At 67.6% G+C, this 94,276-nt stretch carries 94 protein-coding genes, 3 tRNA genes and 1 pseudogene; 39 read left to right on the top strand and 59 right to left on the bottom strand.

From position 1 onward, the window contains the following. A partial coding sequence (locus D0901_RS12555; protein WP_162500855.1) for a transposase occupies positions 1-286 on the top strand: 286 nt, incomplete at its 5' end. Positions 287-389: 103 nt separating this feature from the next. After that, positions 390-1,469, top strand: coding sequence for an alpha/beta hydrolase family protein (locus D0901_RS12550; protein WP_129140637.1), 1,080 nt, complete (start codon positions 390-392; stop codon positions 1,467-1,469). A gap of 360 nt (positions 1,470-1,829) precedes the next feature. On the opposite strand, the gene D0901_RS12540 is transcribed toward D0901_RS12550, so the two are convergent. Beyond that, a complete protein-coding gene (locus D0901_RS12540) occupies positions 1,830-3,464 on the bottom strand; it encodes a BCCT family transporter (RefSeq protein ID WP_129140636.1) in 1,635 nt (544 codons plus the stop codon). A gap of 197 nt (positions 3,465-3,661) precedes the next feature. On the opposite strand from D0901_RS12540, the gene D0901_RS12535 reads away from it, so the two are divergent. The 6 genes from D0901_RS12535 to D0901_RS12510 all read left to right on the top strand — a co-directional run bounded on the left by D0901_RS12535 (position 3,662) and on the right by D0901_RS12510 (position 9,730). After that, the gene (locus D0901_RS12535) at positions 3,662-4,186 is read left to right on the top strand and encodes a YqaA family protein (protein ID WP_233440418.1); all 525 of its coding nucleotides are present in this window, start codon (positions 3,662-3,664) and stop codon (positions 4,184-4,186) included. Positions 4,187-4,300: 114 nt separating this feature from the next. After that, on the top strand, positions 4,301-4,993 hold the full coding sequence (locus D0901_RS12530) for a thermostable hemolysin (RefSeq protein ID WP_129140634.1): 693 nt from the start codon (positions 4,301-4,303) through the stop codon (positions 4,991-4,993). Next, positions 4,986-7,160, top strand: coding sequence for an AMP-binding protein (locus D0901_RS21400; RefSeq protein ID WP_129140633.1), 2,175 nt, complete (start codon positions 4,986-4,988; stop codon positions 7,158-7,160). Before D0901_RS12530 ends, D0901_RS21400 begins: the two co-directional genes overlap by 8 nt. Beyond that, the gene (locus D0901_RS12520) at positions 7,147-7,932 is read left to right on the top strand and encodes an SDR family oxidoreductase (RefSeq protein WP_129140632.1); all 786 of its coding nucleotides are present in this window, start codon (positions 7,147-7,149) and stop codon (positions 7,930-7,932) included. Before D0901_RS21400 ends, D0901_RS12520 begins: the two co-directional genes overlap by 14 nt. Positions 7,933-7,960: 28 nt before the next feature. Next, positions 7,961-8,635 (top strand): tetratricopeptide repeat protein, encoded by a 675-nt coding sequence (locus D0901_RS12515; protein ID WP_129140631.1) that lies wholly within the window; start codon positions 7,961-7,963, stop codon positions 8,633-8,635. Between the two features lie 96 nt (positions 8,636-8,731). Next, complete coding sequence (locus D0901_RS12510; RefSeq protein ID WP_129140630.1) at positions 8,732-9,730, top strand: LLM class flavin-dependent oxidoreductase; 999 nt, start codon at positions 8,732-8,734, stop codon at positions 9,728-9,730. Between the two features lie 72 nt (positions 9,731-9,802). On the opposite strand, the gene tal is transcribed toward D0901_RS12510, so the two are convergent. From tal to D0901_RS12435, 15 genes are all read right to left on the bottom strand, one after another. Continuing rightward, a complete protein-coding gene (gene tal, locus D0901_RS12505) occupies positions 9,803-10,756 on the bottom strand; it encodes a transaldolase (protein WP_129140629.1) in 954 nt (317 codons plus the stop codon). 88 nt (positions 10,757-10,844) lie between these two features. Further along, positions 10,845-12,341 (bottom strand): xylulokinase, encoded by a 1,497-nt coding sequence (xylB, locus tag D0901_RS12500; protein ID WP_129140628.1) that lies wholly within the window; start codon positions 12,339-12,341, stop codon positions 10,845-10,847. A gap of 90 nt (positions 12,342-12,431) precedes the next feature. Next, on the bottom strand, positions 12,432-13,910 hold the full coding sequence (locus D0901_RS12495; RefSeq protein WP_129140627.1) for a mannitol dehydrogenase family protein: 1,479 nt from the start codon (positions 13,908-13,910) through the stop codon (positions 12,432-12,434). 198 nt (positions 13,911-14,108) lie between these two features. After that, on the bottom strand, positions 14,109-14,792 hold the full coding sequence (locus tag D0901_RS12490) for a nucleoside triphosphate hydrolase (RefSeq protein WP_233440417.1): 684 nt from the start codon (positions 14,790-14,792) through the stop codon (positions 14,109-14,111). Positions 14,793-14,809: 17 nt separating this feature from the next. After that, complete coding sequence (locus tag D0901_RS12485; protein ID WP_233440416.1) at positions 14,810-15,751, bottom strand: SDR family oxidoreductase; 942 nt, start codon at positions 15,749-15,751, stop codon at positions 14,810-14,812. 1 nt (position 15,752) lies between these two features. Further along, positions 15,753-16,541, bottom strand: coding sequence for an L-iditol 2-dehydrogenase (locus D0901_RS12480; protein ID WP_129140626.1), 789 nt, complete (start codon positions 16,539-16,541; stop codon positions 15,753-15,755). Between the two features lie 27 nt (positions 16,542-16,568). Then, complete coding sequence (locus D0901_RS12475) at positions 16,569-17,243, bottom strand: HAD family hydrolase (RefSeq protein ID WP_129140625.1); 675 nt, start codon at positions 17,241-17,243, stop codon at positions 16,569-16,571. A 10-nt stretch (positions 17,244-17,253) separates the two neighbouring features. Continuing rightward, the gene (locus tag D0901_RS12470; protein ID WP_129140624.1) at positions 17,254-18,399 is read right to left on the bottom strand and encodes an ABC transporter ATP-binding protein; all 1,146 of its coding nucleotides are present in this window, start codon (positions 18,397-18,399) and stop codon (positions 17,254-17,256) included. 10 nt (positions 18,400-18,409) lie between these two features. Then, positions 18,410-19,231, bottom strand: a complete 822-nt coding sequence (locus tag D0901_RS12465; protein ID WP_129140623.1) for a carbohydrate ABC transporter permease — start codon at positions 19,229-19,231, stop codon at positions 18,410-18,412. Between the two features lie 8 nt (positions 19,232-19,239). Further along, entirely contained in the window at positions 19,240-20,127 is an 888-nt protein-coding gene (locus tag D0901_RS12460) for a carbohydrate ABC transporter permease (RefSeq protein WP_129140622.1), read from the bottom strand. Between the two features lie 93 nt (positions 20,128-20,220). Further along, positions 20,221-21,528: an ABC transporter substrate-binding protein gene (locus D0901_RS12455; RefSeq protein WP_129140621.1), complete on the bottom strand. Its 1,308-nt coding sequence runs from the start codon at positions 21,526-21,528 to the stop codon at positions 20,221-20,223. Positions 21,529-21,641: 113 nt separating this feature from the next. Continuing rightward, positions 21,642-22,604 (bottom strand): sugar-binding transcriptional regulator, encoded by a 963-nt coding sequence (locus D0901_RS12450; protein ID WP_129140620.1) that lies wholly within the window; start codon positions 22,602-22,604, stop codon positions 21,642-21,644. A gap of 71 nt (positions 22,605-22,675) precedes the next feature. Beyond that, entirely contained in the window at positions 22,676-24,070 is a 1,395-nt protein-coding gene (locus D0901_RS12445; RefSeq protein WP_233440415.1) for a sensor histidine kinase, read from the bottom strand. Further along, complete coding sequence (locus D0901_RS12440; protein ID WP_129140619.1) at positions 24,067-24,738, bottom strand: response regulator; 672 nt, start codon at positions 24,736-24,738, stop codon at positions 24,067-24,069. The genes D0901_RS12445 and D0901_RS12440 overlap by 4 nt, the downstream gene beginning before the upstream one ends. Before the next feature lie 7 nt (positions 24,739-24,745). Beyond that, positions 24,746-25,090: a PepSY domain-containing protein gene (locus D0901_RS12435; RefSeq protein ID WP_129140618.1), complete on the bottom strand. Its 345-nt coding sequence runs from the start codon at positions 25,088-25,090 to the stop codon at positions 24,746-24,748. A gap of 177 nt (positions 25,091-25,267) precedes the next feature. On the opposite strand from D0901_RS12435, the gene D0901_RS12430 reads away from it, so the two are divergent. Together D0901_RS12430 and D0901_RS12425 are read left to right on the top strand one after the other, a co-directional pair. Next, the gene (locus D0901_RS12430) at positions 25,268-25,684 is read left to right on the top strand and encodes a hypothetical protein (RefSeq protein ID WP_129140617.1); all 417 of its coding nucleotides are present in this window, start codon (positions 25,268-25,270) and stop codon (positions 25,682-25,684) included. A 36-nt stretch (positions 25,685-25,720) separates the two neighbouring features. Further along, on the top strand, positions 25,721-26,098 hold the full coding sequence (locus D0901_RS12425) for a hypothetical protein (protein ID WP_129140616.1): 378 nt from the start codon (positions 25,721-25,723) through the stop codon (positions 26,096-26,098). Between the two features lie 164 nt (positions 26,099-26,262). Here D0901_RS12425 and D0901_RS12420 read toward each other — a convergent pair whose 3' ends face one another. Next, positions 26,263-27,123: an ion transporter gene (locus D0901_RS12420; RefSeq protein ID WP_129140615.1), complete on the bottom strand. Its 861-nt coding sequence runs from the start codon at positions 27,121-27,123 to the stop codon at positions 26,263-26,265. A gap of 170 nt (positions 27,124-27,293) precedes the next feature. After that, complete coding sequence (pobA, locus tag D0901_RS12415; RefSeq protein WP_129140614.1) at positions 27,294-28,478, bottom strand: 4-hydroxybenzoate 3-monooxygenase; 1,185 nt, start codon at positions 28,476-28,478, stop codon at positions 27,294-27,296. Positions 28,479-28,652: 174 nt separating this feature from the next. Here pobA and D0901_RS12410 point away from each other — a divergent pair, with 174 nt between their 5' ends. Continuing rightward, the gene (locus D0901_RS12410) at positions 28,653-29,534 is read left to right on the top strand and encodes a helix-turn-helix domain-containing protein (RefSeq protein WP_129140613.1); all 882 of its coding nucleotides are present in this window, start codon (positions 28,653-28,655) and stop codon (positions 29,532-29,534) included. 117 nt (positions 29,535-29,651) lie between these two features. Here the strand turns inward: D0901_RS12410 and fghA are convergent, their stop codons facing one another. Both fghA and D0901_RS12400 read right to left on the bottom strand, forming a co-directional pair. Next, a complete protein-coding gene (fghA, locus tag D0901_RS12405) occupies positions 29,652-30,506 on the bottom strand; it encodes an S-formylglutathione hydrolase (protein WP_129140612.1) in 855 nt (284 codons plus the stop codon). Positions 30,507-30,555: 49 nt separating this feature from the next. Continuing rightward, the gene (locus tag D0901_RS12400; RefSeq protein WP_129140611.1) at positions 30,556-31,665 is read right to left on the bottom strand and encodes an S-(hydroxymethyl)glutathione dehydrogenase/class III alcohol dehydrogenase; all 1,110 of its coding nucleotides are present in this window, start codon (positions 31,663-31,665) and stop codon (positions 30,556-30,558) included. Positions 31,666-31,806: 141 nt separating this feature from the next. On the opposite strand from D0901_RS12400, the gene D0901_RS12395 reads away from it, so the two are divergent. Further along, positions 31,807-32,685, top strand: a complete 879-nt coding sequence (locus D0901_RS12395; protein ID WP_129140610.1) for a LysR family transcriptional regulator — start codon at positions 31,807-31,809, stop codon at positions 32,683-32,685. Positions 32,686-32,689: 4 nt separating this feature from the next. On the opposite strand, the gene D0901_RS12390 is transcribed toward D0901_RS12395, so the two are convergent. Beyond that, positions 32,690-33,484, bottom strand: coding sequence for a Crp/Fnr family transcriptional regulator (locus D0901_RS12390; protein WP_129140609.1), 795 nt, complete (start codon positions 33,482-33,484; stop codon positions 32,690-32,692). Between the two features lie 301 nt (positions 33,485-33,785). Continuing rightward, entirely contained in the window at positions 33,786-35,165 is a 1,380-nt protein-coding gene (locus D0901_RS12385) for an L-serine ammonia-lyase (protein WP_129140608.1), read from the bottom strand. Positions 35,166-35,309: 144 nt separating this feature from the next. Between D0901_RS12385 and gcvA the strand changes: the two genes are divergently transcribed. Together gcvA and D0901_RS12375 are read left to right on the top strand one after the other, a co-directional pair. After that, positions 35,310-36,236 (top strand): transcriptional regulator GcvA, encoded by a 927-nt coding sequence (gcvA, locus tag D0901_RS12380; RefSeq protein ID WP_129140607.1) that lies wholly within the window; start codon positions 35,310-35,312, stop codon positions 36,234-36,236. Between the two features lie 121 nt (positions 36,237-36,357). Next, entirely contained in the window at positions 36,358-36,984 is a 627-nt protein-coding gene (locus tag D0901_RS12375) for a hypothetical protein (RefSeq protein ID WP_233440414.1), read from the top strand. A gap of 71 nt (positions 36,985-37,055) precedes the next feature. Here D0901_RS12375 and rpoD read toward each other — a convergent pair whose 3' ends face one another. From rpoD to rpsU, 3 genes are all read right to left on the bottom strand, one after another. Further along, positions 37,056-38,915, bottom strand: coding sequence for an RNA polymerase sigma factor RpoD (gene rpoD / locus D0901_RS12370; protein WP_129140605.1), 1,860 nt, complete (start codon positions 38,913-38,915; stop codon positions 37,056-37,058). A 242-nt stretch (positions 38,916-39,157) separates the two neighbouring features. Further along, positions 39,158-40,975, bottom strand: coding sequence for a DNA primase (gene dnaG, locus D0901_RS12365; protein WP_129140604.1), 1,818 nt, complete (start codon positions 40,973-40,975; stop codon positions 39,158-39,160). Positions 40,976-41,110: 135 nt separating this feature from the next. Continuing rightward, positions 41,111-41,326, bottom strand: coding sequence for a 30S ribosomal protein S21 (gene rpsU / locus D0901_RS12360; protein ID WP_031382407.1), 216 nt, complete (start codon positions 41,324-41,326; stop codon positions 41,111-41,113). Between the two features lie 270 nt (positions 41,327-41,596). Here rpsU and tsaD point away from each other — a divergent pair, with 270 nt between their 5' ends. After that, positions 41,597-42,634 carry a tRNA (adenosine(37)-N6)-threonylcarbamoyltransferase complex transferase subunit TsaD gene (tsaD, locus tag D0901_RS12355; RefSeq protein WP_129140603.1) on the top strand — a complete coding sequence of 346 codons (1,038 nt, stop codon included), beginning with the start codon at positions 41,597-41,599 and terminating at the stop codon, positions 42,632-42,634. Positions 42,635-42,940: 306 nt separating this feature from the next. Here tsaD and plsY read toward each other — a convergent pair whose 3' ends face one another. Continuing rightward, entirely contained in the window at positions 42,941-43,531 is a 591-nt protein-coding gene (gene plsY, locus D0901_RS12350) for a glycerol-3-phosphate 1-O-acyltransferase PlsY (protein WP_203234863.1), read from the bottom strand. Between the two features lie 91 nt (positions 43,532-43,622). Between plsY and folB the strand changes: the two genes are divergently transcribed. The 3 genes from folB to D0901_RS12335 are packed head-to-tail and all read left to right on the top strand — an operon-like array spanning position 43,623 to position 45,021. Beyond that, on the top strand, positions 43,623-43,976 hold the full coding sequence (gene folB, locus D0901_RS12345; RefSeq protein ID WP_129140602.1) for a dihydroneopterin aldolase: 354 nt from the start codon (positions 43,623-43,625) through the stop codon (positions 43,974-43,976). Beyond that, positions 43,977-44,495: a 2-amino-4-hydroxy-6-hydroxymethyldihydropteridine diphosphokinase gene (folK, locus tag D0901_RS12340; RefSeq protein ID WP_129140601.1), complete on the top strand. Its 519-nt coding sequence runs from the start codon at positions 43,977-43,979 to the stop codon at positions 44,493-44,495. It abuts the gene before it with no gap. A 25-nt stretch (positions 44,496-44,520) separates the two neighbouring features. After that, positions 44,521-45,021, top strand: coding sequence for a 2-thiouracil desulfurase family protein (locus tag D0901_RS12335; RefSeq protein ID WP_129140600.1), 501 nt, complete (start codon positions 44,521-44,523; stop codon positions 45,019-45,021). Here the strand turns inward: D0901_RS12335 and D0901_RS12330 are convergent. The 8 genes from D0901_RS12330 to D0901_RS12295 form a co-directional block, all read right to left on the bottom strand. Further along, on the bottom strand, positions 45,018-46,157 hold the full coding sequence (locus D0901_RS12330; protein WP_129140599.1) for a tRNA nucleotidyltransferase/poly(A) polymerase-related protein: 1,140 nt from the start codon (positions 46,155-46,157) through the stop codon (positions 45,018-45,020). The two genes, D0901_RS12335 and D0901_RS12330, sit on opposite strands and share 4 nt — an antisense overlap. Beyond that, positions 46,154-46,525 carry a thiosulfate sulfurtransferase GlpE gene (gene glpE / locus D0901_RS12325; RefSeq protein ID WP_129140598.1) on the bottom strand — a complete coding sequence of 124 codons (372 nt, stop codon included), beginning with the start codon at positions 46,523-46,525 and terminating at the stop codon, positions 46,154-46,156. The genes D0901_RS12330 and glpE overlap by 4 nt, the downstream gene beginning before the upstream one ends. A 205-nt stretch (positions 46,526-46,730) precedes the next feature. After that, positions 46,731-47,555, bottom strand: a complete 825-nt coding sequence (locus D0901_RS12320; RefSeq protein ID WP_129140597.1) for a symmetrical bis(5'-nucleosyl)-tetraphosphatase — start codon at positions 47,553-47,555, stop codon at positions 46,731-46,733. Between the two features lie 38 nt (positions 47,556-47,593). Then, complete coding sequence (gene apaG, locus D0901_RS12315) at positions 47,594-47,980, bottom strand: Co2+/Mg2+ efflux protein ApaG (protein WP_203234862.1); 387 nt, start codon at positions 47,978-47,980, stop codon at positions 47,594-47,596. After that, positions 47,977-48,795 (bottom strand): 16S rRNA (adenine(1518)-N(6)/adenine(1519)-N(6))-dimethyltransferase RsmA, encoded by an 819-nt coding sequence (rsmA, locus tag D0901_RS12310; protein WP_129140596.1) that lies wholly within the window; start codon positions 48,793-48,795, stop codon positions 47,977-47,979. Before rsmA ends, apaG begins: the two co-directional genes overlap by 4 nt. A 39-nt stretch (positions 48,796-48,834) precedes the next feature. Further along, positions 48,835-49,860 carry a 4-hydroxythreonine-4-phosphate dehydrogenase PdxA gene (gene pdxA, locus D0901_RS12305; RefSeq protein ID WP_129140595.1) on the bottom strand — a complete coding sequence of 342 codons (1,026 nt, stop codon included), beginning with the start codon at positions 49,858-49,860 and terminating at the stop codon, positions 48,835-48,837. Further along, on the bottom strand, positions 49,860-51,164 hold the full coding sequence (locus D0901_RS12300; protein WP_129140594.1) for a peptidylprolyl isomerase: 1,305 nt from the start codon (positions 51,162-51,164) through the stop codon (positions 49,860-49,862). The genes pdxA and D0901_RS12300 overlap by 1 nt, the downstream gene beginning before the upstream one ends. Positions 51,165-51,179: 15 nt before the next feature. Next, entirely contained in the window at positions 51,180-53,597 is a 2,418-nt protein-coding gene (locus D0901_RS12295; RefSeq protein ID WP_129140593.1) for an LPS-assembly protein LptD, read from the bottom strand. Between the two features lie 152 nt (positions 53,598-53,749). On the opposite strand from D0901_RS12295, the gene D0901_RS12290 reads away from it, so the two are divergent. From D0901_RS12290 to D0901_RS12280, 3 genes are all read left to right on the top strand, one after another. Further along, positions 53,750-54,784, top strand: a complete 1,035-nt coding sequence (locus D0901_RS12290) for an aminoglycoside phosphotransferase family protein (RefSeq protein WP_129140592.1) — start codon at positions 53,750-53,752, stop codon at positions 54,782-54,784. After that, positions 54,781-55,455, top strand: a complete 675-nt coding sequence (gene murU / locus D0901_RS12285) for an N-acetylmuramate alpha-1-phosphate uridylyltransferase MurU (protein ID WP_129140591.1) — start codon at positions 54,781-54,783, stop codon at positions 55,453-55,455. Before D0901_RS12290 ends, murU begins: the two co-directional genes overlap by 4 nt. 67 nt (positions 55,456-55,522) lie before the next feature. Next, a complete protein-coding gene (locus tag D0901_RS12280; protein WP_129140590.1) occupies positions 55,523-55,942 on the top strand; it encodes an OsmC family protein in 420 nt (139 codons plus the stop codon). Positions 55,943-56,019: 77 nt separating this feature from the next. Here the strand turns inward: D0901_RS12280 and D0901_RS12275 are convergent, their stop codons facing one another. The 3 genes from D0901_RS12275 to D0901_RS12265 form a co-directional block, all read right to left on the bottom strand. Beyond that, the gene (locus D0901_RS12275) at positions 56,020-56,625 is read right to left on the bottom strand and encodes a DNA-3-methyladenine glycosylase family protein (protein ID WP_129140589.1); all 606 of its coding nucleotides are present in this window, start codon (positions 56,623-56,625) and stop codon (positions 56,020-56,022) included. 6 nt (positions 56,626-56,631) lie between these two features. Then, positions 56,632-57,273: a 2-polyprenyl-3-methyl-6-methoxy-1,4-benzoquinone monooxygenase gene (gene coq7 / locus D0901_RS12270; protein WP_129140588.1), complete on the bottom strand. Its 642-nt coding sequence runs from the start codon at positions 57,271-57,273 to the stop codon at positions 56,632-56,634. 159 nt (positions 57,274-57,432) lie between these two features. Continuing rightward, positions 57,433-57,774: a histidine triad nucleotide-binding protein gene (locus D0901_RS12265; RefSeq protein WP_129140640.1), complete on the bottom strand. Its 342-nt coding sequence runs from the start codon at positions 57,772-57,774 to the stop codon at positions 57,433-57,435. A 376-nt stretch (positions 57,775-58,150) separates the two neighbouring features. On the opposite strand from D0901_RS12265, the gene D0901_RS12260 reads away from it, so the two are divergent. Together D0901_RS12260 and D0901_RS12255 are read left to right on the top strand one after the other, a co-directional pair. Further along, positions 58,151-59,887: a methyl-accepting chemotaxis protein gene (locus D0901_RS12260; RefSeq protein ID WP_162500873.1), complete on the top strand. Its 1,737-nt coding sequence runs from the start codon at positions 58,151-58,153 to the stop codon at positions 59,885-59,887. Next, positions 59,884-61,392, top strand: a complete 1,509-nt coding sequence (locus D0901_RS12255) for a chemotaxis protein CheW (RefSeq protein ID WP_129140586.1) — start codon at positions 59,884-59,886, stop codon at positions 61,390-61,392. Before D0901_RS12260 ends, D0901_RS12255 begins: the two co-directional genes overlap by 4 nt. A 160-nt stretch (positions 61,393-61,552) precedes the next feature. Here the strand turns inward: D0901_RS12255 and D0901_RS12250 are convergent, their stop codons facing one another. From D0901_RS12250 to phaR, 4 genes are all read right to left on the bottom strand, one after another. After that, entirely contained in the window at positions 61,553-62,425 is an 873-nt protein-coding gene (locus tag D0901_RS12250; RefSeq protein WP_129140585.1) for a phosphoribulokinase, read from the bottom strand. Between the two features lies 1 nt (position 62,426). Continuing rightward, positions 62,427-62,876, bottom strand: coding sequence for an acyl-CoA thioesterase (locus tag D0901_RS12245; protein WP_129140584.1), 450 nt, complete (start codon positions 62,874-62,876; stop codon positions 62,427-62,429). Positions 62,877-62,898: 22 nt separating this feature from the next. After that, complete coding sequence (gene purD / locus D0901_RS12240) at positions 62,899-64,185, bottom strand: phosphoribosylamine--glycine ligase (RefSeq protein WP_129140583.1); 1,287 nt, start codon at positions 64,183-64,185, stop codon at positions 62,899-62,901. 129 nt (positions 64,186-64,314) lie between these two features. Beyond that, entirely contained in the window at positions 64,315-64,764 is a 450-nt protein-coding gene (phaR, locus tag D0901_RS12235; protein ID WP_129140582.1) for a polyhydroxyalkanoate synthesis repressor PhaR, read from the bottom strand. Positions 64,765-64,882: 118 nt separating this feature from the next. Between phaR and D0901_RS12230 the strand changes: the two genes are divergently transcribed. After that, positions 64,883-65,596 carry a 16S rRNA (uracil(1498)-N(3))-methyltransferase gene (locus D0901_RS12230; RefSeq protein ID WP_129140581.1) on the top strand — a complete coding sequence of 238 codons (714 nt, stop codon included), beginning with the start codon at positions 64,883-64,885 and terminating at the stop codon, positions 65,594-65,596. A gap of 26 nt (positions 65,597-65,622) precedes the next feature. On the opposite strand, the gene D0901_RS12225 is transcribed toward D0901_RS12230, so the two are convergent. Both D0901_RS12225 and D0901_RS12220 read right to left on the bottom strand, forming a co-directional pair. Further along, entirely contained in the window at positions 65,623-66,930 is a 1,308-nt protein-coding gene (locus D0901_RS12225; RefSeq protein WP_129140580.1) for a lytic murein transglycosylase, read from the bottom strand. A 99-nt stretch (positions 66,931-67,029) separates the two neighbouring features. After that, positions 67,030-67,473: a DUF3429 domain-containing protein gene (locus D0901_RS12220; RefSeq protein ID WP_129140579.1), complete on the bottom strand. Its 444-nt coding sequence runs from the start codon at positions 67,471-67,473 to the stop codon at positions 67,030-67,032. A 657-nt stretch (positions 67,474-68,130) separates the two neighbouring features. On the opposite strand from D0901_RS12220, the gene D0901_RS12215 reads away from it, so the two are divergent. From D0901_RS12215 to D0901_RS12190, 6 genes are read left to right on the top strand one after another with little or no spacing between them, the layout of a single operon-like run. Next, positions 68,131-70,929: a monovalent cation/H+ antiporter subunit A gene (locus D0901_RS12215; protein WP_129140578.1), complete on the top strand. Its 2,799-nt coding sequence runs from the start codon at positions 68,131-68,133 to the stop codon at positions 70,927-70,929. Continuing rightward, on the top strand, positions 70,929-71,279 hold the full coding sequence (locus D0901_RS12210) for a Na+/H+ antiporter subunit C (RefSeq protein WP_129140577.1): 351 nt from the start codon (positions 70,929-70,931) through the stop codon (positions 71,277-71,279). Before D0901_RS12215 ends, D0901_RS12210 begins: the two co-directional genes overlap by 1 nt. Beyond that, complete coding sequence (locus tag D0901_RS12205; RefSeq protein ID WP_129140576.1) at positions 71,276-72,811, top strand: monovalent cation/H+ antiporter subunit D; 1,536 nt, start codon at positions 71,276-71,278, stop codon at positions 72,809-72,811. Before D0901_RS12210 ends, D0901_RS12205 begins: the two co-directional genes overlap by 4 nt. Further along, complete coding sequence (locus D0901_RS12200) at positions 72,808-73,305, top strand: Na+/H+ antiporter subunit E (RefSeq protein WP_129140575.1); 498 nt, start codon at positions 72,808-72,810, stop codon at positions 73,303-73,305. Before D0901_RS12205 ends, D0901_RS12200 begins: the two co-directional genes overlap by 4 nt. Then, a complete protein-coding gene (locus D0901_RS12195) occupies positions 73,299-73,568 on the top strand; it encodes a K+/H+ antiporter subunit F (RefSeq protein ID WP_129140574.1) in 270 nt (89 codons plus the stop codon). The genes D0901_RS12200 and D0901_RS12195 overlap by 7 nt, the downstream gene beginning before the upstream one ends. Continuing rightward, positions 73,565-73,951: a Na+/H+ antiporter subunit G gene (locus tag D0901_RS12190; protein WP_129140573.1), complete on the top strand. Its 387-nt coding sequence runs from the start codon at positions 73,565-73,567 to the stop codon at positions 73,949-73,951. The genes D0901_RS12195 and D0901_RS12190 overlap by 4 nt, the downstream gene beginning before the upstream one ends. Before the next feature lie 13 nt (positions 73,952-73,964). Here the strand turns inward: D0901_RS12190 and hemH are convergent, their stop codons facing one another. Further along, positions 73,965-74,954 (bottom strand): ferrochelatase, encoded by a 990-nt coding sequence (hemH, locus tag D0901_RS12185; protein WP_129140572.1) that lies wholly within the window; start codon positions 74,952-74,954, stop codon positions 73,965-73,967. Positions 74,955-75,243: 289 nt separating this feature from the next. Here hemH and D0901_RS12180 point away from each other — a divergent pair, with 289 nt between their 5' ends. Further along, a complete protein-coding gene (locus tag D0901_RS12180) occupies positions 75,244-75,627 on the top strand; it encodes a thiol-disulfide oxidoreductase DCC family protein (RefSeq protein WP_129140571.1) in 384 nt (127 codons plus the stop codon). A gap of 26 nt (positions 75,628-75,653) precedes the next feature. Here D0901_RS12180 and D0901_RS12175 read toward each other — a convergent pair whose 3' ends face one another. From D0901_RS12175 to rnr, 10 genes are all read right to left on the bottom strand, one after another. Further along, complete coding sequence (locus tag D0901_RS12175; protein WP_129140570.1) at positions 75,654-75,956, bottom strand: DUF6482 family protein; 303 nt, start codon at positions 75,954-75,956, stop codon at positions 75,654-75,656. A 95-nt stretch (positions 75,957-76,051) separates the two neighbouring features. Beyond that, complete coding sequence (locus tag D0901_RS12170; protein ID WP_129140569.1) at positions 76,052-77,857, bottom strand: EAL domain-containing protein; 1,806 nt, start codon at positions 77,855-77,857, stop codon at positions 76,052-76,054. A 62-nt stretch (positions 77,858-77,919) separates the two neighbouring features. After that, a complete protein-coding gene (locus D0901_RS12165; RefSeq protein ID WP_129140568.1) occupies positions 77,920-78,222 on the bottom strand; it encodes a hypothetical protein in 303 nt (100 codons plus the stop codon). Between the two features lie 134 nt (positions 78,223-78,356). Further along, complete coding sequence (gene dnaB / locus D0901_RS12160; RefSeq protein ID WP_129140567.1) at positions 78,357-79,745, bottom strand: replicative DNA helicase; 1,389 nt, start codon at positions 79,743-79,745, stop codon at positions 78,357-78,359. Between the two features lie 203 nt (positions 79,746-79,948). Further along, entirely contained in the window at positions 79,949-80,395 is a 447-nt protein-coding gene (rplI, locus tag D0901_RS12155) for a 50S ribosomal protein L9 (protein WP_129140566.1), read from the bottom strand. 15 nt (positions 80,396-80,410) lie between these two features. Then, entirely contained in the window at positions 80,411-81,262 is an 852-nt protein-coding gene (locus tag D0901_RS12150) for a hypothetical protein (RefSeq protein WP_129140565.1), read from the bottom strand. A 14-nt stretch (positions 81,263-81,276) separates the two neighbouring features. Further along, positions 81,277-81,504: a 30S ribosomal protein S18 gene (gene rpsR, locus D0901_RS12145; RefSeq protein WP_031382360.1), complete on the bottom strand. Its 228-nt coding sequence runs from the start codon at positions 81,502-81,504 to the stop codon at positions 81,277-81,279. A 90-nt stretch (positions 81,505-81,594) separates the two neighbouring features. Next, a complete protein-coding gene (gene rpsF, locus D0901_RS12140; protein ID WP_129140564.1) occupies positions 81,595-81,987 on the bottom strand; it encodes a 30S ribosomal protein S6 in 393 nt (130 codons plus the stop codon). Between the two features lie 305 nt (positions 81,988-82,292). After that, complete coding sequence (rlmB, locus tag D0901_RS12135; RefSeq protein ID WP_129140639.1) at positions 82,293-83,024, bottom strand: 23S rRNA (guanosine(2251)-2'-O)-methyltransferase RlmB; 732 nt, start codon at positions 83,022-83,024, stop codon at positions 82,293-82,295. A 92-nt stretch (positions 83,025-83,116) separates the two neighbouring features. Next, positions 83,117-85,507 (bottom strand): ribonuclease R, encoded by a 2,391-nt coding sequence (gene rnr, locus D0901_RS12130; protein WP_129140563.1) that lies wholly within the window; start codon positions 85,505-85,507, stop codon positions 83,117-83,119. Positions 85,508-85,705: 198 nt separating this feature from the next. Between rnr and D0901_RS12125 the strand changes: the two genes are divergently transcribed. From D0901_RS12125 to D0901_RS12100, 6 genes are all read left to right on the top strand, one after another. Further along, a tRNA-Leu gene (locus D0901_RS12125) sits at positions 85,706-85,792 on the top strand. A gap of 86 nt (positions 85,793-85,878) precedes the next feature. Continuing rightward, positions 85,879-85,965, top strand: a tRNA-Leu gene (locus D0901_RS12120). A 24-nt stretch (positions 85,966-85,989) separates the two neighbouring features. Next, positions 85,990-86,076, top strand: a tRNA-Leu gene (locus D0901_RS12115). Positions 86,077-86,436: 360 nt separating this feature from the next. Beyond that, a complete protein-coding gene (locus D0901_RS12110; RefSeq protein ID WP_203234861.1) occupies positions 86,437-86,847 on the top strand; it encodes a MarR family winged helix-turn-helix transcriptional regulator in 411 nt (136 codons plus the stop codon). A 64-nt stretch (positions 86,848-86,911) separates the two neighbouring features. Then, on the top strand, positions 86,912-87,679 hold the full coding sequence (locus tag D0901_RS12105) for a coniferyl-alcohol dehydrogenase (RefSeq protein WP_129140561.1): 768 nt from the start codon (positions 86,912-86,914) through the stop codon (positions 87,677-87,679). A gap of 29 nt (positions 87,680-87,708) precedes the next feature. After that, a complete protein-coding gene (locus tag D0901_RS12100) occupies positions 87,709-89,178 on the top strand; it encodes a benzaldehyde dehydrogenase (RefSeq protein ID WP_129140560.1) in 1,470 nt (489 codons plus the stop codon). 53 nt (positions 89,179-89,231) lie between these two features. On the opposite strand, the gene D0901_RS12095 is transcribed toward D0901_RS12100, so the two are convergent. The 3 genes from D0901_RS12095 to D0901_RS12085 all read right to left on the bottom strand — a co-directional run bounded on the left by D0901_RS12095 (position 89,232) and on the right by D0901_RS12085 (position 90,894). Then, positions 89,232-89,984, bottom strand: coding sequence for a DNA/RNA non-specific endonuclease (locus D0901_RS12095; RefSeq protein ID WP_129140638.1), 753 nt, complete (start codon positions 89,982-89,984; stop codon positions 89,232-89,234). 81 nt (positions 89,985-90,065) lie between these two features. Continuing rightward, on the bottom strand, positions 90,066-90,341 hold the full coding sequence (locus D0901_RS12090) for an Lrp/AsnC family transcriptional regulator (RefSeq protein WP_129140559.1): 276 nt from the start codon (positions 90,339-90,341) through the stop codon (positions 90,066-90,068). Positions 90,342-90,432: 91 nt separating this feature from the next. Further along, entirely contained in the window at positions 90,433-90,894 is a 462-nt protein-coding gene (locus tag D0901_RS12085) for a methylated-DNA--[protein]-cysteine S-methyltransferase (RefSeq protein ID WP_129140558.1), read from the bottom strand. 243 nt (positions 90,895-91,137) lie between these two features. On the opposite strand from D0901_RS12085, the gene D0901_RS12080 reads away from it, so the two are divergent. Then, positions 91,138-91,452, top strand: a complete 315-nt coding sequence (locus D0901_RS12080) for a high-potential iron-sulfur protein (protein ID WP_129140557.1) — start codon at positions 91,138-91,140, stop codon at positions 91,450-91,452. Positions 91,453-91,577: 125 nt separating this feature from the next. On the opposite strand, the gene D0901_RS12075 is transcribed toward D0901_RS12080, so the two are convergent. Both D0901_RS12075 and D0901_RS12070 read right to left on the bottom strand, forming a co-directional pair. Beyond that, positions 91,578-93,128, bottom strand: coding sequence for a SpoVR family protein (locus tag D0901_RS12075; RefSeq protein ID WP_129140556.1), 1,551 nt, complete (start codon positions 93,126-93,128; stop codon positions 91,578-91,580). A 22-nt stretch (positions 93,129-93,150) separates the two neighbouring features. Then, positions 93,151-94,026, bottom strand: a pseudogene (locus tag D0901_RS12070) (YeaH/YhbH family protein); the annotation flags it as partial. Between D0901_RS12070 and D0901_RS12065 the strand changes: the two are divergent. Beyond that, a partial coding sequence (locus D0901_RS12065; RefSeq protein WP_425256176.1) for a DUF444 family protein occupies positions 93,938-94,276 on the top strand: 339 nt, incomplete at its 3' end. The pseudogene D0901_RS12070 and the gene D0901_RS12065 overlap by 89 nt on opposite strands.

Raw genomic sequence — 94,276 nt, 5'->3', positions numbered from 1 at the left:
GCCTCGCCGGCGTCCCGGCAAACTCCATGCGGACAAGGCGTACGATCATCGCCGTTGCCGCCGAGCCTGTCAGCGACGGGGCATTCAGCCCCGTATTGCTCGTCGAGGTGTCGAGGATAGTCAGCGACTCGGCTGCCATCGCTGGGTTGTCGAACGAACCTTTGCGTGGCTGAGCCGGATGAGGCGACTTACCACGCGCTATGAGCGGCGAGTCGATATCCATTATGCCTTTACGCTGTTGGGCTGTTCCTTGGTCTGTCTGAACAAGCTTCAAGGCAGGTTTTGAAAGGCGCTCTAAAGAGTCCGTGTGGAACTTACATCCACCCCTTTGGTCCATTGACACTATTATCCATAATGAACGCCGGCCTTTTTGATTGGAATCTAACAAGGTGAAACGTAGCACGAAATGGCTCTTTGCCGCGCTCCTGGTCATCATTACCATTAGCGCGACGCTCTTGCAATTCTCTGGCTTCAAAGACTTTGACTTGAGCCAACACAATGTGACCAATATCTCCTTCAGCTCAGGCAACGACACACTTTCCGGCTCTTTAGTCTTACCCAAAAAAGCACAATCACCGCCTATTGCGCTCATCATCCATGGCGACGGCCCGCAGGATCGCTTTTCCAACTCCGGCTACTTACCCTTGATAAACAGCCTATTATCTCATGGCATCGGCGTATTCACCTGGGACAAACCAGGAATCGGGAAAAGCACGGGAGATTGGTTACGACAATCCATGCAAGATCGCAGCAATGAAGCTCGAGCGGCTTATGCAGAGATCAAGTCCTTACCTCATCTAAAGAACAGCCCGATTGGCTTTCTGGGTTTCTCTCAAGCAGGCTGGGTCTTGCCAATTACCGATAACGAGACAAAACCCGCTTTTACCGTACTCGTAGGCGCTGCTGTCAGCTGGCGTCACCAGGGCGCCTATTACACCAAACGCCAATTAGAAACAGCGGGACTGAGCCCAGAGCAAGTCACCCAAAAAGTGACCGATAACCTAAAAGTGAATGACGCAGCATTTGCCAGTCCAGATACTGCCAACCCTAGCCTGCGTCCGGACATGTCCCGGGACCGTTTTGACTTTGTCGCCCGTAATTACGATAGTGACGCCACGCCATACCTCGGCTCAATGCAGGGGCCCATATTGGCTCTATGGGGCGCGGACGACAAGAATGTCGACCCACGCTATAATCAGGCCATCTACCATCAGAAACTGCACCCTGATCAAGAACAAGTAACGGCGATTATCAATCATGCCACTCATGGCCTATTGAAAGCACAATGGTTCAACTACCAGCTTCCCGCAGAGTGGTCTCTCTGGCGCAAGGGGTTGTTTATTTTAATGGGGCATCATGCCTACGCACCGCGTGCCTTGGATACGATCAGCATCTGGATCAACAAAGTCACTCAGGTAGACGCTGATTCCAAAGCCACGCCTTCCGTCGCCCAGGCCACCAATCAGTGAATCGTCGCCTTGATGGCCTGGGTGAAACCATGACCATCATTGATGAGAAAGCGCCGTTCGGCCTCGTGCAGCAATTAGGGAAATGCTGAATAAATCGACGAGCGAGATGAAGCGCGAGGCGCATGGAACGGAGAAAACGAGACATAACATGAAGTTAGGCGAGTTTTCGAGTACCACGCAACGAAGCGATTCGCTCGCGCAGGCATTTATGCAGCGTTTCCTTAGCAGCCCCGTTGCTGTCTTCTGAATAAAAAAAGAGCCTGGCACAGTACCGACTGTCCCCCCGTCATCGAGGAGACCGGCGCCGTAGGTAGGGCGACGCCAGCGGCCCGGCCAAGGCCGGGCACGCCGGTATCTCCATCAGAACCCTTCGCGGGGATTGATCCGGCGATTGACCACCCCGGGCGCACGCCGGTAGCGATCCGCCTCGGCGAGTTCGTCGGCCTCGAAGACGTCCGCCCCCACCGGGGTTTCGCCGTGACGGCGGTAGAGCGCGGTGAGCATCGCCTTGCGATCGCTGCGCAACTCCTTGACCAGCACGAATATCATGCCGTAGATGATGAAGGTGAACGGCAACGCCGAGAGCACCGCGGCCGACTGCAGCCCCTTGAGGCCGCCGGCGATCAACAGCGTCAGGCAGATCGCGGCGATCAGCAGCCCCCAGCTGATGCGCTTGAACAGCGGCGGGTTGATCGAACCGCCGTCGGTCATCTGGGAGACGATGTAGGTCGCCGAATCCGCCGACGTCACCAGGAAGATGAAGATCAGCAGCAGCGCGACGATCGACAGGCCGGCGGTGAACGGCATCAGGTCGAACATCTGGAACAGCGCCGAGGTGATGTTGTCGTCGGTGGCGGCGGCCAGGCCGACGTCACCGGTCAGCTCCATGTTGAGCGCCGCCCCGCCGAACACGCCGATCCACAGGCAGGCCAGCAGCGGCGGCATGATCAGCACGCCGAACACATACTCCTTGATGGTGCGCCCCCGCGAGATACGTGCCACGAAGGTCCCCACGAACGGCGACCAGGCGATCACCCAGGCCCAGTAGAAGACCGTCCAGTTGTTGGCCCACTCGCTGTGTTCGTAGGGCGAGGTGCGCAGGCTCATGCCGATGAAGTGCTGCAGGTAGTCGCCGATGCCCAGGGTGATGGTCTTGAGGATCGCCAGGGTCGGCCCGGTGACCAGTACGTAGACCATCAGCGCGAAGCACAGCACCAGGTTGATGTTGGACAACCGCTTGATGCCCTTGTCCAGCCCGCCCCAGGCCGAGGCCATGTAGCAGACGAACATCGCGCCCATGATGCTGAACTTCCAGAAGGCGTTCTCCTCGACACCGAACACCGACTTGAGCCCGCCGTTGATCTGCAGCACGGCCAGGCCGATGGAGGTCGCCACCCCCATGATCGTCGCCACCACCGCGAAGACATCGAGGGCCGGGCCCAGCTTGCGCAGCTTGGGCCGCTTGGCGGTCACCGACGACAGTACCGAGGAGACCAGCCCGGGCTGGCCCTTGCGGAACTGGAAGTAGGCGATGATCAGGCCGACGATCGAGAACGCCGCCCACTGGTGGATACCCCAGTCGAAGAAGCTGTACTGGATCGCGTAGCGTGCTGCTTCCGCGGTCTCCGGCTCGCGATCGCCGAACGGCGGGTGCAGGTAGTGGGTCATCGGCTCGGCCATGCCGTAGAACACCAGCCCCACGCCGAAACCGGCCGCCAGCAGCATGGCGACCCACGAGAAGAAGCTGTAGGAAGGCTTGGAGTCCTGTGGCCCCAGGCGGATCTTGCCGTACTTGCTCAGGGCCAGCGCGATCAAGAAGATCACGAAGCCGAACACCGAGAACAGATAGAACCAGCCGAAGTAGCGGCCGATCGTCTTCAGTGCCGTATCCGCCACCGCACCGAACTGATTGGGAAATGCCGCGCCCACCGCCACCAGGGCGAAGATGATCAGCGCAGAGCTGAAAAAGACGCGTTGCCGTCCGAATTTGGCCATGGAATGTCCTCTTCCTGAGTATTCGCGTTTTCCTGGGCTTACGCTTACGCTGCCTGCAGTCGCTTCTCACTCCACCGCGGGCGTGCCGACTCGCCCCGACATCGCTGGAATTTCACGACATGCCCCTACCAAGGTCGTTCAGATCGCTGGCTTCCGCCACCGCTTGGCTCGATCGGTTGGCAGCGTCGCGTCATGCATTGGTCGTACTGTTCGTCGCCTCGATGCTCGAGACGCTGCTGGTGCCGATCCCCATCGAGCTGATCCTGATACCCTGGATGATGACCCACCCGGCTGCCAAGTGGCGACTCGCCGCGGTGGCGCTGGCCGGCAACCTGAGCGCGGCGCTGCTGGGTTATGCCCTGGGTGGCCTGGCCATCGCGCAATGGGGCGACACCCTGATCCCGCTGTTCGGTGGGCAGGCGGCCTACGACGCCTTTGCACAGCGTGTCTCGGAGGATGGCTTCCAGGCGATCGTCGCCGTGGGCATCACCCCGGTCCCCTTCCAGATCGCCATGCTGGTCGCCGGCGCCAGCGACTACCCGCTGCCCCTGTTCCTGCTCGCCGCCCTGCTGGCCCGCGGCGTGCGCTACTTCGGCCTGGCGGTACTGGTCGCCGTGGCCGGCGAGCGCGCCACGCGCCTCTGGAAACGGCACGCCCGGCCGGTGGGGGCGTTCGGCCTGGTGGCGTTCGCCGTGTGGGGCTACTGGCAGATAGCCCAGTAGGAACGACCCAGTGAGCCACATCGACCGACCCGCTGACATGGCCACGCCGCGTTAAGCATTCGTTAAGCCCGCTTCGCCACTCTACCCTCGAGTTCCTTCGCCGAGGGTGTCGTGATGCACGAACCGCGCAGTCCCCGTTCCACCCCCGCGCTCGGGCCCCTGGCCTGGCGCGAGGCCGCCGACGCCGAGCGCGCCGAGCTCGAACGCTTCATCGCCCAGGGTTACGCCCGTGAACACGGCGCCGCCCTCAGCCACTTCCAGCCGCGCCTGTTCGGCCTGTGGCAGGAACACCATCTGCAGGCCGCCCTCGGTGTGCGTCACGCCGCGGATGATGCGCTGTTTCTCGAGCGCTACCTGGACGAGCCGATCGAACAGCGCCTCGGCGAGGCGCTCGGCGTCACGGTCGACCGCGCGCACATCGTCGAGGTCGGCAATCTCGCCACCCTGCGCCGGGGCCTGCTGCGACCGTTGATCGTCACGCTGATCGAGACGCTGGTCGCCGAGGAGATGCAATGGCTCACCTTCACCGCCACCCGTCAGGTACGCAATGCCTTCCGGCGACTGGGCCTGGAAGCCTGGCCACTGGCCGAGGCCGACCCGGCGCGGCTGGGCGCGGAACGCACCGACTGGGGCCGCTACTATGCCAACGCCCCGCTGGTGATGGGCGGCGACATGCTAACCGCCTGGCGACACCTGCAGGCACGCGCCGGGGCCCTGACCAGCCTGAACGTCGCCCCCATCGTGACGCGCCCGGCCGCCGCGTCCGGGCATGGCGACGCACCGCGGTGGGGAGTCGGTCATGTCTGAGCGCTTTTATCGCCGCCTTGCGGATCTGGCGCGATCGCGCCCGCAGCACCTCGCACTCGAGGGTGCCGAACGGCGAGTGGACTACGCCTCGCTGATCGCCGAGATCGAGGCTCGCATCGCCCGCCTGCGTGCCGCCGACGCCAGCCGCGTCGGCCTGGCGCTGGACAACGGCGTCGACTGGGCGCTCTGGGACCTGGCGCTGCTGTTCGCCGGTATCGTCAACGTGCCCCTGCCGGGCTTCTTCTCGGCCACGCAACTGACGCACGTTGCCGACCAGGCCGGGCTCGACACCCTGATCGGCCCATCCGCACTCGGCGAGGCGCTGGGCTTCAGCCCCGGAACGGATGCGGCGCTGTGGCAACGCGGGGTCGATGCGCCGCCCCCGTTGCCGACCGGGACCGTCAAGGTCACCTTCACCTCCGGCACCAGCGGCGCGCCCAAGGGTGTGTGCCTGGACGCCGAGGCCCCGTTGCGCGTCGCCGAGAGCCTGGCCGAGGTGGCCGACGAGTGCGGCGTGCAGCGCCATCTGGCCATGCTGCCGCTGGCCACCCTGCTGGAGAACATCGGCGGGCTCTACGCGCCCCTGTGGCTGGGTGCCACGAGCGTGCTGCCCGGCCTGGCGACGCTCGGCTGGCAGGGCGCCAGCGGCTTCGACGTCGCCCTCGCCCACCGCCAGCTCGAGACACACCGCCCCCACAGTCTGATCCTGGTACCGCAACTGCTCGAGGCGCTGCTCGCCACGTCGCGGCAATCGACGAACCGTGAGGCACGCTTCATCGCCGTGGGCGGCGCCCGGGTGGCGCCGAGCCTGCTCGAAGCGGCCCACGCCGCCGGCTGGCCGGTCTTCGAAGGTTATGGTCTTTCCGAGTGTGCCTCGGTAGTGACCCTCAACCGCCCCGGCGACAATCGTCCCGGCAGCCTGGGGCGCCCGCTGCCCCACGCCCGCCTGACCCTCGCCGACGACGGCGAGATACACGTCGCCGGCAACCTGATGCTCGGCTATCTGGGCGACGCATCGCCGATGCCCACGGCCTGGCCCACCGGCGACCTGGCACGCTGGGAAGACGGGCACCTGATTCTCGAGGGGCGGCGCCGACAGTTGTTCATCACCGCCTACGGGCGCAACGTCGACCCGGCCTGGGTCGAGGCCGAACTCACCGCCGAGCCGGCCATCGCCCAGGCCTGGGTGCACGGCGAGGCCCTGCCCGCCAATCGCGCCCTGCTGGTGCCGGCACGCGCCGATCTCGACGAGACGCGCCTCGCGACGGCCGTCGCCGCGGCCAATGCCCGGCTACCGGACTATGCGCGAATCACCCACTGGCGTCGTGCCGCCCCCTTCAGCGCCACCGAAGGCCTGATCACCGCCAACGGCCGGCTGCGCCGCGAGGCGCTGGCCGCGCGCCATCGCGACTGGCTCGAGGCCCCGCTCGACGCTGCCGCTGTTCCCCATTCCGGCCCATCACTCCCCGGAGGAGACCCCATGAGCCCCTATCAACGCCTTCAGCAGGCCACCGCCGACTCGCGCACCTGGCTGCTCGCCGCCCCGATCCTTCAACGTGCTCTGGAGGGGCGCATCAGCCACGACGAGTACCTCGCCTTCCTCGGCCAGGCCTACCACCACGTCAAGTACACCGTGCCGCTGATGATGGCCTGCGGCGCACGCCTCCCCGAGCGCCTCGAGTGGCTGCGTGGCGCGCTGGTCGAGTACATCGCGGAGGAGTACGGCCACCAGCGCTGGATCCTCGACGACATCCGCAACGCGGGCGGCGACCCGGACCATGCGGCCGCCAGCCAGCCGGCACCGGCCACCGAGCTGATGGTGCGCCACGTGCGCGACGTCATCGCCCACGACAATCCGGTGGGCTTCTTCGGCATGGTCTTCGTCCTCGAGGGCACCAGTACCGCGCTGGCCACCCGCGCCGCCGGCGCGATCCGCGACGGCCTGGGGCTGCCCGAGGGCGCGTTTCACTACCTCGAGTCCCACGGCGATCTCGACGTCGGCCATCTGGCGTTCTTCGAGGGGCTGATCGACCGCCTCGACGACGCGGCCGATCTGCAGGCGGTGATCGACACCGCCAACATGGTCTATCGCCTCTACGGGGCGATGTTCCGCGGGCTCGACGCCGGCGGCGATCCCACGGAGGCACTCGGCCATGCACTGGTCTGATCGACGCATTCTTCTCACCGGCGCCAGCGGCGGTATCGGTCGCGCCCTGGCCGGCGAACTGGCACGCCGCGGCGCGCGACTGCTGCTGGTGGGCCGCAACCCGGCGGCGCTGCAGGCACTGGTCGACGAACTGCCGACAGACGCCGACTGGCGGGCCGTCGACCTGTGCGACGCCGAGGCCCGCCGGGGTCTGGTCGAGACCGCCCGCGAACTCGACATCGACATGCTGATCAACGCCGCCGGCGTCAACCGCTTCGGGCTGTTCGCCCATCAGTCGCCGGAGAGCGTGAGTGAGCTGATCTCGCTCAACGTCACCGCCACGCTGCAGCTCACCCAGGCGATGCTGCCGCTGTTCAAGGCCGCCGACGAGGCCTGGGTCGTCAACCTGGGTTCGACCTTCGGCGCCATCGGCTATCCCGGCTACGCCAGCTACTGCGCCAGCAAGGCCGCACTGCGCGGTTTCTCGCAGGCCCTGCGCCGTGAGCTCGCCGACACCGCGATTCACGTTCACTACGTCGCCCCGCGGGCCACCCGCACGGCGATGAACGATGCCACGGTCGATGCCCTCAACGCCGAACTGGGCAACGCCATGGACAACCCCGAGCGGGTCGCCGAGGCGATCGTCCGCGCGGTCGACCAGCGTGCCGCCGACCGCCACCTGGGCTGGCCGGAACGGCTCTTCGTGCGCCTCAACGCCGTGGTGCCCGGCCTCGTCGACCGGGCGCTGCGCCGTCAGCTCGCCACCATCCAGCGCTTTGCCAGCCGCCCCTGACACGCAACGAGAACGCCGGAGAATGCTCATGTCCGCCACATCCCGAATCCATCGTCACGCCCGCCGCGGCGCGGCCATCGCCGCCCTCGTCGGCCTGACACTCGGTCTATCGAACGCCGCCTCGGCAATCAGCGATACCGTCGCCGGCGGCGTCCACGAGCTGCAGAGCCGCTGGGCGCAGATCCAGTACAAGACCCCCGAAGAGCGGCGTGTCGACGGCTTCGATCAGCTCTACCAGCGAGCCCGGGCACTGATCGACGCCCACCCCGGCGCCGCCGAACTCTACATCTGGGCGGGCATCATTCGCAGCAGCGAGGCCGGTGCCAAGGGCGGCCTGGGCGCCCTGTCACTGGTCAAGGAGGCCAAGGGCGATCTGGAGAAGGCACTGTCGCTCGACGCCAATGCCCTCGAAGGCTCGGCCTATACCAGCCTCGGCGCCCTCTACTATCAGGTGCCCGGCTGGCCGATCGGCTTCGGCGACGACGACAAGGCCAAGGTGATGCTGCAGAAGGGACTGACGCTCGACCCCGACGGCATCGACCCGCTCTACTTCTGGGGCGACTACCAGCACGACCAGGGCCACGACGCCGAGGCCCGCCGGGCACTGCAGAAGGCGCTACAGGCGGCGCCACGCCCGGGCCGCGAGGTGGCCGACCAGGGACGTCGCGCGCAGATCCACGAACTGCTCGAGGCACTGGACTGAGCGGCCGACGGCAGACCTTGCGTTGTCGGGCATACGCCCCCAGAGTGAAGAAATATTGAGCCGACTAACGACTCTCCCGTCTTCACCGAGGTGCCCATGTCCCGACTCGCCCAAACACCGCTCTCCGTGCTCGACCTGGCGCCGATCCGCCAGGGCGGCAGCATCCGCGAGACCTTCGACAACAGCGTCGACCTGGCCCGCCAGGTCGACGACCTGGGCTTCACTCGCTACTGGCTGGCGGAGCATCACAACATCGACGGCATCGCCAGCGCCGCGACCAGCGTGCTGATCGGCCATGTCGCCGGCGCCACCTCGCGCATTCGGGTGGGCTCCGGGGGCATCATGCTGCCCAACCATCCGCCGCTGATGATCGCCGAACAGTTCGGCACCCTGGAAACCCTCTATCCCGGACGCATCGACCTGGGACTGGGTCGTGCGCCGGGCTCGGACGGCGCGACCATGGCGGCGATGCGTCGCGATCCCTACGCCGGGGTCAACGACTTCCCCGACCGTCTCGACGAACTGCGCCGCTATCTCGGCGATGCCACGCCGGACCAGCGCGTCAAGGCGGTCCCCGGCCAGGGCACCCACGTGCCCCTTTGGCTGCTCGGCTCGAGCGGGTTCAGCGCCCAGCTCGCCGCCCGCCTGGGGCTGCCGTTCGCCTTCGCCGCGCAGTTCGCACCCGGCTATCTGTTCGAGGCGCTGCATCTCTACCGCACCCAGTTCCAGCCCTCCGCGGTGCTCGATGCACCCTACGCCATGGTCGGCATGCCGCTGATCGCCGCCGACAACGACGACCACGCCGATTACCTGGCGACGACCTCGCAACAGAAGTTTCTCAATCTGATTCGCGGTCGGCGCACCGTGGCGCTGCCGCCGGTCGAGGCGCTCGACTGGACGCCGCAGGAGCGCGCGGCGGTGGCGCAGAACCTGGGCGCCGCGGTGGTCGGCGGTCCACAGACCGTCAAGGCGGGGCTGGAGCGTTTCCTGGAAGAAACCCAGGCCGACGAACTGATGGTCGTCACCGACGTCTACGACCACCGGGACCGGCGGCGTTCCTTCGAGATCCTGGCCGAGGTATGGCAGAGCGCCTGAGTCTCGCTCCCCCGGAAACGACGACACCCGGCGCAGGGCCGGGTGCGTGGGTCTTGAAAGCGAAAAGGCGTATCAGCCGAGGCGCTTGGCCAGCAGCCCTTCCAGCTTCTTCTGGTCGGCGGCGAAGGTACGAATGCCTTCGGCGAGCTTTTCGGTCGCCATGGCATCCTCGTTGTGCTCCCAGCGGAACCGGGCTTCCTCGATCCGGCCCGGGTGCTCGGCGCGATCGCTCTGGTCGGTGACCTTGCGCGTCACCTCGCCCTCGGTGGAGGAGAGCTCTTCCAGCAGGGCCGGCGAGATGGTCAGGCGGTTGCAGCCGGCCAGCGCCAGGATCTGGTCGGTGTTGCGGAAGCTGGCGCCCATCACCACGGTCTGGTAGCCGTAGCGGCTGGCATAGTCGCACACGCCACGCACGAACTTGACCCCCGGGTCTTCGTCCGGCGCGTAGGATTCGGTGCCGGTGGCCTTCTTGTACCAGTCGGTGACGCGGCCCACGAAGGGCGAGATCAGGTAGACGCCGGCTTCGAAGCAGGCGCGGGCCTGGGCATCCGAGAACAGCAGCGTCAGGTTGCAGTTGATGCCCTCCTTCTCGAGCTTCTCGGCGGCGCGGATGCCTTCCCAGGTCGAGGCGAGCTTGATCAGCACGCGATCCCGGGAGACGCCCTGCTTCTCGTAGAGCGAGATGAGGTGGTGGGCCTTGTCGATGCTGGCCGCTTCGTCGAAGGAGAGCTTGGCCGCGACTTCGGTGGAAACGCGCCCCGGCACGAGCTTGGTGATCTCGCTGCCCATCGCCACCGACAGCCGGTCCACCGCCTCTTCGATGCGCGCGTCGGGGTCGGCCACCTCGGCCTTCACCGCGGCCAGGGTCTCGTCGATCAGGGCCTGATAGCCGTCGAGATCGAAGGCCTTGAGGATCAGCGACGGGTTGGTGGTGGCGTCGTGCGGCTGATAGCGACGGATGGCGTCGAGGTCGCCGGTGTCGGCGACCACCATGGAGAGGCGTTTCAGCGCGTCGAGTTGGGTCATGACGTATCGTCCTGCATGTCGATCAATGGAGACGGTCCCGATCGGGGCCCCACGCAGGGGCATCGGCACCTGTCGAATTCGCCGGCGGTCACGGCGCGATGGCGTAGCGCTCGGCCAGCGCCTGCCGGTAGCGTCGATAGAGGGCATCATAACGCGTTCGGGGCTCGCTGCGGGGCCGGGTCCGGGTCTGTTCGTCGAGACTCACCAGCCGTTCGCAGAGTGCCGCCAGCGACGCCTGGTCGCCGCGCTCGGCGGATTCGCACCAGGCCGCCTGGATCGCCGCCCCCAGCGCGGCGGCCTCGGTGATCGTCGGGCAGACCACCTCCACGTCCAGCACGTCGGCGACGATCTGCCGCCATACCGGGCTCTTGGCACCGCCACCGACCAGCCGCACCTGACTGGCGTCGGCGGCCAGCGGGCCGAGCAGCTCGAGCCCGTAGCGCATGCCGAAGGTGGCGCCCTCGACCACCGCCCGGCACAGGTTGTCGACGCTGGTGTTGAGACTGGTCAGGCCGACGAAGCTGGCGGTGGCATGTGGCAGGGCGGGCACCCGTTCGCCGTTGAAGAACGGCATCACCATCACCCCGTCGGCGCCTACCGGGGCCGCCGCCACCCGCTCGCCGAAGGCGGCCACGTCGAGCCCGAACAGCTCGCGCACCCGGGTGGTCGCCGAGGTCACGTTCATGGTGCAGACCAGCGGCAGCCAGCCGCCGCTGCTGGCACAGAAGTTGGCGACCATGCCGTCGGCATCGATCACCGGCGCCTCGGCGTAGGCGCACACCGTCCCGGAGGTGCCCAGGCTCAGCGTCACCAGCCCCGGGGCGATGTTGCCGGTGCCGATCGCCGCCATCATGTTGTCGCCACCGCCGCTGGCGACCAGCACGTCGTCGGCGAGCCCCAGCTCGCGGGCCACGGCGGGACGCACCCGGCCCACCGGCTCCCGGGAGTCGATCAGCCGCGGCAGCACGTGGTGCGGATCGAGCTCGGGGGCGACGGCCGCGAATACCTCGTGATGCCAGCGACGCGCCCGGGTGTCGAAGTAGCCGGTGCCCGAGGCATCGCCACACTCGGTGACCCGTTGGCCGGTGAGCCAGAAGTTGAGATAGTCGTGGGGCAGCAGCAGGGTGTCGATGCGCCGATAGGCCTCGGGATGGCACTCGCGCAGCCAGGCTACCTTCGACGCGGTGTAGCCGGTCTGCAGCAGCAGCCCCAGCTTGTCGATGCAGCCCTGCGGCCCGCCCAGCGTCTCGATCAGCGACTCGTTGTGCAGCGCCGTCTCGGTATCGCACCACAGCTTGGCCGGGTACACCGGCTCGCCCTCGGCATCCAGCGCGACCATGCCGTGCTGCTGGCCGGAGACGCCGATGGCGCGGATCGAGCCGGGATCGATGCCCGCCGCGGCCACCGCCTCGGCGAAGGCCCCGCGCAGGGCGTCGAGCCAGTCGTCGACCGATTGCTCGCGACGCCCGCCGTCGCCCTCGACCAGCCGATGAGGCCGGCTGCCCTCGCCGACGATCGTCGCGCGCTCGGCATCGACGATCACCACCTTGGTGCTCTGGGTGCCGCAATCGACCCCTAGATACATGCCCGACTCCTTATCCACCCGCGTCCCGTTCGCGAGCCTTTCAGTACAAGGGTAGACGCCAGCGATTGCAAGCCGCCCGCCCGGTCATGCTCAGCGCGCATCGACCAGCGCCTCGAGGGTGGCTCGCGCGCCCTTGTCGTGGAGCCGCGTCAGGACCTCGAGATAGGTCTCGCGAAAGCGCGCCTCGTCGGCCAGGTCGCCGAACAACTGGCGGTTCTCGATGAACGCCGTGGGTGTCTCGCGGTTGCGCCCGGCCAGCGCCATCAGTTCGTCCTTGAGCCGGTCGACCACCTCGATGGGCTCGCCCTGCTCGTCGACGCCCTCGGCATAGCGCGCCCAGCTGGCCACCACCGCGGTACTGCGGCGGATCTCGCCGCCACGTTCGAGCTGCTCGCGGATCACCGGCAGCAGCCACTTGGGAATCCGGTCGGAACTCTCGGCGCACAGACGCGCCAGGGTGTCGCGGATCTCGGGGTTGGCGAAGCGCTCGATCAACGTCTGCCGGTAGTCGGCGAGATCGACGCCGGGCACCGGCGCGAGCGTCGGCGTGGCCTCGAGGGTCATGTAGTCGAGCAGGAACCGGACGAACAGCGGATCCTGACAGACCTCGTGGGCGTAACGGTAGCCGGCCAGATAGCCGAAGTAGGTCAGCGCCTGGTGGCTGGCGTTGAGCAGGCGCAGCTTCATCAGCTCATAGGGGATCACGTCGTCGACCATCTGCACGCCGACCCGCTCGAACGGCGGGCGGCCCTGCGGGAAGTGATCCTCGAGCACCCACTGGGTGAAGGGTTCGCAGACCACCGGCCAGCGGTCGTCGACGCCGAAGCGCTCGGCGAGCGCGGCGATGTCGTCGGCCGTGGTCACCGGGGTAATGCGGTCGACCATGGCATTGGGAAAGCTCACCTCGGCGTCGATCCACGCCCCCAGCTCGGCGTCGAGCGCCCGGGCATGGGCGGTGAACATCTTGCGGGCGACGTCGCCGTTGCCCTGGATGTTGTCGCAGGACATCACCGTGAACGGCGCGATGCCACGTTCGCGCCGCCGCCGCAGGGCGGCGACCACCAGCCCGAAGGTGGTGCGCGGGGCCTCGGGCTCGGCCAGATCGTGGGCGACGTCGGGCTGGCTCAGGTCGTAGTCGCCGGTGACATGATGAAAGTTGTAGCCGCCCTCGGTAACGGTCAGCGAGACGATCCGCGTCGCCGGGTCGGCCATGCGCTCGATCACCGCCTCGCGATCGTCGGGGGCGTAGAGATAATCGACGATCGAACCGATCACCCGCGGTTCGTAGTGGCCGTCGGGGTGCTTGACCACCAGGGTATAGAGGTGGTCCTGCGCCGCCAGGGCCGCCTGCATGCGCTTGTCGCCGGGCATCACGCCGACGCCGACGATGCCCCAGTCGAGCGCCTCGCCGCGATTCATCAGTTCGTCCAGATACATCGCCTGGTGGGCGCGATGGAAGCCGCCCACGCCGAAGTGGACGATGCCCGGCGTCACCTGCCGACGATCGTAGCGCGGCGTGGCCACGGCGGCGTCGAGCCCGGTCAGGGTGTCGTTGGTCAGTGCAGTCATCGCAGTCTCCTCGAGCCGGCCGCAACCGGGTTGTCAGACGTAAAGGAAACACTGCACAAATGCCTGCACGGGCGAATCGCTGCGTTGCGCGGTGCTGGAACGCCAGCCCGGTCGGAATCCTCACATATACCCCATATGCTGCGGTTCCTGTGCGCCGGGCGCCTTGCGGCGTGGCGACGCCCGCTTCATCCCGCTCGCCTATTTGTTCAGCGCTTCCTGAAATCTCCAGCGCCAGTCGGGCGCCGCCGACCGGTCCTTGACCAGCCGGGCGTTGAGCATGTCCTTGTCGTGGGTGCGGATCAGCGCGCCGTCGGCATCCTGGCCCATGCCGCGCCAGCGGCGGATCAGCCGGTCGACCAGCACCGCGTCGGGGACGTCGATGAACAGCGTGCGGTCGAAGAAGGAGCGCAGTTCACGCCAGGGCGATTCGTCGAGCAGCAGATAATTGCCCTCGACGAGCACCAGGCGATGCTCGGGGGCGATCAGCCGGGCCCCGGCCCGGGCCAGATCGAGCGGACGGTCGAACACCGGCACCGCCACCGGGCCATCGTCGCGCCGAAGCCGCTCCAGGTCGCGGGTCAGCCCGGCGACGTCGAAGGTCTCCGGGGCGCCCTTGATGTCGAGCCGGCCCTGGGGGATCAGCACCGCGTTGTCGAAGTGGTAGCCGTCCATCGGCACCAGCGCGACGATACCCGGGTTCAGGGCGTCGATGCGCTCGCAGAGCCGCTCGGAGAGGGTCGACTTGCCGGCCGCCGGCGGCCCGGCGATGGCCACCAGGGTCCGCCGGCCGGGCGTCAGCGCCCCCAGCACCTGTTCGGCCATGGCCACCAGCGTCGGCGTCATGGGCAGGTCATCGAGCGCATCGGGCGTCGTCGTTCGCATCGGGTGTCACCTCACCGTCAACAGGCCGTGTAGCCGCCGTCGATCCGCAAATCGGCGCCATTGATCATCGCCGCCTCCCGCGAGGCCAGGAACATCACCCCGTGAGCGATCTCGGCCGGCGTGGCGAAGCGCCGGGTGGGGATCAGGGCCTTCATGCGTTCGCCCTTCTCGCCGGCCCAGCCGTAGCGCCCCAGCTCGGTGTCGACCACGGTCGGCGAGACGGCATTGACGGTGACCCCGCGCGGTCCCCATTCCAGTGCCAGGGTACGGGTCAGGCCCAGCACCCCGGACTTGCTGGTGCAGTAGGCCAGGTGCCCCTCGAGCCCCACGCTGGCGGCCTGGGAGGCAAGATTGACGATGCGCCCGTAGCCCGCCGCCAGCATCCGCCGCCCCACCGCGCGGCAGCCGAAGAACACGCCGCGCAGGTTGACCGCCTGGGTGGCGTCCCACAGCGCGGTGTCCATCGCTTCGGCCGGCGCCAGCGGGCCGATGCCGGCGTTGTTGACCAGCACGTCGATACGCCCGAAGCGCGCGACGCCGCGTTCGACCAGCGCCTCGACGCCGGCCTCGTCGGTGATGTCGAGCACCGTCGTCAGTGTCTCGCCGCCCAGCCCCGCGGCCAAGGTATCGACGGTGTCGCTCTTGTCGACGAGCACCAGCTTCGCCCCGGCGGCGGCGAAGCGCTCGGCGAGTTCGCGACCGATGCCGTTGGCGGCGCCGGTGATCATCACCACGCTGTCGTGAAAGTCGAATTGCACCTGGCTCATGACGTCATCCCCGGGGGTGGGTGTCGGGACGGCAGGCCCGCGCGTCATCGCGCAGCGCCGCGTCGAGGCGATCGTGGGCCGGCGCCCGCGGCTCGGCGACGAATTCGGCGAGCCGCTCGCCGGCGGCTCGGCGACGAATTCGGCGAGCCGCTCGCCGGCGGCGATGTCGTAAGTGGACGTGGTGTCGGGCATGTCAGCTCATCCAGTTGCCACCGTCGACATTGAGGGTCTGCGCCACCACGTAGTCGCTGTCGGCGCTGGCCAGGAACACCGCGGCCCCCACGTGATCCTCCGGGCGCCCCATGCGGCCGTAGGGCACCGCCTCGCCGACCAGACGCTTCTTCTCGCCCAGCGGGCGGCCCTCGTAGCGGGCGAACAGCGCGTCGACCTCCTCCCACATCGGCGTGTCGACCACCCCGGGGGCGATACCGTTGACGTTGATGCGATACTTGATCAGGTCGAGCCCACAGGACTGGGTGAGGCTGATCACCGCCGCCTTGGAGGCGCAGTACATGCTCACCAGCGCCTCGCCGCGCCGGCCGGCCTGGGAGGCCATGTTGATGATCTTGCCGCCCTCGCCGCGCTCGACCATGCGCGCCGCCACGGCCTGCAGGGTGAAGAAGGTGCCCTTGACGTTGACCCCGAACTGCTTGTCGTAGCTGGCCTCGCTGACCTCCAGCACCGGTGCCATGCCGAACACCGCGGCATTGTTGACCAGGATGTCGATGGGCCCCAGCGTCGCTTCGACGGCGTCGATCATCGCGGCACGCGAGGCGCCGTCGCAGACGTCGAGCGCCACCGCCATCACCGCCGCCTCGCCGCCGCGGGCGGCGCGCAGATCGGCCGCCGCCCGCTCGGCGGCGGCCAGGTCGATGTCGGCGATCGCCACCCGCGCGCCCTCTTCCAGATACCGGGTGGCGATGGCCAGACCGATGCCTCGCGCCCCGCCCGTCACCACTGCCGTACGCTTGTCGAGTTTCATGGGAGTTCCTTGTCGATGGTGGCGTCGTCACGCGCCGCGGCGTTGCCGCCAGCGCGCGACGCAGTCGCCGAGTTGCGTCATGTGCTCGAGCACGACCCAGGCGCCGGCCTCGCGCAGCCGCGTGGCGTGGCCGTCCTCGATATGGCTGGCCCCGGTGAAGCCGATCACCGTCATGCCCGCGGCGCAGGCGGCGCGCGTGCCGGAGACGCTGTCCTCCACCACCAGGCAGTCGTCGGGCGCGACGTCGAGGCTGCGCGCCGCCAGCAGGTAGACATCCGGCGCCGGCTTGGGCTTCGCCACCTGTTCGGCGGTGAACAGCGGCGCCTGATTCAACCGGGCATCGAGCCCGGTATTGGCGAGCGAGGCCAGCACTCGCCGCCGGCTACTGTTGGAAACGATCGCCAGCGGCAGGTCGAGGCCATCGATCGCCTCGGCAACCCCGGCCATGGCCTCGAGCTCCTCGGCCAGGCGGGCCTCGATCGCCGCATCGATGCGCGCCAGGGCATCATCGGGCAGGCGGTGGGCACTGAGTCCCTGCAGGTGATCGAGAATCGCCGCGGTGGTCATGCCCAGCGCGTGGCGTACCTCGCCCTCGGCGGAGAGATCGGGCAACCAGGCGGCAAGCCGTTCGAGCAGCACCCCCTCGGCGATCGCCTCGCTGTCGACCAGTACGCCGTCGCAATCGAAGATCAGCAGAGCCACGCGCGCCTCCTCAACGGTCGTCACTGGCGGTCGAGGCGCGGTTCTCCTTGCGCTCGACGTTGACCAGCGGATGGCGCTCGAGGCTGGCCAGGGCCAGGCCGTCTTCCGCGAACAGATGCGCGCGGCCGGGCTCGAAGCCGAAGCGAATCGCGTCATGAACGCGATGGCGCACATCACCGTCGGTGACCAGGATCCACTCGTCGCCGTGACACTGCACATAGAGCGAGGTCACCCCGCCGAGACGCTCGATGACCACGATCTCGCCGCCCAGCGGGCCGTCGTCGTCGAGCATCAGGTGTTCGGGGCGAATGCCCAGGGTCAGCGTCGCGCCGGGCCGGGCATTGCTGCCATCCACCGGCACCCGGCACTCACCGCCCCCGGGCAGGCGTACCGCGACGCCGTCGGCGTTGGCGTCGAGCACCTCGACGTCGGTGAAGTTCATCTTCGGCGAGCCGATGAAGCCGGCCACGAAGCGGTTGCGCGGATGGTGATAGAGCTCCATCGGCGAGCCGACCTGTTCGACGATGCCCCCCTGCAGCACCACGATCTTGTCGGCCATGGTCATCGCCTCGATCTGATCGTGGGTGACGTAGATCATGGTGGCGTCGAGTTCGTCGTGCAGGCGCGCCAGCTCGATGCGCATCTGCACGCGCAGCGCGGCGTCGAGGTTCGACAGCGGTTCGTCGAACAGGAAGATGCTGGGGTTGCGCACGATCGCCCGGCCGATCGCCACGCGCTGACGCTGGCCGCCGGAGAGCGCCTTGGGCTTGCGGTCGAGCAGGGGCTCGAGCTGCAGGATGCGCGCCGCCTCGAGCACCTTCTGGCGGCGTTGCTCCTTGGCCACGCCGGCCAGGCGCAGGCTGAAGCCCATGTTGTCCTCGACGGTCATGTGCGGGTAGAGCGCATAGCTCTGGAACACCATCGCCAGGCCGCGCTCGGCCGGGCCGACCTCGTTGATGCGCTGGCCGTCGACCTTGATGTCGCCGCTGGAGGCGCTCTCCAGCCCGGCGATCATGCGCAGCAGGGTCGACTTGCCGCAGCCGGAGGGGCCGACGAAGACCACGAATTCGCGGTCCTTGACCTCCAGGTCGACCCCCTTGATCACCTGGGTGTCACCGAATTCCTTGACGATGTTGTTGAGTTCGAGCGTTGCCATGGTGAATTCCTTATTTGACGGCGCCGAAGGTCAGGCCGCGAACCATCTGTTTCTGGGTCATCCAACCGAGGATCAGGATCGGCGCGATGGCCATCGTCGAGGCGGCGGAGAGCTTGGCCCAGAACAGCCCTTCGGGGCTCGAGAACGAGGCGATGAAGGCGGTCAGCGGGGCCGCGTCGGAGGTGGTGAGGTTGAGACTCCAGAACGCCTCGTTCCAGCTCAGGATCACCGACAGCAACCCGGTGGAGGCGATCCCCGGCAGGGTCAGCGGCACCAGCAGGTAGAGCACCTCCTGCAGGGTGCCGGCGCCGTCCATGCGGCCCGCCTCGAGGATGTCCTTGGGCACGTCCTTGAAGAAGGTGTAGAGCATCCACACCACGATCGGCAGGTTCATCAGCATGTAGACGATGGTCAGCCCGGTCAGGCTGTCGAGCAGCCCCAGATCGCGGAAGATCAGATAGATCGGCATCAGCACGCCCACCGGCGGCAGCATCTTGGTGGAGAGCATCCACAGCAGCGTGCCGCGGGTGCGCGGCGTGGGCAGAAACGCCATCGAGTAGGCCGCCGGCACCGCCACCAGCAGCGCCAGCAGCGTCGAGCCGACCGACACGATCACGCTGTTGATGGCGAACTTGACGTAGTCGGCCCGCGCCATGACCTCGTGATAGCCGACCAGCGTCGGATCGAAGAACAGGCTGGGCGGCGTGGCCACCGCCTCGCCCTCGGTCTTGAAGCCGGTGAGGATCATCCAGAAGATCGGGAAGAACACCACCAAGGCGATGAACCAGGCCAGCAGCGTGAGGATGAGTTTCTTGGAGAGCGTCTGATTCATGGTCCACCTCAGGTCTCGAGATTCTTGGCCACGGTGCGGACCAGGAAGATCGCCACGATGTTGGCCAGGACGATGGCGATCACCCCGCCGGCGGACGCCCCACCGACATCGAAGTCGAGCAGCGCACGGATGTAGATCAGGTAGGCCAGGTTGGTCGAGGCCAGCCCCGGGCCGCCCGAGGTGGTGACGAAGATCTCGGCGAAGATCGTCAGCAGGAAGATCATCTCGATCATGATCACCACGCTGATCGCCCGTTTCAGGTGCGGCAGGGTGATGAACCAGAAGATCGCGATGGGCCCCGCGCCATCCATGCGCGCCGCCTCGACCTGGTCATCGTCGAGGGACTGGATGGCGGTGAGCAGGATCAGCAGCGCGAAGGGCAGCCACTCCCACGAGACGATGATCACGATCGAGGTCAGCGGCAGCGACGAGAACCAGTCCACCGCCTGGAAACCGAACAGATTGAACAGCCACGCCAGCACCCCGTTGACCGGGTGCATCATCATGTTCTTCCAGATCAGCGCACTGACCGTGGGCATGACGAAGAACGGCGCGATCACCAGCAGCCGGGCGATGCCGCGGCCGAAGAACTCCTGCTGGAAGAGCACCGCCAGCAGCGTGCCGCCGACCACGGTGATCGCCAGCACCCAGCCGACCAGCAGCAGGGTATTGCCCATCGCCGTCCACAGGGCCGGATCGGTGAGCAGGTAGGTGTAGTTGTCGACCCCGGCGAAGCCGGAGATCATCGGATTGAGCAGGTTGTAACGCTGGAAGGAGAACCACAGGGTCATGCCCAACGGCACCAGCATCCACAGCAGCAGCATGGAAACCGCGGGCGCCTGGAGGAAGAACGTACGCATCCCTCCGACGGTGCGGCCGGAAGCTCTATCGCGCATGGCTGAGCCCACCTGGAAAGTCGTGACTGGGGAAAGCGGCCGGGGTCGGGGCCCCGGCCAAGAGCACGGCACGCTGGCCGTGCGATTGCCTGATCAGTAGTAACCGGCCTGGCGCATGGTGCGGTCGGCGGCACGCTGGGCGGCGCTCAGGGCGTCATCGACGCTGCGCTGCCCGGCCAGGGCGGCGGCGATCATCTGCCCCACCTGGGTACCGATGGCCTGGAATTCGGGGATGTCGGCGTACTGCACCCCGGTATAGGGCACCGGCTTGGCGCTCGGGTCGGTGGGGTCGGCGGTCTGGATCGCCTTGAGCACGAAGTCGGCGAACGGCGCGGCTTCCTGGTAGTTGGCGTTCTGATAGGTGGACTCGCGGGTACCCGGGGGAACGCTGGTCCAGCCTTTCTTCTCGCCGACCAGTTTCACGTAGTCCTTGGAGGTCGCCCAGGTGATGAAGGTCTGCGCGGCATCCTTGGCGTTGGACGACTGGGGAATCGCCAGTGCCCAGGACCACAGCCAGTGCGAGCCCTTGGGCGTCTCGGCGACCGGCGCCGGGGCGAAGCCCAGCTCGTCGGCGACCTGGGACTCGTCGGGATTGTAGATGCGCCCGGCGGCGGAGGTGGCGTCGACCCACATGCCGCACTTGCCGCTGGAGAACAGCGCCTGGTTCTCGTTGAAGCCGTTGGAGGTCGCCCCCGGCGGACCGTACTTGTTCATCAGGTCGACGTAGAAGTCGATCGCCTGGTGCCAGGCCGGTGAGTCGATCTCGGGATGCCAGTCCTCGTCGAACCAGCGTCCGCCGTAGGTGTTCACCAGGGTCGACAGGAAGGCCATGTTCTCGCCCCAGCCGGGCTTGCCGCGCAGGCAGATGCCGTAGACGCCGTTGTCGGGATCGTTGACCTTGCTCGCCCAGTCGCGGACCTCCTTCCAGGTCGGCTGCTCGGGCATGGTGATGCCGGCCTTGTCGAACAGATCCTTGCGGTAGTACATCATCGAGCTTTCGCCGTAGAACGGCAGCGCGTAGAGCGACCCATCGTGGCTCAGGCCGTCGCGGATCGGCTTGAGCAGATCGTTCTCGTCGTAATCCTCGGGCAGATCGTCGAGCTTGGTCAGCCAGCCCTGCTTGGCCCAGATGGGTACCTCGTAGGTGCCGATGGTCATCACGTCGAACTGCCCGCCGTTGGTGGCGATATCGGTGGTCAGGCGCTGACGCAGCACGTTCTCCTCGAGGACCACCCAGTCGAGCTTGATGTCGGGATGGGCCTTCTCGAATTCGTCGGTCAGACCCTGCATGATGATCATGTCGTTGTTGTTCACCGTCGCCACGGTGAGGGTCTCGGCGCTGGCAGAGACGGAGGCGAGAGCCAGGGCCCCGGCCAGCGGGATGGCGTGCTGTAACCGCATGTCGAGCTCCTTGGAGGAGATTGTTGGGTTTGTTTTGATCAATCTACTCAATGACCATTCAAATGATCATTTAGGGCCCCAAAAAAAGCAAACCGCGGCGCTTAGACTTTGGCCTAAGAGGATGCCTCCGCCTGCTCGACGATATAGCGCGCCGCCGCCTCGTCGGTCACCAGCCCCTTGAGCCAGCCGCCACGCAAGGCGGCGAGAATCGCCGGCCCCTTGTCGCGCCCGCCGGCCAGACCGACCAGCGTCTGTCCGGCGAGGCGGCGCAACGGCAGACTGGTGATTCGCCGGGTGAGCGGGCATTCGACGAGTTCGCCGGCGGCGTTCATCGGCCAGCCCAGCAGTTCGCCCACCGCTCCGGCATCGAGCAGTTCCCGGAGCTCGGCCTCGCTGATGAAGTGATCCTGAAACAGCGTCGCCTGGGGGTCGATACGGCCGATACCGATGAACCCCGCCTCGGCTTCCATGGCCACGGCACTGACCGCCTGGACCAGATGCTGGGCGAGCAGCGCGTCCTTCTCGGCCACCGAGGCGGCGACCACCGGTGCCGGCAGCAGGAAGCGCTCGGCGCCGGTCTTGTCGGCGAGCACCATGACCCCGTCGTAGCGGTTGGCCGAGCCGTCGCGGGCGACGTTGCCCACCAGCGAGACGAAGCGATGCTGGGGGCGCTCCGTGCGGCTCAACGCCTCGACCGTGGCACGCACCACGCGGCCGGTCCCCAGCGACAGCGTCAAGGGCTCGCTGCGGTCGATGTAGCGCGACAGCCGCTCGGCGCCGGCCAGGGCGAGAAAGGCCAAGCCGTTGTCGTGCGGCGCCGGATCGGAGGGCACCACGTCGCAGAAGCTCAGGCCGAAACGCGTCACCAGGGCTTCCCCCATGGCCATGCAGCCGGCGAGCGGATGATCGATGTGGACCTTGACCAGTCCCTCCTGGCGCGCCAGGGCCAGCAGGCGCTGGACCCCGGGGCGCGACACGCCGAGCTGACCGGCGATCTCGTCCTGGGTACGTCCGCCCACATAGGAGAGCCAGGCGGCGCGGGCCGCCTGATCGAGCTTGAGGTCGTACTTGTCCATGGCGGGGTATTCTCGTCACTTGCCGTGGGGCCGATCATCGCAGTCGGCAAGAGCGGGCACAATACGCGGGGTCAGCGGTGGCGGGGCGAGGCCGGCGTGGCGCCGGGCAGACGCACGCGTGCCGCGAGCCCACCGAGCGCGGCGGTCTCGAGGTTCAGCGAGCCGCCGTAGAGGGTCATCAGGTCCTCGACGATCGCCAGGCCCAGCCCCGAACCGGAGCGATGTTCATCGAGCCGGGCGCCGCGGGCGAGTGCCGCCTCGCGCTGCGCGGCGCTCATTCCCGGCCCGTCGTCCTCGATCAGCAGGCAAACGCCGTCGTCCTCGGCGTGCACCCTCAGCCGTACCCGCCGCTCGGCCCAGCGCATGGCGTTGTCGAGCAGGTTGCCGACCAGCTCCTGCAGGTCCTGGGGGTCCATGCGCACGGTCAGCTCGGGATCGAGTTCGCGCTCGAGGGCGATGCCGCGACGCCCCGCCAGCCGTGCCAGACCGTCGACCACCGGGGCGATCGCCTCGCCGATCCGCACCCGCCCGGTGAGCGTCGAGCCGCCAGCCGCCGACGCCCGGGCGAGATGGTGACGCACGGCCTCGTCGATGCGTCCGAGCTCGTCGCGTACCTGGCGACGCTGGGCCTCGGGCAGCCGGTCGGCGACGGTCTTGAGCACGCTGACCGGCGTCTTGAGCGCGTGGGCCAGGTTGCCGGCGGCGCTGCGGCCGCGTTCGATCAGGCCGCGGTCACGCTCGAGGACCTCGTTCATCGCCTCGGCGAGCTCGCTGAGTTCGCCGGGCAGGCGCGTGTCGAGCCGCTCCCCGGCCCCCGACTCGACCCGCTCCAGGTCGGCGTGCAGGCGTCGCAGCGGCGCCAGCCCCCAGCGGATCTGCAACGCCAGGCCGCCGATCAGCAGCCCACCGAGGGTCAACAGCGACAGTCCCAGCAGCCATTCGAAGCGCGCCACCTCGGCGTCGAGTTCCTCGCGGGAGGCGGCGACGCTGACGTGCAGCCGCTGCGGGTGCCCGGGCAGGTGGACGTCGCGTTCGATCACCCGCAACGGTTCGCCGCGCGGACCGCTGATGTTGCGCACGCTGATGCCGTCGGCCATCGATACCGGCAGCCGCTGATCCCACAGCGAACGCGAGACCAGCGAGGTGCCCTGCCGGTCGGTGATCTGCCAGTACCAGCCCGAGAACACCCGCTGGAAGCGTGCGTCGCCCAGCGAGTGCGAGACCTGCAGGCGCTGCTCGGCGGGGTCGTAGTCGAGATCGGCCAGCACCACCTGCAACAGCGAGGAGAGTCGCTGGTCGAACGAGGCGGTGACCGATTCGCGGAAATTATAGGCCAGGCCCAGCCCGGCCAGTGGCAGGATCACCACCACCAGGCCCAGCGCAGCGGCGAGCAGTCGCTGGCCCAGCGACCAGCCGGCGGGGCGCGACGCCAAGGCGCGCAGGCGCGAGCCGGCGGTGGCCGTCACGCACCATCCTCGGGGGCGACCACCCGATAGCCCTGCCCGCGCAGGGTCTCGATGCGCTCGCTGCCCAGCTTGCGCCGCAGGCGGCTGATCTGGACGTCGATGACGTTGGAATCGGGTTCGTGGTCGCGGTCGTAGACGTGCTCGGCGAGTTCGCCACGGCTGACGATACGCGGGGCGGCGTGCATCAGGTAGGCCAGCAGCCGCGATTCCTGGGCGGTCAGGGTCACCGGCCGACCGGCCACGCTGATGCTGCCGGCGTGGGTGTCATAAGTGAGTTCGCCGAGGGTCAGCACCGGATGGGCGTGGCCGTGGCTGCGGCGTACCAGGGCACGCAGGCGGAACAGCACCTCGGCGGTCTCGAACGGTTTGGTGACATAGTCGTCGGCCCCGGCGGAGAACCCCGCCGCCTTGTCCGACCAGCGCTCGCGGGCGGTGAGCACCAGTACCGGCAGGTCGATGGCGTCGTCGCGCCACTGCGCCAGCCAGCGGGTGCCGTCGCCGTCCGGCAGCCCCAGGTCGAGCACCACGGCATCGTAACGCTCGGTGCGCACCAGAAAGTCGGCCTCACCGCCGCTCTCGGCGGTTTCGACCAGCAGCCCCGCGTCGCGCAGCGCCTCGCCGAGTGCCTCGGCCAGGGCCCGGTCGTCTTCTACCAGCAGTATCTTCATGATCGCGTCATCGTCGCTTCATCGCCTCGATATGGCTGCCTTGGCTATCGAGCAGTTCACCGGTCGCGGCATCGAATTCGAACCGCACCACCTGCCCCTGAGGGCCGATCATCTCGACATCGTAGCGAGGCGCCCCCTGGTCGTCACTCTCGAGCTCGACCTCGAGAATCTGTCCCGTGTAGCGCTGCTGCAGCCAGTCGAGCACACTGGGCAACGCTACCAGACGCCCCTGGCGGACCGCCTCGTGGAGCTGCCGCCAGTCGTCGTCGGCCGCCACGGACGCCGAGGCCGTGACCAGCACCATGGCCAGCAGCACGGCCCGACAGTAAGGAAAGCGATAGTGTGCGTTCATGGCGCCAGCCTGCCAAAGGCTGCATGAATGCACCATGAACTGGCGTGCTGGCTGTCGGCGGGACGCGCCCCGGATGAACGCACCATGAACGACTTCTTCAGGTCGCAGCAAGGTGGCACGGCGTAAAACGGATGTCGAGAACCCGGACCGCGCGTCCGTCGACCAAGGAGAAGCGCCATGAAATCACTGCGTCTGATGATGGTCCCCGTCGCCTTTTCCGGCAGCCTGTCCAGCCTGGCATTCGCCGACGAAGGCAGTTTCGCGCCCGGCGAGCTGGATTCGCTGCTCGCCCAGGCCGATCGCCACGGCATCGCCGCCTATCGCCAGATCGCCGTCGACGATCGTGACCGCCGCGAGGGCGAAGGCTGGCGCGACGCGGGCTGGCAGGTCGATGTCGACCGGCTGCTGCGCGACGGCTCGCTCGCCTCCCCGAACGACGCGGCCGCCGATGGCCTGCACTGGCGACTGTCCGGCGCCGAGGTCACCCGGGCGCTGAACGACGCGCAACACGACGACGTGCAACGATTCGCGTCCCTCGCTGTCGATGACACAGGCCATGTCGACATCGATGACGCCGCCACTCACGTCATCTGACCCGTTCGACGACTTTCCCGGTCACCGGAGTGAACCATGACTGATCATCACGAGACCCTGCATGCCCGCGCCCGCCGCGAGAACGCCGCCTGGCAGGCGGCACGCGACTGGCAGCAGCGTGCCCGCCAGGCGCGCCCCTCCACGTCGGGGGGCGGCGTGAAACTCTTCTTCACCTGGTTGCTGTTCGGCACCCTGATGCTCGTCGGCACCGTGCTGGGGCTGTTCTTCCTGCTGGTCGGCTGGCTGATGATGCCCCTGCTGCGCCATCGCATGAAGAAGCGCATCGACGCGCTGCGCGCCGAGCGCGCCCAGGACGTCGGCGGCAATGCCGGCGGAGCGCACGCCGCGTCGCCCCGCTCGGGAGCGGACGCGCGCCACGAGGTACTCGAGGGCGACTATCTGGACAAGGGCTGACCCACCCGGGCCGCGTGGCACCTACGCTTTGTCTGAAAAATGGCTGCGCTCGCCCATACGGCGTTAAAAATTGACTCAAAATGCTCATTTACGGCTTGTAAACTGCGCTTTTTCATCAATTTTTGTCTTGTCTGGCCATCGCTCGCCGACTTTTCAGACAGAGCTCAACCGCCGCGCGGCGCGTCGTCGGATCCGGGCTCGGGGCGCGTGCCGCCCTCTTCCCGGCTTGCCGGCGACGTTTCGTCACCGGGCGCCGCGTCGGCATCGAGTTCCGGATAGTGGCGGGCCAGCACCTCGCGCAACGCCTGCACTTCCTCGCTGAGGGCGGCCATCTGCTGATTGAGATGACGGACCATCTCGCGGTCAGCGCGGTGCTGGCGGGATTCGCGCTCGCCCTGATCGGCGACGAACAGCGAGCTGATGTAGGCCGCGAAGCTACCGAACAGCCCCACCCCGCAGACCATCAGCAGCACCGCCACCACGCGCCCCGGCGTCGTCACCGGGTAGTAGTCGCCGTAGCCCACGGTGGTCACCGTGACGACCGCCCACCACAGCGCCTCCTCGGCGGTATCGATCGGGCTGTCGGGATCGGGACTTTCCACCAGCAGCATGACCAGTGCGCTGAAGGCCACCAGCAACACCGTCAGGGTGGCCGCCGAGGCCAGTACACCCTTGGCCTTGTTGCGGAAGATCAGCCGCCAGATCAGCTCCAGGGACTTGAGCGCCCGCAACAGACGAATCAACTGCACCACGCGGAAGGCCTTGGCCCCCATCAGCCAGCCCGCGGGGATGCTGGCCAGCAGATCGATCCAGCCCCAGCGCATGTAGTGCCACTTGTTCTTCGCCGCCCGAAAACGCAGGCAGAAGTCGATGAAGAAGCACACGCAGACCATCAGGTCGATGTATTGCAGCAGACGCGACACTTCCGGCGACAGCGCGAAGAAGGTGTCGGCGATCAAGGCACCGAGCACGTAGAAGGACAGTACCAGGATGAAAAGCTGAAAGGGGGTGATGCGGTCTTCCATGGCACGATGCGGCGCGGTACGCGTCTCCGGCTGGGGGCGGGTCGAAGCGTGTCAGGATACGCGCGGGAAGACGCTCTGGCGAGCCCGAGGCCCCGCGAGGGCGTGACGCCGCGTCGCGGGGCGCTCGCCAGCCCCGCCGCAGCCGGGCATGGGCGGGCAGGCCCCGGGGATCACTCGAGGGCTTCGTAGGGCAGGCCCACGTAGTTCTCGGCGATGGTGGTGAGCCCGGCCCGGGAGCTGGTGTAGTAGTCGAGCTCGGCCTGCTGGATGCGCCGCGTGAAGTCTTCGTCGTCGGAGAACTTGTGCAGGTTGGAGGTCATCCACCAGGAAAAGCGTTCGGCCTTCCAGATACGCCGCAGGCAGACCTCGGAGTAGCGGGCGATCAGATCGTCCCGGCCGTCACGATAGACCCCGACCAGCAGGCGATAGAGCGTGTTGACGTCGCTGGCGGCCAGATTGAGGCCCTTGGCGCCGGTGGGCGGCACGATGTGCGCGGCGTCGCCGACCAGGAACAAGCGACCATGCTGCATCGGCTCGGCGACGAAGCTTCTCAGCGGCGCGATGCTCTTCTCCAGCGACTCGCCGGTCACCAGTTTCGCGGCGACGTCCTCCGGCAAGCGCGCCGCGAGTTCCTCCCAGAAACGCGCGTCCGACCAGTCCTCGACCTTCTCGTCGGCCCCGACCTGCACGTAATAGCGGCTGCGGGTCTTCGAACGCATGCTGCACAGCGCGAAACCACGGGCGTGACTGGCATAGATCAGTTCGTCGGAAACCGGCGGGGTGTCGGCGAGCAGCCCCAGCCAGCCGAACGGATAGACCCGTTCGAAGGTCTTGAGACGATCCTCGGGGATCGAGCGACGCGAGACCCCGTGATAGCCGTCGCAGCCGGCCACGTAGTCGCAGTCGAGGCGCAGCGTCTCACCGTTCTTCTCGAAGGTGACGTAGGGGTGGTCGGTCTCCAGGTCGTGGGGCTGGACGTCGTCGACTTCGTAGAGGGTCGTCGCGCCGGCCTCGCGACGCGCCGCCATCAGATCGCGGGTGACCTCGGTCTGGCCGTAGACCATGACGCGCTTGCCGCCGGTGAGTTCGGCGAGGTCGACACGCACGCGGCGGTTGTCGAAGGCCAGCTCGAAGCCGTCGTGGGGCAGCCCTTCGGCGTCCATGCGTTCATCGACGCCGGCTTCGCGCAGCAGGTCGACCATCCCCTGCTCGAGCACCCCGGCACGGATGCGGCTGAGCACGTACTCGCCGCTGCGTCGTTCGAGAATCACGTTGTCGATGCCCTGCCGGTGCAGCAGTTGGCCCAGCAGCAGGCCGGAGGGGCCGGCCCCGATGATCGCCACTTGTGTCTTCATGGTTATTGCCTCTTGGGTCCGGGCAGCAAGCCACCCGTCGTCACGGGAATCGATGAGTTGTATTTTTCATCGATTCCAGACGCCATTTAAGGCAAAATCGATAGACAGGGTTGGACATTTTCAAGAACCACCCCTGACTTTGGTCGACCTTCCAAACCCACGCCGGGGACGCGCATGCCAGAACGTCGCCAGGACCGCATCCCGGTCTTCCAGCTCTATGGCGAAACCGGCCACTGGCCGACACCGGACCTGCTGCACTGCGAGTCGATCGCCGCCCGCAGCCGCCTGCACGACTGGCATATCAAGCCCCACCGCCATGCCGACCTGCTGCATCTGCTGCACATCCGCAGCGGCCGGGTCCACCTGAGCCTGGAGGGTAACGAGCGCCATCTCGAAGGGCCGCTGGTGATCGTCGTCCCGGCGGTGACGATCCATGGATTCCACTTCTCGACCGACATCGACGGGCACATCATCAGCCTCGCCAAGCCGCTCGCCAGCCACCTCCACGAGCGTCTCACGGCACTCGGCGAGGTGTTGAACCGGCCGGCACACTACCCGCTCGCCGAGCAGCCCGAGGCGGTGACGATCGACACCCTGGTGGGGCAGGTCGAGCGCGAGTATCACCGCCCCGCGCCCGGCCGCGAACCGTTGCTGCACGCGCTGGTCCAGGCCCTGGCGGTGCAGATCGCGCGGCGCGCCGAACGTCGCCGGCCCCGCCGCGCACCGAGCCACGATCGCGGTCAGGCCCACCTCGAACACTTCCTGGCGCTGATCGACGACCACTACACCGAACAGCCCAGCATCGAGTCCCTCGCCGCCCGGATCGGCGTGACCAGCGCCCATCTCAATACCCTGTGCCGGCGCCTGGCCGGTCGCAGCGCCCTGCAGCTGCTGCACGAGCGACTGCTGCTCGAGGCCAAGCGCCAGCTCACCTACACCAACATGACCGTGGGTCAGATCGCCGATATGCTGGGCTTCTCCGAACCGGCCTATTTCACGCGCTTCTTCAAGCGCCTGAGCGGGCAATCGCCCAAGGCATTCCGGCTCTCGCGCTGACCCTGGGCCTTGTACGAGAGCCGCCTTCACTCACCGACTTTTCGTACCGACCCGGGAACGACGAACCCCCGCCGGGTGGCGGGGGTTCGGGTTCTCGCAAGGCGTGGTCGCCGCGTCTCAGAGCAGCTTGAGATGCTTGGCGTGATAGCGCAGGTGGTCATCGATGAAGGTGGCGATGAAGAAGTAGCTGTGGTCATAGCCCGGCTGACGACGCAGGGTCAGCGGGTGATCGTGCTTCTCGCACACCGCCTCGAGCCGTTCGGGCCGCAACTGCTCCTCGAGGAAGTTGTCGGCCTCGCCCTGGTCGATGAACAGCGGCTGGCGCGACACGCCCTTGGCGACCAGCTCGCAGGCATCGTACTGGGTCCACAGACCGTGGTCGTCGCCCAGATAGTTGGTGAAGGCCTTCTGCCCCCACGGCACCACGCTGGGATTGACCACCGGGGCGAAGGCCGATACCGAGGCGAAGCGGCCCGGCTGGCGCAGTGCCAGTACCAGCGCCCCGTGACCGCCCATCGAGTGCCCGCTGATCGCCTCGCGGCCGTTGACCGGGAAGTGCTGGCGCACCACCGACGGCAGCTCGTCGTTGACGTAGTCGTACATCCGGTAGTGCCGGGACCACGGTTCGCGCTTGGCGTTGACGTAGAAACCGGCCCCGGAGCCGAAGTCGTAGCTGTCGTGCTCGCCGGGCAGATCCAGCCCGCGCGGACTGGTGTCGGGGCAGACGATGGCCATGCCCAGCTCGGCGGCCAGCCGCTGGGCGCCGGCCTTCTGCATGAAGTTCTCGTCGGTGCAGGTCAGCCCCGACAGCCACCACAGCAGCGGCACCTTGCCCTCCTCCGCCTGCGGCGGCAGGTAGATGGCAAAGACCATTTCGCAGTCCAGCGAGCGGGCGTGATGCTTGTAACGCTTGAGCCAGCCGCCGAACGACTTGGTGGCGGAAACCAGCTCCAGCGTTTCGGACATGCTCATGCGTTCTCCTCGTGTCGTGAGTGGCGGGCTCAAGCGTCCGCCATGGCCATCAGTAATGCAGGACGGTACGAATGCTCTTGCCCTGATGCAGCAGTTCGAAGGCCTCGTTGATCTGCTCGAACGGCATGTCGTGGGTGACGAACTCGTCGATCTTGATCTTGCCGTTCATGTAGTCCTCGACATAGCCCGGCAACTGCGTACGGCCCTTGACCCCGCCGAACGCCGAGCCTTTCCAGACGCGCCCGGTGACCAGCTGGAAGGGCCGCGTCGAGATCTCCTCGCCGGCACCGGCGACGCCGATGATGATCGATTCGCCCCAGCCCTTGTGGCAGCACTCCAGCGCCGAGCGCATGACATTGACGTTGCCGATGCACTCGAAGGAGTAGTCGACGCCGCCGTCGGTCAGATCGACGATCACCTGCTGAATGGGGTCGCTGTAGTCCTTGGGATTGACGAACTCGGTGGCGCCGAACTGACGGGCCAGCTCGAACTTGTCCGGATTGACGTCGATGGCGATGATCCGCGAGGCCTTGGCCATCTGCGCGCCCTGAATGACCGCCAGACCGATCGCCCCCAGGCCGAACACCGCGACGGTCGAGCCCGGCTCGACGCTGGCGGTATTGAGCACCGCGCCGATGCCCGTGGTCACCCCGCAGCCGAGCAGGCAGATCTTGTCGAGCGGCGCCTCCTTGGAGACCTTGGCCAGCGAGACCTCGGGCAGCACGGTGTACTCGGAGAACGTCGAGCACCCCATGTAGTGGTGGATCGGCTTGCTGTCCAGCGAGAAACGCGAGGTACCGTCGGGCATCAACCCCTTGCCCTGGGTCGCGCGCACCGCGCTGCACAGGTTGGTCTTGCCGGACAGGCAGAACTTGCACTGGCCGCACTCGGCGGTATACAGCGGGATCACGTGATCGCCGGGCTGGAGACTGGTGACGCCCTCGCCGACTTCCTGGACGATCCCCGCCCCTTCGTGACCCAGAACCGACGGGAACAGCCCCTCGGGATCCTTGCCCGACAGGGTGTAGGCATCGGTGTGGCACACGCTGGTCGCAGCAATCTGGACCAGCACCTCGCCGGCCTTGGGTCCCTGGACGTCGATCTCGGCCAGCTCCAGCGGCTTGCCGGCTTCCCAGGCGATGGCGGCGCGTGATTTCATCGATCATTCTCCTCGTGAACGGTGGACGCCGGCCCCACAGCGTGGCGGGCGTGGCATCATGAACCTGTGTCACCAGTCTAGGCCCTCGGCGGGACACGATAAATGCCGTCGCCGTCACAAGATTATTGCCAGGGAGCAACAATGCAGCGCTGGGATCGTGTCGAAGCCTTCGTCGAAGTGGTTCGTCAGGGCGGCTTCTCAGCCGCCGCCCGCCAGCTCAGGGTCTCCACCTCCCACGTCAGTCGCCTGGTCGGCCAGCTCGAGAACCAGCTGGGTACACCGTTGCTCTATCGCACCACCCGCCGCTCGAGCCTGACCGACGCCGGGGCGCTCTACTACGAGCATTGTCGCCATCTGCTCGACGGCTTCCGCGAGGCCGAAACCGCCCTCAACGACTTCCAGGCGCGACCCAAGGGCACCCTGCGACTGACCTGTGCGACGACCTTCGGCGAGCGCTACATCGCCCCGCTGGTCAACGACTTCCGGTGCCGCCACCCGCAACTCGCGGTGCACATGCACTTCACCAATCGTCAGGTGGATCTCGTCGACGAAGGCTTCGATCTGGCGATCCGCATGGGCGTGCTCAAGGATTCCAGCCTGATCGCCCGGCGCCTGTGCGAGCGGCGCGAGTACGTGGTGGGCTCCCGCGACTACTTCCAGCAGGTCTCGCGCCCCCATAGCCTGGCCGAGCTGGCCAGTCACGAGTGCCTGCTCGGCTCGCGGGACAGCTGGCTGTTCGCCGTCGACGGCCAGCGCCGGGAGGTACGGGTCAGCGGGCGCTGGCAGGCCAATTCCGGCCCGGCACTGCTCGACGCCGCCCTCAAGGGACTGGGGCTGGCCCAGTTGCCCGACTACTACGTGACCCCTCACCTGGCCGCGGGCGAGTTGATCTCGGTGCTCGACCATTACCAGTTCACCGACACCGCGGTATGGGCCGTCTACCCCCGCCACCGCCAGTTGTCCGCCAAGGTCCGTCAGTTCGTCGATCACCTGGTGACACACCTGCCGGCCGCGCTCTGACGCCTCACGATTTCACGGCCGAGGCACTCACTCCGTTGGGCGGGCGCATCGCCGCATTGTCGTTCTCGAGGAAGATCGGCCGCACGCTGTCGTTGAGATAGCAGGCGTCGAACTCGGCGACCTGAGCCAGGGCCTGCGGGTCGGGCAGCGTGACCTTGTGGCGCTCGCGCAGCACCAGCCCCTCCTCGCGGAAGGCCGAAAAGGTCCGGCTGACATGCACGGCGCTCAGCCCCAGGGTGTCGGCCAGTTGCTCCTGCGACAGCGGCAGGCGGAACTTGCCCTCGCCGGCGGCACCGGTCTGGTCGAGGCGAACGTACATCTCGTAGAGAAAGTGAGCGAGTTTCTGATGGGCGGTGCGCCGCGCCAGGTTGACCAGCCGCTCGGTGAGCAGCGACTGCTGACGACTCGAGATCGCGAACAGCACGGCGGTCAGGGTGGTCGACTGGCGAAAGATATCCAGCAGGCGGCGATGGGGGAAATGACAGATCACCCCGTCGTCGATCATCGACACCCCCGCCAGTCGCTGGGAAAAGGCGAATTCGCGCAGGCCAATGATATCCCCGGGCAGGAAGACCTCGAGGATCTGGCGGCTGCCGTCGCCCAGGTTGCGATAGGAATAGGCCCAGCCACGGCTCACCGTGCAGAATTCGCTGGCGTGGTCGTTCTCCTTCCACAGGACATCCCCCGACTTGACGTCCTGGGGGCTGTCCTCGAGTTCGCAGAGCAATGCCTTGTCGTCGTCGGACAGGGCGCAGTAGTGGCTGAAATGGCGAATGATACAGCTATCGTTACGGTTCACGTCGGTACGCTCTCCCGGTTATCCAGCGCATGCAGCGTCTTCTTCTTCGTTGGTTCCATGACGGACAACGCTTTTCGCCGCAACACGAAAACGCCCCATGGTGGCCTGTCCCGGCAAAAACGCCGATAACTCAAGTTAATACAGCGCCACCCTCTGCTCGAAGAAGGGCTCCGCGTCGGTGCATTGATCACTCTTTTACTAGCAGTACACGGGCAGGATACGCAAGCGGACCGGAAAGCGGGAGGGGGGGGAAGAGGAGAGCGTCCGGCGCGGGCGTGCCGGACGCCGGACGCCGGAAACGTCAGCACTCGATGGCGTTGACCGCCAGGCCACCGCGCGAGGTCTCCTTGTACTTGTCCTGCATGTCGGCCCCGGTGTCGCGCATGGTGCGAATCGCCTTGTCCAGCGACACGAAATGATCGCCGTCACCGCGCAACGCCATCTGGGCGGCGTTGATCGCCTTGACCGAGGCGATGGCGTTACGCTCGATGCAGGGCACCTGAACCAGGCCGCCGATCGGGTCGCAGGTCAGCCCCAGGTTGTGTTCGAGGCCGATCTCGGCGGCGTTCTCGACCTGGGCGGGCGTGCCGCCCATCACCTCGGCGAGCCCGGCGGCGGCCATCGCGCAGGCCGAGCCGACCTCGCCCTGACAGCCCACCTCGGCACCGGAGATCGAGGCGTTCTTCTTGCACAGGATGCCCACCGCGCCGGCGGCGAGCAGGAAATCGACCACGTCGCGTTCGCAGGCGCCGGCCTTGAACTTCATGTAGTAGTGAAGCACCGCCGGGATGATCCCCGCCGCACCATTGGTGGGCGCGGTCACCATGCGGCCGCCGGCGGCGTTCTCTTCATTGACCGCCAGGGCGAAGACGTTGACCCAGTCCATCGCCGAGAAGGTCGAGACGATCAGCCCAGGATCGTCCTCGGCGGCCAGCAACCGCTCGTGCAGCCGCTTGGCCCGGCGCTTGACGTCGAGCCCGCCGGGCAGCACGCCCTCGTGGTGCAGGCCGTTGTCGACACACTCCTGCATCGCTTCCCAGATCCGCCACAGACCGGCACGGATCTCGGCCTCGTCGCGCCAGGCCTTTTCGTTGGCCAGCATCAGTTCGCTGATGCGCAGGCCGTGCAGGCGGCACAGCGCCAGCAATTCACCGGCACTGTTGAAGTCATAGGGCAGCGCGGTGTGATCGACGTCCAGTTCGCCGGCCTGGGCCTGGCGTTCGTCGATGACGAAACCGCCGCCCACCGAATAGTAGGTGTTGCGATAGAGCTCGTCGCTGTGGCCGTGGGCGATCAGGCGCATGGCGTTGGGATGGTGCGGCAGGTTGTCGTCGAGCAACTGCATGTCGCGGGCCCAGACGAAGGGGATCGCCAGCCGGCCGTCCAGCAGCAGGGTCTGGGCCTCCAGCAGCTCTTCGATGCACGGCGCGATGATCGCCGGATCGATGGCGTCCGGCCGCTCGCCCATCAGCCCCATGATCACCGCGCGGTCGGTGCCATGACCGATGCCGGTGGCCGACAGCGAGCCGAACAGTTGAACCTCGATCCGCGCGACCCGTTCGAGCAGGTCCTGTTCGCGCAGCGACTCGATGAAGGTGCAGGCCGCCCGCATCGGGCCGACGGTGTGCGAACTCGACGGACCGACACCGATCTTGAACAGGTCGAACACACTGATGGCCACGCTGCCTCCTCCGTCGTCTCGACGTCTTCTTGTATGAGAATCACTAAACCCGCCAGTCACCAGGCGGGATTGACTCTAGACTGCGCGCCCTTTATACGAGGAACAACCCAGAATAACTGGCTTTCCCTTTAGAATAGCTAAACCATGAGCCGAACACTCAACGCCCAGACCCACGCCTGGCTGAAGGTCTTCGCCGTCAGCGCCCGCCACCTCTCGTTCACCCGCGCCGCGGAGGAACTGCACGTGACCACCGGCGCCGTCAGTCAGCAGATCAAGCAGCTCGAGGAGCGCCTGGGCTTCAAGCTGTTCCGCCGCCTGCCCCGGCGACTCGAACTCACCGACGAAGGGCGGCGCCTGGCCGGCGTGGTCGACGAGGCCTATCAGTCGGTAGGCCAGGAGGTGCGCCGCCTGCGCTCGGGGGTGATGAGCGGTGTACTGCGCCTGCGCAGCGTGCCGTCGTTCCTCGCCAAGTGGCTGATGCCGCGACTGCCGCGGCTGCAGGCACGCTTTCCCGACATCGAACTGCACGTCACCGCCGAGGACAGCAACCTGTCGCTGCGTGACGGCGACTTCGACCTAGCCCTCGACCTCAACGACGGCCATTACCCGGGGCTGGCGATCACGCCATTGATGGACGAGGTGATCTTCCCGGTCTGCGCCCCCGGCCTGATGCGCGGCCGTCCGCCTCTGAGACGCCCCGAGGATCTCGCCTGGTATCCGCTGCTGCACGACGTCACCGCCTGGCGCGGCAGCCACGACTATGCCGAATGGGAGCACTACCTCACCGCCATCGACGCCCCGCACGTCAACGTGAGACGCGGCTACACCTTCAACCGCAACCAGTTGACCATGGAGGCGGCCATCGACGGCATGGGCGTGGCCATCGCCCGCCGCACCCTGATCACCACCGAGCTGCAGACCGGGCGACTGGTCGCCCCCTTCGCGCAGCGGGTGGCCACCGACAAGCACTACGGCATCGTGCACGCCCCCGGGGCGCTCGACGACCGCCGCATCCGTGCCGTGCACGACTGGCTGGTCGAGGAGGCCCGGCGCCAGCCCGGGCAGGATTGAGCACGCGTCAATAGTTGGCAGGCTAACATTTGAGTATAATAAAACCTTAAGAAACGCCGTTTGCCAACTTCCAGCGGGACTCATCGCAATGACTGCACCCTCCCAAGCGCCGACACGGCGCATGGATTTCCAAGCCGCCTGCCTGCGCGCCCTGCTCTACTCACTGGCCACCGCCGCGCAGCTGCTGGCCGTCCAGTGGTACAGCGCGACGCATCACGGCATCGCGTTCAGCGAAGACGGTCTGACCGAGCACCTGCAGTCGCTGCTGTTGGCGGCCGGCGTCCTGCTGCTGGCCACCCAGGCGCCCAAGGGCCGCCCCTATTGCCACGTGGCCAGACTGCTGCTGGGCTTTCTGCTCGCCTCGTCGATCCGCGAACAGGATGCCTTTCTCGACACCCACGTCGCCGACGGTGCCTGGCAAGTGATGGTGGCACTGGTGGTGATTGCCGCGCTCGGCGATACCTGGCGCCACCGGCGGCGCTTTCTCGCCGAATTCCAGGGCTACGCCGACAGCTTCGCCTTCGGGCTGTTTGCCGGCGGCTTCCTGTGCACCTATGTCTTTTCGCGCCTGTTCGGCAGCGAGCGCTTCTGGCAGGCGGTGCTGCAGGATCACTATCTGCGGCTGTTCAAGACGGCGGCCGAGGAAGTCACCGAGACGTTCGGCTATACGCTGATCCTGTTCGCCGTCGTCGAACTGCTGCTGCTGGCCCGCCGCCTGAGACGACGGCGAGCCGACGAACGCCCATGAAAAAGCGCCCGCGAGGAAAACCTCGCGGGCGCCTTTGAACGACGCGCCTGGCGGCGTCGGCGGGCAGCGGCTTACTCGTCGAGGAACGAGCGCAGCGGCTCCGAGCGACTCGGGTGGCGCAGCTTGCGCAATGCCTTGGCTTCGATCTGACGAATGCGCTCACGGGTGACGTCGAACTGCTTGCCGACCTCCTCGAGGGTGTGGTCGGTGTTCATGTCGATGCCGAAGCGCATGCGCAGCACCTTGGCCTCGCGCGCGGTGAGCCCGCCGAGCACGTTGCGGGTGGCCTCGATCAGGCCCTCGCCGGTGGCCGAGTCGATCGGCAGCAGCATGGTGCCGTCCTCGATGAAGTCGCCGAGGTGCGAGTCGTCGTCATCGCCGATGGGCGTCTCCATGGAGATCGGCTCCTTGGCGATCTTGAGCACCTTGCGCACCTTGTCCTCGGGCATCTCGAGACGCTCGCCGAGCTCTTCCGGCGTCGGCTCGCGGCCCATCTCCTGGAGCATCTGCCGCGAGACACGGTTGAGCTTGTTGATGGTCTCGATCATGTGCACCGGGATGCGGATGGTCCGCGCCTGGTCGGCGATCGAGCGAGTGATCGCCTGGCGGATCCACCAGGTGGCGTAGGTCGAGAACTTGTAGCCACGCCGGTACTCGAACTTGTCCACCGCCTTCATCAGGCCGATGTTGCCCTCCTGGATCAGATCCAGGAACTGCAGGCCGCGGTTGGTGTACTTCTTGGCGATGGAGATCACCAGACGCAGGTTGGCCTCGACCATCTCCTTCTTGGCCCGCCGCGCCTTGGCCTCGCCGATCGACAGCCGGCGGTTGACCTCCTTGATCTCGCCCACCGGCAGCTGGATCAGCTCCTCCTCGAAGGCGATCTTGCGCTGGGCACGCTGGACGTCGCCGCGGAACGGCTCGAGGCGATCGGCGTACTTGGGGTTGTCGGCCAGGAAGCGATCCATCCATTCGGGATCGGACTCGCTGCCCGGGAACGTCTTGATGAAGGTCTTGCGCGGCACCTTGCCACGCTTGACGAACACCTGAAGGATCGACTTCTCCTGGTCGCGGACCTGCTCGACGCTGATCCGCACCTGACCGACCAGGCGCTCGAAGTGCTTGGGAACCAGCTTGATCGGCGAGAACAACTCGGCCAGACGCGCCTGCTCGGCATTCGCCTCGGCCGAGCCCAGGCCATGCTTGGCGATCAACGCCTTGACCAGCTCGTTCTGCTCGCGGATCTGCTCGAAGCGCGCCCGCGCCTCCTCGGGATCCGGGCCACCCTCGTTGGAGGAGCTGTCGTCTTCCTCGTCGTCGTCGCTGTCGTCGTCGGACGCCTCGTCACCATCGTCGAGCTCGGCCGCCGGCTCCTCCTCGGGAACCTCGGCCTCGGCCACGCCGGGAATCCCCTCGTCGGGGTCGATGAAACCGGAGAACAGATCGGACAGGCGGCCGGGCGCCTCCTCGTCCTGGGCGGTATCGTAGGCCTCGAGGATCGAGTCCACGGCGCCGGGCAGATAGGCCAGCGCGGACATCACCTCGCGGGTGCCTTCCTCGATACGCTTGGCGATCTCGATCTCGCCCTCGCGGGTCAGCAGTTCGACGCTCCCCATCTCGCGCATGTACATGCGCACCGGGTCGGTGGTACGACCGACGTCGCTTTCCACCGCCGCCAGCGCAGCCACCGCCTCTTCGGCGGCCGACTCGTCGGCGGACTGGTCCGACATCATCAAGGTGTCTTCATCAGGGGCTTCCTCAACGACATTGATACCCATGTCGTTGATCATGCCAATGATGTCTTCCACTTGATCCGGGTCGGCGATATCCTCGGGGAGATGGTCGTTGACCTCGGCATAGGTCAGGAAGCCCTGTTCCTTGCCGCGCGCGATCAACTCCTTCAGACGTGACTGCTGTGCATTTCCAGCCATAGAAACCCTATATCGACGAAGAAGAATGAAGCACCTGAACGAAAAGGCGGTGAGAATCTGACTAAGCCCACTAGTATAGCGGATTTGGTCGACAACCCGCCACTCGTTGTATTTGCGCCGCCATCCAGGTGTGTTAGCTTGTTGGGTTACGCTTTCGTTTGCTTATCCCTTAGATGGGGAGGTTAGGCGATAATTCAACCCTTTGCCCAAATTCCCGCCGGCTCGGGATGCTGGCAGCGGGTCTAGCGCTTGTCCGCGAGGAACAGCGCCGTCAGCCGTTGACGCTCCTCCTGCGAAAGCCGCTCGCCACTCGCCTGCCTGGCCAGCAGGGCGTCGATCTCCTCCTGGGGCGACTGCCGCTGGCGGCGAAAGTGCTCGATCAGACCATCCAGCTCGGCGGCTCGCGCCGAACGCGGGATCAGCAGTTCGCGCCGTGCCAAGGCCTCGAGACGCTGCCCCTCCGGAGTGCCGTGGAAATGCGCCAGCAATACCTGCGGGCTGCGGTAGCGCCCGGCGCGCAACAGCCGGACCACATCGCGACACAACCCCGCATCGCCATCCTCACTATCGGCACACCAGTCGAAATCTTCAGGTAGCCGCTCGGCCAGCCCCGGCTCGTGCACCAGCAGTTGCAGGGCACGCGCCATCAGCGACAGCGCCCCTCGGGAGCGCCGCGGCGCGGCCTCGCCCGGCGCGCCTCCGGCATCGACCGGCGGCATCTCGTCGCCGGCCGGCGCCACCGGCTCGTCCCGACTGCCATCATCCAGCAGCGCCGCAAACCGGCCCTGATCGATGCCGGTACGCGTCGCCAGCTCGCCGAGCAGCAGCGACTTGAGCACTCCTTCCGGCAGGCGCTTCAAGGCTTGGAGCACGCTGCTGGCAAAGCGTTCCCGGTCCTCGACGCGCCGCAGATCCCGCCCCTCGGCAGCCTGCTCGAAGAGAAACTCGGACAGCGGGCTGGCGCAGGTCACCCGGTCGCGGAACGCCTCGGTGCCCTCGCGCCGAACCAGGCTGTCGGGGTCCTCGCCCTCGGGCAGGAACAGGAACCGCACCTGACGACCGTCGATCATCTGCGGCAGGACCGCTTCCAGGGCCCGACGCGCGGCCTGGCGCCCGGCGTTGTCGCCGTCGAAGCAGAACACCACCTCGCCGACCAGCCGGAACAGCCGATTGACGTGCTCCTCGGTCACCGAGGTGCCGAGGGTCGCCACCGCATTGCGGATCCCGAACTGCGCCAGCGCCACCACGTCCATGTAGCCTTCGACCACCACCAGCCGCTCGAGCCGGCGGTCGGCCTGGCGCGCCTCGTGGAGCCCGTAGAGTTCGCGCCCCTTGTGGAACACCGGCGTTTCGGGCGAATTGAGGTACTTGGGCTTGGCATCGCCCAGCACGCGACCGCCGAAGCCCAGGGTGCGCCCCTTCCAGTCGCGGATCGGAAACATCACCCGGTCGCGGAAGCGATCGTAGACGCGCCCGCTGTCCTCGCGACTCACCAGCAGTCCGTACTCGACCTGCACCGCGTCGCTCACGCCCTGCTCGTTGAGGTGGCGCTTGAGCGCCTCCCAGGCATCCGGCGCATAGCCGATCGCGAAGTCGCGGATCACCTCCGGCGACAAGCCGCGGCGCTCGAGGTACTCGCGGCCGGCGCGACCTTCGCCCATCGACAGGCGCTCGCGAAAGAAGCGCGTCGACAGCTCGAGCAGGTTGTCCGCCTCGCGGCGCTTGCGCTCGCGGGCCTGGGCCTGCGGGTCGTCGGCGCCTTCGCGCGGCACCTCCATGCCCAGCCGCGAGGCGAGCTGCTCGACCGCCTCGGGGAAGCGCAGGTTGTCGTACTCCATCAGAAAGCGCAGCGCGTTGCCGTGGGCACCACACCCGAAGCAGTGATAGAACTGCTTGTCCTGGCTGACGGTGAACGAGGGCGACTTCTCCTGATGGAAGGGGCAGAGCCCGGCGTGATTGCGCCCGGCCTTCTTCAGCTGCACCCGCTCGCCGACCACGTCGACCACGTCGACGCGCGAGAGCAGGTCATCGATGAAGCGCTGGGGGATCTGCCCGACCATGCACGCACTCTCGAAAGCAGCCAATGGCGACGGCCCGGACGCCTGGCGCCCGGCCCGCCGGCCACAAAAACAAACGGCCACCGGAGTGGCGGCCGCTTGGCGTCCCTCTGAGGCAGAAACTGCCCCAAGTACGGATCAATACAACCGTTCGAAGCGCTTGCGCTCACGCTGCAGTTTCTTGGCGTGACGCTTCACGGCCGCGGCTGCCTTGCGCTTGCGAACTGCGGTCGGCTTTTCATAGCTCTCGCGACGACGCACTTCGGACAGAACGCCGGCTTTTTCGCAGGAACGCTTGAAGCGACGCAGGGCTACGTCGAACGGCTCGTTATCACGTACTTTGACAGAAGGCATTAAGCACTCACCTACCTTGGAATCATGAGTTCGGTTTGAACGCACGCCCCGATGCGACCCCGATGAGATCACTCCCCGCGCTTCTCGAGAAGCGGGCCCAAGACGGCTGAAGGGGGAGCTGATTCGGGTATCGGGCGCACGACCCAGTCTTGCAGAGTCAGGTATTCTAGTGCCGGATGACGAGCTTTGCAAACCATCGCCGCACGCTCTGCCGGATACGCCGCGAAACGCGTAGAATGGCGCCCTCACCCAGCACCGACGAGCCGAACCATGCGCGTATTGGGGATCGAAACCTCCTGCGACGAAACCGGTGTCGCCCTCTACGACACCGAACACGGCCTGCTGGCCGATGCCCTGTATAGCCAGGTCGCCATGCATGCCGACTTCGGCGGCGTGGTCCCCGAACTGGCCTCCCGCGATCACACCCGCAAGCTGTTGCCGCTGATCCAGGAGGTGCTCGACGACGCCGGCCTCGGCCGCGCCGATCTCGACGGTATCGCCTACACCGCCGGCCCCGGCCTGGTCGGGGCGCTGATGGTCGGTGCCGCGACGGCCCACGGCATGGCCCGGGCGCTGGGCATCCCGGTACTCGGCGTGCACCACATGGAAGGTCATCTACTGGCGCCGATGCTCGAGGACGCGCCGCCGGCCTTTCCCTTCGTCGCGCTGCTGGTCTCCGGCGGGCACACCCAGTTGGTGGCGGTCGGCGGGCTGGGCGACTACCGCCTGCTCGGCGAGTCGGTCGACGACGCCGCCGGCGAAGCCTTCGACAAGACCGCCAAGCTGCTCGGCCTGCCCTACCCCGGCGGCCCCCAGGTCGCCAGGCTGGCCGAGTCCGGCGACCCGTCGCGCTTTCGCTTCCCCCGGCCGATGACCGACCGCCCGGGGCTCGACTTCAGCTTCTCGGGGCTCAAGACCCACACCCTTACCACCGTCAACGCCCTGCGCGAGGCCGGGACCCTCGATGACGCCGGGCGCGCCGACATCGCTCGCGCCTTCGAGGACGCGGTGATCGACACCCTGGCGATCAAGTGCCGCCGGGCGCTGGACGAGACGGGGCTCGAGCGGCTGGTGGTGGCCGGTGGCGTGAGCGCCAACGTGCGCCTGCGCGAGCGTCTCGACGGCGAACTGGCCAAGCGCCGCGCCCGGGCCTACTACCCCCGGGGGCGCTTCTGCACGGACAACGGGGCGATGATCGCTTACGTAGGGGCCCAGCGTCTGCTGGCCGGCGAACGCGACGCCGACGCCATGCTCGCCACGCCCCGCTGGCCACTGGCCGAGCTGAAAGCACCCGCCACCGCGTCATGACGGGGCGATGATCGCGCTCTTCACGCGACAGCGCCCAGCGCCTGCTGGCCGGCGAACGCGACGCCGACGCCATGCTCGCCACGCCCCGCTGGCCACTGGCCGAGCTGAGAGCACCCGCCACCGCGTCATGACGGGGCGATGATCGCGCTCTTCACGCGACAGCGCCCAGCGCCTGCTGGCCGGCGAACGCGACGCCGACGCCATGCTCGCCACGCCCCGCTGGCCACTGGCCGAGCTCACGCCGCCCGCCGCCTGAGAACTCATTCCCAAGCTTCCCGCGATGGGGCGCCGCCGGGGGCTTCCGGCTTATAACCCCGGCTCGCCACCGCCGCGCAGGCGACGGATGTTCCAGGCATGACGCACCAGCACCAGCACCGCGAAGACGCTGACCACCACGGCATAGTCCGGGGCCAGCCAGAGGCTCGCCAGCGGGGCCGCCAGGGCGCTGGACAGCGAGGCCACCGCGGCGGTGCGCACCCGCCAGGCGAGCAGCGCCCAGCAGCAGGCGCACAGCAAGGCCACCCACGGGGTCAGCACCAGCAACACGCCGAAGGCGCTGGCCACCGCCTTGCCGCCACGAAAGCCGTGCCAGAGCGGATAACTGTGACCCAGCAGCACCCCCAGCCCCACCAGCCCCTGGCCCCAGGGCGGCAGCTCGACGGCCTTGGCCAGCCACAGCACGGGCATGCCCTTGGTGGCATCGACGCACAGCGTCGCCAGCGCCAGACGCGTCCCGTGAAGGCGCAACACGTTGGAGAAGCCGGGATTGCGCGAGCCGTGGCGGCGCGGATCCTCGGCCCCGGCGGCGCGGCACACCCATACCGCGCCCAGCAGCCCGCCGCACAGATAGCCGAACGCCATCAGCACGGCGGTAGCGGGGACGAAGGATTCAGGCATGGCGACATCCGCAAAAACGCAGGGGCAACCCGGGATTCTGCCAGTTTGCTGCATTACAATCGAAGGTTTGCACACCGCTGAAGGAGACATCGTGGATCGCGTGCTGATCGAAGGACTGACGGTGGAGACGGTGATCGGCGCCTATGCCTGGGAGCGCACCATCCGTCAGACGCTCGAACTCGACCTGGAACTGGCCACCGACATCCGTCCCGCCGCGGCCGGCGACGAGCTTGCCCGGACGCTCGATTACGCGGCCATCAGCGAGCGCATCCTGGCGTTCGCCGCGGCCAGCGACTTCGCGCTGGTCGAGACCTTCGCCGAACGCCTGGCGACACTGCTGCGCGAGGAGTTCGCCATCGCCTGGCTGCGCCTCACGGTGCGCAAGCCCGGCGCCGTGGCCCAGGCACGCGCGGTGGGCGTGAGCATCGAGCGAGGAGCGGTCTAGATGGTTCGCGTGGTCGTCAGCATCGGCAGCAACATCGAGCGCACCCATCACGTGCGTCGCTGCCTGGACGCCCTGGCCGCCGATTTCGCCGACCTGCGCGTGTCGCGCGTGTTCGAGAGCGAGCCGGTGGGTTTCGAGGACGGTCGCAACTTCTACAACCTGGTCGCGGCCTTCTCCAGCGACGCCTCGGTGGGCGAGTTGCAGGCCTGGTGCAAGCGTCTCGAGTTCGCCCACGGGCGACGCCCGGACAGCCCCAAGTTCAGCCCCCGGCGGCTCGACGTCGACCTGCTGACGGTCGGCGAGCAGCGCGGTCTCATCGACGGCGTCGAACTGCCACGCGCCGAGATCACCGCCAACGCCTTCGTCCTCCAGCCGCTCGCCGAACTGCTGCCGGACGCACTCCATCCGTCCAGCGGCGAACGCTATGCCGATCTCTGGGCACGCTTCACGGTGGACGACCAGCGGCTCTGGCCGGTGACATTCACCTGGCGGGGCCAACGCATTTCCGCGCCGGATTGAGCCGACAAGCGAGAGGAGCCCGACGATGCAACGTCTACTGATCAGCGCCTGCCTGCTCGGCGAGCCGGTTCGCTTCGACGGCGGCCACAAGCGACTGGCCCGCGAGCGCCTCGAGACCTGGCGACGCGAGGGACGCTGCCTCGTCGTCTGCCCCGAATGTCTGGGCGGCCTGCCGGTACCGCGCCCCGCCGCCGAGATCGTCGGCGGCGATGGCCGCGACGTGCTGACCGGCGATGCCCAGGTGGTCGACGACCGGGGAAGGCGCTACGACACGGCCTTCGTCGATGGTGCCCACAAGGCACTGCAGCAGGCACAACAGGCCGGCGTGAGACTCGCCCTGCTCAAGGCGAACAGCCCCAGTTGTGGCAGCGGGACGATTCACGATGGGCAATTCTCGGGTGGGAAGCGCGCCGGTGACGGCGTCTTTGCCAGCCTGTGCCGTCAGGCCGGCATCGAGGTCTTCGACGAGACGCGCTTCGACGCCCTGGCCGAGCGGCTCGCCGAATTGGAGGCCGGTGGCGGTTAACCTTCGCTCGCTTCCAGCGCCCCGGCGATCGCGCCCTGGCGCCGCCGGGCAAGCTCCGCGCCCAGTTCGCCGCCACGCAAGCCCTCGTCGAGCAGTGCCCGCGGCGACACCGCCGCCGCCGCCCGCCAGGCCCGTTCGGCGCACGCGGCCAGCGCGGCGTTCTCGCGCTCGAGCAGCGCCAGCAGCGGCGCGACCCGCTCGCTGCGCCGCCAGGCGTCGATGCCGTCGAACCAGCTGCGCAGCCGCTCGGCCGTCAGTGCCGAGGGCGTCGCCGCCGCCCGCCACAGCCGTCGGGTCAGCGCCACCTGACGGGCCAGGTCCGTGTAGGCATTGGGTACCTTGAGCCGCGCCTGCAACGCTTCCCGCTCGCCGTCGTCGAGGTGCTCGCAGAGCCGCGCCCAGCGCCACTGCGCCGGCATGCCGGCCTCGGTGTCCGGCAGACGGTCGAGCCGCGCCAGCGCCGTCTCGAGATCGGCGCACAGCTCGGGCATCAGCACCATCAGCGCGCCGCACGCGTCGAGACATGCGAAATAGGCCTGCGGACAGGGTTCGCCGAGGGCCTTCTCGGTCTCGGTCCAGACCCGCTCGGCGACCAGGTGGGCGAGCTCGCCGCTCTCGGCCAGCCGGCGCATCAGCGCCTGGGTCTCGTCGGCGACCTGGAACCCCAGCCCCCGATAGCGCGCCAGGAAGCGCGCCGTGCGCAGCACGCGCAGCGGGTCCTCGACGAAGGCCGGTGAAACGTGACGCAGCCGCCGTGCCTCGAGATCGTCGCGGCCGTGGAAGGGGTCGATCAGCGCCCCCTCCGGCGACTCGGCCATGGCATTGATGGTCAGGTCGCGCCGCTCGAGATCCTCCTCGAGGGTCACCGAGGGATCGGCATGCACCACGAAGCCGGTGTAGCCATGGCCCTGCTTGCGCTCGGTGCGCGCCAGGGCGTACTCCTCGTGGGTCTCGGGGTGCAGGAACACCGGGAAGTCGCGCCCCACCGGCTTGAAGCCGCGCCGCGTCATCGCCTCGGGCGTGGCGCCGACCACCACCCAGTCCTGGTCGACCACCGGCCAGCCGAGCCGGGCATCGCGCACGGCGCCACCGACCCGGTAGACCTCGAGCCCCGCGAGACGCCGGTCGCGACTCATCGCTCGACCCGATGCGGGTGGCGGTGCTCCCATTCGGTGAAGCCGCCATCCAGGCTGTAGACCCGCTCGAAGCCCTGGCCGGCGAGCCAGGCGGCGGCCTGCTGGCTGGAGTGACCGTGATAGCAGACCACCACCAGCGGCGTATCGTGGGCGGTCTCGTCGATCAATTCGCCGACGGTGGCGTTGTCGACGTGACGACTACCGGGGATGTGCCCCCGCGAGAAGCTCAACGGGTCGCGGATGTCGATCACGGTCGGCGCGGCACCCGGCGATGCGTCGCCCGGCGAAACGTCGCCCGGCGAGACCTCGCCGTCCAGCCAGCTTTCCAGGGCGAGGTGATCGAGGTGTTCGAAGGCGGGTTGCGGCATGGGGCCTCCTGAGGCATGGGCGGTAGTCGGGCGCTGGCGCCACTTAAAACGCCTTTAACAACCGGCGAAATGGGCTTTTCCGGCGGCAGGGCGTCGCAGGGCGCTGTAAACCCCTCCCTGGGCACTACCTTTGCCATCCATGGCAAAGGACCCTCGCTTTGCCCTGCCCCCGGCGCCCATAGTCAGAGGGTTTAGAAATGAGTTCTTACTTGAGATGGCTCGGCTCGCTGATCCGCGCGCCGCTGTCCAGGTCGAGGGCGGTGAGGCTGCCGCCCCAGACGCACCCGGTATCCAGCGCCTCGGCACGAACCGCGGCGCCGGGCGTGCGTCCTTCCAGGGCCGCCCAGTGGCCGAACAGGATACGGGGATCATCGTCGCGCGCATAGGTGAACCAGGGCGCGAAGCCGGCCGGCGCCGAGTCCAGCCCCTCCTTGGCGGCGAAGTCCAGGGTGCCGTCGGCGGCGATGAAGCGCATCCGCGTGAAGACGTTGACGATCGCCCGCAGGCGGTCGATACCGGCAAGATCGTCGCGCCAGCACGCCGGCTCGTTGCCGTACAGGCGCTCGAGAAATTCGCCGGCACGTTCGCCGCCCAGCCTGGCCTCGACCTCGCCGGCCAGGTCGCGGGCCTGATCGAGACGCCACCGGGGCAACAGCCCGGCGTGGGTCATCAGCGTCCGGCGAGGGGAATCGCTGCCGTCGTCGACCCACAGCGGACGGCTCTGCAACCAGTCGAGCAGCCGCTCGCGATCGTCGGCCGCGAGGATCCCCGACAGGGTATCCTTGCGCTTCTCGGTCATGCCGCCGCGGGCGACCGCAAGCAGGTGCAGGTCGTGGTTGCCGAGCACCACCCGGGCCGAATCGCCGAGTTGCTCGACCTCGCGCAGGCAGGCCAACGACGCCGGCCCGCGGTTGACCAGGTCACCGGCGATCCACAGGCGGTCGCGACGCGGGTCGAAGCTGAGCCGCTCGAGCAGGGCCAAGAACTCGGCGTAGCAGCCCTGAAGGTCTCCGATGGCATAGGTGGGCATGGGGTCCTCGCGTTGCCGATGGTAGAAAGCCTGGTGGGTCAGTGCACCTGATTGGGCCCGGCCAGGCGAAACGGCGCGATGGGCACCTCGAAGGGCCGCTGGCTGGCGGTGTCGACGCAGGTGTAATCGCCCTCCATCACCCCGACCGGGCCATCCAGCACCGCGCGGCTGGTGTAGCGAAAGGTCTGGCCCGGGGCGATCAGCGGCTGCTTGCCGACCACCCCCTTGCCGCGCACCTCCTGGACCTTGCCGCTACCCTGGGTGATCGTCCAGTGGCGCGCCAGCAACTGGACCGCCCGCGACGAATGATTGTGCACGGTGATGGTGTAACTGAACACGTAACGCTGCTCGGCGGGCGACGACTCGTCGGCCCGGTAGCTCGGCTCCACGTCGACGTGGATGGCGTCGCTCAACTCCTCGCTCAAGGCGTCTCTCCGGCCAGATGATTGGCGATCGTGACCAGTTCGGCCACGCTCAGGGTCTGCGGGCGGCGTGACGGATCGATACCCAGCGCCTCCAGCGCCTCGCCGGACAGCCGCCCCTTGAGGTTGTTGCGCAGCGTCTTGCGCCGCTGGCCGAAGGCCTCGCGCACCACATCGGCGAACAGCGCCTCGTCACGGGCCGGCGACGGCAGCTCGGCATGCGGCACCAGGCGCACGATCGCCGAGTCGACCTTGGGACGCGGCACGAAGGCCTCCGGCGGCACCACGAACAGCGCGTCCACGCGGCAGTGATACTGGGTCATGATCGACAGCCGCCCCCAGTCGGCACTGCCCGGCGTGGCGGCGAGGCGATCGACGACCTCCTTCTGCAGCATGAAGTGCATGTCGGCGATCGATTCGCGCGCCGTCAGCAGATGGAAGATCAGCGGCGTGGAGATGTTGTAGGGCAGGTTGCCGACCACCCGCAACGGCTCGCCCTCGCCGCGCAGCGCGGCGAAGTCCAGGCTCAGGGCATCGCCCTCGTGGATCACGAAGTGCGGGTAGTTGAAGAACTGCACCCGCAGCCCGGGGATCAGGTCGCGGTCGAGCTCGACCACCTCGAGCACGCCGCCGGCGGCGTCGACCAACGGCTCGGTCAAGGCGCCCTGCCCCGGGCCGATTTCGACCAGCCGCTGCCCCGGCCGCGGAGCGATGGCGCGGACGATGCGCGAGATCACCCCCGGATCGCGCAGGAAGTTCTGGCCGAAGCGCTTACGGGCGCGATGCGAAAGCCGTGGCTCGGAAGAGCTTGGGGACATACTCAATGGAGTCCTTGTGAACGAACGAATGCCCGGGTGTCAGCCGGCGCCGGCGGCCGTGGCCATGTCGGCGGCCATCGCCAGCGCCACGCGCAGGCTGCCGTCGTCGATGCGACCGCTGCCGGCCAGGTCCAGCGCCGTGCCGTGATCCACCGAGGTGCGGATGATCGGCAGCCCCAGGGTGATGTTGGCGGCCCGGCCGAAACCGGCGTACTTGAGTACCGGCAGGCCCTGGTCATGATACATCGCCAGTACCGCATCGATATCCGCCAGGCGCGCCGGCGTGAACAGGGTGTCCGCCGGCAGCGGTCCGCGCAGGTCGAGCCCGGTCTCGCGCAGCCGGGCCAGGGTCGGCTCGATGACCTCGATCTCCTCGCGCCCCAGATGCCCGCCCTCGCCGGCATGGGGATTGAGGCCGCAGACGGCGATGCGCGGTCGCCCGATACCGAAGTGGCGCTCGAGATCCGCCGCGAGGATCGTCAGCACGCGTGTCAGGCCGTCCGCGTCGATGGCCTCGGCCACCTCGCGCAGCGGCAGGTGGGTAGTGGCCAGGGCGACACGCAACGCCCGGGAGCCGTCGCCGTGATCGAGCCGCGTGGCCAGCATCATCACCACCTCGTCGACGCCGCAGGCATCGCGCAGGTACTCGGTGTGGCCGGTGAAGCCGGGGTGACCGCCGTCGATGATCACGCCCTTGTGCAACGGCGCGGTGACCATCGCCCCGGCCCGGCCGTCGCGACAGGCGGCGATGGCCACGTCGAGCGTCTCGAGCACGTACCCCGCGTTGGCCGCCTCGAGCACGCCGGGCGCGACCGGCGCCGCCAGCGCCACCGGCCACACCGGCAGGACCCCGGGTCGTGGTGCGGGCAGCGCCGCAGCCGGGTCGCAGGGCTCGAGCGTGAGCGTCAGACCCAACCGCCGGGCGCGGTCGGCGAGCAGCCCGGGGTCGCCGATGGCGACGACCCGGCCGGGAAGCGCCTGGCCGTCCGCGGCCAGCATGACCGCCAGGTCGGGGCCGATGCCGGCCGGCTCGCCGGTGGTCAGGGCCAGAACGGGGCCTGGCATCACGCGCCCTGATCGTCGAGGCGTTCGTCGACGTAGGCCTCGGCGCGAATCTGCTGCAGCCAGGCCTCGAGCTCGTCGTTGACCTTGCGCTGGAACAGCGTCTGGCGGACCTCGTCGCGCTGGGTCTCGCCGCTGACGTCGCGCTGGCGGCGGTCCTCGACCTGGATGATGTGGTAGCCGTAGCGCGAGCGCACCGGCTGGCTGATCTCGCCGACCGCCAGATCGTTGGCGGCGTCCTCGAAGGCCGGGACCATCTGACCTGGACGCACCCAGCCCAGCTCGCCGCCGTTGAGCGCGCTGCCGCGATCATCGCTGACCTGCTGGGCGACGCTGGCGAAGTCCTCGCCGTTGACGATCCGCTGCCGCGCCTGTTCGGCGAGGCGCCGTGCCTCGTCGTCGTCGCGGTTGGGGTTGGTCTGGATCAGGATGTGGCGGATCTTCTGCTCCTGAACCACCGCCTTCTGCTGTGCATCGCCACCCTTGCGGTCGAGCAGCTTGACCAGATGGAAGCCGCTGGGGCTGCGGATCGGCTCGCTGACCTGACCGACATCGAGCTGCGGCACCACGTCGGCGAACACCGTGGGCAGCTCGGCGCCGCTGCGCCAGCCCAGGTTGCCGCCCTGCAGGGCGTTGGCGCCGTCGGACTCGGCCGCTGCCAGATCGGCGAAGTCGGCCCCGTCCTGCAGCTGGCGATAGAGTGCCCGGGCACGCTGCTGGGCCTGCTTGACCGCATCCGGCGACGGCGACTGCGGCAGGGCCACCAGGATATGGCCGAGCTCGTAGCGGACGTTGCGATCGCCACCCTGCTGGGTCAGATAACGATCGACCTCCTGGTCGGAGATCTTGACCTGACTGGCCACACGGCGCTGCTGGACCTGACGGATCAGCATCTCGCGGCGCACCTGCTCACGCACGTCGGCCAGCGACAGGCCGTCGCGCTCCAGGGCGTCGGCGAACTGATCGAGCGTCATGCCGTTGTTCTGGGCGATCGAGCGCACGGCGCGATTGAGCTGGGTGTCGTCGACGGTCAGATTGGCCTTCCTGGCCATCTGCAGCTGGATCTGCTCGACCACCATGCGATCGAGCACCTGCTTGCGCAGCACCGCGTCGGAGGGCATCGAGATATTGCGCTGCGCCAGCTGGCTACGCGCCTGGGCGACGCGATCGGCGAGTTCGCTGGCCATGATGGCGTCGTCGTTGACCACCGCGACGATACGGTCGAGCGGCTGCTCGACGGCCGCCGCCACGCCGGGCAGGACCAGCAAAAGCGCCAGACTCAATGAAGCTAACAGACCTCTGCGCATGAATAACCTCGTAGATCAGAGTGGGGCCGGTTGGTATCCGGGAATGGACTGCTCGAAGAATGCGTCGGTTCCCTGTCCGACACCCCCCAGGCCCTTGAAGACGAATCGCAGGAACAGCCCGCGATCGGTGTAGTCGTCGGCGATGGTGTTGGCGGTGTCGTTGTCCTCGACCCATTCGCGCCAGGCGACCTGGACCCCGTAACAGCAGTCGTTCCACTGCACGCCGACCAGTTGGTCGAGCGACCGGCTGTTGGTGTTGTCGTAGGTGTAGCGGCCGATCAGGTCGAGCTTGGCGCCGAAGCGGTAGGCGAACGAGACGTCGAAATCCTCGCGATCGTAACCGAGGCGGTCCTCGTCCTCCGCCGAGGGGTCGAAGCCTTCGAGCTGCCAGACATAGCCCAGGTTGAGCACGTGGCCCTCGGGATGCCAATAGCGCAGGTAGGCGGCGGTGCGCTCGGTGAGCGAGCGATGCGGATCGTAGAACCACTCGTAGCGGGTGCTCCAGTGATCGCTGAGCTGCCAGTCGAGCTGGGTGATCACCGGCGAATGGTCACGGGTGGCGTTGTACCAGGCCTGGTAGTCGTCCTCCCGGCTGGGCAGGGTGTCAGGATCGCCGCCCATGTCGATGTTGCGATCGGAGAAGTAGGCGCTCTGACCGACGGCCAGCGAGAAGCGCTGGCGGCCGCTGTCGTCCTCGAGAAAGCGCGTCGCTGCCCCGTAGGAGAGCTTGTTGGTATCGCCGATGCGATCGCTGCCCGAAAAACGGAAAGGCGACCACAGCTGGCCGTAGGAGATCGCCTGCTCGTCGGTGTCGAAGTCCGGGAATTCGCTCTGGTCGCGCTCGGGCACGTAGGCGTAGTAGAGCCGCGGCTCCAGGGTCTGGCGCCAGGCGTCGCCGAACAGTTGGGTGTCGCGCTCGAAGACCAGCCCCGAGTCGAGCGAGTAGACCGGCACCGTGAGGCTCAACCGGGTGTCGCGATCGGTGTCGCGATTGCCGTAATCCAGCTGGTACTGGCTGTGCCAGAGCTGCAGGCGGGGCTCGAGAAAGCCCCAGCTCGGCTCGCCGCGCCAGCCGAAGGCCGGCGCCAGGTGCAGCCGGGTGCCGGTCGCCGCTTCGCGGCTCGGCACCTGGGTCTCGTCGACGTCGCGCCAGAAGTAGGTGACGTTCGACAGCCACTGCTCGTAGAAGCCGCCCTGTGACCAGCGGGCATTGGCGGTCAGGCTGGGCAGCCGGTAGAAGGGCTTGTCGCGATCGAGCAGCGGGTAGTCGAGCTTCTGGTAGCCCTGCGCCTTGGCCTGGAGCTGCCAGGTATCGCCGCTGTAATCGAGCTGGGCGAGCCGCTCCATGTAGTCGGTTTCCTGCTCGGCGAAGCTGCGACCGAAATCGTCGAAGTAGCGGCCGTCGCTGGCCGCCCCGTAACGCAGCGCATAACGGGTACGCGGCGAGACGCTGCCGGCGTGGCGATAGTCGAGGTACCAGCGATCCTCGCCCTCGAAGGCGTCGTCGGGGTCGTTGGGGTTGGAACTCGCCCCGCCCTTGTCGTTGGCCAGATAGGCGCCCTCGACCCGGCCGGCGTCGCTACCGAACAGATAGCGGAACTCGCCGCCGAGCATCTCGCCGTGATTGCCGATCCAGCGCGGCGTCAGGGTGGCGTCGTAGTTGGGCGCCAGGTTGAAGTAGTAGGGTTGCGCGTAATCGACCCCATCGTTCGAGAACCCCAGCGTCGGCCATAGAAAGCCCGACTGACGGCGATCGTCGAGGGGGAAGCGGACCCAGGGCCAGTAGAAGACCGGCACCCGACCCACTTCCAGCCGGGCGTTCCGGGCCGTGCCGTACCCGGCCTCGCGGTCGAGGAGCACGTCGTTGCCCACCACGCGCCACAAGCGGCTGCCGGGGTCGCAGGTGGTGAAGCTGGCTTCGCGCAGCCGATAGCGACCATCCTCGAGACGGGCGAGTTGCACGGCGTCGCCGCGCAGGTGCTGGCCGTGGAGCACGTAGTGCGCCGTATCGATCTGGGCGGCATCGCTGTCGAGCGACACCTGCCCGTCACCGCCGCGCACCAGGACATTGCGATCGCGCAGGGTGAGCGGGCCCTCGGCGAACGCCGTGTCGCGGGCGGCGTTGACCCGCACCCGCGGCGCCTCGAGCTGGCTGCTGTCGCGACGCAGGATCACCTCGCCGCGCAGGAGCGTCTCGCCCGTCTCGCCGTATTCGGCCTCATCGGACGTGGAACGCACCTCGCGAGGCGTATCGCCCGGCGCCAGGCGATACGCGGGCATCACGTAGCGCCCGCGACACAGGGCATCGGCCGGCGCGTCCTCGCCCCAGGGCTGAAAGTCGAGTTGGTCCGCCGGCAACGGCTCGGGCGGGGCGGCCTGGGCACTGTGGGTAACCAGGCCGGCCAGGGCAGTCCATAACAATCGCTTGCCCATGGGTCCTCGTGTCCTTGGCGGTTGGAATCGGTATTATACAGTCCCCGTGCCGCACGTCCTCCCCGAGCGCAGGCGTGGACGCGGAGATGCGGAACAGAGCAGGGCCCTCAGCATGCGGCGGCCGACCGACCCCGTCAACCGAAGGAGAACGCATGTCCGACGCGCGACAAACCACCCGCCTTGAGGCCCTGCGCGACTGGGCCGGCGGGCGCCACCAGTTGCCGCCGCAGCGCCTGCGGCTCGAACTCGCCGCCGGCGACGCCAGCTTCCGGCGCTACTACCGGCTATGGCTCGACTCGGGCGAGACCCGCATCGTCATGGACGCCCCGCCCGACAAGGAGAACAGCCGCCCTTTCGTCACCATCGCCGAGGCGTGGCGCCGGGCCGGGCTGGCGGTGCCGGCGCTCCACGCCGTCGACCTGGACGCCGGCTTCATCGAACTCGAGGATCTCGGCGACACGCCGCTGCATACCTGCCTGGGGGCCGATACGGCGGCCGATGATGCACACTACGACGACGCCCTGGCCCTGCTCGCCGAACTGCAGAACGTCGCCCCCGCTGGGGCGCTGCCCGACTACGATGCCGCCCTGCTGGGCCGCGAACTCGACCTCTTCCCCGAATGGTGCCTGGGGCAGCTCCTGGCGCTGCCGGTGCCCGCCGCCTGGCCGGAGCTGCGCGCCCGGCTGATCGACACGGCGCTGACACAGCCGCGCGTCACCGTGCACCGCGACTACGACGCCATGAACCTGATGTGCCATCGCGACCGGCTGTGGCTGATCGACTTCCAGGACGCCGTCCACGGGCCGCTGAGCTACGATCTGATCTCGCTGCTGCGCGGGCGCTACCGGCGCTTGCCCCGCGAGGCCTTCCGCGCGCGCGTCGAGGCCTTCCGCCGGACCGCCGTGCTCGACGGCCGCCTCAGCGGCCAGCTCGACGCCGAGGCGTTCCTGCATCAGGCCGATGCCATGGCCGCCCAGCGTTCGCTCAAGGTGCTGGGCATCTTCTGCCGGCTGACCCTGCGCGATGCCAGGGCCGGCTACCTGGCCCGCCTGCCGCACTTTCTCGATCACCTGCGCGACAGCCTGGCGCCCTGGCCGGCGTTCGCCGATTTCGCGGGCTGGCTGGAAAGCGACTTCGCCCCGGCGCTGGCGCGCGAACTCGCCGCTCGCGGGGAGGTCGCCGCGTGAAGGCCATGCTGCTCGCCGCCGGGCTCGGCACGCGGATGCGCCCCCTCACCGATCACTGCCCCAAGCCGCTGCTCGAGGCCGGCGGCAAGCCACTGATCGGCCATCACCTCGAACGGCTGGCGGCGCTGGGCATCCACGAGGTGGTGATCAACGTCAGCTACCGTGCCGAGCAGATCGTCGCGGCACTCGGTGACGGCGCGGCCTACGGCGTGACGATCCGCTGGAGCCGCGAGACGACCCCGCTGGAGACCGGCGGCGGCATCCGCAACGCCCTGCCACTGTTGGGCGAGGCGCCCTTCCTGCTGGTCAACGGCGACGTCTGGTGCGAACTGGACCGGCGCTGGCTGGCACCGCTCGACGGCGATCTCGCGCGGCTGGTGCTGGTCGACAACCCCACGCACCACCCGCAAGGCGACTTCTCTCTCGACCCGGCGGGTCGCGTCCATGCCCAGGGCGAGCCGCGGCTGACCTATGCCGGCATCGCCCTGATCGATCCGGCGCTGGTCGCCGGCCATGACGAGGCGGCCTTCAAGCTCGCCCCGCTGCTGCGCGAGGCGATGGACACCGATCGCGTCGCCGGCGTGCATCACCGGGGTCATTGGGTCGACGTCGGCACCCCACAGCGCCTCGCCGAACTCGACGCCCGGCTGCGCGCGCCATCGCCGGGCTGAGCCGGCGTCGCGCACCTGCTATGCTGCCCGGCTCTTTCGTCCACTCCTGTCAGAGGATCGTCCGCTCATGAAAGCCAGCGTCAAATGGACCGATGGTCGCCAGTTCGTCGCCGAATCCGGCAGCGGCCACAGCGTGGTCATCGATGGGCCGCCGGATCACGGCGGCCGCAACACCGGCCCCAGACCCATGGAAATGCTGCTGATGGGACTCGGCGCCTGCACCTCGTTCGACGTGCTGGAGATCCTCGAGAAATCCCGCGCCCCGGTCAGCGACTGCGTGGCCGCGGTCGAGGCCGAGCGCGCCGACGCCGTGCCCAGCGTGTTCACGAAGATTCACGTGCACTTCACGGTCACCGGCACGGGACTCAAGGACAAGCAGGTCAAGCGCGCCGTCGAGCTCTCCGCCGACAAGTACTGCAGCGCCTCGATCATGCTCGCCCAGGGCGGCGTCGAGATGTCCCATTCCTACGAGATCGTCGACGCGTAAGCGGCGGACTGCGGGCGGCGCGCCCCGGCCCGGCCGTCGCTCGCCGGTTTTGTGAACGCCCTCCAGGGAAAGAGCACCTATAGTGGCGGCGCGTCGACGTGCCGCCACAGATACAGCGCCAGCCACGAACGGTGCGGCGCGAAGCGCGCGGCGGTACGCGTCGTCTTGCGCCGCGGGCTGGTCAAGCGAATCAGGGTCTTACGGGCGGCGACGTCGCCGTCGGGCCAGACGTCCTCGTCGCCGAAGTGGAAGATCGAGATCATGTCCGCGGTCCACTGCCCCACGCCCCACAGCGCGGTGAGCCGACGCGAGCGCTCGGGATAATCGAGTTCGCGCAGCGTCTCGGTATCGAGCCCGCCCAGGCGTGCCTGCTCGGCGATGGCACCGACCGCCCGACACTTGGCCGCCGACAGGCCACAGGCACGTAGCGCCTCGCCATCGGCCTCGGCCAGGAAGTCGGTCAGCGGGGTGTCGCCCGCCGCTTCGACGACACGCCGCCAGATCGTCCCCGCCGCCTTGACCGACAACTGCTGCCCGGCCACGGAACGACACAGCCGCTCGGCGAGCGGCTGGGAGTCGTCGGGCCGGAAGTTCACCGGCCCGCCGCGGGCGAAGGCCTCGGCGAGCGCCGGACTCAGCGTCTCGGCGATCGCCACGAAGCGTTCATGGACGACCTGCGACATGTCGATTCAGAGCCGGTAGACGCTCTGGGTCATCACCTTCGACATCAACGACATGCCGAACTTGACCGGCGCCGGAAAGCGCTTGCCGCCGGCTTCCAGCGCCCAGCGGGCATGATGGGCCTCGTCCTCGCGCATCTGCTCGAGGATCGCTCGCGAACGCCGGTCACCCATGGGCAGCTTTTCCAGATGGTCGTCGAGATGCTTGCCGACCTGCTCCTCGGTGGCGTTGACGAAGCCCAGGCTGACCCGGTCGCCGACCGCGCCGGCCACGGCGCCGATACCGAAGGAGGCGGCGTAGAACAGCGGATTGAGATAGCTGGTGCGGCCGTCGAGCTCGACGAGCCGCGCATCGCACCAGGCCAGATGGTCGATCTCTTCCTGAGCGGCCTGTTCCATCTGTGTGCGGACATCGGCGAGCTGAGCGGTCATCCCCTGGCCCTGGTAGAGGGCCTGGGCGCATACCTCGCCGGTGTGGTTGATGCGCATCAGCCCGGCGGCGTGCCGGCGCGCGTCCGCGTCGAGCGTCTCGTCGCGGGTGTCGCCGGCCGGTGAGGGGCGCGACGGCTGGGCGGCATGCGGCACCAGCGTGCGCAGCACGGTATCGAACTGGTGGATCAACTGGTCGGTACGCGTCAGCTTGCGGAGCATGGGGGTTCCCTGTGGTCGTCCTTGATGAGAAGCGGGGCCGAGCGGGCCGGCAAGCCGGCCACGGACGAGAAGGACCGCGCGTGACACGGGATCGCGAGCGGCCCGCCATGCCCCGATGGCACCGCGCTTGCGAAGAGCGCCCGGTTCGGCGTTTGCCGGCTACCCCGCCGGCCAGGTGAAGTGGCGGCCGCCCATCAGGTGCATGTGAATATGATAGACCGACTGGCCACCGTGTTCATTGCAGTTCATCACCACCCGATAGCCGTCGTCGGCGAAACCGAACTCCTTGGCCAGCCGGGCGGCGGTGTACTGCAACCGTCCGACGAGCGCGAGGTCGTCCTCCGCGATGTCGTTCAGCGTCGCGATGTGCTTCTTGGGAATGATCAGCACGTGACGCGGCGCCTTGGGGTCGATGTCGTTGAAGGCCAGCACGTGGTCGTCCTCGTAGACCACGTCGGGCTCGATGTCGCGATTGACCATCTTGCAGAACAGGCAATCCATGCGTCGCTCCGGTTGGATCAGTGACTGGGGATAGGCGTCTGCCATGAGGTTACCCCCTCACGACGAGGTTGTCAGTCCGTAACGCGCTGACCCGTGGGTCAGGCGGTCTCGGCACGAAAACCGCATGCGCTCGTCGGGGTTGCGTAACGACACCCGGCGATCAAGGGCAGCGGCCAATGACGGCCTGAAGACTCGATGCTTCGATAGCGACTTCGATGCCCCTCGGGGCGACATCGCCCGTTCGGGCAATGCCGATCTTCGCAATAGCCGGGCCCTATTAAACTTCGCTTCGGCCCCGCCGATGTTGAGCAGTGTCCGCGAGAGCCGCTGGTCCCAGGCTGGCTCGGATCCCCTTTCTGCCTGCCGGAGGCGCGCCATGCCCTTGGATACTCCCACTGCCGACGCCGAGACCCTTGCCAACCCGCCCCTTGAGGCACTTTGGCAGGCGGTCAACCGCTCCCAGGCCGTGATCGAATTCGACCTCGACGGCCACGTACTCGACGCCAATGCGCGCTTTCTCGAGGCCATGGGCTATCGCCGCGACGAGGTCATCGGCCAGCACCACCGCCTGTTCTGCGACGAGCGCCATGCCCAGAGCCGCGCCTATCAGGAGTTCTGGGGGCGCCTGGGACGCGGCGAGTTCGTCAGCGGCGAGTTCAAGCGCGTCACCCGCCAGGGCGAAGAGATCTGGCTGCAGGCGACCTACAACCCGGTGCTCGATGACGAGGGCAAGCCGCACAAGGTGATCAAGCTGGCCATGGACATCACCCTGCAGAAGCGTGCCGTCGCCGAGTACGAGGGCAAGGTCAAGGCGATCGATCGCGCCCAGGCGGTGATCGAGTTCGATCTCGACGGTCATGTGCTCACCGCCAACCAGCACTTTCTCGACACCGTGGGCTACACCCTGGAGGAGATCGAGGGCCGTCACCACGCGCTGTTCTGCCAGCCGGGGTACGCCAAGAGCGACGACTACCGGCAGTTCTGGGCGCGCCTGCGCCAGGGCGAGTTCTACAGCGGCGAGTTCCGCCGTCTCGACAAGCACGGCCGAGACATCTGGCTACAGGCCACCTACAACCCGATCCTCGACGCCAGCGGACGCCCCTACAAGGTGGTCAAGTTCGCCCACGACGTCACCGCCGAGCGCCAGCGCAACGCCGAGTTCAAGGGCCGGATCAACGCCATCGACCGCGCCCAGGCGGTGATCGAGTTCGATCTCAAGGGCAACATTCTCGCCGCCAACCAGAACTTCCTCGACACGCTGGGCTATCACGCCGACGAGATCGAGGGCCAGCATCACCGCATGTTCTGTACGCCCGAGCATGTGGTCAGCCGCGAGTATCGCGACTTCTGGCTGGCACTGAGTCGCGGGGAGCTGTTCGACGGCCGCTTCATGCGCCTGGGCAAGCATAGCCGCCGGGTCTGGATCCAGGCGACCTACAACCCGATCTTCGATGCCGACGACAAGCCCTACAAGGTGATCAAGTTCGCCACCGACATCACCGCGGAGGTCGAGCTGGAGGAACACATCCAGGCCCAGACCGAGGCCATGAGCCAGTCGATCCATGCGCTCAACGCCTCCATTGCCTCGATCGCCGAGAATACCCACCTGACCCGTTCGCTGGCCCGCGAGACCCAGCAGGAGGCCAACCGCGGCACCCAGGCGCTCAACGACTCGCGCGAGGCGATGGCGGCGATCCAGAAGTCGTCCGAGGATATCGATGCGATCGTCAAGGTGATCGGCGAGATCGCCTCCCAGACCAACCTGCTGGCGTTCAACGCCGCAATCGAGGCCGCCCGCGCCGGTGAGCACGGCCTGGGCTTCTCGGTGGTCGCCGACGAGGTGCGCAAGCTGGCCGAGAAGTCCGCCGATGCCACGCGCCAGATCAACCGTCTGCTGGGCGAGTCGCTCAAGCGCATCGACAGCGGCAATGCCGTGACCCAGCGCGCCACCGACTCCTTCGCGCGCATCGTCGAGGGCGTGGCCCGGACCACCGACTCGATCGAGGAGATCGCCACCACTGCCAGCGCCCAGCTCGAGACCGCCAACCGGGTCGACAGCGCGATCCATGAACTGGCCCGGGCGACCCGCGGCGAGGAGCGGGCCAGATCATGAGCACACGCGTCTTCGGCATCCTGCGCGTCGGGACCGGCGATGTCGCGCTCGATGCTCACGATCTGCAAGAGGTGGTGCGCCTGGAACGCCTGCCGCCACCGCGCCCGCGAGCGCCGGCCTGGTCGCGGGGCACGCTGTCACTGCGCGGCCAGCCATTGCCGCTGGTCGACCTGGCGGGGCTGCTGCAGCTCGATCGCGATCCGCCCGTCGAGCCCCAGGCCAGCTTCGTCGCCGTGGTGGCGCATCGCGGGGCGCGGTTCGGGCTGTGTGTGACCCAGATCGTCGATGTGATCGAGGTGCGGCCGCAGCAGCGCCATGCAGTGAACCAGGGCGACGGCAGCCCGCTGGCGCTGACGCCTTCGCTGATCGATCACCCGAACCTGGCCCACCCGGCTTATGTGCTCGACCTGGATGCGCTGTTCGCGCTGGAAGAGATGGTCGCGGTGACACCGACGGCCACGCAGCCCGGGCACCAATCGCCCGGGGCCTCGACGTCGCCGACAGTCACCAGTGACGCCACGCCGACGCAGCTCACCGCCCGGCGATGGCTGATCGTGGAGAGCGGCGGCCAGGCGCTGGCGCTGGATACCGCGATCGTCGGCGAGGTCGCCAACTGCCCCGAAGTCGAACCGCCGGCGATCGCGCTCGACGCCTACCTCGGCAACGTCACGCTGCGCGGTGCGCGGCTACCGCTGTTCGACCCCGGCGAGTTGATCGGGCGTGCCCCGCAGCGCGTGCGGCCCAGCTACATGGTGGTACTCAATGGCCCCGAGGGGCGTCTGGCACTGGCCCTGGAACACGTCACCGCGCTCAGTGCCGACAGCGCCCTGTCACCGGCCGGCCCGGGGCAGGCGGCGGCGGTGGCCGGGCTGGTCGTCGGACCCGCGGGACGCGACGCCCTGGCGCTCGATCACCGGGTGTTGCTGTCGGCGCTCAACCTGAGTGCGCTGGCACGCCTGCATGCGCGGCTCGATGGCGCCCAGGCGGGCAGCGCAGCCGCCGGGCAACCCACCCGGCGGCGCTTCGCGCTGGTGCGCTTCAGCTGTGCGGGCGACTACACCACCCTGCTCGATCAGCTCGACGCGGTCGATGCCGCCCCCACCGACTATCTCGCCAGCGGCGGCGACCCGCGCTTCGTCGGCGTCTGGCGCCGTCACGGGCGCAGCGTGGCCCTGGTCGATCTGCGTCGTCTGCTGAACCGCGATGCCTCGCGCCCGCCCCGGCACGTGCTGATCGCCGATAGCGGTCAGGGGTTGATCGGCTTTCTCACCGACGCGGTGCAGCGTATCGATTACGTCGAGGCGGCCGAAGAGAGCCTGGTGGTGCGCTGGCGCGGCGACATCGACCCCGCGGCCCCGGCGATCGAGCGCGCCAAGCGGCTGATCGCCCTCGGCAGCGGCGAGCGCCACCAGGTGATGGCCATGATCTGCCTGCAGGGGCTGGCGAGCGACCTGGCGGCGAGCAGTGCGGCGCTGACCGTTGCCGACGATGCGCGTCATGCCTGACCCCAGCGTCTCTGCGCCCCGACCGCGCCGCCGACGGCGTGCATCAAGAAGCGCTGGTCACAGCGTGGTCGGAGCGCGACGCGGGAAGATCAGAACGGGAGTCGATCGACACGCGGAAATGGCGGTTACCGGGTAGCGCCGAGCAAGCCGCGAGTCGCCGTCAGCGGAATCGGCGCTGGGCCAGCAGGTGGCGCACCAGCGGTGCCAGGATCAGCTCCATGGCCAGCGACAGCCGCGAGCCGGGCACCACCAGGGTGTGCGGCCGGCTCATGAAGGCATCCTGGATCATCGCCAGCAGGTAGGGGAAGTCCACCGTCGAGGGATCGCGAAAGCGGATCACCACGAACGACTCGGCGTCGGTGGGGATGTCCTGGATCTCGAAGGGGTTGGAGGTGTCCACCGTGGGCACGCGCTGGAAATTGATGTGGGTCCGCGAGAACTGGGGCTGGATGTAGCGCACGTAGTCGTGCATGCGGCCGAGGATGGTATCGATCACCGCTTCCTGGGAGTAGCCGCGCAGCTTGGTGTCGCGGTCGATCTTCTGGATCCACTCCAGGTTCATGGTCGGCGCGACGCCCACCAGCAGGTCCACGTGGCGGGCGATGTCGCAGTCGGCGGTGACCAGGCCGCCGTGCAGGCCCTCGTAGAACAGCAGGTCGGTGCCCATCGGCAGCGACTGCCACTCGGTGAAGGTGCCGACCTTGTAGCCGGCCTCGATCATCCGCTTGTCCTCGGCATGGATGTAGTGCCGGGACGTGCCGCTGCCGTGTTCGCCGTACTCCTGAAACAGCGTCTCGAGGCGATCGAGCAGGTTGGCCTCGACGGCGAAGTGAGAGAGTTCGTCGGTGCGTTCGGGCTCCTCGCGGAAGATCCGCGTCAGCTCGTCCTTGGTATAGCGATGGAAGGCATCGCCATCGACATAGGCGGCGTGGATGTCCTCCCGCGTGAACATGCGCTCGAAGGTGCGCCGCACGGTGGTGGTGCCGGCCCCCGAGGAACCGGTCACCGCGACGATCGGGTATTCACGCGACATATCAGTCGACTCCCTGCGAACGAACCCGGGCCAGCGCCGCCTGCAACGACGATGGAATGGCCACCGGCCGACCGTCGTCGGGGGCCAGCCAGATCAGCGTGACCCGAGCCACGGCGACGAGGCGCGAATCGCCGACCCGGGTCAGGCGATGATAGACCGGCAGGCCCTTGCCGTCGGCCTCGGGCACGGCGGTCTCGGCGAGCAGCTCGTCCCCCCAGCGGGCCTCGCCGCGGTACTGCACGGTGAGATCCGCGACCACGCTCGGCGAGCCGTCGGTATCGGCCTCGTCGACACCGAGCGCGGCGAGCGCCCGGGCACGCGCCTCGTGCAGCAGGGTGACGATCGCATCGTGGCCCAGATGGCGGCCGTAGTTGATATCGCCGATACGCACCCGGAAGGTGTCGCGGTGCACGCCATCGGCGGCGGGAAACTCGAGCCTGACCCGTTCCATGTTGACTCCTTGGCCGCGGCGCTCAGGACTCGCGGGCGATGGCGCGGTAGGCGATGTCGCGCCGGAAGAGGGCATCTTCCCAGTGGATCGCCGCCACCCCGTCGTAGGCGCGATCGCGGGCCCGCGAGACCCGCTCACCGAGCGCGGTCACGCACAGCACGCGCCCGCCGCTGGTGACGATGCGCCCCTTATCGTCCTCCGCGGTACCGGCATGAAAGACCTTGCAGCCGGCCGCCTCGGCGGCCTCCAGCCCCTCGATCGGATCGCCCTTGCGATACCGGTCCGGGTAGCCGCCGGCGGCCATCACCACGCCGACCGCGGCGCGGGTGTCCCAGTCGCAACGCTCACCGTCGAGCCGCCCCTCGGCCCCGGCCAGGCACAGCTCGACCAGATCGCTCTTCAGGCGCAACAGGATCGGCTGGGTCTCGGGATCGCCGAAACGGCAGTTGTACTCGATCACCTTGGGAGCGCCGTCGGCATCGATCATCAGCCCGGCATAGAGGAAGCCGGTATAGGGCGTGCCCTCGGCGGCCATGCCGCGCACCGTGGGCAGGATCACCGCGTCGAGGATGCGCTGGTAGACCGCCTCGGTGACCACCGGTGCCGGGGAGTAGGCGCCCATGCCACCGGTGTTGGGGCCGGTGTCGCCGTCGCCGACGCGCTTGTGGTCCTGGCTGGTGGCCATCGGCAGCACGTGCTCGCCGTCGACCATGACGATGAAGCTCGCTTCCTCGCCGTCGAGATACTCCTCGATCACCACCTGGGCCCCGGCGTCGCCGAAGGCGTTGGCCTCGAGCATGTCGCGTACCGCGGCTTCGGCCTCGGCATCGGTCATGGCGACGATCACCCCCTTGCCCGCCGCCAGGCCGTCGGCCTTGATGACGATCGGCGTGCCCTTCTCGCCGAGATAGGCCAGGGCGGCATCGACCTCGCGGAAGGTGGCGTATTCCGCGGTGGGTATGCGGTGCCGGGCGAGAAAGTCCTTGGTGAAGGACTTCGACCCCTCGAGCTGGGCCGCCGCCCGGGTGGGACCGAAGATCGCCAGCCCCGCGGCCTGGAAGCGGTCGACCACGCCGGCGACCAGCGGCGCTTCGGGGCCGACGATGGTCAGCCCCACGCCCTGCTCGCGGGCGAAGGCTTCCAGGCCGTCCAGGTCGTCGGCGGCGATGTCGACGTTGGTGAGCTTGGATTCGCGGGCGGTGCCGGCATTGCCGGGGGCGACGAAGACGGACTCCACATAGGGCGACTGCGCCGCCTTCCAGGCCAACGCGTGTTCGCGGCCACCGCCGCCGATGATCAGAACCTTCATGGGCAAACCTTGCTCGAAAATGGAGATCGATTGCCCGGCATTATGTCAGAAAGCCGGCCACCTCGCCCCCCGCATGCAACGGGGTACCGGCAGTCACCCGACCAGTCACGCGGCACTCGTGGGCACCGCTCAGGCGTCGTCGTCCTTGTCGCGGGACTGGCGGGTCATCGCCTGCTGCCAGAAGCGCATGTTCTCCTCGGCCATCTCGCGCATCATCTCCATCGGCGAGTTGCGCATCGCCTGCTGCCACTGGTCCTGGAAGCGCTTCTGCTGCTCGAGCATCAGTTGGGTGCCCTGCTCCAGGTAGTGGGCCAGCGGCAGCGGCTGCGACATGGCGTAGACGCGGATCAACTGGGCCAGCAGGTCGTTGGAGAACACCTCGGCGTCGCCGTCGGCCTGCTCCTGCTCGATGATGATCGACAGCAGGATGGTACGGGTGAGATCCTCGCCGCTCTTGGCATCCTCGACCCGGAACGGCTCGTCCTCGAGCACCAGGCGCCGCAGGTCCTCGAGCGTCACGTAACGACTCTGCTGGGTGTCGTAGAGTCGGCGATTGGCATATTTGCGTATCACTCGCACGGCGCGGTTCCTCTCGATGGTCGATATGCCTGCATTGTGCATTGCCCCCGTGAGCTTGCAAACCACTGTCATCGCTGCCCGGCTCGGCTATCATGGCCGCCTGTCGCCAGGAGACCCCATGAACCTGATCCTGCTCGAGCCCGCCGACCTCGGTCCCGCCGGCGATATCCGGGTGACCGACCCCCGCCGCCTGCGCCACCTGCGCGAGGTGCATCGCGCCGAACCCGGCGACTGCCTGAGCGTGGGGCTGCGCGATGGCCTGCGCGGTCGGGCGCGACTCGAGACGCTCGACTCGCGGGCCGCCCATTTCACGCTGCTGGGTCTCGACCAGCCGCCGCCGGCGGCGCTGCCGGTGCACCTGGTACTGGCGCTGCCGCGACCGCGCATGCTCGCCCGTACCCTGGAACATGCCACGGCGCTGGGCGTCAAACGGCTTACCCTGCTGCACACCCGCCGCGTCGAGAAGAGCTACTGGCAGTCCCCCGAGCTGGACCCGGCGAAGATCCACGAGCACCTGGTGCTGGGCCTGGAGCAGGCCGGCGACACCCTGCTGCCGGAAGTCACGCTGGAACGCCGCTTCAAGCCGTTCGTCGAGGATAGCTTGCCGGCGCTGCTCGCCGGACGCCGCGGCCTGCTCGCCCACCCCGGCATGCCGTCGCCCTGCCCGCGCGGCATCGACACCCCCTGCGTCCTGCTGATCGGCCCCGAAGGCGGCTTCATCCCCTACGAGGTGGAGCGCCTGCTCGAGGCCGGCTGCCAGGGCATCCACCTCGGCGAGCGCATCCTGCGCGTCGAGACCGCGGTTACCGCGTTGCTGGCTCGCCTCTTCTAACGCGGCGCCACCAATCCCGGCCAATCTCAGCCATCGCCGAGCCGCTCGAGCAGCTCGAGCGTGGCGAAGCCGTCGGGGGTCTCGCCGAGGCTGCGCTGATAGGCCCGCACGCCCCCCCGGGTGTTGGGACCGATCACCCCGTCCGGCGCGCCGACGTCGAAGCCGGCGGCGTTGAGGCGCCGCTGCAGCAGCTCGACCTGACGGCGCGACAGCGCCGGCTCGTCGCGGGGCCAGTCCGCGACCAGCCCCGGACGCCCGGCCAGGCGGTCGGCGAGCAGCCCCACGGCCAGCGCGTAGCTGGTCGAGGCGTTGTAGCGCATGATCACCCGGAAATTGCCGCCGACCAGGAAGGCCGGCCCCTGGTCGCCGGCGGGGGCGATCACCGAGGCATCCGAGAATGTCGGCAGCGCGTCAGCGTGCCTCGCCGTCACCCCCTGCGCCGCCCAGGCCCGGCTGTCCTGGCGCACGTCGAGCTCGGTCCGGGCATAGTCGAAGTCGTCCGGCAGGCGCACCTCAGTGCCCCAGGGCTCGCCCTGGCGCCAGCCGACCCGGGAGAGATAGTAGGCGGTGGAGGCCATGACGTCGGCGACGCTGCCCCAGATGTCGCGGCGCCCGTCGCCATCGGCGTCCCTGGCGTACTGCTCGAAGCTCGACGGCAGGAACTGGGTGTGGCCCATGGCCCCGGCCCAGGAGCCGCGCATGTGCTCGCGATCGATGTCGCCGCGCTGGAGGATACGCAGGGCGCTGAGCAGTTCGCTGCGCGCGAAGTCGGGGCGCCGACCGTCGTAGCCCAGGGTCGCCAGGGCGTCGATGGTCTCATAGTTGCCGAAATTGCCGCCGTAGTTGCTCTCGATCCCCCAGATGGCCACCAGCACCTCGGGCGGCACGCCGTAGCGCTGACCGGCGGCGGCGATGGCCTGGCGGTGTGCCTCCCAGGCCGAGCGGCCCTGGCGCACGCGCGCCGCCGAAACGGCGGTGTCGAGGTAATCCCAGACCTGGCGGGTGAACTCGGGCTGAGCGCGGTCGTGACGGATGACCGACGGCAGGTATTCGACGTCGTCGAAGGCCGCGTCGAGGGTCGCGGCATCGATGCCCTGCTCCCGCGCCACACCACGGAAGTCGCTCACCCAGTCGCTGAAGGCCGGACGCGTGTCACCCGGCGACGCCTGCCCCTCGCGCGGGGCGGTCGCCGTCTCGCTGGCGGCGCTTGCCACCGTCGAGGCCGGCGACGCGGTGCCCCCATCAGCGGCGGCGGGTTGGGCGGCGACCTGACAACCGGACATCGGCAGCAGGGCAATGAGCGCAAGGGGCACGAAACGGGCACGGCGAGGCATGGAGCGTCCTTGATGCGGTGTGAAAACGCGCCCATCTTGGCGCAAGCGCCTGCCGCCGCCTAGTGATTTTCGGTAACCCGGCCATACCCGCAGCGCCTGTCAGCCGATCAGGCTCAGCCGCGCCACGACCGCCAGGTGACAGGCGACCACCACCGCCGTGAGCAGGCTGCGCAGGCCCTGATACCAGCCGGGGAGTCGCTCGAGACTCTCGGGCTGACGCTCGTAGAGGCGCATCAGCCAGAAACCGATCATCAGTGTCAGCGCACCGAGACGATAGTCGATCATCAGCGCCGCCCAGCCCAGCAGGCCGGGTGCGATGCTGACCGCCAGACGGACGTTGAAGGCCGGACTCGTGTCGCGATCCAGGCTCATTGCCACGCCCCAGTGGATGCCGCCCAGAAAGGAAAGGATGACCGCGCTATAGAAGAGAAAGGCCTTGATCGCCACGGCCTGCCAGAGGACGGGAGCGATGAACACCGCAACGGTGGTGATGACGAAGGGGGTCAGACCCGCAACCCCCAGGCAGACGGGTAACCGCCTCATGGACGAAGACGTCTCGGAAATCATGGCAGCATCCTTGCAGCCGGTGAGCGTTCGAGTGACGCTACAGCCTAGACGTCCTGGCGTTTACTGGCTAGTAACAATGCGGTTCCGTCAGGCGTGGCCCCGAAAACCGGCAGTACGCCGCCTCGCCGCGAGCCGCCGGCGCGTCCGTAACCGATGCGCAACATCCCGGCGAGCGACGAACCGCGCCGCCCGGGGCGAACCGGTTGCCGTCCCGGATGCGACGCCGAACCACCGGGGTCGCTAGATAACCCCCCGGGGGCGTGATAGAGTCGAAGGCCGACTTCGCGTCGGCGCTGTCGCCTTTGACGATTTCCACAACAAAGTCAGTCAATTAGCAGCACCTGACACGCCGGGAAGCCACGATGGGAGGAAGACACCATGACGGGCCATGACCCGCGCGGACCGCACCGCGCGCGCCGCCATTCCGGTGCCGACACTCTGACGACCCAGCGGCCTGTCGACCGCACCCCAGCCTGGATGCTCACGCCCCGCGCCGTGCGGCGCCCCTTCCTGACCGACCCGCCCTGCATTGGCGCTTGATGGTCGTTTCCGTAACGGCTGAACTGTGATCTACGCTACGGCGCTCCCCAGCGCCAGGTCCGCCAGAACGCCAACGACAAGAGCGAGTCGTTCATGTCCCTGCTATTGATCGTGCTGCTGCCCCTGGTCGGCAGTCTGCTGCCTGCCTTCGGCTCGAACGAGCGGCGCAACACCTGCGCCCTCGTCACGGCCCTGCCCACGGTTATCGCCCTGGGCGTGGCGCTCCACCATGCTCGGGAAACCATCGCCGGGTCGGTTCCGCGCGTCGCGCTCGACTGGATTCCCGCGCTGGGACTGGATCTCGCCGTACGCCTCGACGGGCTGTCGCTGCTGTTCGTGCTGCTGATCCTGGGGATCGGTCTGCTGATCATCCTCTACGCCCGCTACTACCTGGCGCCGGGCGACAGCCTGCCGCGTTTCTACGCCTTCCTGATGCTGTTCATGGCGGCGATGCTGGGCATCGTGATGGCCGACAACCTGCTTCTGCTGTGGTTCTTCTGGGAACTGACCAGCCTCTCGTCGTTCCTGCTGATCGGCTACTGGTATCATCAGAGCGACGCCCGCAAGGGCGCGCGCATGGCCCTGACCGTGACCGGCGGCGGCGGCCTGTGCCTACTCGCCGGTTTCCTGCTGCTGGGCCACATCGTCGGCACCTACGACCTGCAGACGGTGCTCGACAGCCGCGACATGATCCAGGCCGACCCGCGCTACCTGGCGGTGCTGGTGCTGGTGCTGCTGGGCGCCTTCACCAAGTCGGCGCAATTCCCCTTCCAATTCTGGCTGCCCCACGCCATGGCCGCGCCCACGCCGGTGTCGGCGTTCCTGCATTCGGCGACCATGGTCAAGGCCGGGGTCTTCCTGCTGGCGCGCCTGCACCCGGCGCTGGCAGGCAGCGAGGCCTGGCTCTACCTGGTCAGCCTGACCGGCCTGATGACGCTGCTCTACGGCGCCTACTTCGCCCTGCTCAAGTACGATCTCAAGGGCATCCTGGCCAACTCCACGATCAGTCACCTGGGGCTGATCACCCTGCTGCTGGGGCTCGACGTCCGCATGGCGGTGGTCGCCGCGCTGTTCCACATCCTCAACCACGCCACCTTCAAGGCGGCGCTGTTCATGACCGCCGGCATCGTCGACCACGAGACCGGCACCCGCGACATCCGCAAGCTGCAGGGGCTGTGGCGGGTCATGCCGTTGACCGCCGGCGTGGCGGTGGTCGCCGGGATGGCGATGGCCGGGGTGCCGCTGTTCAATGGCTTCCTCTCCAAGGAGATGATGCTCACCGAGACGCTCGAGACCTCGCTGCTCGGCGGGCTGGGCTGGCTGATCCCGGCGCTGGCGACGCTGGGCAGCCTGCTTTCGGTGGCCTACTCGGTACGCCTGGTGCACAACGTGTTCTTCAACGGCCCGCTGCCCGAACTGCCCAAGACGCCCCACGAGCCGCCACGGCTGATGATCGCCCCCGGCATCCTGCTGGCGGCGATCTGCATCGTGGTCGGCGTGGTCCCGGCCTTCGCCGCCACCACGCTGCTCGAGACCGCCGCCCGGGCCGTGCTCGTCGGCGAGGCCCCCGAGTTGCACCTGGCCATCTGGCACGGCTTCAACCTGCCGTTGCTGATGAGCGCCGTCGCCCTGGTCGGCGGCGTGATCCTCTACTTTAAGCGCCGCCACGTGTTCGCCTTCCAGCGCCAGTTCCGTTCCCGCAACGCGCGGACGATCTTCGAAGCGTCGGTCCAGACGCTGGTGCGCGCCACCCAGCACCTCGTCGACTCGCTGGAGAACGGCTCGCTGCAGCGCTACATGCTGTGGCTGGTGATCACCATCCTCTGCCTGGTGGGCGGCGCGCTGACCCATGCCGTGCAGTTGCGCGGGCCGCTGCCGCTGCAGCCGCTCGACGGGCTGCTCGTGGCCGGCGCGGGGATAGCGATGTTCGCCGGCCTGGCGACCGCCGTCCTCCACCGCCGGCGGCTGGTGTCGCTGCTGATGCTGTCGATCGTCGGGCTGGTGACCTCGCTGGCCTTCGCCCGCTTCTCGGCCCCCGACCTGGCGCTGACCCAGCTGGCGGTGGAAGTGGTGACCATGATCCTGCTGATGCTGGCGCTGTTCTTCCTGCCGCAGAAGACCCCCAAGGAGTCCGGCGGCCCGCGCATCCTGCGCGACGCCCTGCTGGCCGCGGGCTTCGGCGGCATCGTCGCCAGCCTCAACTTCGCCGTGCTCACCCGCCCGCTGGAATCGATCTCGCAGTTCTTCATCGACAACAGCGTGCCGGGCGGCGGCGGCCACAACGTGGTCAACGTGATCCTGGTCGACTTCCGTGGCTTCGACACCCTGGGCGAGATCACCGTGCTGTGCATCGCCGCCGTGGGTATCTACAAGCTGCTCAACCGCCTGCGTCTGTTCATGCCGTCGAGCGATGCCGACGGCCGCCCGTGGTCGAAGGACCGCCATCCGATGATTCTGGTCAGCGTCACCCAGACCATCCTGCCGCTGGCGCTGCTGGTCTCGGTGTTCATCTTCCTGCGCGGCCACAACGCGCCGGGCGGCGGCTTCATCGCCGGGCTGGTCACCGCCGTCGCCCTGCTGCTGTTCTACATTGCCCGCGGGGTGGACTGGTGCCAGCGGCGGCTGACCTTCCAGTACCAGCCGATCGCCGTGGCCGGGGTCGGGGTCGCCGCGCTCACCGGCCTGGGCAGCTGGCTGTTCGGCTACCCCTTCCTGACCTCCGCCTACGGCCACTTCCATATCCCCTATATCGGTGACGTCGAACTGGCCACGGCACTGCTGTTCGATCTCGGCGTGTATCTGACCGTGGTCGGCGCCACGCTGATGATCCTCGCCAACCTGGGCAAGCTGACCACGCCGCACCGCCCCACCAAGCAGAAGGAGAAAGCCTGATGGAAGCGCTCTTCTCGATAACCACCGGCGTGCTCGCCGCCTGCGGCCTGTTCCTCGCCCTGCGCGGACGGACCTTCCCGGTGGTGGTGGGCCTGACGCTGCTCTCCTACGCCGTCAATCTGTTCCTCTTCTCGATGGGCGGGCTGACCACCGGCGGTGCGGCGGTGATCGGCGACAAGGGCGGTGACTATGCCGATCCGCTGCCCCAGGCTTTGGTGCTCACGGCGATCGTGATCGGCTTCGCCATGACCGCCTTCTCGGTGATTCTCGCCATGCGCGCCCGCGGCGACCTGGGCAGTGACCACGTCAACGGCAACCGCCTCGACGAGCCGCGGGAGGAGCGCACTTGATGAACCACCTGATCGCGCTGCCCATCCTGCTGCCGCTGGTCACCGGGCTCGGGCTGCTGCTCAATCGCGATGGCGCGGCCGTCCCGCGACGGGTCGTGGGCCTGTCCGCCACCGCGGCCTTGCTGGTGGTGTGTGCGCTGCTGATGATCCAGAGCAGCAGCGGCACCATCCAGTACTACGCGCTCGGTGACTGGCAACCCCCGTTCGGCATCATCCTGGTGCTCGATCGCCTGTCGGCGCTGATGGTCACGCTGACCGCCCTGCTCGCACTGGGCAGCCTGTGCTATGCCAGCGCCGGCGTCGACGTCGAGGGCTCGAACTTCCACGGCCTGTTCCAGCTGCAGTTGATGGGCATCAACGGCGCCTTCCTCACCGGCGATCTGTTCAACCTGTTCGTGTTCTTCGAGGTGTTGCTGATCGCCTCCTACTCGCTGCTGATGCACGGCGGGGGCAAGGCGCGCATCCACTCGGGCTTTCACTACGTGGTGCTCAACCTTGCCGGTTCGGCGCTGTTCCTGATCGGCCTGGGGGTGCTCTACGGCACGCTCGGCACCCTCAACATGGCCGACATGGCCGCCAAGGTGCCCGGGCTGGACAGCAGCCGCCTGGTGCTCGCCGAAGCCGGCGCCATGCTGCTGCTGGTGGTGTTCGGTCTCAAGTCGGCGATCCTGCCGCTGTACTTCTGGCTGCCCCGCGCCTATGCCTCGGCGCCGGCGCCGGTGGCGGCGCTGTTCGCGATTCTCACCAAGGTCGGCATCTACGCCATCCTGCGGGTATTCACGCTGATCTTCGGCCCCCAGGCCGGATCGCTGGCCAACATCGCCCAGCCCTGGGTGTGGTGGCTGTCGCTGGCGACCCTGGCGCTGGGCGGTATCGGCGTGCTGGCGGCGCGCGACCTGCGCACCCAGGTCGCCTACCTGATCATCATCTCGGTGGGCACGCTGCTCGCCGGCATCGGCATGAACAGCCTCGGCTCTCACAGTGCACTGCTGTTCTACATGGTCCATACCACCCTGGTCACCGGCGGGCTCTTTCTGCTCGCCGATACCATCGCCCATCAGCGCGGCAAGGCCGGGGCGCGCATCGTGCGCGGCCGGGCCGTGGAACAGGTCGCCCTGCTGGGCACGCTGTTCTTCGTCGGCGCACTGACCGTGGCCGGGGTGCCCCCCTTCTCGGGCGCGGTGGGCAAGGCGTTGATCCTGCAGTCGGCCACGCCGGGACAGCAGGTCTGGCTATGGCCGATACTGTTGCTCAGCAGCCTGGCGGCGATCGTCGCCCTGTCCCGCACCGGCTCGACGCTGTTCTGGCGCGTCTCGGGCGGCGGCAGTCGCGAGCGCAGCGACAAGGACATCCACGAGGCGGGCCCCCTGCGCACCGCGGGCCTGATGCTGCTGCTCGGCGCCTCGCCACTGCTGGTGGCCTTCGCCGGGCCGTTGAGCGAGTACACCGACGCCACGGCCGATCAGCTGGCCGATCACGAGGCCTATATTCAGGCGATCATCGAACGCGACAAGACGGGAGGCGGCTCATGATACCCGTACAACCCTGGCTGCCCATGCCGCTGCTCTCGGTGCTGTTGCTCGCCGTGTGGCTGATGCTCCAGCAGAGCGTGGCCCTGGGGCAGGTCCTGCTCGGCACCTTGCTGGCGATCGTCATCCCCCTGGTCACGCGACACTTCTGGGAACCACAACCGACCATCAAGCGGCCCTGGCTGCTGGTGCGCTACGTCTTGCGCGTGCTCGGTGACATCATCGTCGCCAACCTGGAGGTCTCCAAGCTGATCCTCGACCCGCGCGGGCGCATGAAGCCGGCATTCATCGAGTATCCGCTGGAACTCGAGGAGCTGTTCCCGATCACCATCCTCGCCAGCACCATCACCCTGACGCCGGGCACGGTCTCCGCCAACCTCCGCCAGGACCGGCGCACGCTGTTGATCCACGCCCTGAACACCGACGACATCCCGGCGACCATCGACACCATCCGGGAACGTTACGAGCGGCCGCTCAAGGAGATCTTCGGATGCTAGACATCGCCTTCTGGATCAGCCTGGCGCTGTTCACCGCCGCGATGCTCCTGTGCCTGTATCGCGCGGCGATCGGCCCCGACCTGCCCGATCGCCTGCTGGCGCTGGACACCCTCTACGTCAACTCGATCGCGCTGATCGTGCTGTTCGGGCTGTGGCTCGACGACAAGACCTATTTCGAGGCCGCCCTGCTGATCGCCATGCTCGGCTTCATCAGCACCGTCGCGGTCTGCAAGTACCTGCTGCGCGGGGACATCATCGAATGATCGGCTTCTATACCGTGATGGAGGGCGTGATCGCCTTCTTCCTGATCGCCGGGGGCGCCTTCGCCTTCATCGGCGCGCTGGGCCTGACCCACCTGCGCGATTTCTACATGCGCCTGCACGGCCCCACCAAGACCACCACCCTGGGGGTGGGCTGCGTGCTGATCGCGGCGATGAGCTACTTCTCGCTGCTCCACGGCGGGGTGAGCTTCCAGGAGATGCTGATCACCATCTTCCTGTTCATCACCGCCCCGGTCTCGGCGCACCTGCTGGCCAAGAGCGCCCTGCATCAGAAGCTCCCCCGCGACCCGCGCACCGAGGACGACATCGAGGAGCTGCGCGAGGACGACGACGAGGAAGAGACGAGCGGCGAACGCCGCTCCTGACGACGATCGAAACTCACCAGCCCTGGGTGTGCTGCTCGACGAGCCGTTCGAACAGGGCGATGTGCTCGGGCCGGTCGTTGAGCGCCGCAATGTAGCGATAGGTCTTGCCGCCGGCCTCGAGGAAGTAGCCGCGGTTCTCCACCTCGAGTTCCTCGAGGGTCTCCAGGCAGTCGGCGGCGAAGGCCGGGCTGATCACGTCGACGTGCTCGACGCCCTCGTGCCCCCAGGTCTTCAACGTCTCGTCGGTGTAGGGCTTGAGCCACTCCTCGCGGCCAAAGCGCGACTGATAGCTCATCAGCCAGTCGTCGTCACCCAGTTCCAGGGATGTCGCCAGCGCCCGGCTGGTGGCCGCGCACTGCTCGGGATAGGGGTCGCCCGCCTCGGCGTAGCGCTTGGGGATACCGTGATAGGACATCAGCAGGCGCCCGCGCTCGCCCCCGTGACGCGCCCAGTGTTCCCGCACGCTGGCGGCCAGCGCCTCGATGTATCCCGGGTGATCGTGGTAATCGCGCACGAAGCGCAGTTCGGGCAGGTGCGGGCAGGGCTTGAGCGCCCGCGCCAGACGGTCGAAGACCGCCGCGGTGGTCGAGCGCGAATACTGCGGGTACAGCGGCAGCACCAGGATGCGGGACGCCCCGGCGTCGCGCAGTGCCTTGCCGGCCTCCTCCATGCTCGGATTGCCGTAGGTCATCGCCAGCTCCACCGGGATCGTCTCGCCGAAACGCGCGGCGAGACGCTCGGCCAGCGCCCGCTGCTGGCGGCGACCGATGGCCAGCAGCGGCGAACCTTCATCCTGCCAGACCGCGGCGTAGCCCTTGGCCACCTTGGCCGGACGGAAGCGCAGGATCACCCCGTTGAGGATCAGCCACCACAGCGGCCGCGAGACGTCGATCACCCGCTCGTCCCACAGGAACTCGGCCAGATAGCGGCGCACGGCAGCGGGGGTGGGCGCATCCGGCGTACCGAGGTTGGCGAGCAATACGCCGAAACGGGCCTGGGTCATGCCTTTCTCCTTGAGCGGTTGAACGGGCGAACGCAGTGCGCTGGCCGGGAGTGTAACAAGCCGGCCGTTCGCGACGGCAATCGATAACGCCTATTCTGCTCATTTGTACAACTTCTGGATAGGCCATGTCCAAGACACTAACCCTACTGCTCGGCGACCAGTTGTCCCTCGACAGCGCCGGGCGATGATGCGCGAGCAGGCCGAGACGTTCCTCGCTACCCTGAATGGGAAAAGCCACCGACGCTCGCGGCGAACCGCTCACCGGCTATCGCCCCACGACGGAGACCTCATGACGTCACCGGCCAATGCCCAAACGCCGCTCGAGATGCTCTACGACGGCGACTGCCCGATCTGCCAACGCCAGGTCGCCTGGATCCAGCGACGCCGTCATCGCGCGCGTATCCGCTGCGTGGATATCCGCGCGGCGGATTTCTCGTCGGCGGCCTGGGGGCGCGACTGGGAGGAGCTGCTGGGACGCATGTTCGCCCGGGATGGTCGGGGCGAGTGGTTCGCGGGGATGGATGCGGTGCGGGCGATGCTCGCCCTGCTGGGTTATCGCCGGCTGGTATGGCTGTCACACCGGCCGGGGCTGAAGGGGATTCTCGATCGGGGATATCTGTGGGTGGCGCGGCACCGTTTCACGCTGGGCCGCCTGTTGCCGGATCGGCGCTGAGGTTCGGTCCTATTGCTTACTACCGACTAGAAGACCAGCGGCATGCGCGAGGCCAGCGGCTCGTGATAATGCGCCTCGTGGCCGACCATCTCGTCGTGGGCGACGAACTGGACCAGATAGGCGCGGTGGATACCGGCACGCTTGAGCTCCAGATAGACATCGTCGAGCGCCCGGAAGAGCATCGGCTTGCCACGCTGGGTCAGCAGGTGCCGCTCGCCCTCGATGTCCTCGAGTTCGACCTGATAGAAGCGACTGCCGGCGTGACTGATGACGCGGACTTCGAAATTGTCGTGCTCTTGCACGTAATGCTTGAAGGCATGAAGTTCCATGGCTCCCTCCTGTTTTCGACCCCGGTGGGCGGATAAGGCGTCCTGCCAGGCTATCCGTGACACATGACAGCGACGTTGCGCGGGTCGATCATCGATCAGACAGGCTCCCGATCGCGAAGTTCAGCGTCGTCCCCGGTCTCGTCCGACTGCACGGGGTAGCGCACCACGACGCGCCCCAAGGGTTCGCGCTTGGCGATCGGCTTGAGTCGACTCCAGCAGTCGCCGAAGCTCTTCGGCACGCGCCCCGCGGGCAGCACCAGCGCGGCGATCGACACCCGCGGCAGGGGGAAGAAGCGCGGCTGCCCGAAACGGTCCTGCCCTTCGAAGCCGGCGCTGGCAACGACCTCGTCCGGCAGCAGGTCACAGCAGGCCTCATGAAAGCGACGCTGCAGTCCGGCCAGGCGGGCATGCAGGTTCTCGGCGTCGGCGAGCAGCAACACGAAGTCATCGCCGCCGAGGTGGCCGAGAAAGTCGCGGGGCTGCTGGGTTTCACCGAGCAGTTGCGCCAGGGCCAGCAGCAGCCGGTCGCCCAGCGCGTAGCCGAAGCGATCGTTGAACGGCTTGAAGTGATCGAGATCCAGGTAGCAGGCGACGAAGCCCTGCCCGACGCGACTGAAGCGATCCAGGGCGGCCCGGATCGGCGCATTGCCGGGCAGTTGGGTCAGCGGGTTGGCCTGACGGGCGATCTCGATGCGCTGCTCGGTGATCAACTGGAGCAGATTGACCACCTGCCCCATGCCCCGATAGCGGCCGCCCTCGGTGACCACGAAATCCTCGTCGCGCAGCTCGCGCTCGCGGCTGGTGACCTTGCGCGAGACCCGCTCCAGCGGCGTGCTCGCCTCCACGCACAAGGGCGAGGGATGCATCACCTTGGCCACCGGCTCGCGCCCGTAGAGGTCGAAACCGAAGCGCTTGCCGACCAGCGCGAGAATCCGCTGGCGACTCAGCACGCCGACCGGCATGCCACGCCCGTCGACCACCGCCAGCGAGTTGGCGTGGGGCTCGGCGCCGAAACGCTCGCTGGCCTCGGCCACGCTGAGGCTCATCGGCAACGGCGCCAGTGGCGTACACAACCGCTCGACGGCCACCGTTTCCAGCGAGCGTCGATGACGGGCGGCGACGTCGCGCAGCGTGGCGTCGAGCGTCGGCCGACAACTGGCGGGATGCGGCTCGGGATGGGCGAACAGCCAGCCCTGGTAGTAGTCGGCACCCAGCTCCAGCAGGCACTCGAGCTCTGCCTCACGCTCGACGCCTTCGGCGATCACCTGCGAGCCCATGCCATGGGCGATGTCGATGATCGCGCGCACGAAGCGACGCTTGATGCGGTCCGCATCGAGGCCGCTGACGAAGTGCCGGTCCAGCTTGACGTAATCCGGGGCAATCTGCGACCACAACCGCAACCCGGCATAGCCCTCGCCGAGATCATCGAGGGCGATCGAGAAGCCCATCGCCTGGTAATGGCGCACCGCCTCGGCCATCAGCGTGGGATCGATCCCCGGCGACTGCTCGGTGAGTTCGATCACCAGCCGGTGCGGCGCCATCCCCAGAGCGTCCAGCAGGCGGCGCGTGTCGCCGCTGCGGTGCTGCGGGTCGAGAAGCACTTCCGGCGAGACGTTGACGAACAACCGCTCGCCCAGTCCTTCGGCCACGAAATCGCGCACCGCCCGCTCGCGGCACACCGACTCCAGCGACGCCAGCAGCCCCGCCTCGCGGGCCGCCTGAAAAAGCGGCACCGGTCTGGCGAAGGGCGTTCCCGACGGGCCGCGGGAAAGCGCCTCGTAGGCGAAGACGCGCCCGGCGTGCACCGCCACGATGGGCTGATAGTGCACATCGATGCGGGCGTCGTCGATGATCGAGGACAGCGTCGGGGCAGATGCGGAAGTCAGAGTGTCGTGGCTCATGCCGCCATTGAGCGACACCGGAATGACAGGAAGATGACAATGGCGCCCGCGGGCGCCATCGATCAGGCGTCGGGCCGATAGGTCGAGGGGTCGATGGCGGTACCCAGCGAATTGCGATCCACCCAGTTGCCGGCCTTGGTCTCCTTGTAGCGGAACACCACGTAGTCGCCCTCGCCGACCGGCAGTTCGGCGTCCTCGGTCTGGTAGCTGTAGGTCACGCCGTCGACCACCAGCGTGTAGCGATACAGGTCCGGCATCCCCAGCCACTCCTTGAAGGGGCCCTCGCGCTCGACGCTCTCGAGGGTGCCTCGCATTTCCAGCTTGGGAGCGCGCTTGCGATAACCGCGTCGGAATCCGCCCGCCATGGGTCTCTCCTTTCAATTCACTGCGTGATCGCCGCCGACCGATCGAGCTGACCGGGACGCCCGGCGCGTCGATGGAGGGGCGGCATTATACGACCCCCCACCACAGGCTCAACCCCGAGCGTCGTGCGACGCCGCTACTCGCCGAAATGCTGCCCGTAGCTATCCGGGGCGAGATCCTCGAAACGCGTGTACTTGCCGATGAACGCCAGGTGCACGGTGCCGATGGGGCCGTTACGCTGCTTGCCGATGATCAGCTCGGCCAGCCCCTTGTTGTCGGGGTTGTCCGGATTGTAGACCTCATCACGATAGACGAAGGCGATCAGGTCGGCATCCTGCTCGATGGCACCCGACTCGCGCAGGTCCGACATCACCGGGCGCTTGTTGGGCCGCTGCTCGAGCGAGCGGTTGAGCTGCGACAGGGCGATCACCGGGCAGCCGAACTCCTTGGCCAGCCCCTTGAGCGAGCGCGAGATCTCCGAGATCTCGCCGGTGCGGTTCTCGGCGAAGCCAGGGATCTGCATCAACTGCAGGTAGTCGATCATGATCAGGCCGAGGTTGCCGTGCTCGCGCACGATCCGCCGGATCCGCGAGCGCATCTCGTTGGGCGACAGCGCCGCGGTATCGTCGATGAACAGCTGCTTGTCCTTGAGCAGATTGACCGCCGAGGTGAGCCGCGGCCAGTCCTCGTCCTCGAGCTGACCGGTCCGCACCCGGGTCTGGTCGATGCGCCCCAGCGAGGAGAGCATGCGCAGCATCAGCGACTCGGCGGGCATCTCCATCGAGAACACCATCACCGGCTTGTCGCTGGAGATCACCGCGTGCTCGACCAGGTTCATGGCGAAGGTGGTCTTGCCCATCGACGGGCGCCCGGCAATGATCACCAGATCCGAGGGCTGCAGCCCCGAGGTCATGTCGTCGAGATCGCGAAAGCCCGACGACAGCCCGGTCATCTGCCCCTGCATGTTGAACAGCTCGTCGATGCGGTCCACCGCCTTGGCGAGCAGATCGCTCATGCCGATCGGCCCGCCCATCTTGGGGCGCGACTCGCTGATCTGGAAGACCAGTCGCTCGGCCTCGTTGACCAGTTCGTCGGAGGGGCGGCCCTGCGGGGCGAAGGCCCCTTCGGCGATCTGGTTGGCGGCCTGGATCAGCTTGCGCAGGGTGGCGCGCTCGCGAACGATGTCGGCGTAGGCGCGGATGTTGCTCGCCGAGGGCGTGTTGCGCGCCAGCTCGGCGAGATACGCCAGCCCGCCCACGGTCTCGAGTTGATCGCGCGATTCCAGCGCCTCGGAGAGCGTCACCACGTCGAGCGGATGGGCGCCCTCGGCGAGCTGGATCATCACGTTGAACACCAGACGGTGCTCGTAGCGGTAGAAGTCGTCCGCCACCAGACGCTCGGAAACGGTATCCCAGGCGGTGTTGTCGAGCATCAGCCCGCCGAGCACCGACTGCTCGGCCTCGAGCGAATGGGGCGGCACCTTGAGGGCGGCCGTTTCCTGATCCAGTTCCAGGGAGTCAGTCATGGGAGGTTCATCCGAGATTGCAGGCTCGCACCGGTGCGGGCCGCGCGAGCCGGGACTCACGGCGCCCCGTCGAGGCGGCCGCGCCCATTCTACCCCAGCTGCCGCGACGACCCCATGGTCGTCACGGCCTCAAAAAGAAAGCGCGACGCCCGAAGGCGGTCGCGCTTTGTCGTCTGCCGGCTCGGCCGGCCACGCGGCGTGGCTTACTCGGCCACCACCACGATGCGCACGGTGGCGTCGACTTCCGCGTGCAGGTGCAGCTGGATGTCGTATTCGCCGGTGGCGCGGATCGGGCCTTCGGGCATGCGCACTTCGCTCTTGGCGACGTCGATGCCGGCCTGGCTCAGGGCGTCGGCCAGGTCACGCGGACCGATGGAACCGAACAGCTTGCCTTCGTCGCCGGCCTTGGCGACCAGCGACAGCTCGATGTCGTTGAGCTGTTCGGCACGCGCTTCGGCTTCGCGCTGGCGATCGGCGGCCTGAGCTTCCAGTTCCGCACGCTGCGCCTCGAAGGCAGAGACGTTTTCCTTGGTTGCCGGTACGGCCAGGCCGTAGGGCACCAGATAGTTACGGCCGTAACCGGGCTTGACGGTGACCTTGTCACCCAGGGCACCCAGCTTGCCGATCTTGTCGAGCAGAATGACTTCCATCTCGTTAACCTCTTGTCATTGGCTGCGGGCCAGCCGGCCGCGGAAGTCCGCGAAGGTGTCGATGAGACCCAGCAGCAGCACAATCAGAATCATGGGCCAGGTGGTCAGCAGCAATGCATAGAATGCCACCAGCCAGAGCCCGTTCATCCCCTTGAGACCAATCAGTCCGTGTATCAGCGCAACGCCGCTCACCAGCAGCGGTACCCAGCTCATGATCGCCAGGGCCGGCCAGGTCAGCAGACCGCCGACCACGGCGATGGCGAGCAGCATCAGCAGCTCGCGGCTGCCCAGACGCAGGGTGTGGAACTCGCTGCGAAACCCGCCCGGGTTATAGAGCCCCGCCTGCCAGCTGCGCGCCAGCGCCAGACAGGCCACGCTGGCCAGCGTGACGATCAGCCCGGTGACGCCGCCGATCAGCAGCGCGGCCATCCGCTGGGTATCCACCCCCCGAGCGGCCAGATCGTCGAGCATGCGCCCGACCTCCGGCGAACTCTGACGCAGGGTGTCGAGCAGCGGCCCGGCGCCCCCCGGCGGCAGGAACACGCCGATCTGGATCATCACCGCCGCGACCAGCGTGGCGACGATCAGCGTCTCGCTCCAGCGCATCCGCGCGCGCAGCACCACCGCCATCAGCGTCACCAGCAGCAGGCTGGCCAGCGGGATGGCGTCGCCGCGCATCCACCACCAGCCGGTGGGCAGTGCCGCGGCGATGATCACCGGCAGGGCCGGCGCCAGGCCGCGCCGCAACGTCACCAGGGCGGCGATCGCGGCACTCAGCCAGAACAGCCAGGGAACCAGGGCGGCAGCGGCAGCGGCCCCCGTGGCGTGCGGGGTGCCGCGCATGACCCAGCGAGCCAGGGGCAACATTGCGCGATATCGGCTTACTGGTGGCTATCGGTGTACGGCAGCAGCGCCAGATAGCGAGCCCGCTTGATGGCGGTCGACAGCTGACGCTGGTAACGCGCACGCGTCCCGGTGATGCGGCTGGGGACGATCTTGCCGGTCTCGGTGATGTAGGCCTTGAGGGTATCGATATCCTTGTAATCGATATACTTCACGCCTTCGGCAGTGAAGCGGCAGAACTTGCGGCGACGGAAAAAGCGTGCCATGGATTGTCCTCCTGGACGAGCAAAGATTCACGGGAACACGGATTCGCCGTCCGCCGAGCGCGACGCGCTCGCCGGCCGACGCGTGCGTGCTCAGCTGGCGGCGGCTTCGGCGCGCTCGGTACGCGGCTTGTCGGACTTCTCGTCGCGACGACGGCCCTTGTCCTCGGCGGCCTTCATCATCGGCGAGGCCTCGGTCACGGCTTCCTTGCAGCGCACGACCAGGCTGCGGATGATCGCATCGTTGAAGCGGAAGATGTTCTCGATCTCCTCGAGAGTCTCGCCGCGGCACTCGATGTTCATCAGCACGTAGTGAGCCTTGTGAATCTTGTTGATCGGGTAGGCCAGATGACGGCGCCCCCAATCCTCGAGACGATGCACGGTACCGCCGTTTTCGGTGACGAGGCTGGTGTAGCGCTCGACCATCGCCGGAACCTGCTCGCTCTGATCCGGATGGACCATGAACACGATTTCGTAATGACGCATGGTGTCTCCTTTCGGTTTGACAGCTTCCCCGTGGCAACAGACGAACTGGCCAGACGGAAGCAAGGAGTCGTGGATACTGGGTGAGGGTGTTCGAAGAACCGCACAATTGTAGTGACGCCGCCCCGCCCATGCAAGCCGCCACATCGAGAATCGCGACGCTCTTGCAACTCGGGGCTGAACCATCGACAGATCTGCGGGGAGGCGCTGTCGATCCTTCCCTGGACGCTACTTATGCCATCCGTGGCAAAAGGCCTCCCCTTCGACCTGTCGAGGGCGCCCTCGGCGAGGTTCTATCTCAACGAGAATCAGCGCGCCGGCGCACCACGCCGCTGGCGCACCGCCTCGAACAGCCCGATGCCGGTGGCCACCGAGACGTTGAGACTGGAGACGCTGCCGGCCATCGGCAACCGGGCGAGCACGTCGCAGGCCTCGCGGGTCAGGCGCCGCAGCCCTTTACCCTCGGCGCCCATCACCAGTGCCGAGGGACCGGCGAAATCGGCCTCGAAGAGCTCGATGTCGGCCTCGCCGGCGGTGCCGATGACCCACACGCCCCCCTCCTTGAGCCGCCCGATGGCTCGCGCCAGGTTGGTGACGCGGTACACTGGCACGCTCTCGGCGGCCCCGCAGGCCACCTTGCGCACCGTGGCGTTGAGCGGCGCCGCCTTGTCCTTGGGGACCACCACACCGTGCGCGCCGGCGGCGTCGGCGCTGCGCAGGCAGGCGCCGAAGTTGTGGACGTCGGTGACGCCGTCGAGCACCAGCAGCAGCGGCGGCGCGGCATGCGGCCAGCCACCCAGCCGATGCCAGAGTTCTTCCTCGCTGTGCGGCGTGAGCGGCGGGCAGAAGGCGACGACCCCCTGATGACTGGCGCCCTGGGAGAGCGCGTCCAGGGTCTCGCGGGGCTGCGCCACCAGCCGGGCGCCGGCGGCGCCGGCCCGCTCGAGCAGCTCGCCGAGGCGCGCGCGGGCCTCGCCGTCCTGATACCACACCTCCCGGGGGCGCTCGCCACGCGCCAGCAGGGCGTCGACGGCATGCACGCCGAACACCCCGTCCAGGCCGGCAGGCGCCGTGACCGCGGCGCCGTGCGACTTGCCGCGCCGCCGCGGCTTGCCGCTCTTGTCGCCACGACTCACGAACGGTCCCCCGACGGGCCGCGCCGCGTGCGTTCGCCCTTGCCGGGACGCTGCTTGCGCCGGCGCGGCTTCTTGCGGCCGGACTTGTCCTCGCCCGAGCCGCCGGCCACGTTGGCCTTGGGCGCGCTACGCTGGCGGCGCGGACGCTCGTCGAACAGCTCGAAGTCGATCTTGCGCTCGTCGAGATCGACCCGCGCGACCTGCACGGTGACCCCGTCGCCGAGCCGGTAGGCGAGGCCGCCGCGCTCGCCCTTGAGACGATGCTTCTCGGGCTCGTAGTGGTAGTAGTCGGAGGGCAGCGAGGTGACGTGCACCAGGCCTTCCACGTAGACGTCGTTGAGGCGCACGAAGAGGCCGAACTGGATCACCGAGGCGATGGTGCCCTCGAACACCTCGCCGACCTTGTCGGACATGAATTCGCACTTCAGCCAGTCGGCGACGTCGCGGGTGGCGTCGTCGGCGCGGCGCTCGGTCATCGAGCAGTGCTCGCCGAGCTCGATCATCTGCTCGAAGGTGTAAGGGCACCAGGTGGACGGCTTCTCCACCGGCGCGCCCTCGGCGCGCAGCACCGTGTTGGTCTGCCGCGGCCCGCGGATCACCGAGCGGATCGCACGGTGCACCAGCAGGTCCGGATAGCGCCGGATCGGCGAGGTGAAGTGCGCGTAGGCCTGGTAGGCCAGGCCGAAGTGCCCCTCGTTGTGCGGCGAATAGACCGCCTGGCTCATCGAGCGCAGCATCACCGTCTGGATGATGTCGGCGTCGGGGCGATCCTTGATCGTCTCGCGCAGCTGCTGGAAGTCCTGCGGCGTGGGCTCGTCGCCGCCGGGCAGGGTCAGGCCCAGTTCGTTGAGGAACAGCCTCAGCTTGTCGAGGCGTTCCGCCGAGGGCGGCTGGTGGATGCGGTACAGGGCCGGCAGATCGTGCTTGTCGAGGAACCTCGCGGTAGCCACGTTGGCCGCCAGCATGCACTCCTCGATCAGCTTGTGGGCGTCGTTGCGCGAGCGCGGCACGATGGCCTCGATCTTGCGATCGGCGTTGAACAGGATCTCGGTCTCGGTGGTCTCGAAATCGATCGCGCCGCGCTGCTCCCGGGACTGGCGCAGCAGCTTGTAGAGCGAGTGCAGGTTGGTCAGCGCCGGCAGCAGCTCGCTGTAGCGCTGGCAGAGCTCCTGGCCGAGCGGCGTGTCGGGGGATTCGAGCATCTCGCCGACCTGGTTGTAGGTCAGCCGGGCGTGCGAGCGGATCACCGCCTCGTAGAAGCGGTAGCGGCTGATCGCCCCGGTCTTGGAGATGTTCATCTCGCAGACCAGCGTCAGGCGGTCGACCTCGGGGTTGAGCGAGCACAGCCCGTTGGAGAGCAGCTCGGGCAGCATGGGCACCACCTGCCCGGGGAAGTACACCGAGTTGCCGCGGATGTGCGCTTCCTGATCGAGCGCCGTGCCGGGACGCACGTAGTGCGAGACGTCGGCGATCGCCACGATCAGCTTCCAGCTGCCCGACTTGGTCTTCCAGGCGCAGACCGCGTCGTCGAAATCCTTGGCGTCCTCGCCGTCGATGGTCACCAGTGGGTAGTCGCGCAAGTCGATGCGGTTGCGCTTGTCGGCCTCGGCGACCTCGGCGGACATGCCGGCGATCTGCTCCTCGACTTCCGGCGGGAAGTGGTCGGGGATCTCGTAGCTGCGGATGGCGATGTCGATCTCCATCCCCGGGTCCATGCGTTCGCCGAGCACCTCGACCACTTCACCGACCGGCTGCACGCGGGTTTCCGGCTGCTGGGTGATGCGCACCGACACCACCTGGCCGTCGCGCGCCCCGCCGGTGGCGCTGTTGGGAACGATCACCTCCTGGGTGATACGCGTGTTCTCGGGGATCAGCACGCCGAACTCGCTCGAGCGCTCGCGATACACCCCGACCAGGGTCTGGGTATTGCGGGAGAGCACCTCGACGATGGTCGCCTCGTCGCGGCCGCGACGATCGCGACCGCTGATGCGCACCAGCACGTGGTCGCCGTGGAACACCCGGCGCATCTGGCGCGGCGGCAGTACCAGGTCGGGCTTCTTGCCGTCATCGCGGAGCAGGAAGCCGATGCCGTCGCGATGGCCCAGTACCTTGCCCTTGATCAGATCGAGCTTGTCGATCAGCGCATAGGCGCCGCGGCGGTTGCGCAGGATCTGGCCGTCGCGCTCCATGGCCGCCAGCCGGCGACGCACCGCCTCGGCCTGATCCTCGTCGGTCAGGCCGAGCATGCGGCTCATGTTCTCGTCGGTGATCGGCTTGCCGTACTCCTCGAGTCGCGCCAGCAGGAATTCGCGACTGGGGATCGGCTTGTCGTATTTGTCCGCTTCGCGCGCTGCGTACGGATCGTCGTCTAACGTCCAGTGATTCATGATTGTTGCTTCCTTGATGGTCGTTCGGGCGGCAGCGGACGCGGCATGGCGTATGAAAGTCGTGTCATGCGCGCAGTATAGCGTTGCGCACAAGCCGACCCAACCATCGCTCCGCTGCGACGGTGCGGGATCCGACACCAGAAATTGCCCGACGGGGCTTGCATTCGGGCCGTGAATCGGTATGATTCGTGGCCACTTGCCCAGGTGGCGGAATTGGTAGACGCGCTAGCTTCAGGTGCTAGTGTCCTTACGGACGTGGAGGTTCAAGTCCTCTCCTGGGCACCAACGACGATGTCGTGTGACGATATATCCCTCGATCGCCACAGACATGGGGGTGAAAGTCCCTTGATGCAAGACTCGGTTGCGTATTCGCCCAGGTGGCGGAATTGGTAGACGCGCTAGCTTCAGGTGCTAGTGTCCTTACGGACGTGGAGGTTCAAGTCCTCTCCTGGGCACCACGCGAATACGGCCGAACATGATGCGCCCAGGTGGCGGAATTGGTAGACGCGCTAGCTTCAGGTGCTAGTGTCCTTACGGACGTGGAGGTTCAAGTCCTCTCCTGGGCACCAGATTCCGGAAAGCCCCCAAGCCTTGCTTGGGGGCTTTTTCATGGCCGCCATTTGCCCCCTCTCATTTGCCCTCTCTCGACACGACCTACCCGGCCGGCGACTTACCGATTCGCCATAATAGTTATTAGACATAATGATTATTGAGAGTAATTACCTGCCTGCTAACTTGAATGTCGAACCCATCAAGCAACTCCCCTCCTCGAGGGCAATAACAAGACAAGAGACGAGTTCACGCCATGCCACACCGACCTCACGGCCCCGCGCAACGCCGTCACGCGTGGCGAGCGGTACACGGAGACACCCGTTATCCACGACACACGAGAACCGGAACCCCCGATCGATCAACGACGCCTGACCCGCTTGGTCGGCTATCGCCTGACACGCAGCGAACTGCTGGTTCGGCGCCAGACCCAGGCATGCCTGAACGCCTTCGAGCTCAAGCCGGTGGAGTTTTCGATACTGTTACTGGCCGACGCCAACCCCGGTATCACGCAACGCCAACTGGCCGAGCTGCTCGATGTCTACCCGCCCAACCTGACGCCCGTGACGGCGCGCCTGGCCAGCCGGGAGCTCTTGCAGCAGGTACGCGGCCGTCGGGATCGACGCCGGCAGCACCTGCATCTGACCCCGTCGGGCCATGCCCTGATCGCCCAGGCCGAACAGGCCGTGCAGCGGCTGGAAGCGCGGCTCATGGAACGCCTCGGCGACGAGGGCCAGACGCTGCTCGATGTCCTGCAGCGTCTCGAGGACCGGCTCTCGCCCGGCAGCTAGCCAGGGGCACCGGCATCCTCGCCTTCCGAGCCGTCCCGAACTTACCCGACAAGGAGACCCTCTCATGAACCTGTTCGGCAAGACCCTGGTGGTGACCGGCGTCGCCTCCGGCATCGGTGGAGAGGTCGCGCGTCTGGCACGGTTCCACGGCGCCCGCGTCATCGGCGTGGATCGCAACCCGGCCGCCCAGTCCCTGGATGCGTTCCATCAGGCCGATCTCGCCGACCCCGAGGCGATCGACGCCCTGGTGGCACGCTTGCCCGAGCGCATCGATGCCCTGGCCAACATCGCCGGCGTCCCCGGCACGGCGCCGGCGGCAACGGTCGCGCGGGTCAATTACCTGGGGGTGAGGCATCTCAGCCAGGCGCTGCTGCCGCGCATCGCGTCCGGTGGAAGCATCGTCAACGTCGCCTCCATCCTTGGCGCCGAATGGCCCGACCGCCTGGCCCTGCACCGCGAGCTGGCGGAGACTCCGGATTTCGCGGCCGGCGAGCGTTGGCTCGACGACCATCCCGTCGCCCGGGAGACCTGTTATCAGTACTTCAAGGAAGCCTTGATCGTGTGGAGCGCGCGCCGCTCGCAGGACTGGTTCGCCGAGCACGACGTGCGGGTCAACAGCGTCGCGCCGGGCCCGGTCTTCACTCCCATCCTGGATGACTTCGTGACCATGCTGGGCGAAGAGCGGGTGCAAGCCGATGCGGCCAAGATGAAACGCCCGGCCTATGCCGACGAGGTCGCCGAAGCCATCGTGTTCCTGGCCAGCGACGCGGCACGCTGGATCAATGGCGTCAATCTGCCGGTGGATGGTGGCCTGGCGGCCACCGCCATCTGACACGCTTTTTCCATTGTCGAGGACAAGACATGCCCCTTTCGACGACTCCCCTGGCCCAGGCCGAGACCTGGCGAGACAAGCTCTTCGACGGCGACTGGATAGACGCCCCCGACTCCCTTGAGGTGATCGAGCCGGCCTCCGGCCAGCCGTTGCATCGTGTCGGCAAGGCCGGCCCCGAGGCGGTGACCCGCGCCGTGACCCGTGCCCGTGACGCTCAGCGCGACTGGGCGGCGACCCCACCCCGCGAGCGGGCAGCGGTGTTCCATCGCGCCGCCGCCCTCCTTCAGGAACAGGCGGATACGGTGGCGAGACTGATCGCCCGCGAGACGGGCGGCATCCTCGCCAAGGGTCGTCACGAGGTCAACGAAGCGGTCGTGCTGCTGCAACGCGCCGCGGCGATGCCGCTCGAGGCCTGCGGCCAGGTGCTGCCCAGCGCCCCGGGACGCCTGAGTCTGGCACGCCGCCTGCCCTTGGGCGTGATCGGCGTGATTTCGCCGTTCAACTTCCCACTGGTGCTCTCGCTACGCTCGGTGGCGCCGGCCCTGGCGGTGGGTAACGCGGTGGTGCTCAAGCCGGACCCGCGCACACCCTTCGCCGGCGGCTTCGCCATTGCCGAGGTCCTGCACGCCGCCGGCCTGCCCAAGGGCCTGCTGCATGTCTTGCCCGGCGGTGCCGATGCCGGACAGGCACTGGTCGAGGCGCCCGGCGTACCGATGATCGCCTTCACCGGCTCCACGCCCGCCGGGCGGCGCATCGGCGAGCTGGCCGGCAAGCACTTGAAGAAAGTCTCGCTGGAACTGGGCGGCAAGAACGCCCTGATCGTGTGCGAGGATGCCGATCTCGATCTGGCGGTCTCGGCGATCGCCTTCGGCGCCTATTTCCACCAGGGGCAGATCTGCATGGCCACCGGGCGCGTCCTGGTCCATCGCAGCATCGCCGACGAACTGACACGACGCCTGGCCGACAAGGCCCGCCAGTTGCCGGTGGGCGACCCGGCCGCCGGCGAGGTCGCGCTGGGCCCGATCATCGATGACACGCAGTTGCAGCACGTCAAGTCGATCGTCGACGACTCGGTCGCCGCCGGCGCGGCGCTCGAAGCCGGCGGCACCCATGACGGCCTGTTCTACGCGGCTACGGTACTCTCCAACGTCACCCCGGGCATGCGCGCCTTCGAGGAGGAAGTGTTCGGCCCGGTCGCCAACATCATTGCCTTCGACGATGACGACGAGGCCGTGGACCGGGTCAACGACACCGATTACGGCCTGTCGGCCGGGATCATCTCGGCCTCGGTGGGGCGCGCCATGGCGCTGGGCGAACGCCTGCACACCGGGCTGTTGCACATCAATGACCAGACCGTGGCCGACGAGGTGATCAACCCCTTCGGCGGCACCGGCGCCTCGGGGAACGGCACCAGCGTCGGCGGCCCCGCCGACTGGGAGCAGTACACTCACTGGCAATGGGTGACGATCAAGGACGCCCCACCGCCCTACCCGTTCTGACGCCTGCACTCGACCGTCCACGCATGGGTCGTGGGCGGTGGAGCGCGTCAGCCTCAGAAGCGCGCCGGCTGCCGTGCCACGCTGTCGAGGTGCCAGCCCCGGGTATCGACCGTCGACTCCAGAGAGTGTTCGACGGGCCCCGGCAGCTGGGGGAAAAAATCCAGCCCGGTGCGCGCCTCGATCTGATCGATGCTCACCAGGTAACGGTCGAGGGGCTCGTTGCCGCGCACCTCTTGCGGCATGACGAAGGCCAGCGCCCGCGGGTGCGGTCCCGGCACGACGACGATCTTGTAGAAGGCCTGCGGAATCTCGACGAAGCCCACCCGGCGCAGCGCCCCGCGGTACCAGGGCTCGGCGTAGATCGGCCCGTCGATCACCTGCAAGGTGCCGAAGCGCGGCGCGAAGTCGTCGATCACCACCTCTTCCAGGCGTTGCCAGAGCCGCCGGTTGAGGTTCGGCCGTTGCGGCGCGATGTTCGACATCAGGAAGGTGTCGCGCTGGGCCTGGCGCCCGTAGTTGGCGGCGATGGCGTAGTTGGGGGCCAGGTGGCCGCGATCGTAGCCGCTGCCCAGGTAGTCGTCCGGGGCGACCGGCCACAAGGCGCGCCAGTCGCGGCGGAAGCCGGGGCGCTCGCCGATGTAAGCGTCGTCCCTCACCGGGCGCAACTGATAGCCGACCCATAGCGCCCCCACGCGCAGCAGCCGCTCGCGGACATCGCGCTCCTGCCAGTACCAGAGCCCGCTGGCGACCACCACGAAGGCCAGCGAGATACCCAGCTTGCGGGCCCCGCGACCGAGGACGTCCATGACGGCGTCGATCACGAGATCCCCCCGGCGACGTGGCATCGACGGGGTGACAATGGGTCGACAAGGATTCGCATCACGCGCTCAGAGCCCGACGCTGAACATCGTCTCCAGGTCGTGCCGGGAGTGGACCTGCAGGGCGTTGAGCGTCTCGGTCTCGCGGATCCCCTCGACCTTGATCAGACGCTCGGTGACCAGCGTGGCGAGGCTCTCGAAATCCCGGGTCCGGGCGATGGCCACCAGATCGTAGCGACCGCAGGTGGAATAGACTTCGCTGATGCCATCGACCTCGGCCAGTTTCTCGGCGACGGCCTTGATCTGGCCCTTTTCGGCGTTGATCAGAATCACGGCGTTCTGCATCGGGTTCTCCTCGCTACCAGCGTGCGCTCGGTGAGCCGGGGCTCACGACTGCCGGGAGTATATCAGCGCCGAGGTTCGCGAGGCAGTGGCGTCACGCGCCGGGCGCCGCCTCCAGTTCGAGGAGACGACGCTTGAGAGCCTCGCCGCCCTGATAGCTCCCCGGGCCACTGGCCGTGACCACGCGATGACAGGGCACCAGCACCGGCAAGGGATTGGCGGCGACGGCGCCGGTCACGGCGATCACCGCCTTGTCGTCGCCCAGCCGTCGGGCCAGATCGCCATAGGTGCGGGTCGCCGCGTAGGGAATGCGCATCACGGCCGCCCAGACCTCGCGCTGGGCCTCGCTGCCCTGCGGGGCGACATCGATGTCGAAATGGCGCCGACGCCCGTCGAGATAGGCGAGAATCTCATCGCGTGCCGGCGCCAGCGACGCATCGTCGCGCGACCATTCCGCGTCCCGATGGGTGGCATCGAAGCGCAGGTGCCGCAGGCCCTGGGCATCGCCGGCCAGCAACCATTCGCCGAATGGCGTGGTGAAGGTGGTGAAACGCATGCGCCCTCCTCGATGGCGAGTCGCGATCGATATCCCTTGTCGCGACTGTATACATTTTATCCTGGTTTTCTGTATACACTTTCTACTAGGCTAATGAAGGACGATGTTTTACGCTCGATGTCGTCGAGCCCCGGCGACCGACCATCGACGGGGCATCGCCCGACCGTGACAAAACCTGACAACGCCACCGAGGCGTGACAACGCCGAGGCGGCCTGATCGACAGCCAGAAACGAGGAGACACCATGGCCAATCAGAGTCGTCGCGACTTCATGCGCCATAGCCTGCTGGGACTCGCCGCCCTGCCCCTGGGAGCCGGCATCCTCTCGCAGCGCGCCTTCGCCCAGGACCTGCCGCCGCTGGACCCGAACAACCCGCAGGCCAAGGCCCTGCACTACGTGACCGAGGCCAGCCAGGCGAGTGACAACCCGGCCTACTCGAAGGGCGAGACGTGCGCCAACTGCATGTTCTTCAAGGACGCCAACAACGGTTGCCAGTTGTTCCCGCAGAACAGCGTCGCCCCGGAAGGCTGGTGCCAGTCCTGGACCAAGAAAGGCTGAGCACACGGGACGGCACGCCACTTCAGTGCGACGTGCCGTCCTCTCTCCCCACTGACTATCCCTCTTCTGCCGTTGTCTCGCCCATCCGCTACCCTGCCCGCCCCATTTGACGCGGAGCGCGGGCGTCAGGCGCGCGTCTCGAGATCCGCCGGCAGTGGCCACTGATAGCGCCGCACGACCTCCTCGCCCTCCATCGACAGCAGCTTGATCGGGAACCCCCACAACTGGTGCAGGTGACGCAGCACCGGATAGACGCTCTTGGCCAGCGGCCGCCGACGGTCCTGCACGTGATGCAGCGTCAGCGAGCGATCGCCACGAATGTCGGCCTCCCAGACCTGGATGTTGGGCTCGCGCACCGACAGCGCATACTGCGTGGACAGCGCCTCGCGAATGCGCCGGTAGCCGTCTTCGTCGTGGATCGCCTCGATGGTCAGCATCTCGTCCTGATCGTCGTCGACCAGCGAGAACAGCTTGAGATCGCGGATCACCTTGGGTGACAGGAACTGCTGGATGAACGACTCGTCCTTGAAGTTGCGCATCGCGAAATGCAGCGTCTCCAGCCAGTCGCTGCCGGCCATGTCGGGAAACCACTCGCGGTCCTCGGCGGTGGGTTCCTGGCAGATGCGCTTGATGTCGGTGAACATCGCGAAGCCCAGCGCATAGGGATTGATGCCGTTGAAGTAGGGACTGTCGAAGCCCTGCTGGCTGACCACGGCGGTATGCGACTGCAGGAATTCGAGAATCACCCCCTCGTCCACCAGCCCTTCGTCGAACAGCCGATTCATGATGGTGTAGTGCCAGAAGGTCGCCCAGCCCTCGTTCATCACCTGGGTCTGGCGCTGGGGATAGAAATACTGGGCAAGCTTTCTGACGATGCGCACGATCTCGCGCTGCCAGGGCTCGAGCAGCGGCGCGTTCTTCTCGATGAAGTAGAGCAGGTTCTCCTGCGGCTCCGCCGGGTAGCGCCCGTGGCGGTGCAGGCCCAGCGGGTCGTCCCCGTCGTCGTGCTCGGGGCCGAGGGCGGAGGCGGTATCGGGAATCGTGCGCCACAGCAGGTTGACCTGCGACTGCAGGTACTCGGCGCGTTCCGCCTGACGCCGCGCCTCCTCCTCGGCGGAGATCGGCGACGGGCGCTTGTAGCGGTCGACCCCATAGTTCTGCAGCGCGTGACAGGCGTCGAGCAGTTGCTCCACGGCGGTGACGCCGTGACGTTCCTCGCATTCGGAGACGTACTTGCGGGCGAACACCAGGTAGTCGACGATCGCCGAGGCGTCGGTCCAGGTTCGGAACAGGTAGTTGCCCTTGAAGAAGGAGTTGTGGCCATAGCAGGCGTGCGCCATGACCAATATCTGCATCATCAGGGTGTTCTCTTCCATGAGATAGGCGATGCAGGGATCGGAGTTGATCACCAGCTCGTAGGCGAGCCCCATCTGACCGCGCCGGTAGGCCTGCTCCACCGCCAGGAACTGCTTGCCGAACGACCAGTGGTGATAGCCGATCGGCATGCCCACGCTGGCATAGGCGTCCATCATCTGTTCCGAGGTGATGATCTCGATCTGGTTGGGATAGGTATCCAGGCGATACTCGTCGGCCAGGCGGGCGATCTCCCGCTCGTAGGCCGTGAGCGTCTCGAAGTTCCAGTCCGAACCGGTGGCGATCGGGGTGCGTCGGGTCATGATGCTGCCTCCTGGGCCGAATTCACTGCTCGGCGCGGCGCCGGAAGAGTTCACGGAACACCGGATAGATGTCCCCGGCCTCGACGATCTGCCGCATGGCGAAGCGCTGCGGAAACTCGGCCTGCACGCTCTCGTACTCCTCCCACAGCGCCTGGTGGGCGTGGGGCGTGATCTCGACGTAGGTGAAGTACTGCAGGCGCGGCATCAGCGACTTGACCAGCAGCTCCCGGCAGGTCGTGGAATCGTCGTCCCAGTTGTCGCCATCCGAGGCCTGGGCCACGTAGAGATTCCACTGACTCGCCGGATAGCGGTCGCGAACGATCTCGTCGACCAGCGTCAGGGCACTGGAGACGATGGTCCCGCCGGTCTCCCGGGAGTAGAAGAACTCCTCCTCGTCGACCTCCTTGGCGGCGGTGTGATGACGCACGAAGACCAGCTCGACCTTTTCGTAGTTGCGCTCGAGGAACAGGTAGAGCAGCAGGAAGAAGCGCTTGGCGATGTCCTTGTGCGCCTGGGTCATCGACCCCGAGACGTCCATCACGCAGAACATCACCGCCTTGTTCGACGGCTGCGGCTGGTTGATCAGGTTGTTGTAGCGCAGGTCGTAGGTATCGATGAACGGCACCGTCTCGAGACGCTTCTCGAGACGTTCGATCTCGGCCTTGAGTTCGGCGATCCGCGCCGGATTGCGCAGCACCGGATCCTTGCGTTCCTCCTCCTCGAGGGCCGCCACGGCCTCGCGCAGAGCGCGCCGGATCGGGGCGCGCATGGCGATGCGCCGGGCCTGGGCCTGACGCATCGAGCGCACGATGTTGATGCGTGCCGGGACCCCGTCGCGGGCGATACCCGCGCGCACCGGCCGCACCTCATCGAGATCGAGCAGTTGCTTGCGCTCGATGCGTCAGGCCCAGGCCCGGCGCATCGCCATGCGCGCCCCGATCCGGCGCGCTCTGCGCGAGGCCGTGGCGGCCCTCGAGGAGGAGGAACGCAAGGATCCGGTGCTGCGCAATCCGGCGCGGATCGCCGAACTCAAGGCCGAGATCGAACGTCTCGAGAAGCGTCTCGAGACGGTGCCGTTCATCGATACCTACGACCTGCGCTACAACAACCTGATCAACCAGCCGCAGCCGTCGAACAAGGCGGTGATG

Origin of the sequence: Modicisalibacter coralii (genome assembly GCF_004117855.1) — a bacterium.
GTDB classification, from domain to species: Bacteria; Pseudomonadota; Gammaproteobacteria; order Pseudomonadales; family Halomonadaceae; genus Modicisalibacter; species Modicisalibacter coralii.
The sequence above is the reverse complement of the archived record's forward strand: the minus strand, read 5'-3'. Positions and strand labels throughout refer to the sequence as shown.

What these genes read in the sequence shown, in the direction of transcription:
- D0901_RS12465 (WP_129140623.1), bottom strand. Translation starts at nt 19,231, where the DNA reads ATGAATCAGACGCTCTCCAAGAAACTCATCCTCACGCTGCTGGCCTGG.
- D0901_RS12180 (WP_129140571.1), top strand. Translation starts at nt 75,244, where the DNA reads ATGACGTCACCGGCCAATGCCCAAACGCCGCTCGAGATGCTCTACGAC.
- tal (WP_129140629.1), bottom strand. Translation starts at nt 10,756, where the DNA reads ATGACCCAACTCGACGCGCTGAAACGCCTCTCCATGGTGGTCGCCGAC.
- D0901_RS12265 (WP_129140640.1), bottom strand. Translation starts at nt 57,774, where the DNA reads ATGGATTGCCTGTTCTGCAAGATGGTCAATCGCGACATCGAGCCCGAC.
- D0901_RS12275 (WP_129140589.1), bottom strand. Translation starts at nt 56,625, where the DNA reads ATGTCGCAGGTCGTCCATGAACGCTTCGTGGCGATCGCCGAGACGCTG.
- rsmA (WP_129140596.1), bottom strand. Translation starts at nt 48,795, where the DNA reads ATGTCCCCAAGCTCTTCCGAGCCACGGCTTTCGCATCGCGCCCGTAAG.
- pdxA (WP_129140595.1), bottom strand. Translation starts at nt 49,860, where the DNA reads ATGCCAGGCCCCGTTCTGGCCCTGACCACCGGCGAGCCGGCCGGCATC.
- gcvA (WP_129140607.1), top strand. Translation starts at nt 35,310, where the DNA reads ATGAGCCGAACACTCAACGCCCAGACCCACGCCTGGCTGAAGGTCTTC.
- D0901_RS12095 (WP_129140638.1), bottom strand. Translation starts at nt 89,984, where the DNA reads ATGGACGTCCTCGGTCGCGGGGCCCGCAAGCTGGGTATCTCGCTGGCC.
- coq7 (WP_129140588.1), bottom strand. Translation starts at nt 57,273, where the DNA reads ATGCTCCGCAAGCTGACGCGTACCGACCAGTTGATCCACCAGTTCGAT.
- D0901_RS12510 (WP_129140630.1), top strand. Translation starts at nt 8,732, where the DNA reads ATGTCCCGACTCGCCCAAACACCGCTCTCCGTGCTCGACCTGGCGCCG.
- D0901_RS12330 (WP_129140599.1), bottom strand. Translation starts at nt 46,157, where the DNA reads ATGAGTCGCGACCGGCGTCTCGCGGGGCTCGAGGTCTACCGGGTCGGT.
- rpoD (WP_129140605.1), bottom strand. Translation starts at nt 38,915, where the DNA reads ATGGCTGGAAATGCACAGCAGTCACGTCTGAAGGAGTTGATCGCGCGC.
- D0901_RS12090 (WP_129140559.1), bottom strand. Translation starts at nt 90,341, where the DNA reads ATGCAGAACGCCGTGATTCTGATCAACGCCGAAAAGGGCCAGATCAAG.
- D0901_RS12300 (WP_129140594.1), bottom strand. Translation starts at nt 51,164, where the DNA reads ATGCGCAGAGGTCTGTTAGCTTCATTGAGTCTGGCGCTTTTGCTGGTC.
- D0901_RS12430 (WP_129140617.1), top strand. Translation starts at nt 25,268, where the DNA reads ATGAAATCACTGCGTCTGATGATGGTCCCCGTCGCCTTTTCCGGCAGC.
- D0901_RS12295 (WP_129140593.1), bottom strand. Translation starts at nt 53,597, where the DNA reads ATGGGCAAGCGATTGTTATGGACTGCCCTGGCCGGCCTGGTTACCCAC.
- D0901_RS12215 (WP_129140578.1), top strand. Translation starts at nt 68,131, where the DNA reads ATGTCCCTGCTATTGATCGTGCTGCTGCCCCTGGTCGGCAGTCTGCTG.
- D0901_RS12225 (WP_129140580.1), bottom strand. Translation starts at nt 66,930, where the DNA reads ATGCCTCGCCGTGCCCGTTTCGTGCCCCTTGCGCTCATTGCCCTGCTG.
- dnaG (WP_129140604.1), bottom strand. Translation starts at nt 40,975, where the DNA reads ATGGTCGGGCAGATCCCCCAGCGCTTCATCGATGACCTGCTCTCGCGC.
- D0901_RS12210 (WP_129140577.1), top strand. Translation starts at nt 70,929, where the DNA reads ATGGAAGCGCTCTTCTCGATAACCACCGGCGTGCTCGCCGCCTGCGGC.
- D0901_RS12455 (WP_129140621.1), bottom strand. Translation starts at nt 21,528, where the DNA reads ATGCGGTTACAGCACGCCATCCCGCTGGCCGGGGCCCTGGCTCTCGCC.
- D0901_RS12540 (WP_129140636.1), bottom strand. Translation starts at nt 3,464, where the DNA reads ATGGCCAAATTCGGACGGCAACGCGTCTTTTTCAGCTCTGCGCTGATC.
- D0901_RS12515 (WP_129140631.1), top strand. Translation starts at nt 7,961, where the DNA reads ATGTCCGCCACATCCCGAATCCATCGTCACGCCCGCCGCGGCGCGGCC.
- D0901_RS12320 (WP_129140597.1), bottom strand. Translation starts at nt 47,555, where the DNA reads ATGCCCACCTATGCCATCGGAGACCTTCAGGGCTGCTACGCCGAGTTC.
- D0901_RS12075 (WP_129140556.1), bottom strand. Translation starts at nt 93,128, where the DNA reads ATGACCCGACGCACCCCGATCGCCACCGGTTCGGACTGGAACTTCGAG.
- D0901_RS12230 (WP_129140581.1), top strand. Translation starts at nt 64,883, where the DNA reads ATGAACCTGATCCTGCTCGAGCCCGCCGACCTCGGTCCCGCCGGCGAT.
- D0901_RS12470 (WP_129140624.1), bottom strand. Translation starts at nt 18,399, where the DNA reads ATGGCAACGCTCGAACTCAACAACATCGTCAAGGAATTCGGTGACACC.
- rnr (WP_129140563.1), bottom strand. Translation starts at nt 85,507, where the DNA reads ATGAATCACTGGACGTTAGACGACGATCCGTACGCAGCGCGCGAAGCG.
- folK (WP_129140601.1), top strand. Translation starts at nt 43,977, where the DNA reads ATGGTTCGCGTGGTCGTCAGCATCGGCAGCAACATCGAGCGCACCCAT.
- hemH (WP_129140572.1), bottom strand. Translation starts at nt 74,954, where the DNA reads ATGACCCAGGCCCGTTTCGGCGTATTGCTCGCCAACCTCGGTACGCCG.
- D0901_RS12150 (WP_129140565.1), bottom strand. Translation starts at nt 81,262, where the DNA reads ATGTTGCCCCTGGCTCGCTGGGTCATGCGCGGCACCCCGCACGCCACG.
- D0901_RS12080 (WP_129140557.1), top strand. Translation starts at nt 91,138, where the DNA reads ATGGCCAATCAGAGTCGTCGCGACTTCATGCGCCATAGCCTGCTGGGA.
- D0901_RS12450 (WP_129140620.1), bottom strand. Translation starts at nt 22,604, where the DNA reads ATGGACAAGTACGACCTCAAGCTCGATCAGGCGGCCCGCGCCGCCTGG.
- rplI (WP_129140566.1), bottom strand. Translation starts at nt 80,395, where the DNA reads ATGGAAGTCATTCTGCTCGACAAGATCGGCAAGCTGGGTGCCCTGGGT.
- D0901_RS12290 (WP_129140592.1), top strand. Translation starts at nt 53,750, where the DNA reads ATGTCCGACGCGCGACAAACCACCCGCCTTGAGGCCCTGCGCGACTGG.
- D0901_RS12100 (WP_129140560.1), top strand. Translation starts at nt 87,709, where the DNA reads ATGCCCCTTTCGACGACTCCCCTGGCCCAGGCCGAGACCTGGCGAGAC.
- D0901_RS12280 (WP_129140590.1), top strand. Translation starts at nt 55,523, where the DNA reads ATGAAAGCCAGCGTCAAATGGACCGATGGTCGCCAGTTCGTCGCCGAA.
- D0901_RS12190 (WP_129140573.1), top strand. Translation starts at nt 73,565, where the DNA reads ATGATCGGCTTCTATACCGTGATGGAGGGCGTGATCGCCTTCTTCCTG.
- D0901_RS12435 (WP_129140618.1), bottom strand. Translation starts at nt 25,090, where the DNA reads ATGAACGCACACTATCGCTTTCCTTACTGTCGGGCCGTGCTGCTGGCC.
- D0901_RS12170 (WP_129140569.1), bottom strand. Translation starts at nt 77,857, where the DNA reads ATGAGCCACGACACTCTGACTTCCGCATCTGCCCCGACGCTGTCCTCG.
- D0901_RS12200 (WP_129140575.1), top strand. Translation starts at nt 72,808, where the DNA reads ATGATACCCGTACAACCCTGGCTGCCCATGCCGCTGCTCTCGGTGCTG.
- plsY (WP_203234863.1), bottom strand. Translation starts at nt 43,531, where the DNA reads ATGCCTGAATCCTTCGTCCCCGCTACCGCCGTGCTGATGGCGTTCGGC.
- D0901_RS12495 (WP_129140627.1), bottom strand. Translation starts at nt 13,910, where the DNA reads ATGACTGCACTGACCAACGACACCCTGACCGGGCTCGACGCCGCCGTG.
- D0901_RS12520 (WP_129140632.1), top strand. Translation starts at nt 7,147, where the DNA reads ATGCACTGGTCTGATCGACGCATTCTTCTCACCGGCGCCAGCGGCGGT.
- D0901_RS21400 (WP_129140633.1), top strand. Translation starts at nt 4,986, where the DNA reads ATGTCTGAGCGCTTTTATCGCCGCCTTGCGGATCTGGCGCGATCGCGC.
- D0901_RS12165 (WP_129140568.1), bottom strand. Translation starts at nt 78,222, where the DNA reads ATGGCGGGCGGATTCCGACGCGGTTATCGCAAGCGCGCTCCCAAGCTG.
- tsaD (WP_129140603.1), top strand. Translation starts at nt 41,597, where the DNA reads ATGCGCGTATTGGGGATCGAAACCTCCTGCGACGAAACCGGTGTCGCC.
- purD (WP_129140583.1), bottom strand. Translation starts at nt 64,185, where the DNA reads ATGAAGGTTCTGATCATCGGCGGCGGTGGCCGCGAACACGCGTTGGCC.
- D0901_RS12335 (WP_129140600.1), top strand. Translation starts at nt 44,521, where the DNA reads ATGCAACGTCTACTGATCAGCGCCTGCCTGCTCGGCGAGCCGGTTCGC.
- D0901_RS12245 (WP_129140584.1), bottom strand. Translation starts at nt 62,876, where the DNA reads ATGGAACGGGTCAGGCTCGAGTTTCCCGCCGCCGATGGCGTGCACCGC.
- D0901_RS12255 (WP_129140586.1), top strand. Translation starts at nt 59,884, where the DNA reads ATGAGCACACGCGTCTTCGGCATCCTGCGCGTCGGGACCGGCGATGTC.
- rpsU (WP_031382407.1), bottom strand. Translation starts at nt 41,326, where the DNA reads ATGCCTTCTGTCAAAGTACGTGATAACGAGCCGTTCGACGTAGCCCTG.
- D0901_RS12400 (WP_129140611.1), bottom strand. Translation starts at nt 31,665, where the DNA reads ATGAAATCACGCGCCGCCATCGCCTGGGAAGCCGGCAAGCCGCTGGAG.
- D0901_RS12220 (WP_129140579.1), bottom strand. Translation starts at nt 67,473, where the DNA reads ATGAGGCGGTTACCCGTCTGCCTGGGGGTTGCGGGTCTGACCCCCTTC.
- D0901_RS12395 (WP_129140610.1), top strand. Translation starts at nt 31,807, where the DNA reads ATGCAGCGCTGGGATCGTGTCGAAGCCTTCGTCGAAGTGGTTCGTCAG.
- fghA (WP_129140612.1), bottom strand. Translation starts at nt 30,506, where the DNA reads ATGAGCATGTCCGAAACGCTGGAGCTGGTTTCCGCCACCAAGTCGTTC.
- xylB (WP_129140628.1), bottom strand. Translation starts at nt 12,341, where the DNA reads ATGTATCTAGGGGTCGATTGCGGCACCCAGAGCACCAAGGTGGTGATC.
- pobA (WP_129140614.1), bottom strand. Translation starts at nt 28,478, where the DNA reads ATGAAGACACAAGTGGCGATCATCGGGGCCGGCCCCTCCGGCCTGCTG.
- D0901_RS12485 (WP_233440416.1), bottom strand. Translation starts at nt 15,751, where the DNA reads ATGCCCGACACCACGTCCACTTACGACATCGCCGCCGGCGAGCGGCTC.
- rpsR (WP_031382360.1), bottom strand. Translation starts at nt 81,504, where the DNA reads ATGGCACGCTTTTTCCGTCGCCGCAAGTTCTGCCGCTTCACTGCCGAA.
- D0901_RS12480 (WP_129140626.1), bottom strand. Translation starts at nt 16,541, where the DNA reads ATGAAACTCGACAAGCGTACGGCAGTGGTGACGGGCGGGGCGCGAGGC.
- glpE (WP_129140598.1), bottom strand. Translation starts at nt 46,525, where the DNA reads ATGCCGCAACCCGCCTTCGAACACCTCGATCACCTCGCCCTGGAAAGC.
- D0901_RS12530 (WP_129140634.1), top strand. Translation starts at nt 4,301, where the DNA reads ATGCACGAACCGCGCAGTCCCCGTTCCACCCCCGCGCTCGGGCCCCTG.
- D0901_RS12375 (WP_233440414.1), top strand. Translation starts at nt 36,358, where the DNA reads ATGGATTTCCAAGCCGCCTGCCTGCGCGCCCTGCTCTACTCACTGGCC.
- D0901_RS12490 (WP_233440417.1), bottom strand. Translation starts at nt 14,792, where the DNA reads ATGCGAACGACGACGCCCGATGCGCTCGATGACCTGCCCATGACGCCG.
- D0901_RS12425 (WP_129140616.1), top strand. Translation starts at nt 25,721, where the DNA reads ATGACTGATCATCACGAGACCCTGCATGCCCGCGCCCGCCGCGAGAAC.
- D0901_RS12460 (WP_129140622.1), bottom strand. Translation starts at nt 20,127, where the DNA reads ATGCGCGATAGAGCTTCCGGCCGCACCGTCGGAGGGATGCGTACGTTC.
- D0901_RS12260 (WP_162500873.1), top strand. Translation starts at nt 58,151, where the DNA reads ATGCCCTTGGATACTCCCACTGCCGACGCCGAGACCCTTGCCAACCCG.
- D0901_RS12440 (WP_129140619.1), bottom strand. Translation starts at nt 24,738, where the DNA reads ATGAAGATACTGCTGGTAGAAGACGACCGGGCCCTGGCCGAGGCACTC.
- dnaB (WP_129140567.1), bottom strand. Translation starts at nt 79,745, where the DNA reads ATGACTGACTCCCTGGAACTGGATCAGGAAACGGCCGCCCTCAAGGTG.
- D0901_RS12085 (WP_129140558.1), bottom strand. Translation starts at nt 90,894, where the DNA reads ATGCGTTTCACCACCTTCACCACGCCATTCGGCGAATGGTTGCTGGCC.
- D0901_RS12175 (WP_129140570.1), bottom strand. Translation starts at nt 75,956, where the DNA reads ATGGAACTTCATGCCTTCAAGCATTACGTGCAAGAGCACGACAATTTC.
- D0901_RS12410 (WP_129140613.1), top strand. Translation starts at nt 28,653, where the DNA reads ATGCCAGAACGTCGCCAGGACCGCATCCCGGTCTTCCAGCTCTATGGC.
- D0901_RS12105 (WP_129140561.1), top strand. Translation starts at nt 86,912, where the DNA reads ATGAACCTGTTCGGCAAGACCCTGGTGGTGACCGGCGTCGCCTCCGGC.
- D0901_RS12195 (WP_129140574.1), top strand. Translation starts at nt 73,299, where the DNA reads ATGCTAGACATCGCCTTCTGGATCAGCCTGGCGCTGTTCACCGCCGCG.
- D0901_RS12420 (WP_129140615.1), bottom strand. Translation starts at nt 27,123, where the DNA reads ATGGAAGACCGCATCACCCCCTTTCAGCTTTTCATCCTGGTACTGTCC.
- rpsF (WP_129140564.1), bottom strand. Translation starts at nt 81,987, where the DNA reads ATGCGTCATTACGAAATCGTGTTCATGGTCCATCCGGATCAGAGCGAG.
- D0901_RS12250 (WP_129140585.1), bottom strand. Translation starts at nt 62,425, where the DNA reads ATGTCGCGTGAATACCCGATCGTCGCGGTGACCGGTTCCTCGGGGGCC.